Origin of the sequence: Agrobacterium sp. CMT1, assembly GCF_037203725.1 — a bacterium.
GTDB lineage: Bacteria > Pseudomonadota > Alphaproteobacteria > Rhizobiales > Rhizobiaceae > Agrobacterium > Agrobacterium pusense.
In genome coordinates this window covers 571,951-687,293 of record NZ_JBBCAR010000007.1, presented here as the reverse complement: position 1 = coordinate 687,293, position 115,343 = coordinate 571,951, and the positions used below count along the sequence as shown (strand labels likewise).

The 115,343-nt window shown below is 60.4% G+C and carries 91 protein-coding genes and 1 pseudogene (2 of these 92 only partly in view); 41 read left to right on the top strand and 51 right to left on the bottom strand.

Annotated features, from left to right (window positions below; genetic code table 11):
* A protein-coding gene (locus WA845_RS11725) for a methylated-DNA--[protein]-cysteine S-methyltransferase (RefSeq protein ID WP_034496818.1) crosses the window boundary here: on the bottom strand, window positions 1-444 show its 5' portion. It extends 429 nt beyond the left edge of the window; 444 of the gene's 873 nt are visible here — the first part of the coding sequence; the start codon lies at window positions 442-444; the stop codon falls past the left edge of the window.
* A 217-nt stretch (window positions 445-661) separates the two neighbouring features.
* The gene (locus WA845_RS11720; protein WP_167497231.1) at window positions 662-1,183 is read right to left on the bottom strand and encodes a DUF2244 domain-containing protein; all 522 of its coding nucleotides are present in this window, start codon (window positions 1,181-1,183) and stop codon (window positions 662-664) included.
* On the opposite strand from WA845_RS11720, the gene nth reads away from it, so the two are divergent.
* Window positions 1,182-1,964 (top strand): endonuclease III, encoded by a 783-nt coding sequence (gene nth / locus WA845_RS11715; RefSeq protein WP_006698327.1) that lies wholly within the window; start codon window positions 1,182-1,184, stop codon window positions 1,962-1,964. The genes WA845_RS11720 and nth overlap by 2 nt on opposite strands.
* Here the strand turns inward: nth and WA845_RS11710 are convergent.
* Window positions 1,926-2,663, bottom strand: a complete 738-nt coding sequence (locus tag WA845_RS11710) for a sulfate transporter family protein (protein ID WP_004445244.1) — start codon at window positions 2,661-2,663, stop codon at window positions 1,926-1,928. The two genes, nth and WA845_RS11710, sit on opposite strands and share 39 nt — an antisense overlap.
* A gap of 295 nt (window positions 2,664-2,958) precedes the next feature.
* On the opposite strand from WA845_RS11710, the gene WA845_RS11705 reads away from it, so the two are divergent.
* On the top strand, window positions 2,959-3,792 hold the full coding sequence (locus WA845_RS11705) for a MurR/RpiR family transcriptional regulator (RefSeq protein ID WP_045531793.1): 834 nt from the start codon (window positions 2,959-2,961) through the stop codon (window positions 3,790-3,792).
* A gap of 103 nt (window positions 3,793-3,895) precedes the next feature.
* Here the strand turns inward: WA845_RS11705 and WA845_RS11700 are convergent, their stop codons facing one another.
* The 10 genes from WA845_RS11700 to WA845_RS11655 all read right to left on the bottom strand — a co-directional run bounded on the left by WA845_RS11700 (window position 3,896) and on the right by WA845_RS11655 (window position 16,532).
* Complete coding sequence (locus WA845_RS11700) at window positions 3,896-5,473, bottom strand: FGGY-family carbohydrate kinase (RefSeq protein WP_112553822.1); 1,578 nt, start codon at window positions 5,471-5,473, stop codon at window positions 3,896-3,898.
* A gap of 60 nt (window positions 5,474-5,533) precedes the next feature.
* Complete coding sequence (locus WA845_RS11695) at window positions 5,534-6,253, bottom strand: HAD-IA family hydrolase (protein WP_112553820.1); 720 nt, start codon at window positions 6,251-6,253, stop codon at window positions 5,534-5,536.
* A 7-nt stretch (window positions 6,254-6,260) separates the two neighbouring features.
* Entirely contained in the window at window positions 6,261-7,745 is a 1,485-nt protein-coding gene (locus WA845_RS11690) for a mannitol dehydrogenase family protein (RefSeq protein ID WP_112553818.1), read from the bottom strand.
* A gap of 119 nt (window positions 7,746-7,864) precedes the next feature.
* Window positions 7,865-8,863: a sn-glycerol-3-phosphate ABC transporter ATP-binding protein UgpC gene (locus tag WA845_RS11685; RefSeq protein WP_112553816.1), complete on the bottom strand. Its 999-nt coding sequence runs from the start codon at window positions 8,861-8,863 to the stop codon at window positions 7,865-7,867.
* A gap of 12 nt (window positions 8,864-8,875) precedes the next feature.
* Window positions 8,876-9,700, bottom strand: coding sequence for a carbohydrate ABC transporter permease (locus WA845_RS11680; RefSeq protein ID WP_004445255.1), 825 nt, complete (start codon window positions 9,698-9,700; stop codon window positions 8,876-8,878).
* 12 nt (window positions 9,701-9,712) lie between these two features.
* Entirely contained in the window at window positions 9,713-10,585 is an 873-nt protein-coding gene (locus WA845_RS11675; RefSeq protein WP_004445256.1) for a carbohydrate ABC transporter permease, read from the bottom strand.
* A 166-nt stretch (window positions 10,586-10,751) separates the two neighbouring features.
* Complete coding sequence (locus tag WA845_RS11670; RefSeq protein WP_034496827.1) at window positions 10,752-12,065, bottom strand: ABC transporter substrate-binding protein; 1,314 nt, start codon at window positions 12,063-12,065, stop codon at window positions 10,752-10,754.
* A gap of 144 nt (window positions 12,066-12,209) precedes the next feature.
* Window positions 12,210-13,163 (bottom strand): sugar-binding transcriptional regulator, encoded by a 954-nt coding sequence (locus WA845_RS11665; RefSeq protein ID WP_037092320.1) that lies wholly within the window; start codon window positions 13,161-13,163, stop codon window positions 12,210-12,212.
* A 305-nt stretch (window positions 13,164-13,468) separates the two neighbouring features.
* Window positions 13,469-15,319, bottom strand: coding sequence for an ABC transporter ATP-binding protein (locus tag WA845_RS11660; protein ID WP_022562770.1), 1,851 nt, complete (start codon window positions 15,317-15,319; stop codon window positions 13,469-13,471).
* A 49-nt stretch (window positions 15,320-15,368) separates the two neighbouring features.
* Window positions 15,369-16,532 carry a M20 aminoacylase family protein gene (locus WA845_RS11655; RefSeq protein ID WP_004445263.1) on the bottom strand — a complete coding sequence of 388 codons (1,164 nt, stop codon included), beginning with the start codon at window positions 16,530-16,532 and terminating at the stop codon, window positions 15,369-15,371.
* A gap of 305 nt (window positions 16,533-16,837) precedes the next feature.
* On the opposite strand from WA845_RS11655, the gene WA845_RS11650 reads away from it, so the two are divergent.
* The 3 genes from WA845_RS11650 (at window position 16,838) to WA845_RS11640 (ending at window position 20,613) form a co-directional block, all read left to right on the top strand.
* Window positions 16,838-18,547, top strand: a complete 1,710-nt coding sequence (locus WA845_RS11650; RefSeq protein ID WP_004445265.1) for a peptide ABC transporter substrate-binding protein — start codon at window positions 16,838-16,840, stop codon at window positions 18,545-18,547.
* A gap of 142 nt (window positions 18,548-18,689) precedes the next feature.
* On the top strand, window positions 18,690-19,700 hold the full coding sequence (locus WA845_RS11645; protein WP_112553814.1) for an ABC transporter permease: 1,011 nt from the start codon (window positions 18,690-18,692) through the stop codon (window positions 19,698-19,700).
* Window positions 19,693-20,613 (top strand): ABC transporter permease, encoded by a 921-nt coding sequence (locus WA845_RS11640; protein ID WP_004445269.1) that lies wholly within the window; start codon window positions 19,693-19,695, stop codon window positions 20,611-20,613. Before WA845_RS11645 ends, WA845_RS11640 begins: the two co-directional genes overlap by 8 nt.
* A 163-nt stretch (window positions 20,614-20,776) precedes the next feature.
* On the opposite strand, the gene WA845_RS11635 is transcribed toward WA845_RS11640, so the two are convergent.
* The 14 genes from WA845_RS11635 to WA845_RS11570 form a co-directional block, all read right to left on the bottom strand.
* Window positions 20,777-21,127 (bottom strand): ribbon-helix-helix domain-containing protein, encoded by a 351-nt coding sequence (locus tag WA845_RS11635; protein ID WP_004445271.1) that lies wholly within the window; start codon window positions 21,125-21,127, stop codon window positions 20,777-20,779.
* 69 nt (window positions 21,128-21,196) lie between these two features.
* Window positions 21,197-21,745 (bottom strand): DJ-1/PfpI family protein, encoded by a 549-nt coding sequence (locus WA845_RS11630; RefSeq protein WP_081093377.1) that lies wholly within the window; start codon window positions 21,743-21,745, stop codon window positions 21,197-21,199.
* A 115-nt stretch (window positions 21,746-21,860) separates the two neighbouring features.
* On the bottom strand, window positions 21,861-23,255 hold the full coding sequence (locus tag WA845_RS11625) for an amidase (RefSeq protein ID WP_112553812.1): 1,395 nt from the start codon (window positions 23,253-23,255) through the stop codon (window positions 21,861-21,863).
* 53 nt (window positions 23,256-23,308) lie between these two features.
* Window positions 23,309-24,130 carry an ABC transporter permease subunit gene (locus WA845_RS11620; RefSeq protein WP_162719134.1) on the bottom strand — a complete coding sequence of 274 codons (822 nt, stop codon included), beginning with the start codon at window positions 24,128-24,130 and terminating at the stop codon, window positions 23,309-23,311.
* Window positions 24,127-25,077, bottom strand: coding sequence for an ABC transporter permease (locus tag WA845_RS11615; RefSeq protein WP_004445279.1), 951 nt, complete (start codon window positions 25,075-25,077; stop codon window positions 24,127-24,129). The genes WA845_RS11620 and WA845_RS11615 overlap by 4 nt, the downstream gene beginning before the upstream one ends.
* Before the next feature lie 194 nt (window positions 25,078-25,271).
* A complete protein-coding gene (locus WA845_RS11610) occupies window positions 25,272-26,807 on the bottom strand; it encodes an ABC transporter substrate-binding protein (protein WP_037091444.1) in 1,536 nt (511 codons plus the stop codon).
* Window positions 26,808-27,018: 211 nt separating this feature from the next.
* A complete protein-coding gene (locus WA845_RS11605) occupies window positions 27,019-27,921 on the bottom strand; it encodes a LysR substrate-binding domain-containing protein (RefSeq protein WP_112553810.1) in 903 nt (300 codons plus the stop codon).
* Between the two features lie 239 nt (window positions 27,922-28,160).
* The gene (locus WA845_RS11600; RefSeq protein ID WP_037091442.1) at window positions 28,161-28,910 is read right to left on the bottom strand and encodes an ABC transporter ATP-binding protein; all 750 of its coding nucleotides are present in this window, start codon (window positions 28,908-28,910) and stop codon (window positions 28,161-28,163) included.
* Window positions 28,907-29,743, bottom strand: a complete 837-nt coding sequence (locus WA845_RS11595) for an ABC transporter ATP-binding protein (RefSeq protein WP_034496847.1) — start codon at window positions 29,741-29,743, stop codon at window positions 28,907-28,909. Before WA845_RS11595 ends, WA845_RS11600 begins: the two co-directional genes overlap by 4 nt.
* Entirely contained in the window at window positions 29,740-30,672 is a 933-nt protein-coding gene (locus WA845_RS11590) for an ABC transporter permease (RefSeq protein ID WP_004445289.1), read from the bottom strand. Before WA845_RS11590 ends, WA845_RS11595 begins: the two co-directional genes overlap by 4 nt.
* Window positions 30,669-31,736 (bottom strand): ABC transporter permease, encoded by a 1,068-nt coding sequence (locus tag WA845_RS11585; RefSeq protein WP_004445291.1) that lies wholly within the window; start codon window positions 31,734-31,736, stop codon window positions 30,669-30,671. The genes WA845_RS11590 and WA845_RS11585 overlap by 4 nt, the downstream gene beginning before the upstream one ends.
* 18 nt (window positions 31,737-31,754) lie before the next feature.
* Window positions 31,755-33,395, bottom strand: a complete 1,641-nt coding sequence (locus WA845_RS11580) for an ABC transporter substrate-binding protein (protein ID WP_004445293.1) — start codon at window positions 33,393-33,395, stop codon at window positions 31,755-31,757.
* Between the two features lie 50 nt (window positions 33,396-33,445).
* Window positions 33,446-34,501 carry a dipeptidase gene (locus WA845_RS11575; protein ID WP_004445294.1) on the bottom strand — a complete coding sequence of 352 codons (1,056 nt, stop codon included), beginning with the start codon at window positions 34,499-34,501 and terminating at the stop codon, window positions 33,446-33,448.
* 204 nt (window positions 34,502-34,705) lie between these two features.
* A complete protein-coding gene (locus tag WA845_RS11570) occupies window positions 34,706-35,416 on the bottom strand; it encodes a phosphoribosyltransferase (protein WP_004445296.1) in 711 nt (236 codons plus the stop codon).
* Window positions 35,417-35,625: 209 nt separating this feature from the next.
* Here WA845_RS11570 and WA845_RS11565 point away from each other — a divergent pair, with 209 nt between their 5' ends.
* Both WA845_RS11565 and WA845_RS11560 read left to right on the top strand, forming a co-directional pair.
* Complete coding sequence (locus WA845_RS11565; RefSeq protein ID WP_162719133.1) at window positions 35,626-36,798, top strand: amidohydrolase; 1,173 nt, start codon at window positions 35,626-35,628, stop codon at window positions 36,796-36,798.
* A gap of 215 nt (window positions 36,799-37,013) precedes the next feature.
* Window positions 37,014-37,716, top strand: a pseudogene (locus WA845_RS11560) (DNA helicase).
* Between the two features lie 45 nt (window positions 37,717-37,761).
* Here WA845_RS11560 and WA845_RS11555 read toward each other — a convergent pair.
* From WA845_RS11555 to WA845_RS11520, 8 genes are all read right to left on the bottom strand, one after another.
* Entirely contained in the window at window positions 37,762-39,558 is a 1,797-nt protein-coding gene (locus WA845_RS11555) for an adenine deaminase C-terminal domain-containing protein (protein WP_112553808.1), read from the bottom strand.
* Window positions 39,555-40,487 carry a nucleoside hydrolase gene (locus WA845_RS11550; protein ID WP_112553807.1) on the bottom strand — a complete coding sequence of 311 codons (933 nt, stop codon included), beginning with the start codon at window positions 40,485-40,487 and terminating at the stop codon, window positions 39,555-39,557. Before WA845_RS11550 ends, WA845_RS11555 begins: the two co-directional genes overlap by 4 nt.
* Before the next feature lie 2 nt (window positions 40,488-40,489).
* A complete protein-coding gene (locus WA845_RS11545; RefSeq protein WP_004445301.1) occupies window positions 40,490-41,515 on the bottom strand; it encodes an ABC transporter ATP-binding protein in 1,026 nt (341 codons plus the stop codon).
* The gene (locus tag WA845_RS11540; protein WP_004445302.1) at window positions 41,508-42,287 is read right to left on the bottom strand and encodes an ABC transporter permease; all 780 of its coding nucleotides are present in this window, start codon (window positions 42,285-42,287) and stop codon (window positions 41,508-41,510) included. The genes WA845_RS11545 and WA845_RS11540 overlap by 8 nt, the downstream gene beginning before the upstream one ends.
* Window positions 42,284-43,111, bottom strand: coding sequence for an ABC transporter permease subunit (locus WA845_RS11535; protein ID WP_112553805.1), 828 nt, complete (start codon window positions 43,109-43,111; stop codon window positions 42,284-42,286). Before WA845_RS11535 ends, WA845_RS11540 begins: the two co-directional genes overlap by 4 nt.
* Before the next feature lie 171 nt (window positions 43,112-43,282).
* Window positions 43,283-44,305, bottom strand: a complete 1,023-nt coding sequence (locus tag WA845_RS11530; RefSeq protein ID WP_022562787.1) for an ABC transporter substrate-binding protein — start codon at window positions 44,303-44,305, stop codon at window positions 43,283-43,285.
* Complete coding sequence (locus WA845_RS11525; RefSeq protein ID WP_107339527.1) at window positions 44,302-45,363, bottom strand: LacI family DNA-binding transcriptional regulator; 1,062 nt, start codon at window positions 45,361-45,363, stop codon at window positions 44,302-44,304. Before WA845_RS11525 ends, WA845_RS11530 begins: the two co-directional genes overlap by 4 nt.
* A gap of 133 nt (window positions 45,364-45,496) precedes the next feature.
* Window positions 45,497-46,417, bottom strand: a complete 921-nt coding sequence (locus tag WA845_RS11520; protein WP_004445308.1) for a LysR family transcriptional regulator — start codon at window positions 46,415-46,417, stop codon at window positions 45,497-45,499.
* Between the two features lie 96 nt (window positions 46,418-46,513).
* Between WA845_RS11520 and WA845_RS11515 the strand changes: the two genes are divergently transcribed.
* Complete coding sequence (locus WA845_RS11515) at window positions 46,514-47,701, top strand: acyl-CoA dehydrogenase (RefSeq protein WP_072493071.1); 1,188 nt, start codon at window positions 46,514-46,516, stop codon at window positions 47,699-47,701.
* Between the two features lie 87 nt (window positions 47,702-47,788).
* Here WA845_RS11515 and WA845_RS11510 read toward each other — a convergent pair whose 3' ends face one another.
* On the bottom strand, window positions 47,789-49,855 hold the full coding sequence (locus tag WA845_RS11510; RefSeq protein ID WP_112553803.1) for a TonB-dependent receptor domain-containing protein: 2,067 nt from the start codon (window positions 49,853-49,855) through the stop codon (window positions 47,789-47,791).
* Between the two features lie 294 nt (window positions 49,856-50,149).
* On the opposite strand from WA845_RS11510, the gene WA845_RS11505 reads away from it, so the two are divergent.
* Window positions 50,150-50,926: an IclR family transcriptional regulator gene (locus WA845_RS11505; protein WP_048902883.1), complete on the top strand. Its 777-nt coding sequence runs from the start codon at window positions 50,150-50,152 to the stop codon at window positions 50,924-50,926.
* Here the strand turns inward: WA845_RS11505 and WA845_RS11500 are convergent.
* Complete coding sequence (locus WA845_RS11500) at window positions 50,923-52,230, bottom strand: NtaA/DmoA family FMN-dependent monooxygenase (protein WP_112553801.1); 1,308 nt, start codon at window positions 52,228-52,230, stop codon at window positions 50,923-50,925. The genes WA845_RS11505 and WA845_RS11500 overlap by 4 nt on opposite strands.
* Before the next feature lie 214 nt (window positions 52,231-52,444).
* Here WA845_RS11500 and WA845_RS11495 point away from each other — a divergent pair, with 214 nt between their 5' ends.
* The 7 genes from WA845_RS11495 (at window position 52,445) to WA845_RS11465 (ending at window position 60,531) form a co-directional block, all read left to right on the top strand.
* Entirely contained in the window at window positions 52,445-53,245 is an 801-nt protein-coding gene (locus WA845_RS11495; RefSeq protein ID WP_112553799.1) for an ABC transporter ATP-binding protein, read from the top strand.
* Entirely contained in the window at window positions 53,242-54,255 is a 1,014-nt protein-coding gene (locus WA845_RS11490) for an iron chelate uptake ABC transporter family permease subunit (protein WP_112553797.1), read from the top strand. The genes WA845_RS11495 and WA845_RS11490 overlap by 4 nt, the downstream gene beginning before the upstream one ends.
* A complete protein-coding gene (locus WA845_RS11485; protein ID WP_112553795.1) occupies window positions 54,252-55,316 on the top strand; it encodes an iron chelate uptake ABC transporter family permease subunit in 1,065 nt (354 codons plus the stop codon). Before WA845_RS11490 ends, WA845_RS11485 begins: the two co-directional genes overlap by 4 nt.
* A 22-nt stretch (window positions 55,317-55,338) precedes the next feature.
* Window positions 55,339-56,292 carry an ABC transporter substrate-binding protein gene (locus tag WA845_RS11480; protein ID WP_006698354.1) on the top strand — a complete coding sequence of 318 codons (954 nt, stop codon included), beginning with the start codon at window positions 55,339-55,341 and terminating at the stop codon, window positions 56,290-56,292.
* Window positions 56,293-56,524: 232 nt separating this feature from the next.
* A complete protein-coding gene (locus tag WA845_RS11475; RefSeq protein ID WP_006698355.1) occupies window positions 56,525-57,364 on the top strand; it encodes a siderophore-interacting protein in 840 nt (279 codons plus the stop codon).
* Complete coding sequence (locus WA845_RS11470; RefSeq protein WP_112553793.1) at window positions 57,357-57,635, top strand: phosphopantetheine-binding protein; 279 nt, start codon at window positions 57,357-57,359, stop codon at window positions 57,633-57,635. Before WA845_RS11475 ends, WA845_RS11470 begins: the two co-directional genes overlap by 8 nt.
* A 61-nt stretch (window positions 57,636-57,696) precedes the next feature.
* Entirely contained in the window at window positions 57,697-60,531 is a 2,835-nt protein-coding gene (locus WA845_RS11465) for a condensation domain-containing protein (RefSeq protein WP_337322334.1), read from the top strand.
* Between the two features lie 112 nt (window positions 60,532-60,643).
* Here WA845_RS11465 and WA845_RS11460 read toward each other — a convergent pair whose 3' ends face one another.
* Together WA845_RS11460 and WA845_RS11455 are read right to left on the bottom strand one after the other, a co-directional pair.
* Window positions 60,644-61,990, bottom strand: coding sequence for a condensation domain-containing protein (locus tag WA845_RS11460; RefSeq protein WP_337322333.1), 1,347 nt, complete (start codon window positions 61,988-61,990; stop codon window positions 60,644-60,646).
* A gap of 60 nt (window positions 61,991-62,050) precedes the next feature.
* On the bottom strand, window positions 62,051-66,505 hold the full coding sequence (locus WA845_RS11455) for an amino acid adenylation domain-containing protein (RefSeq protein ID WP_112553787.1): 4,455 nt from the start codon (window positions 66,503-66,505) through the stop codon (window positions 62,051-62,053).
* Between the two features lie 81 nt (window positions 66,506-66,586).
* Between WA845_RS11455 and WA845_RS11450 the strand changes: the two genes are divergently transcribed.
* From WA845_RS11450 to WA845_RS11415, 8 genes are all read left to right on the top strand, one after another.
* Window positions 66,587-67,762, top strand: a complete 1,176-nt coding sequence (locus tag WA845_RS11450; RefSeq protein WP_112553785.1) for an isochorismate synthase — start codon at window positions 66,587-66,589, stop codon at window positions 67,760-67,762.
* A gap of 17 nt (window positions 67,763-67,779) precedes the next feature.
* Window positions 67,780-69,405, top strand: coding sequence for a (2,3-dihydroxybenzoyl)adenylate synthase (locus tag WA845_RS11445; RefSeq protein WP_112553783.1), 1,626 nt, complete (start codon window positions 67,780-67,782; stop codon window positions 69,403-69,405).
* Between the two features lie 91 nt (window positions 69,406-69,496).
* Window positions 69,497-70,366 (top strand): isochorismatase family protein, encoded by an 870-nt coding sequence (locus WA845_RS11440; protein ID WP_112553780.1) that lies wholly within the window; start codon window positions 69,497-69,499, stop codon window positions 70,364-70,366.
* A gap of 13 nt (window positions 70,367-70,379) precedes the next feature.
* A complete protein-coding gene (gene dhbA, locus WA845_RS11435) occupies window positions 70,380-71,135 on the top strand; it encodes a 2,3-dihydro-2,3-dihydroxybenzoate dehydrogenase (protein WP_022562806.1) in 756 nt (251 codons plus the stop codon).
* Between the two features lie 30 nt (window positions 71,136-71,165).
* A complete protein-coding gene (locus WA845_RS11430) occupies window positions 71,166-71,879 on the top strand; it encodes a 4'-phosphopantetheinyl transferase superfamily protein (protein ID WP_112553778.1) in 714 nt (237 codons plus the stop codon).
* Window positions 71,880-72,007: 128 nt separating this feature from the next.
* A complete protein-coding gene (locus tag WA845_RS11425) occupies window positions 72,008-73,921 on the top strand; it encodes an alkaline phosphatase PhoX (RefSeq protein ID WP_112553776.1) in 1,914 nt (637 codons plus the stop codon).
* A 224-nt stretch (window positions 73,922-74,145) separates the two neighbouring features.
* A complete protein-coding gene (locus tag WA845_RS11420) occupies window positions 74,146-75,084 on the top strand; it encodes a LysR family transcriptional regulator (protein ID WP_112553858.1) in 939 nt (312 codons plus the stop codon).
* Window positions 75,085-75,253: 169 nt separating this feature from the next.
* Complete coding sequence (locus WA845_RS11415; RefSeq protein ID WP_022562810.1) at window positions 75,254-76,009, top strand: SDR family NAD(P)-dependent oxidoreductase; 756 nt, start codon at window positions 75,254-75,256, stop codon at window positions 76,007-76,009.
* A 158-nt stretch (window positions 76,010-76,167) separates the two neighbouring features.
* On the opposite strand, the gene WA845_RS11410 is transcribed toward WA845_RS11415, so the two are convergent.
* From WA845_RS11410 to WA845_RS11390, 5 genes are all read right to left on the bottom strand, one after another.
* A complete protein-coding gene (locus WA845_RS11410; RefSeq protein WP_112553775.1) occupies window positions 76,168-77,763 on the bottom strand; it encodes an ATP-binding cassette domain-containing protein in 1,596 nt (531 codons plus the stop codon).
* A 281-nt stretch (window positions 77,764-78,044) separates the two neighbouring features.
* Window positions 78,045-79,007 (bottom strand): PLP-dependent cysteine synthase family protein, encoded by a 963-nt coding sequence (locus WA845_RS11405; protein ID WP_337322332.1) that lies wholly within the window; start codon window positions 79,005-79,007, stop codon window positions 78,045-78,047.
* A 73-nt stretch (window positions 79,008-79,080) separates the two neighbouring features.
* Window positions 79,081-80,334, bottom strand: a complete 1,254-nt coding sequence (locus WA845_RS11400) for an acyl-CoA dehydrogenase family protein (protein WP_337322331.1) — start codon at window positions 80,332-80,334, stop codon at window positions 79,081-79,083.
* A gap of 46 nt (window positions 80,335-80,380) precedes the next feature.
* The gene (locus tag WA845_RS11395) at window positions 80,381-81,472 is read right to left on the bottom strand and encodes a rhodanese-like domain-containing protein (protein WP_112553769.1); all 1,092 of its coding nucleotides are present in this window, start codon (window positions 81,470-81,472) and stop codon (window positions 80,381-80,383) included.
* Window positions 81,473-81,513: 41 nt separating this feature from the next.
* Window positions 81,514-83,121, bottom strand: a complete 1,608-nt coding sequence (locus tag WA845_RS11390; RefSeq protein ID WP_112553856.1) for an ABC transporter substrate-binding protein — start codon at window positions 83,119-83,121, stop codon at window positions 81,514-81,516.
* 398 nt (window positions 83,122-83,519) lie between these two features.
* Here WA845_RS11390 and WA845_RS11385 point away from each other — a divergent pair, with 398 nt between their 5' ends.
* The 14 genes from WA845_RS11385 to WA845_RS11320 all read left to right on the top strand — a co-directional run bounded on the left by WA845_RS11385 (window position 83,520) and on the right by WA845_RS11320 (window position 100,672).
* Entirely contained in the window at window positions 83,520-84,362 is an 843-nt protein-coding gene (locus WA845_RS11385) for a nitroreductase family protein (protein WP_112553767.1), read from the top strand.
* Between the two features lie 299 nt (window positions 84,363-84,661).
* On the top strand, window positions 84,662-85,690 hold the full coding sequence (locus WA845_RS11380) for a 2-dehydropantoate 2-reductase N-terminal domain-containing protein (protein ID WP_112553765.1): 1,029 nt from the start codon (window positions 84,662-84,664) through the stop codon (window positions 85,688-85,690).
* A 51-nt stretch (window positions 85,691-85,741) separates the two neighbouring features.
* Window positions 85,742-86,314 carry a TetR/AcrR family transcriptional regulator gene (locus WA845_RS11375; protein ID WP_022562817.1) on the top strand — a complete coding sequence of 191 codons (573 nt, stop codon included), beginning with the start codon at window positions 85,742-85,744 and terminating at the stop codon, window positions 86,312-86,314.
* Window positions 86,315-86,326: 12 nt separating this feature from the next.
* Complete coding sequence (locus WA845_RS11370; RefSeq protein WP_112553763.1) at window positions 86,327-86,929, top strand: 2-hydroxychromene-2-carboxylate isomerase; 603 nt, start codon at window positions 86,327-86,329, stop codon at window positions 86,927-86,929.
* Window positions 86,930-87,025: 96 nt separating this feature from the next.
* The gene (locus WA845_RS11365) at window positions 87,026-88,402 is read left to right on the top strand and encodes an FAD-linked oxidase C-terminal domain-containing protein (protein ID WP_112553761.1); all 1,377 of its coding nucleotides are present in this window, start codon (window positions 87,026-87,028) and stop codon (window positions 88,400-88,402) included.
* A gap of 38 nt (window positions 88,403-88,440) precedes the next feature.
* Window positions 88,441-90,807, top strand: coding sequence for a molybdopterin guanine dinucleotide-containing S/N-oxide reductase (locus WA845_RS11360; protein ID WP_337322330.1), 2,367 nt, complete (start codon window positions 88,441-88,443; stop codon window positions 90,805-90,807).
* A 372-nt stretch (window positions 90,808-91,179) separates the two neighbouring features.
* On the top strand, window positions 91,180-92,835 hold the full coding sequence (locus WA845_RS11355; protein WP_004445356.1) for an ABC transporter substrate-binding protein: 1,656 nt from the start codon (window positions 91,180-91,182) through the stop codon (window positions 92,833-92,835).
* 38 nt (window positions 92,836-92,873) lie between these two features.
* Complete coding sequence (locus tag WA845_RS11350) at window positions 92,874-93,884, top strand: ABC transporter permease (protein WP_077985655.1); 1,011 nt, start codon at window positions 92,874-92,876, stop codon at window positions 93,882-93,884.
* On the top strand, window positions 93,881-94,726 hold the full coding sequence (locus WA845_RS11345; protein ID WP_309776237.1) for an ABC transporter permease: 846 nt from the start codon (window positions 93,881-93,883) through the stop codon (window positions 94,724-94,726). Before WA845_RS11350 ends, WA845_RS11345 begins: the two co-directional genes overlap by 4 nt.
* Entirely contained in the window at window positions 94,705-96,423 is a 1,719-nt protein-coding gene (locus WA845_RS11340; protein WP_112553757.1) for a dipeptide ABC transporter ATP-binding protein, read from the top strand. The genes WA845_RS11345 and WA845_RS11340 overlap by 22 nt, the downstream gene beginning before the upstream one ends.
* On the top strand, window positions 96,420-97,553 hold the full coding sequence (locus WA845_RS11335; protein WP_112553755.1) for an LLM class flavin-dependent oxidoreductase: 1,134 nt from the start codon (window positions 96,420-96,422) through the stop codon (window positions 97,551-97,553). The genes WA845_RS11340 and WA845_RS11335 overlap by 4 nt, the downstream gene beginning before the upstream one ends.
* A 108-nt stretch (window positions 97,554-97,661) precedes the next feature.
* Window positions 97,662-98,765, top strand: a complete 1,104-nt coding sequence (locus tag WA845_RS11330; RefSeq protein ID WP_004445361.1) for an LLM class flavin-dependent oxidoreductase — start codon at window positions 97,662-97,664, stop codon at window positions 98,763-98,765.
* Between the two features lie 113 nt (window positions 98,766-98,878).
* Window positions 98,879-100,060, top strand: a complete 1,182-nt coding sequence (locus WA845_RS11325; protein ID WP_048902886.1) for an acyl-CoA dehydrogenase family protein — start codon at window positions 98,879-98,881, stop codon at window positions 100,058-100,060.
* Window positions 100,061-100,111: 51 nt separating this feature from the next.
* Entirely contained in the window at window positions 100,112-100,672 is a 561-nt protein-coding gene (locus WA845_RS11320) for an NAD(P)H-dependent oxidoreductase (protein WP_112553854.1), read from the top strand.
* Window positions 100,673-101,032: 360 nt separating this feature from the next.
* On the opposite strand, the gene WA845_RS11315 is transcribed toward WA845_RS11320, so the two are convergent.
* Complete coding sequence (locus tag WA845_RS11315) at window positions 101,033-101,806, bottom strand: SDR family oxidoreductase (protein ID WP_112553753.1); 774 nt, start codon at window positions 101,804-101,806, stop codon at window positions 101,033-101,035.
* Between the two features lie 87 nt (window positions 101,807-101,893).
* Here WA845_RS11315 and WA845_RS11310 point away from each other — a divergent pair, with 87 nt between their 5' ends.
* The gene (locus WA845_RS11310) at window positions 101,894-102,511 is read left to right on the top strand and encodes a TetR family transcriptional regulator (protein ID WP_112553751.1); all 618 of its coding nucleotides are present in this window, start codon (window positions 101,894-101,896) and stop codon (window positions 102,509-102,511) included.
* Between the two features lie 115 nt (window positions 102,512-102,626).
* On the opposite strand, the gene WA845_RS11305 is transcribed toward WA845_RS11310, so the two are convergent.
* Window positions 102,627-103,079 carry a hypothetical protein gene (locus WA845_RS11305; protein WP_112553749.1) on the bottom strand — a complete coding sequence of 151 codons (453 nt, stop codon included), beginning with the start codon at window positions 103,077-103,079 and terminating at the stop codon, window positions 102,627-102,629.
* 425 nt (window positions 103,080-103,504) lie between these two features.
* Between WA845_RS11305 and WA845_RS11300 the strand changes: the two genes are divergently transcribed.
* The gene (locus tag WA845_RS11300) at window positions 103,505-104,227 is read left to right on the top strand and encodes a DUF72 domain-containing protein (RefSeq protein WP_112553747.1); all 723 of its coding nucleotides are present in this window, start codon (window positions 103,505-103,507) and stop codon (window positions 104,225-104,227) included.
* 104 nt (window positions 104,228-104,331) lie between these two features.
* Here the strand turns inward: WA845_RS11300 and WA845_RS11295 are convergent, their stop codons facing one another.
* From WA845_RS11295 to WA845_RS11280, 4 genes are all read right to left on the bottom strand, one after another.
* On the bottom strand, window positions 104,332-104,631 hold the full coding sequence (locus WA845_RS11295; protein ID WP_112553745.1) for a hypothetical protein: 300 nt from the start codon (window positions 104,629-104,631) through the stop codon (window positions 104,332-104,334).
* 465 nt (window positions 104,632-105,096) lie between these two features.
* Window positions 105,097-106,401, bottom strand: coding sequence for an HlyD family type I secretion periplasmic adaptor subunit (locus tag WA845_RS11290; protein WP_112553743.1), 1,305 nt, complete (start codon window positions 106,399-106,401; stop codon window positions 105,097-105,099).
* Between the two features lie 2 nt (window positions 106,402-106,403).
* Complete coding sequence (locus WA845_RS11285) at window positions 106,404-108,155, bottom strand: type I secretion system permease/ATPase (protein ID WP_337322329.1); 1,752 nt, start codon at window positions 108,153-108,155, stop codon at window positions 106,404-106,406.
* Between the two features lie 396 nt (window positions 108,156-108,551).
* A complete protein-coding gene (locus tag WA845_RS11280; protein ID WP_223215405.1) occupies window positions 108,552-109,982 on the bottom strand; it encodes an NAD-dependent succinate-semialdehyde dehydrogenase in 1,431 nt (476 codons plus the stop codon).
* Window positions 109,983-110,147: 165 nt separating this feature from the next.
* Here WA845_RS11280 and WA845_RS11275 point away from each other — a divergent pair, with 165 nt between their 5' ends.
* Window positions 110,148-110,495 (top strand): hypothetical protein, encoded by a 348-nt coding sequence (locus WA845_RS11275; protein WP_135855629.1) that lies wholly within the window; start codon window positions 110,148-110,150, stop codon window positions 110,493-110,495.
* Window positions 110,496-110,525: 30 nt separating this feature from the next.
* Here WA845_RS11275 and WA845_RS11270 read toward each other — a convergent pair whose 3' ends face one another.
* Window positions 110,526-115,343: the 3' portion of an Ig-like domain-containing protein gene (locus tag WA845_RS11270; protein WP_337322328.1), read on the bottom strand. 1,116 nt of this gene lie beyond the right edge of the window; the window shows 4,818 of its 5,934 coding nt (coding positions 1,117-5,934); the start codon falls outside the window, past its right edge; the stop codon is at window positions 110,526-110,528.

Genomic DNA, 115,343 nt, shown 5'->3' with positions numbered 1-115,343 from the left:
GGCAAGGCCACGATCGGTCACCATGACCAGCGCAAGACCGAAGGGCGAGGCGTGGAACCCGTAACGGATCGTCAGCCCGCCGCCCTTCGCCTTCCATTCGCCGGGCGACATGGCTTCATGCGTGACGAAGAGGTCGTGCAGTCGTCCCGGCCCCGACATGCCGACCTCGATCGAGGTTTCGAGCAGCGGCAGATCCTCCTCGCGCAAAAGCCGCTTGGCATGATCGAGCGTTACAGCCTGTAGGAATGCCTTGGGCGAAAGGCCGGCCCAGCGGGTGAAAGTCTTCTGCAATTGCGTCGGTGACTGGCCTAGCCTCGCGGCAATGGCTTCGAGGGAGGGCTGCTCGCGATAATCCAGCGTCAAAAGCTCGATGACCCCGCGCACCGTGTCGTAATCGGATCCGATGGGGGTGATGTCTTCGTTCAGCGCAATATTGGCGTTCATCGCATTTCTCCTAACAGTTAAGAGAAAACCACTAAAGCGCCCTCGTCTCCACCCGTTTCTTGCGCCCTGCTCCATTTCTACCGTCATACCGGCCTCGAGCCGGTATCCAGCCAGCCCAAGTCCTTGGGCTGAAAGGAGTCTTTTCCGCCGCGCCGACGCGCGTCGGCTGGATTCCGGCTCAGGGCCGGAATGACGGAGGGAGAGCTGGATTATCCTCTTACATCCGCCGCCGCACCGTCGCCAGCGCACCGCCAAACGCCTTGGCAAAGCTTTCCCGATCATCCGGATTGAGGAACGAGCCGATGTCGGTCGCCCGGCCCTCGCCCGTCACATGCATCGAGACGATGCCGATCTCGTCATGCCGCCTCACCCTGAAACGCGCCCAGAACGGATTGAAGCGATGCTCCACCATTCGTCCGGCAGGGGAGAATTTTCGGATCGACAGGCTGGTGCGCGAGACGCTGACCTCCTCCCGCGCCTTGGCCGCCCGGTAATTGACGCGGAAAGCGATATAAAGCAGCAGAAAATCCAATCCGAAAAACAGGCCGATCGGCCATGCTCCGGTGGCGAAGAAAAAGCCGCCATAGATCAGGCAGGCAAATCCCGACAGGATGAGAAGCAGCCGGAAACCGCGGCGGCCAAGCGAACGGTGCGGAACGAGTTCCGCCGCGAAAATCGGCTGGTCGTTGAGCGTATCCACGTTGCTTTCCTTTGGGCGGGCTGGGTATAGATAATCCATGACAATCGCCAAGAAACGATCCAGCACCCAAACCTTGAAAAAGTCAAATCCGGCAGCCGCGCGCAGGCCGGCGCGGGTGAAGACGGCCTATTCCAGGGAGGAGCTCAGCGAAATCTTCCGCCGCTTTTCCATCCAGCGGCCGGAACCGAAAGGCGAGCTGGAACATACCAATCCCTTTACCCTGCTGGTGGCTGTGGCGCTGTCCGCACAAGCGACCGATGTGGGCGTGAACCGGGCCACCCGCGCGTTGTTCAAGGTGGCCGATACGCCGGAAAAGATGCTGGCGCTCGGCGAGGAAGAACTGATCGGTTACATCAAGACCATCGGGCTTTACCGTAACAAGGCGAAGAACGTCATTGCCCTGTCGCAGATGCTGATCGACAATTTCGGCGGCGAGGTGCCGAAGACCCGCGACGAACTGGTGACGCTTCCCGGTGTGGGCCGCAAGACGGCCAATGTGGTGATGTCGATGGCCTTCGGCGTGCCCACGCTTGCGGTGGACACACATGTGTTCCGCATCGCCAACCGGCTCTGTCTTGCGCCGGGCAAGACCCCTGACGAGGTTGAAGACCGGCTGATCCGCATCATTCCCGAAGAATATCTGTTCCATGCCCATCACTGGCTGATCCTGCACGGGCGTTACTGCTGCAAGGCACGCAAGCCGGAATGCGAGCGCTGCGTGATTGCCGATATCTGCAAATCGCCGGAAAAAACCTTCGATATTCCGGCGCCGCTGGTGGAATTACCCGCGCAGCTGTTCGGTTCGGCTGGCGGCGAATGAAGGGTCGCGGCGGCTGACAGCCTTGTGCAGATGCACCATCATGGAGGCCGCAAAAAGCGGCGTCAGCAGGTTGAGGAATGGAACCGCCAGAAAGGCCGCAATGACCAGCCCGGCCATGAAGACGGTGGTGCGGTGTTTTACCCGGAACAGCCGGGCGTCAGCGGGCGAGCGGAAACGCATCGCCGCGAATTCGAAGAATTCCCGGCCGAGCAGGTAACCGTTCACCAGAAAAAACGCGATGAGGTTGATACCGGGAACAAGCAGCAGAAAAAGCGCAATGAGGTTGCCGGCAATGACAACGCCGAAAAACTTGATGGAGGAGAGCACGGCCTCGCCCATCGGCATCGCCTTGCCGGGCGGATCGTCCGGATAGCTCTTTTTTTCAACCACTTCGGCGACATCGTCGAGAAACAGGCCGGCGATGACGGCAGTGACCGGCGAGATGAGCAGCGCCAGTGCCAAAGCCAGCCCTATTCCGGCGAAAATGGCGAAAACGAAGCTCAGCCAGCCAGCCCAGTCCGGCACGCCGGGAATCAGCGCGTCTATCCATGGCAGGGCGAAATAGATGAAGATCGAGCGGATGGCGAACCAAAGGGCCGCGAGCACGAGAAGGGTGAGCCCCAGTACCTTCCAGAATACCGACCGGGTTTCGGCGGCAAAGAGATTTTGGAAGGCGAGCCGCGCCGCATCAAAAATCATTCGGAACTCCTTGAAGCTTCTCGGGTTGGGGCACTCTCTCAGGAGGAGATAGGCGATGACCCCATCCTGCGCAAGACGGGGACCCAAAAGGTAGATTAGCGCGATCTAAACCGGAGATGGAATTTCTCTTGAATAAAAGGTATCTCTAAAATATAATAATATACCTATCATAATTCGCATTCCGGTCCGGTGGAGGACAAGGCCGGAAAAGCTATCCCCCACCGTCAAATTGCGGTTCGCACGCTTGTCTGCGCGCGCGCATGCATCATCGTTCAATAAAGATAAGAATGAGGCGTTGGTGGAAAAGCTGCTGTTGAACCTTACGCGCGCCATGAAGGCGGGCACCCCTTCCGAGCGCAAGATCGCCAAATATCTGATCGAACATCTCGACGAATTACCGTTCGAGACGGCGCAGACGCTGGCCGCGAAGCTCGGCCTCAGCCCGATGACGGTCGGACGTTTCCTGCGCTCGCTGGGATACCGGCAGTTCAGCGATATCCGCGCCGATCTGCGCCATGCCGAAGAAACCGCCGGCGCGGACCAGCCCGAAACGGCGGAAGGCGGCGAACGCCAGTCCAACCCGTTTTCACAGCTTCTTTCGCAGCAGATCCAGGCCGTCCAGACCGCCTTCGACATGACGTCCCAGTCAATCTGGCGGCTTGCCATGAACGAGATCGCCACGGCGGGCGATGTCTTTCTGGCAACCTCACCGGAAGGTCTCGATGCCGGGCGGCATTTCTACGCGCGTCTTCTCGAAAGCCGGGGGCACATCCATTATCTCGGTAGCGACAGCGCCGCCTATGTTGCCCTGTGGGATTTCGACGCCGCGAAGACCCTGCTCGTCATCATGGATTGCGGCGGCAGCCTGTCACCGCTGCAGCGCTTGGCTGCAATGGCGCGCAAGAGCGGCTATCGCACATTGCTGATCACCACGCGCTTTTACGAATGGGGTCCGGAAAGTGCCGACCTCTGTCTCGCCATGCCGCAGGCGCAAAATGGCGGCCAAGGCTTGCTGCAACTGATTTCCCTGCTGGAATTCACCCTCTGCGCGCTAAGCGCCGGGGCCGATGACGCAACAAAAGCGCGGGCGAAAAACTTTGCCGCGCTGAAGCGCTCGCTACGCGGCTGATCTGCGCTTGGCAGGCGGCAGGATCGAGTGGCCACCACCTGTTTCTTCTCCCGCCGGAGAAGAATCGCGCGGCATCCGTCAGCAAAAATTCCACGCTGATAAGTCAAAGGCTTTCCAGCTCCTGACGATGCCGGTACATGGCGAGAAAACGGCGATAATCCCGCTCATAACGTGGTCCCCGCGCCGGATCGCCTGATATTTCCGCGTTGCCGGGATACATGGCGGCGCCAGCAGCCGCGAGGCTTGCATGCACCCCGCCGGCGGTTGCCGCTGTCATTGCCGTGCCCAGTAACACCGCATCGGCGGTGGCGGGAACCACGATGCGCTTGCCGGTCACATCGGCATAAAGCTCCATCAGCAGCGGGTTTTTCACATGTCCGCCAGTGACATGCAGGCTCTCCACGGCATAACCGAAACGCTCCATCGCATCGAGCACATGGCGCGCGCCGAGCGCAATCGCCACGGCGGTGCGCCAATAGAGACGGCAGAGGCTGTCGAAAGACGTATCCAATGTCAGCCCGCTGATGACGCCGACGGCGTGCGGATCGGCAAGCGGGGAGCGGTTGCCGTGAAAATCCGGCAGCACATGCAGCCGCTCGGCAAAGGCCTCGCCCTCAAGCGCCCGCAATTCCGTTACCCGCGCAACGATGCGGGCATGCAGCGCCGTATCCGGCTCCCCGCCCGCTGCATGCATGCGTACCATATGATCGAGCAGCGCGCCGGTGGCCGATTGCCCGCCCTCCACCAGCCAGTGCCCGGGCAGGATCGCCTGCCAATAGGGGCCCCAGAGGCTATGGCCGGGCATCTGCCGCTCCGACACAGCGACAAGGCAGCTCGAAGTCCCGGCGATCAGCGCAACATGGCGGCCAACATCGGCAGACAGGCATCCGCCCAGCGCCCCCAGCGCGCCGGCATAGGCGTCGATCATGCCCGCAGCGACCTGACAACCGGTATCCAGCCCAAGCTCGGCTGCAGCTTCGGGCGAAAGCGGGCCGATGCTTTCTCCCGGCATCACGGTGGTTTCGGGGAGCCCCGCCCGCTCTCTCAAGTCGGCAAGCCCCGCCAGTTCGAGATAATCCGCCTGCCAGCCGGGATTTTCCTGCGCAAGAAAATTCCACTTCGCCGTCTGCGTGCAATTAGAACGTTTTGCTGAACCGGTCGCTTTCCACGTCAGGAAATCCGCCAGATCGAAGGCTAAGGACATGCGCGACCAGCTCTCGGGCATATGCTGCTTCAGCCACATCAGCTTCGGCATCTGCATTTCCGGCGAGACGCTGTTGCCGGCGAAATCCAGCACCCGGTGTCCCGATGCCGTCAGCCGGTCGGCCTCCGATATCGCCCGGTGATCGAGCCAGACGATGGTGTCGAACCGGTCTTCCCCGGTCACGGATACCGAAACCGGCTCACCCCGCCCATCACGGATGACGAGCGAGCAGGTGGCGTCGAAACCGATTGCAGCAATGCTTTGCGGCGGAACACCCGCCTCGGCAAGCGCTGCCCTTACCACGATGCAGACTGCCTTCCATATGTCGGTGGAATCATGTTCGGCGTGGTTTTCCTGCGGCCTCTGCATCAGGATCGGATGGGTGGCGCGGGCAAGCAGCCGGCCGGCCGCATCGAAAATGCCGGCCCGGGCGCTGGCGGTGCCGACATCGACAGCGACGAGATTTTGACGCTTCAAGACTGCAATTCCATCCCTTGCGCAACGGCCCGGCGACAGCGGCGGCAGGCGAAATCCGTTTTAGCCTGCATCACGTTCCGCTTGGCCGCCCAAACTGCCCTTCCCCACATAGCTGCCGACAAGTTGGACCAAATCCGGCATCGCGTCAAACACGGCATCCGCGCCAAGCCCGGCGATCTTTTCACGGAATGCGGGAAAACGGGCATGCGAACCACCGGTAAAAGCAAAAACGCCCATGCCGGCGGCCTTTGCCGCGGCAATACCGGCCGGGCTGTCCTCGATCACGATGCAGTGACGCGGATCGACGCCCATCTGGCGCGCCGCGTGCAGGAAGAGATCAGGCGCCGGCTTGCCGTTCTTCACCATGGTGGCGCTGAAGACATGCGGTTCGAATTTGTCGATCAGGCCGGTCAGCCCCAGTGAATAACGGATACGTTCCGGCTGACTGGAGGAAGCAACACAGCGCCTGAATGGCATAAGCCTGTCGAGCGTTTGCCCAATGCCGTCGATCGGCTGCAACTCGCTTTTGAAGCGCTCGAACAGCGTCGCCCGCATATGATCGAGAAAATCGATATCCGTCTCGACACCGTAATCCTCGAACAACGTCCTTGTCATGCTGGCGACGCTTCGGCCGAGAAAGCGCTCATAGGCCTCCTCCTCCCCCATCGTCACACCCAGATGGGAGAGCATGTCGAGGAGGACGGAGATGGAAACCGGCTCGCTGTCGACGAGAACGCCGTCGCAGTCGAAAATCAAAAGGGGGCCGGTGTCGTCTTCCATCTCATCGTCACTTTTCGGTCAGCTTGTCATCCAGATAAAGCTGCAAGGTCTTCGCTGTACCCTCTTGCCACAGCGTCTTCAGCGCGTGGGCGAAGCGTTTACGGAAAAGTTCCGATTCGGCAACTGCTCCGAAAATATCGTTAAGCGCGAGGAAGGCCATGGGATCGTCCTTGGCCTTGATGGCCGCCGCCTGCAGGCGCTCGGCGCTGGCATCGTTGAAGACGATTTCCTTGCCGCTGTCCGAGGTGCCCTGAAAATAGCGGCACCACAAGGCCGAAACCAGCGAAAGACCGGTGATATCCTCTCCGCGCTCCAGCCGGTCGGCGGTGGAAGGCAGGATGAATTTCGGCTGGCGGTTGGAACCGTCCTGCGCCAGACGCGGAATGGTGTCGCCAATCTTCGGATTGAGGAAGCGCCGCTCGATCAGCGCGAAATACTCATTGAGGTCCGTATCCGGCACCGGCGGAATGACCGGTATGATCTCTTCCTTTTCGAGCTTTGCCAGAAACGCCCGGATCAGCGGATGCTCCATCGCCTCGTGGACAAAGTGGATGTCGAGCAGCGCCGCAGGATAGGCGATTGCCGCATGGCCGCCATTGAGGATGCGGATTTTCATATGCTCATAGGGCGCAACATCGGATACGAACTGCACGCCCGCTTTCTCGAGCGCCGGGCGGCCCGCCGGGAAATTATCCTCCATCACCCATTGCTTGAATTCTTCGCAGAACACCGGCCAGTTGTCGTCGATGTTGAAGTCATCCCGGGCGATGTTGCGTTCGCGCTCGCCGGTGGCTGGCGTGATGCGGTCGACCATCGAATTGGGGAAGGCAACGTTTTCGCCAATCCAGTTGGCAAAGGCAGGATCGGACAGGGCCGCCAGCCCGACCACGGCATTTTTCGTGACCTTGCCATTATGCGGAATGTTGTCGCAGGACATGACGGTGAAAGGCTGCACGCCCTTCTCGCGCCGCGCCTTCAGCCCGGCGACGATCAGCCCGAACACGGTTTTCGGCAAAGCCGGATTTTTGCCGTCTGCGGCAATCGCTGGATGCTGCGGATTGAAGGAGCCGGAGGCGTCAATGAAGTAACCGCCTTCCGTGATCGTCATGGAGACGATGCGAATCTTCGGATCGGCCAGTTTTTCGACGATCGCCTCGCTGTCTCCGACCGGCAGAATATCGATCATCGGCCCGGTGACACGCGCACCGGTGCGGTTATTGTCCTGCTCCACAACGGTCGTCAGGAAATCCTGTGCGGCGAGTTTTTCGCGCATCACCGTATCCGACGGCAGGACACCCGCGCCGATGATCGCGAAGTCATGGTCCGCTCCGGTGTTGAAGAGGTCGTCGAGATAAACCGCCTGATGGGCGCGGTGGAAATTGCCAACGCCGAAATGCACGATGCCGGCAGAAAGATCGTCCCGGCTGTAGGACGGAACGGCCGCGGTCTTTTTTGCTTCGTCAAGCGTTGCGAGGGAAAGTTTGCATGTCATGTCATGATCCTCGAAGGGAAAACGGTGGTCTTGCCAATCGCCCTGTCGCGGGCGTTCGGACTATCTGCAAACGGCCGCCACCGAATGGCGAGCCGCTGCGTCTTTAGGGCCAGCCCCGCCTAGATTGCTTTGCCCTTGTCATCGAACCTGTGGATTTTGGTATCGTCGGGCGTGATGAAGACAGTGTCGCCGTGCTTGCAGGCGAATTCGCCGTCCGCGCGGGCGGTAATCGGGCCGATGCCTGGGACATCGATATGCAGAAATGTGTCGGAGCCGAGATGTTCGGCGACGGTGACCTTGCCCTGCCAGAGACCGCTCTCCTTCGACAGCACCAGATGTTCCGGCCGAACCCCGGCTGTGGCGGCACCCTTTTGGCGGGCGAATTCACCGGTGATGAGGTTCATGCGCGGCGAGCCGATGAAGCCGGCGACGAAGAGGTTGGCGGGAGAGCGATAGAGCTCCATCGGCGAACCGACCTGCTCGATATTGCCACGGTTCAGCACCACGATCTTGTCGGCCATGGTCATGGCCTCCACCTGGTCGTGGGTAACGTAGATCATCGTCGTTTTCAGCGTGTTGTGCAGCTCGGAGATTTCCAGCCGCATGGTGCCGCGCAGCGCCGCATCGAGGTTGGAGAGCGGCTCATCAAACAGGAAGGCGGAAGGCTCGCGCACGATGGCGCGGCCAATGGCCACGCGCTGGCGCTGGCCGCCCGAGAGCTGTGAGGGCCGGCGTTCGAGATAATCGGTGAGGTTCAGCACCCGTGCCGCATCCTCCACCTTCTTGTCGATAACCGCCTTGTCGAGCTTGGCCATCTTCAGCGGGAAGGCGATGTTGTTTCTGACACTCATATGCGGATAAAGCGCATAGGACTGGAACACCATGGCAAGGCCACGCTCGGCCGGCGCACGCTCGGTCACATCCTTGCCGTCGATGACGATCTTGCCGCCGGAGACATCCTCCAGCCCGGCGATCAGGCGCAGAAGCGTGGATTTGCCGCAACCGGAGGGACCGACAAAGACGACGAATTCGCCATCGTTGATATCGAGATCGATCGACGGGATGACCTTTGCCTCACCGAAGACCTTGGACACGTTCTGAAGGGAAATGCTGCCCATGTTTGTCGTTCCTTATTTCACGGCGCCAAAGGTCAGGCCGCGCACGAGTTGCTTCTGCGAGAACCAGCCAATGACGAGAATGGGGGCGATCGCCATCATCGAGGCGGCCGAAAGTTTTGCCCAGAACAGCCCCTGCGGCGAGGAGAAGGAGGCAATGAAGGCCGTCAGTGGTGCCGCATTGGTGGTGGTCAGCCGGATGGTCCAGAAGGATTCATTCCAGGCGAGGATGACGTTCAAGAGCAGCGTCGAGGCAATGCCAGGCACCGCCATCGGCGTCAGCACATGCACGATCTCGTTCCACAGCGATGCGCCATCCATGCGGGCCGCTTCCAGGATCTCGCCGGGAATCTCCCGGAAATAGGTGTAGAGCATCCAGATGACGATCGGCAGGTTGATGAAAGTCAGCATGATGGTGAGGCCAATGCGGGTATCGAGCAGACCGGCATTGCGGAATATCAGATAGATCGGCACCAGCACGGCCACCGCCGGCATCATCTTGGTGGAAAGCATCCACATCAAAATGTCCTTGGTGCGCTTGGTCGGCGAGAACGCCATGGCCCAGGCGGCAGGAATGGCGATGATCAGCGCGATGATTGTCGAGCCGAGCGACAGCACGACCGAGTTCATGAAGGGCTTGAAGTAATCGCGCTGGGTCTGGACCGTCACGTAATTCTCAAGCGTGCCCGAGGGAATGAGGCTGAAGCCGGCGATCGCCTCCGGCTCGGTCTTGATGGAAGTGAGGAAGGCGTAAAGGATCGGGAAGAACAGCAGGAGCGCGACGATCCATGCAGCGATGGAGAAGCCGATCTTTGCGCGAGTGGTTGTCTTGCGGGCCATGATGTTTCCCCTTTACCGGTCGAGGTTCTTGCCGACCGCGCGCATCAGGAAGATGGCGACGATATTGGCGAGAATAACGGCGATGATACCGCCGGCCGAAGCGCCACCGACGTCGTAACCCAGAAGTGCGGTGCGATAGATCAGGAAGGCAAGGTTGGTGGAAGCGTAGCCTGGGCCACCATTTGTGGTGACGAGGATTTCCGCGTAGACGCCGAGCAGGAAGATTGTCTGGATCAGAATAACGACCGTGATGGCGCGGGAAAGATGCGGCAGCGTCAGATAGATGAAGCGGTTGACGAAGTTTGCGCCATCCATCTCGGCCGCCTCCTTTTGCTCACCATCGAGCGATTGCAGCGCGGTGAGCAGGATCAGCGTCGCAAAGGGCAACCATTGCCAGGCGACGATGATGATGATGGACAGCAGCGGAAACTGTGCAAACCAGTCCACCGGCTGGAAACCGAAAAAGCGCGAGAGATCGGCAAGCACGCCGTAGCCGGGATGCATGATCATGTTCTTCCAGACCAGCGCGGCAACCGGCGGCATGACGAAGAAGGGCGAGATGATCATGATGCGCACGATGCCCTGGCCGAAAATGTCGTTGTCAAGCAACAGCGCAATGGCAATGCCGCCGATGACGGTGATCAAAAGCACCCCGCCGACGATCAGAAGCGTGTTCCAGATCGACTGGAAGAAGGCCGGATCGGTGTAGAAATACTGATAATTAAAGAGACCCGCAAAGCTGACATTTGCCGGGTTCAGGAGGTTGTAGTTCTGGAACGAGAACCACAGGGTCATTGCCAGAGGCACGATCATCCAGACCAGAAGCAGCAGAACCGAAGGCGCAAGCATCACCCGCGCAAGACCGCTTGTGTTTCGTGTTGCCATTTGCACTCACCTCCCCTTGGGCTCGGGCATCAAGAGATGCGCCCGGCATATCCGGAAGAACCGGCTCATTCTTGTTTTGATTTGAAAGCTATCGAAGCCGCATGGCGGTCTTCAGCCCGCAGTCTCGCTGCCCGGCATTGGCGCCGGACAGCGATCTTCGGGAGGATTACTTGATGTAACCGGCGCGGGTCATTTCACGCGTCGCCGTCGACTGGGCGCTGGCAAGCGCATCATCGACGCTGGACTGGCCGGCAACGACCGCCGAGAACAGCTGACCAACCGTGGTGCCGAGCGCCTGGAATTCAGGGATCGCCACGAACTGGCCACCGGTGTAAGGCACGGGCTTTACAGTCGGCTTGGTGATGTCGGCGGCATCCATGGCGGCAAGCGTCGGCTTGGCGAAGGCGGCAGCCTTTTCATAGTCGGCGTTCTTGTAAAGCGAGGTGCGGGTGCCCGGAGGCACGTTTGCCCAGCCTTCCTTGGAAGCGACGAGTGCGGTGTAGTCCTTGCTGGTTGCCCAGGAGATGAACTTCTCAGCGGCTTCGGCCTTCTGCGAGCTCTTCGGGATAGCAAGGTTCCAGGACCACAGCCAGTTGCCGTGGTTCTTCAGCTCGCCATGGGTCGGGAAGAGCGCGTAACCCACCTTGTCGGCAACGGTGGAATCCTTCGGATTGGAAACGAAGGAGGCAGCCACAGTGGCGTCAATCCACATGCCGCATTTGCCCTGCTGGAACAGCGTCAGGTTTTCATTAAAACCGTTGGAGGAGGCACCGGACGGGCCGGCATCCTTCATCAGATCAACGTAGAACTGCAGCGAGCTCTTCCATTCCGGCTGATCGAACTGCGGCTTCCAGTTTTCATCGAACCAGCGGCCACCGAAGGAGTTGGTGAGCGCGCTGATGAAGGCCATGTTCTCGCCCCAGCCGGCCTTGCCGCGCAGGCAGATGCCGTTGATATCGGCCTTGCGGTCGGTGATCTTGCGGGCCGCATCGCCGATGAATTCCCATGTGGGGTTATCAGGCATCTTCAGGCCGGCTTTTTCAAACAGGTCCTTGCGATACATGATCATGGCGGATTCGCCGTAGAAGGGGGCTGCGTAAAGCTTGCCGTCGGCGGAAAGGCCGCCACGGATCGCCGGCAGAATGTCGTCGACGTCATATTTGTCGCCGAGCTTTTCGAGCGGCAGCAACCAGCCCTGCTTGGCCCAGATCGGCACTTCGTAGTTGCCGATGGTCATGATGTCATATTGACCGCCATTGGTGGCGATATCGGTCGTCACGCGCTCGCGCAGGACGTTTTCTTCAAGCGTGACCCATTCGACCTTGATATCCGGGTTCTTGGCGGTGAAGTCCGAGGTGAGACCCTGCATGCGGATCATGTCGCCGTTGTTCACGGTGGCAATGGTCAGCGTCTCGGCGGAAGCAAGGGTCGAAAAGGCGAGTGCCGAGCATGCGCCCAGCAAAATGGTCTTCAATGTCATATCTTCCTCCCAGAAGAAAAATGATGAGCATTCGCTTTGCTCTGGGGCATTTACTCACCCGGAGACCAAAAATGTCAAGCGACATCCTGTGCTGCGACGCACATGAAAGAATTAATTAATTGATTTTATTGGAATAATTTTTGCTCAGTGTCTGAGCAAATATTCGCCTGTCGCTTCGTCCGTAATCAGCCCATTCAAAAGCCCGCCTCTCAAGGCAGCCAGAATCGAGGCGTTCTTGCGAATGCCCTGCGCCATACCGATGACCCGGCAGGTTTCTCGCGAAGGAATGGGAACGGAGGCGACGCGCTCGTTGACAGCGTGATCGAGGATGTGGCCGTTGGCATCATAAATCCACCCACAAATCTCTCCCACCGCCCCGCTCGCCATCAGTGCCTTCATCTCGTCGACATCAAGAAACCCATCGACGCAGAGCGGTGCATTTTCGCCGAGCTCACCGATACCGACGAAGGTAACATTGGCAGCGGCCCCCAGCGCCAGCGTGGAGCGCACCATGGATTGATCGTGCAGCAATTCGCGTTCTTCCGCCGATGAGCAGAGCACCGGCAGCGGCATCGGGAAATGCCTGGCCTTGATGGCATCGGCCATGCTGAAGATGACGTTGTAATAGGCGGCCGATCCGTCTGGGCCGATATTGCCCGTCAGCGAGACGATGCGGTGCTGCGGGCATTCCATCGGCGGCAGCTGGTCCACGGCCGCCTTCAATGTACGGCCGGTGCCGATGGCGAGGACGATGGGATCGACATTTCTCAGCCAGCGCTCGATTTCCGCCGCTCCGGCCTCGGCGATCCCCACCGTGGAAGAAATCCCGGCAGGATCGCTCGGCACGACTTCGATATATCCAAGGCCGAATTTTTCCTTGAGACGTTCCGCTTTTTCGAGACAGGCGGCGATGGGGTGGTCGAGCCGAACCTTGATCAGCCGCTCGGCAACGGCCAGCGACACAAGCCGCTGCGCCGACTGCCGGGAAATGCCCATGGCGGCGGCGATCTCGTCCTGCGTGCGACCGGCGACATAATAAAGCCAGCCAGCACGGGCCGCATCATCGAGCCGTCCATGTGCGTCGTTTCGTCTGGCCATGCCGCTGCCCTCTGAGAATTACGTCTGCGCATTTGCTGGCATTTTTTTGCAGCGGCTGTCAAACGGGGGGATGCGCAGGGGAGCGTGCGACGGGCGTAAAATCATCTGTCGTGGCGGTGCGGCAGGTTTCTTCTCCCCGAGGGGGAGAAGGTGGCCCGAAGGGTCGGATGAGAGGGCAAGCTCTCGGTTTCTCTACCCTTGCCCCCTCATCCCGCTGCCGCGGACTTCTCCCCGGCGGGGAGAAGAAATATGCGGGAACCACCCGGTCCCTTTACCTGCGTCAGCCCGAAGCCAGCACTGCTCAATCAAGCCGCTTCCTGCACCAGGTGCCCCGCCGAAACCTCACGATAAAGCCGCTGCGGCGGCACATAGTCCACCGGCCGGATCGGGCTTCTGATCTCGTCGGTCGCCATGTTGCGCTTGATCTGCCGTCGCGCGGGATCAGGCACCGGAACGGCGGACATCAGCTTCTTCGTATAGGGGTGCTGGGGATTATCGAAAACGGCCGCGCGCGGGCCGATCTCGACGATCTCGCCAAGATACATCACCGCCACCCGGTGACTGACGCGTTCCACCACCGCCATGTCATGGCTGATGAACAGGAAGGCGAGGTTGAGGTTCTGCTGCAGGTCGAGCAGCAGGTTGCAGACCTGCGCCTTGATCGAGACATCGAGCGCCGATACCGCCTCATCGGCGACGATGACCTTGGGATCGAGCATCAGCGAGCGGGCAATGGCGATGCGCTGGCGCTGGCCGCCGGAAAATTCATGCGGGAAGCGCCGCATCATATCCGGGCTCAGGCCCACTTTTTCCAGAAGATCGGCAGCCTTTTCCCGGGCCTGCTGTTTGGTTCCGAGGCGATGTTCGATAAAGGGCTCCATGATCGCCGTGCCGACGCTCATGCGCGGGTCGAGCGAGGCGAAGGGGTCCTGGAAGATCATCTGCACGCTGCGGCGCATGGTTCGCAGCGTCGTCTTGTCGAGCTTCAGCACCTCGTAGCCATCGAGCATGACATCGCCTGACGTCGGCTCGATCAGCCGGGTGATGGAGCGGCCCGTGGTGGACTTGCCGCAGCCCGATTCACCCACCAGCGAGAGGGTTTCGCCCTCGGCGAGATCGAAGGAAACCTTTTCCACTGCATGCACGGCGCCGGATTTGCGGCCGAATAGGCCGGAGCGGATGTCGAAACGGGTGGTCAGATCCTTGACCGAAAGGATGGGCGTGCGGCCGCCGGAGACAGTATCCTTCACGTCCGCCACAGGCTGACTTTCGCCGGTCTTGATATCGATGATCGGGAAACGGGCCGGCAGCAGCCTTTCCTTCATCGAACCCAGCTTCGGCACCGCGGAAAGCAGGGCTCGCGTATATGGGTGGCGGCCACGATGGAAGATGTCGTCGGTGGTGCCGGTTTCCACCACATCGCCACGGAACATGACGATGGTGCGGTCAGAGACTTCCGCCACCACGCCCATATCGTGGGTGATGAAGAGAACCGACATGCCCTCCTCTTCCTGCAATGTCTTGATGAGGTCGAGAATCTGGCCCTGGATGGTCACGTCGAGCGCCGTCGTCGGCTCGTCGGCGATCAGCAGCTTCGGTTTGGAGGCAAGCGCCATGGCGATCATCACGCGCTGGCGCATGCCGCCGGAAAACTGGTGTGGATAATCGTCGAAACGGTTCTTCGCATTGGGAATGCGGACTTTTTCCAGAAGCCGGATGACCTCGGCCTTTGCGGCAGAGGAGGAAATATCCTGATGCACGGTCAGCGCTTCGGCGATCTGCTTGCCGATCGGAAAGATCGGGTTGAGGCTGGTCATCGGCTCCTGGAAGATCATCGAAATGTCCTTGCCGCGGACCTTGCGCATCTCTTCTTCCGGCAGTGCCAGCAGATCGCGCCCGCCGAGCATGACCTTGCCTTCGATGCGGCTCGTCTTTTTATCAAGCAGCCGCATGATGGAGAGCGAGGTGACGCTCTTGCCCGAGCCGCTCTCGCCGACGATCGCCACCGTCTCACGCGGCGCGATCTCGAAACTCATATTGCGCACCACGGATTTCCAGCCGCCATCGACGCGGAAGGAGGTGGTGAGATTTTGAACCGATAAAACCGGGCTGACCGAACCGCCGGTCTGTTCCATTGATGTCGCTGCCAAAAGCATGCCGATCTCCTGAAAAGCAGAAGGCGGCCACGAGGGGCCGCCGGATGTCTCATGCAGCAAGTGCAGTTTCGGCCATCGAAACCCAGTAGCTGATGCCGTAAGGCAGCGCGTCGTCGTTGAAATCATAGGCGGCATTGTGCAGTCCGGCGGTATCGCCATTGCCGATGAAGATGAAGGCGCCGGGGCGCGCTTCCAGCATGTAGGAGAAATCCTCGGCGCCCATATGCGGATTGGGATTGGTGTTGACGGCGTTGGCGCCGGCCACACCCATCGCCACGCCGGTCGCGAATTCTGTCTCGTCACTGTGGTTGAACGTGACGGGATAACCGCGATCGTATTTCACCTCCACCGTCGCGCCATGAGCCATGGCGGTGGCGGCGGCCACTTCCTTGAGGCGCTTTTCGGCGAAATCGCGGGTCTCCGGCAGCAGCGTGCGCACGGTGCCGGTCAGCGTCACTGCACCGGGAATGACGTTGGACGCCGTGCCGCCATGGGTGGTGGCCACGGTGACGACGAGTGATTTCAACGGATCCGTCTCGCGCGAGACAATGGATTGCAGGGCGATGATGATATGCGCCGAAGTCAGCACCGGATCGATGGAAAGATGCGGTGCCGCCGCATGGCTGCCCTTGCCGGTGATGGTGATTTCGAAACTGTCCGCAGCCGCCATGGTGGAACCCTTGCGGATGGCGAACTGCCCGACGGGGATGCCCGGCTCGTTATGCATGCCATAGACCTGCGAGATGCCGAATTTCTCCATCATGCCATCATTCAACATGGCAAGCGCTCCCGCGCCACCTTCTTCCGCCGGCTGGAAGATCACGGCCACCGACCCCTTGAAATTGCGCGTCTCGGCCAGATATTGCGCCGCACCCAAAAGCATGGCGGTATGCCCGTCATGACCGCAGGAATGGGCCTTGCCCGGCGTCTTCGAGGCCCATGGCTTGCCGCTCGTCTCAAGGATCGGCAGCGCATCCATGTCGGATCGGAAACCGATGGTCGGACCATCCCCGTGCCGGCCCTTGATGATGCCGACCACGCCTGTTTTGCCAATGCCCGTTTCGACCACGTCGCAGCCGAAGGATTTCAGTTTTTCGGCAACGAATTTCGATGTTTCGTAGACATCGTAGAGCAGTTCCGGGTGTTCATGCAGATGGCGCCTCCAGCCGGCAACTTCTTCCTGCATTTCAGCCACACGGTTCAATATCGGCATTCTCTCTTTCCCTTTTTTTGTTCCCCGCCGGGTTGTCGGACGCCATATTGAGTTTGGAATTTCCTCTTTTGCAAGCATGAAATTTGCTGCATGAGCGAAAAATAGGCCCAAAACTAAATGGCTCAAAATTTGTTCATCAATGAAACATTGGGACTTGCTTTTCAAAAAAACTGACAATAGCATCATCTGGAATGGAGGAATATTCCTTAGCAAAGTCAAATAGTTAGAATAACAGACCTTGCACATGACGACGGGAAAAGCGTCAAACATTCAAACAGATAAAATCCAAAAAGGGGAAAACCACAATGAAGAAGCGCAGCGTTCTCTTTGCCGGCACGGTGGCGGCCATGGCTCTCGCGGGCTCTGCCGCCCACGCCGAGCGCGGCAGTGACGGCGAACTGAAAATCCTGTTCTGGCAGGCCGTATCGACGCTTAATCCCTATCTTTCGGGTGGCACGAAGGAAGTCTACAGCTCGTCCATGGTTATCGAGCCGCTGGCGCGGTATGACGAAAAGGGCGAGCTGGTGCCGATGCTGGTGACCGAGATTCCGACGATCGACAATGGCGGCGTCGCGAAGGATCTGCTCAGCATGACGTGGAAGCTGAAGACCGACGTGAAGTGGTCTGACGGCACGCCCTTCACCGCAGAGGATGTGATCTTCACCTGGAAATATTGCACCGCACCCGATGGCGGCTGCGCGCAGGCGGCACAATATGAGGGCGTGAAGAACGTCGAGGCCATCGACGCACACACCGTCAAGGTCAGCTTCACGGAGCCGAAACCCTACCCCTATTCGGCATTCGTGGGCGCACAGTCGCCGGTCATCCAGAAGAAGCAGTTTGAAAAATGCGTCGGCGCGGCAGCTCCCGGCTGCACCTCCGCCAATTTCGGCCCCATCGGCACCGGCCCCTTCGTCGTCAAGGATTTCAAGCCGAACGACGTCATCAGCTTCGTTGCCAACCCCAATTACCGTGACCCCGCGAAGCCCGCCTTCGCCACGGCGACCCTGAAGGGCGGCGGCGATGCCGCTTCCGCCGCGCGCGCCGTGCTGGAAACCGGGGAATTCGACTATGCCTGGAACATGCAGGTCGAGCCGGAAATCCTCGCCACCATGGTGGCGGCCGGCAAGGGCAAGCTGGAAACCGCCTTCGGCACGCAGGTCGAGCGTATCAATCTCAACTGGTACAATGCCGATCCTTCGCTGGGCGACAAGCGCTCCACCAAACAGGCCGGTCCCCATCCGGCCATTTCCGATCCCGCGGTACGCCGCGCGCTTTCACTCGCCATCGACCGTGAGGTCATCGATGAAGCAGGTTACGGAGAAGCGGGCAAGCCGACCTGCAACATCGTACCGGCTCCGGAAGCCGTAGCTTCCACCAAGAATGACAGCTGGTGCCTGAAGCAGGATGTGGAAGGCGCAAACAAGCTATTGGACGATGCCGGCTGGGTGAAGGGTGCCGATGGCATTCGCGCCAAGAATGGCGTGAAACTTTCCTTCCTTTACCAGACGTCCACAAACTCGGTTCGCCAGGCCACGCAGGAACTGGTGAAGGACATGTGGTCGCAGATCGGCGTCGCTTCCGAACTGCGCAATGTCAGCGCCTCGGTCTTCTTCGGCGGTGACCCGGCGAGCCCGGATACCTTCCAGAAATTTTATGCCGACGTCGAAATGTACACCAACAATTTCGACGGTACGGACCCGGAAAAATATCTGGCGGAATGGCTGTGCGACAAGATTCCGGCCCCTGAAAACGGCTGGCAGGGGCAGAATATTCCGCGTTACTGCAACCCGGAATTCGACAAGCTTGTGGGTGAACTCTCCAAGACCGCCGACCTTGCCAAGCGTGCGGAGATTTCCAAGCAGCTCAACGACATGCTGACGGAGGAAGGCGCGCATATTCCGCTCATCCACCGCGGCAGCGTTTCCTCGCATTCGCTGACGCTGGAAGGCGTGCGCATGAATGCCTGGGACTCGGAACTCTGGAACGTCGCGGACTGGTCCCGCAAGAAGTAACACGCAGATGCGCCGGCTTCTCCCCCGGAGAGGCCGGCCTTCTGCATGCCCCTGGACCATGTTCTGAAGACACATTTGCCGCGTTAAGGCGAAATAGCTCCCAATTTTCGCTCTGCCGCGCTCTGGGTCTGGAGAGTTTCAGATGTTTACCTTTACGCTCCGGCGGCTAGCCTTTGCCGTTCCGACGTTGCTCGTCATCAGCTTCGTCATCTTCGCGCTGCTTGATCTCGCGCCCAACGATCCGACCGGCGACCTTCCCCTCACCATCCCGCCTGAAGTGCGTGAGCAAATCCGTGCCTCGCTTGGCCTCGACCAGCCCTTCTTCATCCGTTACCTGATGTGGCTGCAGCAATTCTTCATCAACGAGCCGCTGAACCTCTTCGAAAAGCTGACCGGCTGGCAGATCGGCGATGGCAGCCGTATGCGGGTGCTTTCCTGGGCGACACGCAGCCCGGTGGTCGATCTCGTCATCCAGCGCATGCCGCAGACACTGTGGGTGGTGGGCCTTGCCTATCTCTTCGGTGCGCTGCTGGCGATCCCGATCGGGGTGATCTCCGCCTACAAGCAATATTCGATCTTCGACCAGATCGGCACTTTCGTCTCCATGGTCGGTTATTCGGTGCCGACCTTCTTCACCGGCGTGCTGCTGGTCGTCATCTTCAGCTCTTACCTGCAATGGTTCCCTTCAGTCTACGACACCAATCTGAGGGTCACGGACTGGGTGAGCTTCGTGGCGCAGGTGAAGCAGATGTTCCTGCCGGTGCTGGTCCTGACGCTCTATAACGTCTCGCAGATCAGCCGCTTCGTGCGCGCCTCCATGCTCGACAATCTGCATCAGGATTACGTGCGCACCGCACGCGCCAAGGGCGTGAAGGAAAAATCCGTGCTGCTCATCCACGTGCTGCGCAACAGCCTCATCCCGGTCGTAACGGTTATTGCGCTTGGGGTGCCGACCATCTTCTCCGGCGCCATCATCACCGAGCAGATTTTCCGCGTGAACGGGCTTGGCCAATTGCTGATAACAGCCGTTCAGGGGGCGGATATTCCGCTGGTTCAGACGCTGACCTTCATCTTTGCGGTGCTGATCGTGCTCTTCAACCTGATTGCCGACGTGCTTTACGGCATTCTCGACCCGAGGATCCGCTATGACTGACGCCACCATTACAGCACCGACGGTTGCGGCCACCCCCACGCAATCCGCCCTTGCCGATATCTGGAAACAGTTTCGCGTTCACAAGGGCGGCGTGGCGGGGCTCTTCGTCTTTATCTTCATCCTGCTCGCGGTCTATGTCGGGCCTTATATTCACACCGTTGCTCCGAACGCCATCAATGTGAAGGCGCGCAACCAGTGGCCGTCGCTGGCGCATCCCTTCGGCACCGATAATCTTGGCAAGGACATGCTGGCGCAGGTCCTGGCCGGCGGGCGCATTTCGCTTGCCGTCGGCATCACCGCCATGCTGCTGGCTCTGTTCCTCGGCACGCTGGTGGGTGTTCTGTCAGGTTATTTCCGCAGGCTGGACGGACCCTTGATGCGCCTCACCGACCTGTTCCTGGCCCTACCGCTTCTGCCGCTGCTGCTCGTCATCCTGATGCTGTTTCGCGACACGCTGCGTGCGGCCTTTGGGCCGGAGACTGGCATCTTCATCCTGATCGTCTTCGTGATCGGGATAACCAGCTGGATGCATACAGCCCGCATCGTGCGCGGTGATGTGCTGACGATCAAAAGCCAGGAATTCATCATGGCTGCGAAATCGAGCGGCATGCGCGAATACCGCATCATCCTCAGGCATATTCTGCCGAATGTGCTGAGCTCGATCATGGTCTCCGCCACGCTCGGCATCGCTGCCGCCATCATCACGGAATCCGCCCTCTCCTTCCTCGGTCTCGGCTTCCCCTCCGACTTTCCGACCTGGGGACGGCTGCTGTTCGACGGCGCGAACTTCCTGCAACTGACGCCCTCGCGCGTGTTGTGGCCGGGGCTGGCGATTTCGCTGACGGTTCTGAGCGTGAATTACATCGGCGATGCCGTGCGCGATGCGCTTGATCCGCGGGCGCTGAAGAGCTGAACGCTTCCCTTCCCTTATCCCTGTGCTTGTCACAGGGATTCAGCCAGCCCAAGTGCTTGGGCTGAAAGGATTCTACCCGTCGCGCAGGCGCGCGTCGGCTGGATTCCTGTGACAAGCACAGGAACGAGGTTGAGGGTATCGCGGCACAGAAGCGGGACGCGTCCTAGTGATAATTCACCTTTTCTGCATCCAGAATGCTGTCCGCATCCAGCGCGGCAATCGGGATATCGTTCCGCGCCGGAATATCGCCAGAAAGCTGAAGCGCGAGATAACGCCCGCAGCAGACCCGCAGGAACGAGGTGAAATTGCCGAGATCGTGCCCGGCATCGATCGATTCATTATAAAGCTTGGCGATGAGCTGCACGCTGTTCATGCCGTCGCGCCGCGCGATCTCGTCCAGCGTCGTCCAGAAAAAGTTCTCAAGCCGGACACTGGTGACCATGCCATCGATGCGGAGCGACCGCGTATGGCTTTCCCAGAGCGCCGGGTCTGCCTTGATGAAGAGCTTGCACATGGTTTCCTCCCTCACCACGCCTGAGATATAGGCGGAAAACGGGGCGGGAAAAAGCCCCGTTCGCCGGTCTTATTTACCAAGCACCGCCATGAACTGCGAAAGCCAGGCGGGATGGGCGGGCCATGCGGGCGCCGTCACCAGCTTGCCGTCGGTCACCGCCGCATCGATGGCGATATCGGCATAGGTGCCACCTGCCAGCTCCACCTCCGGGCGGCAGGCGGGATAGGCCGAGCAGGTGCGGCCCTTGAGCACACCCGCAGCCGCCAGCAATTGCGCGCCATGGCAGACGGCCGCGACAGGCTTGTCTGCCTCGAAGAAATGTTTCACCGCCGCCAGCACGTCCGCATTGAGCCGCAGATATTCCGGCGCACGGCCACCAGGAATGACCAGCGCATCGTAATCCGCCGGTTTGATATCGGCGAAGGTGGCATTGAGCGCGAAATTATGGCCGCGTTTTTCCGAGTAGGTCTGGTCGCCCTCAAAATCGTGGATGGCCGTGGCGATGGTCTGGCCCGCCTTCTTGCCGGGGCAGACGGCGTGCACCGTGTGGCCGACAGCGAGCAGCGTCTGGAACGGCACCATGGTCTCGTAATCCTCGGCGAAATCACCGGTGATCATCAAAATCTTCTTCGGCACGTCTGCTCCTCCCGTTTTAGAATGCCTTTGGGCACCCTAACAGGAGGGATCGAGATGCGGGTATTATGGCAATACTACATGCCCGATAAAGGAGATATCAGCCGGCCGGCGGCTCCGGCCAGCGCCGGACGCCACCACCCCAATCCTCGAACGCTTTCGAAAGCCTGAGCACGAACAGGTCCTCATAACGCGGGCCGACGATCTGCAATCCGATGGGCATGCCGGATGCCGAGAAACCGCAATTGATCGAGGATGCCGGCTGTTCCGACATGTTCCACGGCACGGTAAAGGCGATATGTTCGAAGGGCCGTGCAGGATCGTTGGTGGGAGAAGCCCAGTCGGCAGGATAGGAGACGATGGGGTTAACGGGTGAAATCACCACATCAACGGACTGCATCAACCTCCCGCAAACTTTACGCATTTCCATGGTCTGGTTGAAACCGAAAACAGCACGCGCGCCGGAAACATCTGCGCCCTTTTCCGCCCATTCGTGAATATAGGGAAGGATCGCGGCACGACGATCCGCGCTCAACGCCACCATGTCGCCCCAGAACTTCGCTCGCCAGAAATCATCCAGCCCGTCGAGCATCTCACGCGTCAGCACCGGCTCGACCGGGATGACAATAGCGCCGGCCGCCTCGAACAGTTTTGCAGCCGCGACAACGGCGTCGCGCACCTCTTCGTCCAGCGGCAGGCCGCAGCCCGCATCCAGCATCAGTCCGATTTTCAGGCCTTTCACATCAATATCGAGGTCCATCCAGTCGATGCTGTTCGGCGGCAGCGATGTGCCGTCGCGCCAGTCCGGCCGCGAAAGCGTTGCCATGGCATAAGCCGCATCAACGACCGTGCGCGTCATCGGCCCGGCACAGCGGCCGGTGTAATAGGGATCAACCGGGATACGACCCTGGCTCGGCTTGAAGCCGAAGAGGCCCGTCCACCCCGCCGGCAATCTTACCGAGCCGCCAATATCCGTGCCGATATGCAAGGTGCCGTAACCCGCAGCACCGGCCGAAGCAGCACCGGCGCTGGAGCCGCCGGGATTCTGGGTGGGGTCCCACGGGTTGCGGCTGAGCTTATGGAAGCTGGAAAGGCCGGAAGAGAGCATGCCGTAATCCGGGCACGTCGTCTTGGCATAGATAATCGCGCCATCCTCACGGCAACGGGCGGCCACCGGCGCGTCTTCAACCGCGGGCAAAAGCTCCACCGCCCTGGTGCCGAGCGGCACAGGATGGCCTTTCGTGGCGATGAGTTCCTTCAGCGAGACCGGAATTCCATCGAGGGCTCCCAGCGTTTCACGCTTTTGCCAGCGCTCCGTCGAGGCCAGCGCCTGCCTGCGCGCATCCTCCGGATCATAAGCGTAAAGGGCGTTCACAACCGGCTCGAATGCCTCGATACGCGCCTCCACCGCCTGCCAATATTCCGATGGCGAGAGTTTCTTTTCCAGGTAAAGCGCCAGAATTTCGAGCGTGTTGAGGTGTATGAGATCGGTCATGGCATCGTCTCGTCAGAAAAACAGGAAATAGCGGCGATATCGGCTTGAAGCGGTCAGCTTGTATCGCGCGGGTCCAGCAGGTCGCGCAGGCCATCGCCGAGAAGATTGAGGCCGAAGACGGCGAGCGCAATGGCAAGGCCGGGCATGATGGCAAGCCAGGGCGCCGCGCCGAGATAGGTCTGGGCGTCCGCCAGCATCCGCCCCCAGGTGGGGGCCGGCGGCGGCATGCCGAGACCGAGGAAGGAAAGGCCTGCCTCCGTCAGTATCGCAAGACCCAGCTGGATCGTCACCTGCACGATGATCTGGTTGGAAATATTCGGCACGATATGAAACAGCGTGATCTTGGCGCGGTTCTGGCCGATGCTGGTGGCGGCGGTGATGTATTCCCGCGCCCATATCTGCAGCGCAGCGCCAAGCGTCAGCCGCGCAAAGACCGGCACCATGAATGTGGCGATGGCGATGATGGCGGTAAAGCGTCCCGTGCCGATGAAAGCACCGAGCATCATGGCCGACAGGATGGGCGGCACGGCGAAGATGATATCGCAGATGCGCATGACGACGGTTTCGGTAAAGCCGCGCAGCGCCGCGACCGTGACGCCGATCGCCGTGCCGATAAAGGCGCCAATGGCGACGGCGGCAATGGCGGTGGAAAGTGAGTTCCACGCACCGGCCATCAGCATGGAGAGCACATCGCGGCCAAAATGGTCGGTACCGAGACCACCGTAGACGAAGGGCGATTTCAGCTTTTGGACGATCTGCATCTTGGTGGGCGAAACCGGCGTCCAGACTAGCGACAAAAGGGCGACGGCGACGAGAAAGGCCGTGACGACAATGCCGATAACGAAGGCCGGGCGGCGGCGGATAAATCGCATCATCGCGCACCTGCCCGCAGTCTCGGGTCGATGAAGAGATAGGCTATATCGACCACGAAATTCATGATGATGACCAGCGCCGAGAAGAACAGCACGACGGACTGCATGACGACGATATCCCGCTGGGTCAGCGCCTGATAGGCAAGCCGGCCAAGGCCCGGCAGGTTGAAAACGTTTTCCACCAGCACCGCACCCGCAATGAGGAAGGTGAATTGCAGGCCGATCATGGTGACGACGGGTATCATCGCGTTCGGCACCGCATGCCGCCACAGCGCCACTCGCTCGCTCAGGCCCTTGGCCCGGGCGGTGCGCACGAAATCCTCGTTCATCACTTCAAGCACGGCGGAACGGCAGACGCGGGTAAGAACGCCGGCCTGTGACAGCGCAAGAGCGACCGCCGGCAGGATAAGCGCCGTGAGACCCGCTGCAAAGCTTGGCGACCAGCCGGGAAAACCGCCAGCCGGCATCCAGCCGAGCGTGGTGGAAAAGACGATGATGAGCAGCAACCCGACCCAGAAGCCCGGCACGGCAATACCCACATGGGAAAACAGCCCGGCCGCGAAATCCAGCGCCCCGTTGCGGTTCCTCGCCGCCGCTACGCCGAGCGGAATGGCGATAGTGACGGACAGGCAAACGGCCAGCAGCGCAAGCGGCAGCGTCACGGCCAACCGCTCGACGATCAGGCCCGCCACCGGCACGCCATAGGTATAGGATTGTCCGAGATCACCGCGGAACACCCCGGCCAGCCAGTGAATGTAGCGCAGCAGCAGCGGCTGATCGAGACCCATCTGCTTTTGCAGTGCGGCCAGCGTATCCGGACTGGCCGAGGTTCCCAGCATGATGGCGGCCGGATCACCCGGCAACAGGCCCATGACAAGATAGATGATGAGCGAGACGGCAAACAGCGTGATGACGAGGCTTACGAGACGCCGGATGAGGACGGCTAACATCTGGCATCTGCTCCTTGCGATACTTTACGCGCGACGGCTGGAAAGCTCCACACTCTCCCGTCATGCCGGACTTGATCCGGCATCCAGCCGACGCGCGTCTGCGCGGCGGAGGGAGCCTTTTCAGCCCAAGGACTTGGGCTGGCTGGATGCCGGATCAAGTCAGGCATGACGGAAGACATGAGTATCGTCAAACGTCACTCTTCCCAATGCACATCCGTCAGCACATTCGAGGGAATGGGCTCGTTTTCCCACAGCCCTTTCACCTTCTTGTCCCAGACCCCGAGCTTCGGCATCACGAACAGGAACAGCGCCGGCACATCTTCGGCGAGGATTTTCTGGGCGTCGCCATAAAGCTTTTCCTGCTCAACCGCATCCGCCGTCTTTTCGACGCTGGCGATGACCTCGTTGAAGGCCGGGTTCTTGTAGTTGAAATAATAGGGATCACGGGAGTAGATATCGATATCCATCGGCTCGGCATGGGCGACAATGGTCATGTCGTAATCCGCACCCTTCAGGACGTCCGCCACCCATTTGGCCGGAAATTCCGTGGTCTCGATGGTCATGGTCACGCCGATTTCAGCCAGCATCGCCTGCAGGATTTGCGAGGTGCGCTGGGCATAGGCCATCTGCGGGGCCTTGATGGTGAAGCTGAAACCGTCCGCATACCCCGCTTCGGCAAGCAGCGCCTTGGCCTTATCGATATCATAGGGATGAACGCCCGTTGTATCGATGTATCCGCGATCATTCGGCGTATAGTGACTGCCGATGGCCGTTCCGAAACCGGACCATGCACCCTCGATGACGGTGCCACGATCCACCGCCATCATCAGCGCCTGGCGCACGCGCTTGTCGCTGAAGGGCTTGCGGGCACTGTTCATGCCCGCCACGACCTTCAACTCGGTATTGCCGACGAAGGTGCCGAGGCGGGCATCGCCGTCAAACGAGCTCATCAACTCCGGCGCACCGAATTCCGGGAAGGCGTCGATATCGCCGGATTTCAGCGCCGCCGCCTGCGCCTGCGGATCGGAGACGAAACGGAACGTCGCCTTTTCCAGCTTTACCGACACGGCCTTGTCCCAATAGGCGGCGTTCTTCTGCAACTCCACCTTGTCGCCCTTGGCCCAGTTCACAAATTTGAACGGGCCGGTGCCGACGGGCGTGGTGCGGTTGGTCTCTGCGCTCTTGGGCGCGACCATGACGGAGGCCGGCCAGCCGAGCCAGTAGATGAGGCTGCCGGCGGGCTGCTTCAGCTTCAGCACCAGCGTGTCGGCATCCGGGGTCTCGATACTGTCGATCGCCGCAAAGAAGCGTTTCTGCGGATTGACGGAAGCTTCACCACGCGCCCGGTCCAGCGAGAACTTCGCGACGGAGGAATCGAACGCCTCGCCGTCATGGAAGGTGACACCCTTGCGCAGCTTGAAGGTGTAGGTCTTGCCATCAGGGGAAATTTCCCAGCTTTCGGCGAGCTGCGGCTTCACCTTGCCCTTGCTGTCGATGGTGACGAGACCTTCGAAAATATTCTGCCAGGTGACCTGACCGATGGCGACGGGAGCGGCAATGGTCGGATCGAGACCGGTCGGCTCTACCGTCATGCCGAGCGTCAAAGCGGTTTTCGCCGCAGCTTCGGCCTCAGCAATCGAGAGCGGCAGAAAGAGCGCCGTGCCGAGAGCAAGCGCCAGCGCGGTACGGCGCGAGAGCTTCGCCGCCTGCGAAAGATAGGTACGTGGCATCCTTTAGTCCCCTGTCTGGCGGCCGGGGCATTTTTGCCCTTCCAAAGACCACCCGTTGCAAAAAGAGTGTCATGTTGCAGGCGCACACACAATCATGATTTTTGTGTGCTCCGTGTAGCTGAAATGGCTACACGGGAATGCGGGTGAAAATCAACCTTGGTGGGCAATTCCGGGAACGTCTCCGGTTCCTCGCCCCGCCGAGGAGAAGAAACTACCCTGCCGTCGCCTCACGCATGAAACGCTCGATGAAATCGGCAAGCTTGGAAGCTGCGAAGGACAATTGCCTGTCGGGCGCCACACAGAGGTCGATCTGGGTGTGGATACCCTTCTTGCCCGAGAGCGGAACGGCGACCATCTGGCCGCTACGGATTTCGCGCGCCACCGAAAGCGCCGGCAGCAGCGTGGCCGCGGCGTGGCCCAGCACCAGCTCTTTCAGCATTTCCAGCGAACTGGTGATGAAAACGGGGTCAAGTTCGATATCCGCCTCGGCAAAAAGCATATCGAAGGCCTGCCGCGCGGCAAAACTCTTGTCCGGCAAGGCAAGTGGCAACCCGGCCAGTTCCTTCAGCGACACCTCCGGCTGACCGGCAAGGGCATGACCGGCGGGAAAGATCGCGTCGTAATTGATGCGCGTGCGCGAGCGCACCTTGACCCCGGAAACCTTTGGCGCAAACAGGCTGACAACGAGGTCTGCTTCCGCAGCCCCCAGCGCTTCCATGGCTAGGCGCGCACTTGTGATATGGACCTCGAAACGCAGCTTCGGATATTTGAGGCTGAACTGCGCCAGCACCGGCGCCAGAAGGTTGGCCACTGTAGCGCCATTGGCGTAAATGGTCACCCGGCCGCGCTGCAGACCTTTGAGATCGTCGATCAACTGGTGCACATGGTCGAGTTCGCGCAGCGTCTTGCCGGCGCGGGCGGCCAGCAGCTCGCCCGCCGCCGTTAGCTTCACGCCACGGCTGGAACGCTCTACCAGGGGCGAGCCGAAATAATATTCGAGATTTTCGATCTGCCGGCTCACCGCCGTCGGCGCCACATTCAGGTTTTCCGCCGCGGCGCGCATGGAATTGGTGCGGACGAGTTCATCGAAATACATCAAGGCGCGCAATTGCATGGGTGGTACCTTATTCGGGTGGGCTGGTGTGCGGCTCACCATATCATCGCAGCGTCGCGAGAGAATACTTCACCCGGAAAGATCGCCGCTTGTTTCTTCCCCCGCCGGGGAGAAGGTGGTGCGCAGCGTCGGATGAGGGGGCGACGGTGGAGAAATGCGGAGAGCTTGCCCCCTCATCTGCCCCGCTCGGGGGCATCTTCTCCCCCTCGGGGAGAAGAAAAGGAGGCACCCCTACCCCATTACGTCCGCTTGAAACCCTCGCTCGCCACCAGCAGCTGCCTCGTGTAATCCGCGCTGAACTCGCGGCTTTCCAGCGCCTCGGCCTCCAGCATTTCCACCACCTTGCCGCTTTTCATCACCGCCAGACGGTCGCACATGTGGCTGATGACGCCGAGATCGTGGCTGACCATGACGAAGGTGAGGTTACGGTCCTTGCGGGCCTGTTCCAGGAGGTTCAGGATTTCAGCTTGAATAGACGCATCAAGCGCCGAGGTCGGCTCATCGAGCAGCAGGATTTTCGGCTCGACGATCAGTGCGCGGGCAATGGCGATGCGCTGGCGCTGGCCGCCGGACAGCTGGTGTGAATAACGGAAGCGGAAACCGGAGCCGAGACCCACCTCGTCCAAAGCGCGGGCAATGCGCTGTTCGCGATTGTCGAGACCGTGGATGACCAGCGGCTCGAGCAGCAGCGCATCCACCGTCTGGCGCGGGTGCAGTGAACCGTACGGGTCCTGAAACACCATCTGCACATCGCGATAAAAGCTCTTGTCGCGGTGCTTGCCCGAATAGGAGCGCCCGGCCACCATCAACGAACCTTCATCGAAATGGTTGAGGCCGGCGATGGCGCGCAGCAGGGTCGATTTACCGGAACCGGATTCACCGACGATACCGAAGGATTCACCCTCGGCCACATCCACGCTGACGCTGTCGAGCGCGATGTAACCGTCGAAATCCACCACCATGTCTCTGATGGAAAGAACTGTGCTCATGCGCGCCACTCCGGCTTGCGTTCCAGAACGGGCAGCGGATGCCGATGGCCGCCAATTTGCGGCAGACAGTTCAACAGGCCCTGCGTATAGGGATGTTTCGCTTCCTTGAGGTTAGCGGAAGCAAGCTCTTCCACCACCTTGCCGGCATACATGACGAGAACCCGGTCGCAGAAGGAGGAGACGAGCCTGAGATCGTGGCTGACGAAGATCAGCCCCATGCCGCGATCGCGCACCAGCTTGTCGAGAATGTCGAGCACTTCCAGCTGCACCGTCACATCGAGCGCCGAGGTCGGCTCGTCGGCGATCAGCAATTCCGGACCGCAGACGAGCATCATGGCGATCATGACGCGCTGGCCCATGCCGCCGGAAACTTCGTGTGGAAAGAGATCGAAGACGCGCTCGGGATCACGGATCTGTACTGCCTCCAGCATGGCAAGCGTGCGCTGGCGCGCTTCGCTGGAGCCAATCTTTTCGTGGGTACGCAGCGTTTCCATGATCTGGCGGCCAATGGTCATGACCGGGTTCAGCGAATATTTCGGATCCTGCAGGATCATGGCCATACGCTTGCCGCGCATGAGCCGCCGCTCTTTTGCCGATGCCTTGAGCAGGTCGATATCGCCGAAACGCAGCGTATCGGCCTCGATCCGGGCATTTTTCGGCGTCAGACCCATGATGGCGCGGCCAGTCTGCGACTTTCCGGAGCCGGATTCGCCGACAATGCCGAGGCGCTCGCGCCCCAGCGTGAAGGACACGCCGCGCACCGCCTCCACCAGCCCGGTGCGGGTGGGGAAGGAAACGCGCAGGTTCTCAACCGTCAGAAGAGACGCACTCATTGGCCCGCCTCCTTGGGATCAAGCGCATCGCGCAGACCGTCACCCAAAAGGTTGAAACCGAGGCTGACGATCAGGATCGCAATACCCGGCATGGCGGCGACCCACCATTGATCGAGAATGAAACGGCGGCCCGAGGCGATCATGGCACCCCACTCCGGCAGCGGCGGCTGTGCGCCAAGGCCGAGGAAACCGAGGCCCGCAGCAGTGAGGATGATGCCCGCCATATCGAGCGTGACACGCACGATCAGCGACGACATGCAAAGCGGCATGACGTGTTTCAAGACGATGCGGAAGGGCGACGCGCCCATGAGCTTCACTGCGGCGATAAAATCGGAATTGCGGAAGGTCATGGTTTCAGCGCGCGCGATGCGCGCATAGGGCGGCCACGAGGTGACCGCGATGGCGAGCACCGCATTTTCAATGCCAGGCCCCAGGGCCGCTACCAGCGCCAGCGCCAGAACGAGCTTCGGAAAAGCGAGGAAAATATCGGTGATGCGCATCAGAACCGCATCCACCCAGCCGCCGGCATAACCCGAGACCGTGCCGACGATGAGCCCGATGGGTGCGGCGATGATGGCCACCAAAAGCACGACGAACAGGGTCAGGCGCGAACCGTGGATGAGACGCGAGAGAATATCACGGCCCTGATCGTCGGTGCCGAGCAGATAACCGGCAGTGCCGGGCGGCAGAAGCCGGGCATTGCGCAGATCGCCCTGCACCGGATTATGTGGCGCCAGCACATTGGCAAAAATCGCCACGAACAGCAGCGCGATGATGATGCCAAGGCCAAGCAGCGCCAGCCGGTTTTCCGAAAAGCGCCGCCAGATCACATAGGCGCGGCCAAGCCGCGCCTGCCTGCGCGAGGCCGGCCGGTCGGAGAGCAGCCATTCGCGGCTATAGGGTTTGAGTGTATCGGTCGAAATCGTCATCGGCTGCGCGTCCTTGGATCGAGCGTCCGGTAAAGCAGATCGGAGAAGAGATTAATGCCGACGAAGATGGCGCCGATCACGATCGTGCCGCCGAGAACGGCGTTCATATCCGCATTCTGCAGGGAATTGGTGATGTAGAGGCCAAGCCCCGGCCAGGCGAAGATGGTTTCGGTCAGCACCGAACCTTCCAGCAGACCGGCATAGGAGAGCGCAATCACGGTCACCAGCGGCACGGCGGCGTTGCGCAGCGCGTGGAACCAGATGATACGCGTTTCCGAAAGCCCCTTGGCGCGGGCCGCAACGACATATTCCTGGGCGAGCTCGTTCAGCATGAAGGAGCGCGTCATGCGACTGATATAGGCCAGCGAGAAATAACCGAGCAGCGAGGCCGGCAGGATGATGTGGCGGAAAAGATCCCACAACACGTCCCATTGCCGCTGCCAGATGGCGTCGATCAGGAAGAAGCCAGTGACTGGCGTGAAGGTGAATTCATAGACGATGTCCATGCGTCCAGGATAGGCCACCCATTGCAGCCGGGCGTAAAACACCAGCAGCGCCAGCAGGCCGAGCCAGAAGATCGGCACGGAATAACCGATGAGGCCGATGACACGCACCACCTGATCGGCAAAGCTGCCGCGCTTGACGGCGGCCAGAACGCCGAGCGGAATGCCGAAGACGGCTCCGATGATCGTGCCGATCGTGGCAAGTTCGATCGTCGCCGGGAACACCCGCTTGATGTCCTCCATCACAGGATTGGTGGTGAGGACGGAGGTGCCGAAATCGCCCGAAAGCGCCTGCTTCAGATAGATAAAGAACTGCTGCCAGAGCGGCAGGTTGAGGCCGAGCTGCTCACGGACGCGCTCGACCACATGCGCAGGCGCGCGGTCGCCGACGATCGCCAGTGCGGGATCGATCGGCACCACGCGGCCAATGAAAAATGTGACCGCCATCAGCCCCAGAAAGGTGGTGATGACGGTGACGGCGAAGCCGAGAATGGCCTTCGCGCGGGCGTTGGCACGGCGTTTGCCCTGCCTCGCCCGGCTGTTTGCTTCAACGATGCTCAAGAGACCGATCCTTCCGGATCATTCCTTGGAGATCGGATAGACATAGTTGGTGTCGAAGCTCGGTCCGAGCTTCAGGCCCTTGAGCTTGGCGGAATAACCGGCCACTTCCGTCTGCTGGAAGATGATGACGAAGGGACCCTTCGCCAGAACTTCCTTCTGCAGGTTTTCATAGATGGCGGCGCGCTTGGCGCTGTCCTTTTCCAAGAGAGCAGACTGGGTTTCCTTGGTCAGATCAGGAACATCCCAGGCGTTACGCCAGGCCAGCGTCTTGTTCTTGCCTTCATCCGAATTGTCGTAGTTGATGGTGAAGGTTTCCGCATTCGAGTTCGGGTCGAAATAGTCCGAACCCCACTGGCCGATGTAGATGTCATGCGTGCGGGCGCGATATTTGGTCAGCGTCTGCTTACCGTCGCCGGGGATGATTTCGAGCTTGATGCCGGCCTGTGCCAGCGTCTGCTGCACGCTTTCGGCAATGCCCGTCACCGGCTGGGTGTTGCGCACATCCATGGTGACGGTGAAGCCGTCCTTCAGACCGGCCTTGGCGAGAAGTTCCTTGGCCTTGGCGACGTCAAGCTTGTAGGGGTTCTCATCAAGCGCGCCAAGCTGGCCCTTCGGCAGGAAGGTCTGATGGACTTCGCCAATGCCCTTGATGATCGTCGCGCCGATCGCGTCATAATCGACGAGATATTTGAACGCTTCGATGACCTCAGGCTTCTTCAGGTTCTCGTTCTTCTGGTTGAGGCTGAAATAATAAACGGTACCCTTGGGCGCGGAGGTAACGGCAAGGCCTTCCTTCTTGGAAACGGCTTCCATATCGCCGGGCTCAAGGTTACGGGCAACATCGATATCGCCGTTTTCAAGCGCCAGACGCTGGCCGGAGCTTTCCTTCATGTGACGATAGACGACCCGCTTCAGCTTCGGCTTCTCACCGTAATAGTTCGGGTTGGCCTCCAGAATCACGGCTTCGTTGGCCTTCCAGCCAAGGATCTTGTAAGGGCCGGAACCGGCATAACCGGTCTTCAGGAACTCGTTGCCGAAATCCGTGTCGTATTTGTAATCGGCGCTCGGCGTGACCGACTTCGCCTTTTCGGTGATGAGCTTCTTGTCCACCACCGAAGCGACGGTTGCGGTGAGCACGTTCAGCACGAAGCTCGGCGCATAGGGCTTGTCGACGGTCAGAACGAAGGTGTTCGCGTCCGTTGCCTTCGCCTTTTCGGTAACGTTGTCGCCCTTCAGGCCGAACTGCGTCAACAGGAATGCCGGCGACTTGTCGAGCTTGACGGCGCGTTCGAAGGAGAAGGCAACGTCATCAGCGGTGACCGGATTGCCGGAGGCGAATTTCAGGCCGGATTTCAGCTTGAACGTATAGGTCAGGCCATCCTCGGAGGTCGTCCAGCTTTCGGCGAGATCACCGACAACCTTGGACGTGTCGTTGAGATCGATGGAAACGAGCTTGCTATAGGTGTTGCCGGTGACTTCGGCGGCAGACAGTTCGAAAGCCTCACCCGGATCGAGCGTGATGATGTCGTCTATGGCGAAACCTTCCACCAGCGTATCGGCCGGCGTGGCAGCAAAAGCATGCGGGGCAGACAGCATCATCAGCGACAGGGCAGCGCTGGTGCTGAGGATACGCATGGATTTGTTGAGCGATTTGATCATAGGATCTCCCCTTTTGTTATGAGATTGATTTGGTTCGCTTAAACTGTTTATCAGGCCGCTTCGTGCCAAGCCTGGGACAAGACGCGCAGCCAGTTTTCCCGGCATATTTTAGCAAGTTCTCCATCACCGTAGCCCGCCGATTTCAGCGCCGCAACCAGATTGTGGTTGCCGCTGGCATCAGCAATTCCGACAGGTACCGTCGCACCGTCGAAATCCGATCCGAGCGCCACACAGTCGATGCCCATACGCTCGACCATGTAGTCGATATGGCGCACCATATCGGAGAGCGGCGTATCCGCGATGTCACGCGCATCGGCACGCAGCATGGTCACGGCGTAGTTGAGGCCAACCAGCCCGCCGCTTTCCTTGATGGCATCCATCTGTCTGTCAGTGAGATTGCGGGCGACCGGAGTGAGCGCATGCGCATTGGAATGGCTGGCGATCAGCGGCTGGTTGGTGGTCTTCGCCACATCCCAGAAGCCTTTTTCGGTGATATGCGCGAGATCGATGAGAATGCCGAGGCGGTTGCATTCCTTCACCAGCGCAAAACCGGCATCGGTAAGACCGGGCGCGGTATCGGGCGACATGGGATAGGAGAAAGGAACGCCATGGCCGAAAATATTGTGCCGGCTCCACACCGGGCCGAGCGAACGCAGACCGGCGGCGTAAAACACCTCCAGCGCATCGAGATCGGCGCCGATCGCCTCGCAGCCTTCCATATGCAGCACGGCGGCGAAGATATCCTCAGCAAAGGCCTTGCGGATATCCGCCGTGGAGCGGCAGAGCCGCCACGCTCCAGCGCGATCGAGCCTCAGCGCAATCGCCGCCTTTTCCATCGCGATGTCAAGCGAAGGCAGTCGCTCGAGCGGCGTGGCGAGCGGCGTATCGTAATGGCCGTTCTCGTCCGGTTCCTGCAGAATCAGATCGCCGGACGGGATATAGATGGCGCAGATACCGCCGCCGAGCCCGCCTGCCCGTGCGCGCGGACCATCGATATGACCTTCCCTAGTGCCGTTCTTGAATTCGGCCACGGGATCGGCACCGGCCTTGCTGTTGCGCCACAACCGAAGCAGCACATCATTATGACCGTCAAACACTGCATGCATGGGAAGAAATTCCAGTCATCGAAACAATAAACGGGGCAGGCAGACGCCGGGATGACACCGCGCGAAAGCAAGCCGGCGCGTTATCAGCCGACCGCTATTGTCTGTCAGCCGCGATCTTAGGACGATCTATTCGAGCTTCGCAAGATACAAATTAGGCAGCGGTGAATTTATCACCACTTGCCTTTTGACGGAATTTGCGTTTCGTCAGGCGCGCCAGCCATCTTCCGCTTTGGTCAGCAGCGGCGTCGCGAAAACACCCCTCACCCGCTCCGGCCATTCCGGCCCGAAAGCGGCGATTTTTTCCCGCCAGCGATCCGATTGCAGCATGGCTGCGCCGATGACGGCGGGGTTGATGCCGGAGGCGGTGAGTAGCGCAAGGCCCGACAGGATGGAACTGCCGCTGGAGATCACGTCATCCACCAGCGCCACCCGTCTACCCTCGATGAGCGGCAGCATGCGCGGATCGACATAAAGCCTTTTTTCCTGCTTCGTGGTGATGGAGGACATCGGCACCGACAGCTCCTCCAGATACCAGAATTTGCGCGAGGTGCCGAGCGGCACGTAACGGGAATGGCCCAGATGGCGGGCAACGGCGGCCGCAAGCGTCAGGCCGAGCGTCGGCAGGCCGATAACGACATCCGGCTTGAAGGGAAGAAGCTTTGCGGCAAGATCGGCGGCCAGCGCCTCCAGAACCTCAAAGGAAGCCTGGTTGACGATGAGCGATGCGAGTGCGTGCTCTCCGTCCGCAAGCGGCCGTATGGGCAGACAGATCTGCCTTCCATCATCCAGTTCCGCCGGAAAGAATGTGGAATATGCGCCTGCTGTTTCGAAGCTCCGGGGCGGATGGATCTGCTGCCAGAACTCATGCGGCGCGGCGGGAGACGGGGCGATGGCGGGCGATGCTGGTGACGGCATCTGTTTTCCTTTCAGAACAGGGATGGCGCATGGCGGAGACGGTTTTCGGCCACGCCAATCCCGTTCGGCAGATTTATCATTTTAGCAACCACAGAGACGCTGCGGGTTCATTTCATTGGCTTTTTCCGTTAGAAGAGAAAAAAGCAACAGGCATTTGGACAAACCCACCTATGACGCGGGTTTTTCCCACATTCAAGGACAAGCTTCCCATGAGACTGCTGGACCGGATCGGCGAGGACCTGCCATTCCTGACGGAACTCCGTCATGATCTGCACGCGCATCCGGAACTGGGTTTCGAAGAGGAAAGAACGAGCGCCATCGTCGCCGATCTGCTTGAGCGCGCCGGGCTGAAGGTGCACCGCGGTCTCGGCGGCACCGGCGTCGTCGGCACGCTGCAGGTGGGCAACGGCACGCGCAGCATTGGTCTTCGCGCGGACATGGATGCCCTTGCCATGCCTGAGGTTCCAGACCGCCCCTACAAATCGAAATTCCCCGGCAAGATGCATGCCTGCGGCCATGACGGCCACACTGCCATGCTGCTGGGTGCGGCGCGTTACCTCGCAAAGACCCGCGATTTTTCCGGCACCGTGCATTTCATCTTCCAGCCGGCCGAAGAAGGCCGTGGCGGCGCAAAAAAAATGGTCGAGGACGGGCTTTTCGAGCTGTTTCCCTGCGATGCGGTCTATGGCCTGCACAATATGCCGGGGCTGGGCATCGACGAAATGGCGGTGGTGGAAGGACCGCAGCTTGCCTCGTCGGACAGCTGGCGCGTCACCTTCAAGGGCGTCGGCACCCACGGCGCGAAGCCGCATCTTGGTCGCGATCCGGTAACGGCGGCCGGCACCTTCCTCGCCTCGCTGCAAACTATCGTCGGCCGCGTGGTCGACCCATTGCAGCCGGCCGTGGTCAGTGCCTGTTCGGTGCAGGCAGGCGACCCCAAGGCACTCAATGTGATCCCAGATCTCGTCGAAATCGGCGGTACCGCGCGCGCCTATGCGCCTCAAGTGCGAGACCAGCTGGAGGCGGAAATCGGCAGGCTGGCCAAGGGCACGGCGGCAATGTTCGGCATCGAGGCAAATTACGAATTCATCCGCCGCATTCCACCCGTCATCAACGACTCGGACGCGACGAAACGGGCGCTCCGGGCAGCCAAAACCGTCTTCGGCAACAAGGCGCGCACCGCCTTTCCGCCCTCGACCGCCGGCGACGATTTCGCCTTTTTCGCGGGCGAAGCCCCAGGCTGCTATGTCTGGCTCGGCAACGGCCCGGCGGTGGACGGCGCACTGCACCACAACACCTCTTACGACTTCAACGATGCGGCCATCGTGCCGGGCGTAGCTTTCTGGGCGACGCTGGTGGAGCAGGAACTGGCGGCGGAGTAAATCCATCTTGTTCCCTGCTGTTTTTCGACCGGCAACATCTCAGACACTTGTGGCGAATCATCGGGCGCGGTAGCTTTCAGACATAGGCTGGACCCACGCCTCCCCCCTCCTTTCGGGGAAGCATTCGACATGCTGGGTAATCTCATCATCGAACCATCTGTTCGGGCATTCGCATAAGGAGGGATTGCGTTTTGAACCCGCAATAGAGGTTTGTGATGAAGCTTTCCACTCCGATTTTCCAATTGAAGCGACGGGCCAAACTTATGGTCCGGAATAATGCCATCCCCCTTCACGAAGCGCTGGACCAGATCGCGTGCGAGGAAAGGATTTGCAGCCTGGAGCCTGCTTTCCGCTCACGTTGCGGCTGGCTCTTTGTCCAAAGACCTGTTCTCGCGCATCGTGAATGGCGACATGCTCCTGCTCGCCGGCCGCCCGGGCCAGGGCAAGACAGCGCTTGCTTTTGAGCTTCTGCGGGCGGCAGCCGAAGCCGGACGGCAGTCCATTTTATTCACGCTCGAAATGACCGAGCAACAGGTACGAAAACGCACCGGGCAACACGCAGGCGCTCAGAGAGAAATCGAGATCGTGACATCGGACGAGATATGCGCGGACTACATGATCCGTTACCTCTCGCCAGCCAAATCCGGCACCTTCGCCGTAATCGATTATCTGCAGTTACTCGACCAGCAGCGCCATAAGCCGGACCTGTCGCAACAAGTCACCGTTCTTGCAGAATTCGCAAAAAAGACTGGCGTTATTTTCGCTTTCATCTCGCAGATTGACCGCTCATTTGATCCGCAAATCAAACGATTTCCCGATATGCGCGATATCCGCCTTCCCAACCTGCTTGATCTGGGCCTCTTCACCAAAGCCTGCTTTCTGCATAACGGCGAAGCGCAACTTCACAATGTGAACTGAGACGCACGGGCTGCTGCGACGTTGCCGTCGCGGCAGCCCGTGGCGTTAGTACTTTAAAACCGCCACCACCGGGCTCTCCATCACCTGTCCCGTCAGCACGTCGGCAATGCCCATATCCGTCTGGTGCGGGCCGATATTGCAGGCGAGCGTGGCCCCGAAGCAGGCCTTGAAGACGAGATAGGGCGGCTGCCATTCCACCACCCTGCCAACGGCTTCGCGCAGTTCCTCGAAAGCCTTTGCAACATCTTCAAGTGCCGCATCGGAAACGAGGCCGGAGAGCGGCAGCGGCAGAAGTGCAGTTACCTTACCTTCGGAGGCGACGGCCATACCACCGCCTGCCGCTATCACCGCATTGGCGGCGAGCGCCATGTCTTCTTCATTGCCGCCGAAAACGGTGAGGTTATGGCTGTCATGCGAGACCGTTGTGGCGAAGGCGCCGTTCCAGTCTCCCCAGCCGGTGAGGAAGCCAGTGCGGGTGACCGGTTCGGACTTGCCGTGGCGGTGGGTGACGGAGATCATCGTCGCACCTTCGGGCGGAACGACGAAACCATCTCTCACCTCGGCCTCCACCTCGCCCCATTGCGTGAAGCGCGGGCGGTCGATGGTGGCGAGGCGCACCCTCGCGCCTTCGGCAGCAACCCGAAAATCTTCGGTCACGCGCAGCGGCAGCTTCATCGAGCCTTCGAGCGCCGTCGTATCACAGGCGGGCACGTCCACGAGCATATGTCCGCCTTCCGCAACCGTCCTGCCCCCGGCAAGGACGTAACGGGCGGCGAAACCGCTCAGGTCCTCGAAGATAACGATATCGGCGCGACGGCCGGCGGCGATGAGCCCGAGGTCAGGACGCCCAAGCCTTTGGGCGGCATTGAGCGTTGCGGCGCGCAGTGCCCATTCGGCTTTCAGGCCATAACGGACAAGGCGGCGCACCACATCATCCAGCCCGCCGCCATTTAACAGGTCGTCCGGGAAGACATCGTCCGTGCACAGCGTCACGGTCTGCGGCAGGTGGCCCAGCGCGTTGAGCGCTTCCACGAATTCCGGCAGCAGGTGGTCATGCGAGCCGCGCAGCTCGATGGTCATGCCGGCCCGCAGTTTCGCCATGAGGTCTTCGCCCGAGACCAGCTCGTGATCGGACGAGACGCCCGCCGCCATGAAGGCATTGAGATCGGCGTCCTTGAGGCCGCGCGCATGGCCGCAGACCAGTTTCTCCGAGGCAAGCCCGGCCTGTACGATGCCGCTCATGCGCGGATCGCGCTCGATGACGCCGCGCATGTTCATGATTTCCGCGACACCGCCGACCTGGTGCCATGACAGGATATCGGCGAGAATGGCGGCGTCGAAATCAGCTCCGCCGCGTTCCAGCCCAGGCGCGGAAGGCACGCATGAGGGCGCCAGGAGAACGGCACGCAGCGGCAGGTTTTCGATGGCCTTCGCCGCCCAGCGCACCCCTTCGACGCCATGCACATTGCCGAACTCATGCGGATCCCAGACGATGGTGGTAACGCCGCGGGCGACAACCGCTGCCGCATAGGCGGCCGGTGTGACCATCGAGCTCTCGATATGCATATGTGTGTCGATCAGACCCGGCGAGACATACCCGCCGGCCGCATCGATGACCTGCGCGGCGTCGCTCCGGCTCGCCCGTTCGTGCACGCTGGCGATCAGCGCACCGACAATTCCGATATCGGCAGGGCGCAGCTCACCGGTTACCACATCCACCAATGTTGCACCGGTGATGAGGATGTCGAAAGGCGCATCGCCGCGCGCGGCGGCGACGGCGCGGGCGCGGAGCGCATCATCGCCGAGATCGGCAGGTTCGCGTGTGGTGAGGTTCGCGTTCATCGGGCGGCCTCCCGGCGCAGCGCCTCAAGAATAACCGTCCTCGCACCGTCGGCATCCAGCGTCTCAGCAAAATGCGCGTTGAATGTTTGCGCTTTCTCCGCACGCGGCTCGACCACCGTTCTGCCCCGCGTCAGCGTCGCATGAAGCTCGACATCTATCCGTGCGTGACGCCAGCCGATTAGGCCAGAGGCGGAGCCCGAGGCGAAGGCAACGGCAGCGACGGGATCGTAAAGTGCCATGCCTGGTCTGCCGCGACGGGTGGCGATGCCGATGAAACCATCAAGCAGATCGGCGATCAGCCCGGCATTCCTGCCGCCCGCATTGCGGATCGGCAGCACGTCGGCGGGCGAAGCGGTAACCTTGCGGCAGGCGTCCAGATCGACCATACGCAACGGCAGGCCATGGGAGAGCACGATGGCCAGCGCTTCCGGATCGGCAAAGGCGTTGAATTCGGCCGAGGCCGTGTGATTGCCGCTCGTCACGCCGCCACCCATCCAGGTGAGGTCGGAAATTCTCGTGGCAAGATCAGGCCGGGCGAGGCACAGGGCGGCAATATTGGTGAGCGGACCAAGCGCGAGAATGCGCCTCTCGCCCTCCCCCTCCAGCCAGGCGCAGAGAGCGGCGAAGGCATCGCTTTTCGGCAAGGCCGCGGCATCCGGCAGGCTTTGGCCGACGGTCGGGATGCCGTTTTCGCCCAGAATGCACTGCGCCGTTTCAAGTGCACCCAACACCGGCATGGCGCGGCCCTGATGGATCGGCATCGACCAGCCAAAAGCGGCAACCGCACCCGCGGCATTGTCGCAGACGGCCTGAAGCGTCGCATTGCCGAAGACCAGCGAGATGCCGTCTATGGCGAGACCCGACGATTGCACCACCAAGATGGCGGCGATATCGTCAAAGCCCATATCGGTATCGATCCAAACACCCATGATCAGTTGAATACCTTGAGGCTCGCCGCCTTTTCGACCGGCAGGTCGAAGGCAAGCGTATCGCCGATTGCGTGGGAGGTCAGGGCCGCGTCGGTTTCAGCCTTGATGGGCCCGAGCGGTGTGTCGAGCAGATATTCGCGGCTGTTGCCGGCGAAGGATGTGCCGCGCACGGTTCCCTGGAAAGGACCTGAACCGAGGGTGACCATGCGCGGCCGCCAGGCCAGTCCGGATGCTGAAAGGACTGGTCCGGGAAGCGGTGTTGTGCCGTTGGCGGTTTTCAAAGCCCCGCCTTGAAGGGCGAAGATGTTTTCGAAGCCGACGAAGTCGGCCACGAAGGCGGAAACCGGCGCGTTGTAAATCTCTTCCGGCGTGCCGATCTGCTCAATCTTGCCGCCCTTCATGACGACAATGCGGTCGGCAAGCGCGAGCGCCTCGATCTGGTCATGGGTGACGAAGATCATCGTGACACCCGTCTCCTTCTGCACGCGCTGCAGTTCGGTCCGCATTTCAAGACGCAGGCGGGCGTCGAGATTGGAGAGCGGCTCGTCGAGAAGCAGCACTTTCGGCTCCATGACCATGGAGCGTGCCAATGCCACGCGTTGCTGCTGGCCGCCCGATAGTTCCGCCGGCTTGCGTGAAGCGAAATTGGACAGGCCGACCGACTTTAGGCCGGAGGCGACCTTGTCCTCCAGCGCCTTGCCGCTCATTCCCTTGAGTTTCAGGCCGAAAGCGACGTTTTCATAGACCGTCAGATGCGGGAAGAGCGCGTAGGACTGGAACACCAGCCCGACGGCGCGTTTGTTGGCCGCGACACGGGTAATATCGGCGCCATCGAGATTGATCCGCCCGGCAGCCACCGGCATCAGCCCGGCAATGGCGCGCATCGTCGTGGTCTTGCCGCAGCCGGAGGGCCCGAGAAGCGCGAGCAATTCGCCCTTGCGGATATCGAGATCGAGATCCTTGACGGCGACGTTGCCACCATAGGCGAGCGAGATTTTTTGGAGCGAAAGATAATTTGCGTCAGACATAACGGGAGAACCCCAGGAAACGTTCGGCCATAAAGACGATGCCGATGGAAAGGAAGGCGAGCAGCGAGGAAAGGGCGGCCACGGAAGGATCAAAGACGATTTCCATGTAGCCCAGCATGTCGATGGGTAGCGTGCGCACGCCGGGACCGGACAGGAACAGCGACACAGGCACCTGGTTGAAACTCGTCACGAAACCGAGAATGAAGGCCGACAGGATGCCGCCGCGGATATTCGGCAGCACAACGCGGAAAAATGCGCCAAGCCGCGACGAGCCGAGCAGCACCGCCGCCTCCTCAATATCGGAGCGCAGATTGTTGAGGCTGGCCGAAACCACGCGCACCGCATAGGGCAGGATGAGCGCGGTGTGGGCGAGAAACAAGGCAAGCGTGATGCCGATGCCGAAGGGCACGACGAAGTAACGCAGCAGCGCAAGACCCACGATGATGCCCGGCACGATGATCGGCGCGGACACGATGGTGCGCACCGTCTCGCTAAAGGGCAGCTTGTAGCGCGACATGGCGTAGGAAGCGGGAATGCCGAGGATCAGCGCTGTGAACGTGCCGCCGATGGCAAGGAACATCGACATCGCAAAGCTCTCGCGGAAGCTTTCGACCGTGAAGACCTTCGCGATCCACTTCAGCGAAAAGCCCTGCGGCGGAAAGGCGAGCGTATCGCCGGCCGAAAACGAGGCCGCAACGATGATGAGGAACGGCCCGATGAGGAAGCCGACGACAAGCAGAAGCGTGAGCGGAATGAAGAGCTGCCGGGTCATTTCTTGTTCCTCGCAGTGGCGATGCGCTTCAAGAGGATATTGGCGGCAAAGCTCATGACAATCAGGATGAAGGCGATGACGCTGGCGGCGACGAAATTATTGGAAACCGTGACCTGCTGGTAAAGCAGGGTTTCCAGCATCAGCACCTTGGACCCGCCGAGAATGGCGGGCGTGATATAGGCGGTCAGCGAACCGGTGAAGACCAGCGTGCCGCCGACGACGAGCCCTTCCCGGGTGAGCGGCAGTATGACCTTCCAGAACACCTGATACCAGTTGGCGCCGAGAACGCGGGCAGCAGCGATCGTATCCTTCGGCATGTTCTCCAGCGCGCTGATGAGCGAGATGATCATCAATGGCAGGAACAGTTGCAGAAGGCCGATGAAGACGGCCGTTTCGGAAAACAGGATGCGGATTGGCCCGTCGCTGAGGCCCACCGCCTGCAGCGCCTGGTTGACGATGCCGGTTCTGCCGAGAATGACGATCCAGGCATAGGTGCGGGCGACCGGCGAAATCATCAGCGGCAGCACGACGAGGTTGACCACATGGCCCTTCCTGGCTGGCGACAGGTTGACGATGGCGAAAGCCGCCGCGTAGCCCACCACCGCCGAAACGACGGTGACGAGCGCGCCGAGCTTCAGCGTGCGCAGGAAAACCGTCTGGTTCAGCGGATCGGAAAAGAAAGCGCCATAGGCCGACAATGTCCAGCCGTCAGCGGTGCGAAAGCCTTCCGACAAAAGCATGAAGACCGGCACGAGAAAGACCGCCGCCGCGAAAATTGCGGCGGGCAAGGCAAGCGCCAGCGCTTCGGCCCGGTTCTGAAACATATGGCATTCTCCGGTCTTGAAATTCCGCCGGCTACGTTTGGCGGAGGACTTGTTCATTTGGCGTCAGTGGGTGCCGGCATATCGATCTCCCCCCTTGTGGGGGAGATGTCCGGCAGGACAGAGGGGGTGACGTGCGCCAGCAAGTAACCCATTCCCGCCCCTTCGAGCTTGTTACTGCCCCACTTTGGCGTTCCACTCCGACAGCCACTTGTCGCGGTTATCGAGCGTTACGTCGGAAGGAATGAGCTGCAGGCTGCGGGCGGTTTCATCGCCATAGGTGATGTTGTTCGCCACCTCGTCGGAAACCTTGACTTCCCTGTTGGTCGGGCTGTCCACCAGCTTTTCCGCCAGCGCCTTCTGGACGTCGGTCGAGAGCCAGAAATCCATGAATTGCAGCGCAAGGTCCTCGTTCTTCGTCCCCTTCGGTACGACGAGCACGTTCATGCCGCCGGTCTGGCCTTCCTTGGGCGTTGCCCAGGCGAGCGGCAGGTCGAGCTTGGTGAAAGGCGCCCAGGAGAAGCGGCCGATCGGCGCTGCCCAGATTTCCTCCTGCTGCATGAGCTGCACCAGCTGCGAGGACTTGACGTAGAAGGTGACGATATCGTCCTTCTTTTCGCCCACGGCCTCGATGGCGCCGGCAAGATCGGGCGTGTCCTTGCCGATGGCCTTGCCCAGCATGTAAAGCGCCGGCGGGCCCTGGTTGGTGGTGACATTCGGGAAGGCGACGTGGTCGACGATACCGTCCTTCAAAAGATCGGCCCAGCTGTCGATCTTCATCTTGTCGGTGCGGTAGACAATCGACGTGGCGTAGAAATTGACGCCGACGCTCATGCCATCGCCATTCGGGTCCTTGGCGATGTCATAGAGCTTTTCAATATTTGGAACCCTGGAAGCATCGATCTTCTGGATCAGGTCCTTGCGGGTGGCCGACAGCGCATCGGCCATGGAGACGATGGCGAGATCGACGACCGGGCTGGCCTTGTTGGCCTCCATCTTGGCCAGACGCTCGACGCTGTTGCCGGTCTCGACGACGAGCTTGCAGCCGCATTTCTGCTCGAAAGGCGTATAGACCAGTTCCTTGAATTCATCCTGCGCGAAGGCGTAGACCGAGATCGTCAACGTCTTGTCCTGGGCCTCAGCGGCTCCCATCGTCAGCATCAGGGCGGCGCCCGATGCGAGAATGATCTTTTTCATGGTGTGAGTTCTCCTGCTGTCGTGTTCTTGGCTTCAATCGCATCATGCTTTGTCTTGCCGGTGGAGCCGCGCATGATCAGCGCCATCGGTACTTTCGAAACATCCGCCGTGACGTCGACGGCGGCCCCGTTTTCTCCGGCGCCATCGATCGCGCGCAAAAGCGCGCCAACGGCGAGATCGGCGATGCGGCCCATATCCATGCGCATGGTCGTCAAGGGCGGGGTGACCACGGCAGAAAAGATAAGATCGTCGAAGCCGGTGACACTCGCCTCTTCCGGCACCTCGATTCCCGCGCGCTGCAATTCGGTAAGCACGCGCAGCGCGTGCAGATCGGATACGGCGGCAAAGGCCGTGAAACCTTCGGCAACTTTCTCCGCAAGGCCTAGCCGGCAGCCCGCGCCACCGGCCTTTTCAATGCCATCGATCCAGAGCGTCTGGGCCAGGCATGTTTTGCCGAGACCATCGCGAATGCCGCCGAGACGGTCGTTCTGAACATTGGAATCCCTGTTCTTGCCGACCAGCACCACCTTGCGATGGCCGAGGCTCGCAAGATATTCACCCACCTGCCGGCCGCCATCCCAATGGTCGGCAGCAACGGTATTTCCCGGTGTCGACGGGCTGTCGATGACGGCCACCGGGCAATCAACGCCGGAAATGCGTGTGCCACGTCGGGGAACGACCACCATGCCGTCCACCCCGCGCTCGATCAGCCGGTCGATCGCATCCGTCTGCATGGCGATCTCACCGCGCGCATCGGCGATCAGCACGCCATAACCCGCGTTGACAGCCGCCTTCTCGATGGCCTGCGCAATCTGTGGAAAGAGAGGATTGGCAATATCGGGCAGGACGAGCCCGAGAACGCCCGATCTGCCGGTGCGAAGCGCCCTGCCTGCCGAACTCGGCACATAGCCCAGCTCGCTCGCCGTCTTGCGGATACGTTCCACCAGTTCGGGCGAAACGCGGCCCTTGCCGGACAGCGCATTGGACACGGTTGCCACCGACACGCCGAGTGCCGCTGCTATCGCGCTCAGATTGGTGGCAGGCCGTGACGACGCCATAATGGTCCGGAAGGGCTGATTAAACGTTTAATCACGATAATCGAGGCGCGAACCGCTGTCGAGTCCTGCGCTGGCAAAATAGGGCGAAAAGCTGGGCACAAAGGTTAAATGCCCGAAAAAAGAGCGATTATTTTTACGCGCTCTGGGTACTGGCTGCGCGATAAGCCTCCACCTGACGCACCAGCCAATCCCGAAACAGGACGACCGGGACGTGGTTGGCGCGTGAAAGCGGGGCCACCGCGTAATACGAGCTCGGGCTTCTGGCCTGATGATCGAAGGCTTTGACCAGCTGCTTCGATTTCAACTCGTTATCGATGAGAAAGAGCGGCATCAGCGCGACGCCGAGGCCGGCGATGCAGGCCTGCGCAACGCTGGAAAACTGTTCGAAGCGCATGCCCTGCGGCAAGACGAGTGACAGGCCGAGGCTTTCGAACCAGTGGCCCCATGCGCCCGGCCGCGAGGCCATGTGCAGCAATGGCAGGGCAGCGATGTCTTCTCCCTTTTCCACCGGATGGGCGCTGAGGAACTGCGGGCTGCACACCGGCGCCACCATTTCATGCATCAGAAAGGTACTTTCCGCGCCCGGCCAATCGGCCTGGCCGATATGGATTGCCATATCCAGCTGCTCACGCTCGAAATCGAACTGGCCGATGCGGGTCGCAAAATTGATGGTGATCTCCGGGTGGTTCGCCACGAAATCGGGTATACGCGGCAGAAGCCAGCGGGTGCCGAAGGTGGGCAGCATGGCGAGGTTCAGCGTATTGCCATGCGTTTTGGTCATGATCTGCAGCGAGGCTGAGCGTATCTCGCCGAGCGCTGCCGCAATCGATTTTGCGTAGATCTGCCCCTCCGCCGTCAGCGCCACGCCGCGTGCGCCGCGGTCGAAGAGCCGCACGCCAAGCTGTTCTTCCAGTGACATAACCTGCCGGCTGATTGCCCCCTGCGTCAGCGCCAGCTCATCTGCGGCGGCGGAAAAGCTGCCGAGCCGGGCAACGGAATCGAAAGCGGCAAGCGCACTTGTGGATGGCAGGAGTTTGCGGCTGAGAGATGTCATGAGCCATTACTATATGTAATGCAAAAATGAGTAAACATGGCTTGTGCCATCCGGGCTGAATACGAATAATCCTGCCAGCAAATCCGGAGGCATAAAGTGAGCGAACGCGTAGCATTCAATTGGCAGGATCCTTTCCTGCTCGAAGACCAACTGACTGACGACGAGCGGATGATACGCGACGCCGCGGCCGCCTTCGGCAAATCGGAGCTTTTGCCGCGTGTCTCCGAAGCCTATCTTTCTGAAACCACCGAGCCGGAACTGTTCCGCCTGATGGGCCGGCAAGGCCTTCTCGGCGTTACCCTGCCGGAAGAATATGGCGCGGCGAATGCGAGCTATGTGGCCTATGGTCTCGTGGCCCGCGAGGTGGAACGGATCGACAGCGGTTACCGCTCGATGATGAGTGTGCAGTCCTCGCTCGTCATTCACCCGATCTTCGCTTACGGTTCGGATGAGCAGAAGAAGAAATACCTGCCCGGCCTCGTCTCGGGCGAACTGATCGGCTGTTTCGGCCTCACCGAGCCGGATGCCGGCTCCGATCCGGGCGGCATGAAGACCCGTGCTGAAAAGATCGAGGGCGGTTATCGTCTGCGCGGTTCGAAAATGTGGATTTCCAACGCACCGATCGCCGATGTCTTCGTGGTCTGGGCCAAATCCGAAGCCCACGACAACCAGATCCGCGGTTTCGTGCTCGAAAAGGGCATGAAAGGCCTCTCAGCACCGAAAATCGGCGGCAAGCTTTCGCTGCGCGCCTCCATAACAGGCGAAATCGTCATGGATGGCGTCGAAGTCGGCGAAAACGCACTGCTGCCCAACGTGTCCGGCCTGAAGGGCCCCTTCGGCTGCCTCAACCGCGCCCGCTACGGCATTTCCTGGGGCGTCATGGGCGCTGCCGAAGATTGCTGGTTCCGTGCCCTGCAATATGGTCTCGACCGCAAGCAGTTCGGCAAGCCGCTTGCCGGCATGCAGCTTTACCAGAAGAAGCTCGCCGACATGCAGACCGAGATCGCGCTCGGCCTTCAGGCATCGCTACGCGTCGGCCAGCTGATGGACGAGCACAGGATGGCGCCGGAAATGATTTCCATCGTCAAGCGCAACAATTGCGGCAAGGCGCTGGATATCGCCCGCCAGGCCCGCGACATGCATGGCGGCAACGGCATCCAGATCGAATATCACGTCATGCGCCACGCGCAGAACCTCGAAACGGTCAACACGTATGAAGGTACGCATGACGTGCACGCGCTGATCCTCGGCCGTGCCCAGACGGGCATTCAGGCGTTTTTCTGAGGGTTATGGACCGTAGCGGTTGCGTCAAGAAAGAGGCCTCCGAAGATCGCTTCGAAGGCCTCTTTGTTTGTCGGGTTCGCTTTTGGCTCAGAATGTGCCGCGCACCCCGATGCCGAACATGCGCGGTTCGGTCATGCTCGCCTCGATGCCGCCAATGCCGCGGTTTTCCTTCATAAGGGTCGGCGCGCGCTCGTCGAAGACGTTCTTGACGTAAGCGTAGAACTCGAGTTCATCCTGGAACTTGTAGCTCGCCCGCACATCCGCGATCGTGTAAGGATCGATCGCATAGACGGCCTTGTTGTCCGTATCGGAATAATAGCCGTCGAGATGGCGGACCTGCCCGGACACGGTGAACTTATCCGTCACGTCCCAGCTTGCGCCGACGGTGAAGCTGTATCCCGGCGACTTGGCGAATTCCTTGCCGACATAGGCGGCATTGCTGGAAATCTCGTCGATCTTCGTCTTCAGCAGACCGGCGCTGGCTTTCAGCGTGAGATTGTCGAGCACCCGATAATCCGCGCCAATTTCCAGACCATAGGCATGGGCTTCTTCGGCGTTAACGGTGTAGGATTCGCTGATGCCGGTGGAGACGACGACGGGTACGTTAAACTGGGCGTTCTTCATGTCCATGTAGAACAGATTGCCGTTTACCGTCAGCGTGTCATCGAGCAGGCTGGCGCGGGTGAACACTTCGTAGTTCCAGATGGTTTCCTTGTCGAAGCTCCGCCATTTGCTGGTGGTCAGGTCGAATGCGACGCCGCCGGGATTGTACCCGCGGCTGACAAGACCGCCGACAGTCCAATCATCATTGATGGCATAGGCAAGAGACGCCTTGGGCAGGATTTCAGAGAAGGTTTCGTCATAAGTGACCGAACTTCTGCTGGTGGCGCTGAGCGTCCGGTAACCGGCGCGCTGAATCTGGTCCTGCTGGTAGCGCAGGCCACCCGTCAGGGTCCACTGGTCGGTCAGCCGATAGCTCAGCTCGCTGAAGAGGCCGAGATTGTCCTTGGTGTCGCTGAAGCGAGAGGTGCCGCGCAGATAAAGCACCTCGTCGGCTTTCGTGTGCGCATAAAAAATGCCGGCGACACCGCTCAGAACATCCTCCTGATCGCCGAAGGTGACCCGCGTTTCATGCGACGTGTTCCTGAGATCGACATCGGCGTCGCCGTTGTTGGCGATGCCGACCCGGCGTTTGGCGGTGGAGTCGGAAAACTGGGTCTGGTTGAACAGTTTCACGCCGTTCTCGAAATCGTAATTGATGTCGAGAATGCCCGTATTGGTATACTGGCTGAAATTCGGCATCGTCGTGGTGATGTGGTTGAGATCTTCGAAGGGACGCGACGCCGCTTCCTGGCTTGGCCGGTTGGAGGCGTTGTAGGAATAGGTCAGCTTTGTGGAAAGACCGGGAATTTCAGACGGTTCCCAAAGAAGCTTGAAGCGACCGTTGAATTCCTTGAAGTTTTGGTCCGTTCCCTCATGCGCAAAGGCGGAATTGATGTAATCGATGAAGGTATCGCGGCCGGAATAATCGATCGCCATGCGCGCCGCCAGCTCGTCTTCGATCAGCGGGCCGGAAAAGGCGAAGGAACCACGCTTCTGGTGATAGTTGCCGATTTCCGCCTGATAGCTGGCTTCCGGCGTAAAGGTCGGGTCCTTGGTGTTGACAAGGATGGCGCCGGCAATGGCGTTGGCCCCCTGCGAGGTCGTCTGGGGCCCGCGGAACACCTCGATGGTGTCGACATCCCATATGGACGTCGCCCCGTAGATGAACTCGTTATACCCGAGATAGTGACCGTCCACATTGATCGTCGCGCGCGGCACCGTACCGGTGAAGAAGGCGATGGAGCCGGTATTCGGGCCCTGCGTGTCCTGTCCGCGAATGATGGGGGCACTGACATTGTCGGTGTAGACGACGTTCGGAATATCCTTGATCGCTTCGGATACGGTCGGATCGCCGGTCTTTTCCTTTTTGATCTCCTCGGCGGTTTTGACTGACACCGACGAGGCCGTGTTCTTCATGTCGCGCGCCACTTTTTCACCGGTCACGACAATCGGCTTCAACACGGTCGTCCCTGCTGTATCAGCCTGCTGATCCTGACCGACAACCGGCGTCACGAACAATGTCGCCAACGTCAGAACACTGACCCCGCTCATCAAACGGCCGTTAGAGCTAAACCCCATCATACACCCCAAATAAACATGAGTATTAAAGTCATATTCAAGTAACGGAAGCGTTATCCGTTTCGCAATAGAGAATGCGTTCCGTATTGCGGACAAGCAGGCTTCCGTAACGGGATGTGCCATATTTACAACAAAGTTTAAGGGACCGCCTTTTCCGCCATGGCAGCCCGGCCAGAGAAGCCATTGAAAAGGCTGAAGACAGCCATTCCGATTTTCGTCGCAATGCGTTAGGCATTCTCGAAAGAGTGGGGCACGACCTTGAACGCCATGGATGACGAAACCGAAGAACGGCCGGAAAACGAAGGTGAAAAGCGCTCGGCGCTTATTCAATCCGTATCGATTGCTGCGCGGTTTCTTAATCTTCTCTCCAGATCCGATACGGGGCTGGCGCTTGGCGAACTTGCTAAACGCGCCGGCACCGGTCGCTCCACCGCGCATCGTTACATGCAAAGCCTCGTGCGGGAGGGACTGGTGATACAGGACCCCGCAAGCGGCAGTTACGATCTCGGCCCCGCAGCGCTGGGCATCGGCATCAGCGCCCTCCGACGAATCAACCCGGTCGAAACCGCCGGACGTGAGATGAAGGCGCTTGCCGCGCAAATCGGCGCCAGCTGCGGCGTGGCGATCTGGACCGAGCGCGGCCCGACCGTGGTGCGGTGGGCGCGAAGCGCCAGCTTTTCCATCAGCACCGTCGCTCTTGGCGATGTTCTGCCGCTGGACAACAGCGCCTGCGGTCTGGTTTTTCAGGCTTATCTGCCACCGGACAGGGTGGCTGCCGTGCGCAGGCTGCAACCACCCGCCTTTCGCGGCTCTCCTCCTGCTGCCGGCATTTTCGAAACCATCCGCGAGACGGGCGGCGCCGAACTCAATGAACATCTGTTCTCCGCCCTGACGGGCAAGGCGGCGCCGGTTTTCGATGCCCAGGGCGAACTCTGCTGTGTCGTCACCACCGTCTCTTTCGTAGCTACCGCCGAAGCGGAACGGCATTTTTCGCGACTGATCGAGGCCGCCCAGCAGGCAACCGCCGAATCCGGCGGCGGCTAGACACCTTCGGCCAGATGCTCCGCAAAGGTGCGGCCGGAATAGGCGGTGCGGAAAAGCCCGGCATCGGCAAGTTTCGGCAACAGCCGCTCCAGCACCAGCCGCATGGATGCCACCGAGCCGCCGGGCACCGCGACAAAACCGTCGATTGCCCCTGCGGCCACCCATTCACGGATGCCCTTAAAGGCATCTTCAACGGTGCCGACGATCTGCCAATGGCCGGATCCCATTACCTCCGGCCGCCGCAGTAATTCCGCAACACTTAGCGTCTCCCGCTCAATCAGCCTGCGCAGCAGTCCGGCATGGGTGCGGCTTCGCGGTCTTTCGGGCGGCGGCGGCAGGTCGGAAGCGGTGACCACCCGCGTGAGCGGCCAGTCGGTGAGGTCGAGGCCCGTCATGTCGAGAACCGACGCCAGGGTGCGGGCGCGGTTGGCGCGGGCATGGGTCTCAGAAAAGAGTTCAAGCGCCTCCTTGCCGCTATCCGCCAGATATAGGCTGAGGCCCGGCATCAGCTTCACCCCGTCAGGCTCACGGCCATGTCCTTCGGCGCGCCGCCGTAAGTCCGCCCTCAGTTCGATGGCTGCCCGCATGTCCGGCGTGGAAGCAAAGACTGCGTCCGCCACCGAAGAGGCGAAATCCCGCCCCTCGGGAGACGCACCGGCCTGCACCAGCGGAATGCGGCTGGCGTGGGCTGGCAGGTTGAGCGGCCCTTTCACACTGAAATGCCTGCCCTCATGCGCTACCGGGCGCACCAGCGAGGAATCGGCAAACCGCCCGCTTTCCCTGTCGAGTTTAAGGGCTTCATTTGGAAAACTCGCCCAGAGCTGCTGCACGACCTGCGTGAATTCGGCGGCGCGTCCATAACGCTCCTGCGGTGACGGCATTTCTCTCAGGCCGAAATTTTCGTGCCCCTCCAGTGCCGTGACGATGTTCCACCCGGCCCTGCCATTGCTGAGCCAGTTCAACGACTGAAGCTGGCGGGCCACCATATAGGGCGGCAGAAATGTGGTCGATACGGTGGACAACAGGCCGACATGGCTCGTTTCCCGCGCAATGGCCGAAAGAAGCATGGTAGGGTCCATGCTGGCAAATCCGCCGCCGGTTTCCAGCCCCTCGGTGCGGAGGAAAAGCGTATCCGGCCGGAACACGAAATCCACATGCGCAGCTTCCGCGCGCTGTGCCAGATCGACGAAATAATCGCTGGAAAATACCCGATTTATATCGCTGTCGGCTCGACGCCATGCTTCGCCGCTGAGCCAGGTTGGGGCCAGCGACATGCCCACATGAAGTTTGGCTGCGACTGACATGATGCACCTCGACTGAAATATCCGGCAAGAAAACCGCGCGTTGAATCGGCAAATTTCGATTTGTGGAGAGTTTTACTATAGTTTAGTGTCGCTTCAAGACCAGAGTGTCGCGCCCGTCGGGGAGGAGCCCGTCTCCCGCAGGTTCGATGTTAAGATTCAAAGACTTATAATCCTCATGTGGCGTCTCGACGCATGAGCGCATGACTAACAGGAGTTGTATCCGGTGCTTGACGCCACGGACCTTCACGCCAGCTATGGCCACGTTCCCGTCCTGCGAGGGCTTTCTTGCCGCTTTCACAGCGGTCGCGTCACGGCGCTGGTCGGCCCCAATGGCTGTGGCAAGTCGACGCTGTTGAAAACCATCATGGGTTTCGTGCCTTTGACATCGGGCGCGATAAGGCTTGGCGAGCGTTCGCTGGGCGACATCGGACGCAGGGATCTCGCGCGCCGCATCGCCTATCTGCCGCAGGAATGCCATTGCCCCGACTATATGACGCTCGGCGAGTTGATCGAGCTTGCCGGTTATGCACGCTACGGCCTTGTCGGCGGCCCGAGCGAGCGTGACCGGGCGCTTTTCGCCGGGGCGCTGAAGACAGTCGGGCTGGAGGACAAGGCGAGAGCGCAGGTCAACACGCTTTCCGGCGGGCAGCGCCAGCGCGCCTTCATCGCCATGGTGCTGGCGCAGGATACGGACGTGATCCTGATGGACGAGCCGGTCAACCATCTCGACATGAAATATCAATATGCCGTTCTTGGCCTTGTGCGCGAGCTGACCGACAGGCACGGCAAGACCGTTATCGTCGTGCTGCACGATCTCAACCTCGCCGCCACTTTCGCCGACGACGTCATCATGCTGAAGGCCGGGCAGGTTCTGGCATCAGGGCCGGTAGCAGACACGGTCACACCCGAAAATGTCGCCGAAATCTTCGACCTCGAAGCCGATATATTTTCCAGACAGGGGCGTCTCATCTGCGTGCCCCGGCTGGAACGACAGGAACAGGCCATTCCGGCATGATCGCGAAAATAACGCTGATCCTTGCCGCGGCGCTGTTGCTGGCCGCCATCCTCGCCGTCAATCTGTTCGTCATGTCCGGCGACATGCCGCCCGCCGAAGTCATGACGACGCTCTGGCGCGGGGAGGCCGACAGCTATGAACAATCGGTGCTCCTCTATCAGCAAATTCCACGGTCGCTGATTGCCATCTATGTAGGCGCCACAACCGCCGTCAGCGGCTGCGTGCTGCAGGGGCTTGCCCGCAATCCCCTCGCCTCGCCCTCGACCCTTGGGCTGAATGCCGGAGCTACGCTTTTCGTAATCGCCGGCGCGCTGCTGTTCGATCTCTCTGCTGAGGCCCAGGGCCTTGCCGCGCTTGCGGGCGCCGGCTTCGGTTTTGCCGCCTGCTTCGTTGTCGCGCGTCTTGCCGGGCGGGCGAACGATCCGCGCGGTCTGTCGCTCATCCTTTCCGGAGCGCTGGTTTCCATGCTGCTGATCGGCGTGACAAACGCCCTGCTTCTTTCCAACCCCACGCGTCGGGCCGAATTCCTGAGCTGGGTTGGCGGCAATATCAACCATGTCTATATCGAACGGCTCACCGATTTCTGGTGGATCGGCGCCATTGCAATGGTGATTTTGCTATCGGTCGCGCGGCCGCTGACGCTCGTTCTGCTGGGCGCGGAAAAAGCCGCTTCCGCCGGCGTGAATGTCACGCGTATTTCCCGGCTCGCACTGTTTGCCACCATGCTGGCGTCAGGCTCGGCGGTAGCGATCTGCGGCCCGATCGGGTTCGTCGGCCTTATCGTGCCACATATGATCCGGCCGCTGGTCGGCGTGAATTTCACGCTTGCTTTGCCGGCCTCCGCGCTTGTCGGCGCGAGCATCTGTGTGCTCGCCGATCTTGGCGCGCAAACCCTGTTTGCGCCCTACGTGGTCAATACCGGGCTGTTCATGGACCTGCTTGGCGGCCTCGTTTTCATAGTCATCGTCAAGCGCTTCTATCTGTCGCCTTCGGCAAGGGAGCTATCGTGAAACGGGATTTCGCCACGGACGGGAAAGCCGTTCTCAGGTTGCCCGGCGGGCTGCAGATCGGCATTGGCAATCTGACGGCCGGCCTGACGCTGATTGCGCTGGCGTTGACGATCGCCGCCGTGTCCGTCAGCCTCGGCAATACCGAAACGGGCCTTATTGATCTCCTGCACGGGTTTGCCGGCGGGCATCTCGGCGATGATCAGGCCTATGCGCTGTGGACGGTACGGCTGCCGCGCATCCTGCTCGGCTTCATGGCTGGCTGGAGTGTGGCGCTGGCAGGCGCGATGCTGCAATCCGTCGCGCGCAATCCGCTCGCCGATCCCGGCCTGTTCGGGCTGAGCCAGGGGTCGATGACCACTATCATGCTGCTTCTGGTGCTGGTGCCGACGGCCCCCAAGACGCTGGTGGCTCTTGCGGCTGTCGGCGGAGGCCTGGCCGTGGCCTTCCTTTTAATCGCACTTGTCGGGCGCGAACGCTCGAGCGGCCTTGCCATATTGCTGATGGGCATCGCAATTGAGTCGGCGCTTTCCTCTGTCTCATCGGTGCTTCTGCTCTATACGCCAGCCGAAACCTCGCTTTCGCTGGCGGACTGGATGGCCGGTTCGCTGTTTCAGGCAAGCTGGCCGACCATCATCGTTTTTGCTCCCCTCTTTGCAGCAAGCCTTGCCGGCATTTTCCTCATTGGCCGGGCGCTTGCCGTCTTCGATCTTGGCAGCGAGATGGCCATGGCACTCGGAGAAACCCTCAGGCATTCGCGACCGCTCGTCATTGTGTTTGCGGTAATTCTAAGCGCCTCCTCCGTTACCGCCGTCGGCCCGCTGACATTTCTCGGCGTCATCGCCCCGCATCTCGCCACCTTCGTTTCGCCCGCCGTCGGCCGCGCCAGGCTTTTCCTGTCGGGGCTTACCGGCGGCATTCTGGTGGTCGCCGCCGATACGCTCTCGCGCGGGCTGGTGGCGGATGTGCCGATGCCGATTGGCCTTGCTCTGACGCTGATCGGCGTGCCGCTCTTCATCCTCACGCTGCGCCTGCAGGCGTTGCGCAGAACCACCGCTCACTGATATATCGAATAAAGGGAATGCCATGCGAATTGCCATCCTCGTCGCCGCACTTCTGGCCGCCGGAACGAGTCTCGCCGCCGAGCGCAGCGTGACCGATGCCGCCGGCCGCACCGTCTCCGTTCCGGAAAAGCCGCAGCGCATTGTCGTCATGCACGAGCCGCTTCTGGGCGTGCCGCTGATGGATCTTGGCGCTGATGTGGTCGGCGCCTATGGCCGCAACAGCGACGGCAAATTCGCAACCGCCGTCGATTTCGTTGATACCGTTCTTGGCGAAGGCCACGCGAAACCGAAGGGTTTCGGCGCTGTCGGCCAAATCGACCTCGAAAAGCTGCGGGCGCTGCGACCGGACCTCATCGTCGCCACGGAAATGGACAGCGGCAAGGCCGAACAGCTCTCCACAGTCGCACCGGTCTATCTGCAAAAGGCAAGCGCCGGCAAAGCCTATGGCTTCAGCGTGGAGGAAGACCTTGCAGGTCTGGTCGGGCGAAGCGATGTCTTCGCTGAGCGTCGGAAGATTTATGACACCAAGCTCGCCGCCGTCAAAAAGACGCTGGGTGAAGATATCAACGGCAAGACTTATCTCGCGATCCTGCTGACGGACCAGATCAACGCCGTGGGGAACATGTCCGGCGCGGTGCAGGCAATAGAGGATCTCGGTTATGTCAGGTTGAAGATCGACAGTACCGCCTCTTCGGGCGGAATGGGCTCGACCCTGATGATGCCGCTGAGCGCCGAAGCATTCGGCAAGCTCAATCCCGATCTGCTTGTGGTGATGAACAGCTATACCAGCCCAGCCCGCGGCGAGGCGGGAACCCGCGCCGCGCTTGAAAAGATCATTCCCGGCTGGGAGCGTTTCGTAAAATCGGCACGCGAGAAAAGGATTGTTTTCCTCGATTCCACCAGGGTGACGACGCCTTCCATTCCGAGCGCGCTCCATACATTGGATGAAGTGGAAAGCTGGGCAGGCCGCCGCTGACCACCTTTCTGCCCGACAAATCCCGGCACGATCACGTGCCGGCATAAACTTGAGTTTTCGAAGAAACTTATATTGCCGGGGCGGAAACCGCCTGTTATGGTCCGCGCATCTTGACGCAACGACGCCGGAATATCGCGCCGGATGAGAACCCCAACGCGCGATCATCCGGCACGCCGACCCGGGACAGCGAGACCGCCGAACCCGTCGGCGTCATCCCAGGAAAGACAGCAGCATGAGCATGCCAGAAACCATGGATTCCGCCCTTCCGGACCGCACTCCCAAACGCCACCGCCACGCCGTGAAGCTGCGCGCGCTGGACGTGGCGCGGACCGAAAAACTCAGCCGGTCCATGGTACGCATCGTGCTGACCGGGCCGGAACTGGAGGGCTTTACGAGCCTCGGTTTTGACGACCACGTCAAAATGTTCTTCCCCCAGCCCGGCCAAACCGAACCGACCCTGCCGGTGATCGGCCCGAACGGCATTGAATTCCCGGAAGGCGCGCCGCGGCCGCTGGCGCGTGACTACACGCCGCGCAGCTTCGATGCCGAAAAAGGCGAACTCGCCATCGATTTCGCCACCCATCACGATGGCCCGGCCAGCAACTGGGCGAAGAGCGCGAAAGTTGGTGACAAGGCGTGGATCGCCGGCCCACGCGGTTCCTTCACCGTTCCCTTCACCTATGACTGGCACCTGCTGATCGCCGACGATACCGGCATTCCCGCGCTGGCACGGCGACTGGAGGAGATGCCTGCGGGCACACCCGTCGTGGCGCTGATCGAAGTCGAGACGGAGGCGGACCGGCTGGAGCTCGTAACCAGTGCGGACGCATCGATCGTCTGGATAACGCAGAGGCCGGACAACGGAACCGACCAGGACGCATTAACGAGCGCCCTGCGCCAGCTCGAACTGCCAAAGGGCGATTTCTTCAGCTGGGTCGCCTGCGAATCGAAGACCGCAAAGGCGGTTCGCGCCCTTCTGGTCGAGGAATTTGGCGCCAACCCCAAATGGACCCGTGCTTCCGGCTACTGGCGGCGCGGCGCGAGCGGCGTTCACGATCATTTCGATGAGTAACCCGGCAATATCGACGGCTGCCATGCGGGATGCGGAAGCGATTATGACGCAACTCAGAGCCCTTCTCGCAAGGGTTCTGGAAGATGAAGTGCGCGATATCGAACCGGGGGACAACCTGTTCGGCTATGGGCTTCATTCGCTTGCCCTCATGCGCCTGATGCAGCCGCTTTCACAGCTTGCGGGAGCGCGGCTCGCTTATGACGATCTGGCCCGGCGGCCAACGCTTGCCGCGTGGCAGGCACTCCTCGAACGGTCACGCGCGGGACATTGATCCCGCGAACCAGCACGTTTCGCGCCGGAGCGCGATTTCCGACTATAGCAAGGAGAGGACCATGGCAGCAGACAACACACGTATGCTCGCACGTCGCATCGAAGAAGGCTTCGACAACGAAGGGGAGGCCCCGCCGAGCCAATATGAGGAACGGGTCTGGTTCGAACAGTTTCAGGATCCCGATCAGGTTTTTCGGCAGCTTCTCGCCTATCGGATCGGTGAAGAATGCGATCTGCTGCGTCTAACCTCGGCACTGAAGACGGTTTGTGAGGTCTGGCCCGAGCTTCGTGCGCGCTTTGCCTTTGGCGAGGACGGTACGCTCGCCAAGAGTATTGAGGCTCCATCCGCATCCATCGTGCAGCTGCTGCATGTCCCCTCGGCAGAGGAGGCACTGACTTTGCTGCACGACCTTCAGGGGAGGCCCTTTGATGCCGAGACCGACCCGCCTTTCCAGGCCGTCGTGCTTTTGAGCGAAGGTGAAATCCTGCTGGCATTTCTGGTCCATGCCCTGCTGGGCGAGGTCCTCTCGCCGCAGATGCTGCTGGACGGTATTACGGCGGCCTATGCCGGTGGAACGCCGAAACCGCTTTCGCCGCGTGCGGCCGAAAGTGACAGCGTCGACCCGCTTCCGCTTGGCTGGCTGCAACGTCCGGCCACCGGCTCGACCGTCGTGGCGCTGCGGCAGAACACAATTGACAGGCCTGCGAGCCATAGCCATGGCGTCGACCTTACGGCTTCCCTGCTCGGCCTCCACAGCTCCACGGCTGCAAACGCGATCCTCGCGCGTGCCGGATCGCGTTTTGCGCTTTTCCTGGCAAGAAGCGGCGGCCCCGAAACAGTAACCCTTCGCCTGCGGCCCGGCCTCGGCGCAGCCACACCGATTTCAGCCGAGTCCGTGGCGCGGATAGCGATCACCCGCGACCAATCGCCCGAACAGGCTGAAAATGCCGTGCTGTCGGGGCTGGAGCAAGGAACCGACAATGGAGGCGCAAAGGTCACCTTAACGCTGCAGGCGCTTGCAACACCTGTTCAGGCCATATCGGAACATGGTCTTCACTTCGAGCACCTGCCCCTGCCCTCCCTGCAATCCGGCCTCGGCCTGACACTTGCCGTCGGGCCGACGGCCGCGGGCGAGATCCGCCTTGAATTGACGGGCGGCAGGGAAACATCGCCGCATGCGACGGCCTTCCTCCTGGAGCGCTTCGTCAGCCATCTTGAAGGCGGCACGGGTTTTTCCGAGGTCGTCCCTCAAGACGCCGCGGCAGCACCGCAGCAGGAAGCCCTTTCGCCCAGTGCGTCCGCTCAGAAGGACGACACCGTCGAAACGATCCTCGCCGAGTTCCGTGAAGCGCTCGTCTCACCCGACATGGGGCCGGATGACGATTTCTTCGATTTCGGTGGCCATTCGCTGATCGCGACCCGCATCATCGGCCGCCTTCTCGCCAATCACGGCATCGAGCTGCGTTTCAACGATCTGTTCAGCTACCCGACCGCCGCCACGCTCGCAAAACAGGCGACGCGGCTCGCAACCGCTGCGCCTGCGCAGGCGGACGCGACGGCGAGCGGCTCGCTGACCGCGCCGCTTTCGCTGGCGCAGATGTCGCTCTGGAAAGCCTATGCCGCTTTCGGTTTCGGCGAAATCTTCAACATTCCCTTCGCGCTCGATTTCCTCGATCCGGTCGATGAGAACGCCTTTGAATGCGCCTTCCTCGATATAATCGAGCGCCATCCTGGCCTGCGGACCCATTTCTACGTCGAAAACGATATGGTTCTGCAGAGGATCGTGCCAATGCATGATCTGCCCGGTTACAAATGGTTCTGGACCAGCGAAGAAAGCGAAGGGGTGGACCGCCACGCCGAGGCTGGCTGGCGCTTCGATCTGGCGCGCGAACTGCCGATGCGGCTGCGCTTCCTGCGCGACCCCCACACCGGCCGTCAGGTGCTTTCCTTCCTCTTCCATCACATCGTGCTGGACGAATGGTCGGTGAACCTGATGATGGACGAGCTGACCGAGGCTTACCGGGCAAGGGCGACGGGCATGGCCCCGGTCTTCGCGACCAGACCAGCCCCGTTCCACGAATTTGCAAGACAACAGGTCGCGTCAGGCGTCAATTCCAGCCACCTTGCCTACTGGACCGATATGTTGCGGGATGCGCCGAGAGGCCTTACTCTCAACGGACAGGAAAGCACACCGCACGAGGCATCGCAGGACGAAGCACCGGCAGGCGGCTGGATCGAGTTCAAGCTGGAAAAACATGTCAGCGACGGGCTTTACGCCATTGCCAGGCAGAACAGCGCCTCGCTGTTCAACGTGGTCTATGCCGCGATTGCCGCATCGCTGCGCCATCTCGGCGGGCTGAGCGATCTCGTGGTCGGCACCTCGGCTTCGGGCCGCACCGACAGCAACTATTTCGATACGATCGGTTATTTCACCACGGTCGTCGCCCATCGCGTTCGTTTCACGGAAACGATGACCGTCGGCGAACTGATTTCCTCGGTGAAGAACACCATCAATGGCTCGCTGAAACACAGCGAAATCCCGATCGATCTCGTGGAGGAAGCACTGGGCATGACGCCGGGTCGCGACCATTTGTTCGAGGTCTTCATCCAGATCCACGCCAAGAACAAGCTGAACGGCGCCCTTGCGGGGCCGGATGGCAGGGCGGTGGAATTCCGCCAGATCGATCCGGACAAACACGAATCCATGCTGGGGCTGCAGTTCGAGGTAATGGAAGAGACGATCGGCGGCGATCGCTCCATTCGCGTGCTGATGAGCTACCGCTCGGACCGTTACGGACCTGAGGATGTCGAGCGGCTGCGCAGCACCACCAGCGGCATCTTCAGCCGTTTTGCGGAAACCGGCGCTTCGGACCGCGTGCTGACGACGCTCGCCTGAGCCGGACCTGCCAAGGAAAACCCGGCTTCGCCTGACGGAGCCGGGTTATTTTGTCTTTGAACGCTGATGAGAATGTCCTGGCGCGGCCCCTGCATCCGCACGCCGTCACACCTCAGACCGCCAGGCGGAACGCCGTGGACGCCTCCACCGCCCCAAGCGCCAAGGCCTCCTCGCGCAGCATGGCATCGAGGAACAATGGCAGCTCTTTACGGTAGCGGGCGAAGTCTTCAGCTTGTGTCAGCGCCGAGTCCGCATCGATGTGCAGGTTCAGTTCGCTGCCGTCATCTTCACCGCGAAAGGTAAGGTTGAACCCGTCGCCGGGACCATTCGCCAGAATGTGCCTGGCAACGGTGAGCCCGGCAAACACCGGCGCGCTGAATGGCAGGACATTGATGAGCGGCGAGAAGAAGAAGCGCCGGCCTTTCGGTATTTCCCGGTCGGAGGCGATCTGTTCAATACGGTAGCGGCCGTGCAGGCGCTGCTTCCGCAGATTGGCGGCGTTGCGCGTCAGAAATGCGCCGACGTCCTCTCCAGGCTCGATGGTGAGGTGGAACGGCAGGATGTTGACGAGCATGGCCGGCATATGCGCGCCGACACTGCCCCAGCGGCTCATGAAAGGCAGCCACAGTGTCAGGACATCACGATCCGGACGGGGCAGCACCCGGTGGAGATAAAGACCGGAAAGCAGCACCAGAAGATCGGGCCAGCCAATCTCCAGTGCGCCGGCCAGTCGTTGCAACCGCTTGCTGAAACCGGGCGGCAAGGCCGCATCCGCATGCAGGCCGCCGCCGCCATAATCCTCGCAATCCTTGTCCAGCACCGGCAGATCGGCGGGTGCGGCGAGATAGGCTGTCCAGAAATCGCGATCCTTTTCGAAACGCCGGCTCCGCTTGTAGGCTTCCTCTTCCGCCAGGAAATCACCGAAGGGGTGAAAATCCGGACCCGCTTCACCCTTGCCGCAATAGTGCCCGTAAAGCTGGCCGCAGCGCTGCTCCACCAGCGTCAGCCCATAACCATCAACGACGATATGATGAGCGCGGATATACCAAAGGTAACGATCATCGGCGATACGGTAGAGGAGCTGCGCCGAGAGCCTGTCGGCCGTGAGATCGAGCCGCGCTTCCACATCCGCATTCATGCGCCGCAAAGCCTCCTCCAGCGGAGCGGGGTTGCCGCGGAGATCAACAAGTTCCACAACCGGGGCATGGTTTGGGTCGCAGCATTGCTGCGGCGTCTCGCCATCATCGCCGACGCGGAAACGGATAGACAGGACTTCGGATTCGCGCACGGTGCGTGTGATCGCATGAAGGAGCGCGCTCTCATTCACCGCACCGGAAAGATCGATGTAATGGGCGACGGTTGAAACCGGTTCGTCGGGATGGAAGGAAAACTCCTCCCAGAAATCGAGCTGCGGCTGCGTCAGTGGAAACCAGCCGCCGGCGGGATCGATATGTGCCATCTGTTTTTCCTTGCACTATTTTCGTTACCGGGCGCGAAAGGCCACCCGAAATGACGGGGTTCACGCCGCCCGTACGGCCATGAGCGACGTCACCTGCTTGGCGTTGCGGCACCGCAAAAGCTGCTGCGGTGTCAGGTCAACACCGAAGACGGCGCGAATTTCGGCCGAGACGGTTTTCAGGTGCGATGGCAAAAGTCCGAGTGCCAGCAGGTCGCTGTCTGCATCCACATTTGCCGGCTTTTTACCCAATACGCTGAGATAGATATCCAGCACCCGGCGGTCGCCGTGATCGACGTCTGGAACCGCAGCGGCGGAGAATTTTGCCGGTTCCGCGTCAGCCGTTCCACCGGTCAAGAGTTCACGGGCGCGACGGCGATCGGGCTTTCCGTTGGTCGAAAGCGGCAGATCGTCAACCTTGAGAAACCGGCCGGGCACATGCGATTCCGGCAGATGCCGGCGGGCAAAGTCGCGCAGTTCGGCAGTGGTGAGTTCGAGGCCGGGTGCCGTGACATAAAGCACGCCGATGGCCGCCTCGCCCTTTTGCTCGACACCGTAATCCACAACCAGAACCCTCTGGAGAGAAGGGTGGCGGATCAGCTCGTTTTCCACATCCGGCAGCGAGACGCGCACGCCCCGCACCTTGACGTAACCGTTGACACGGCTCGCGAACATGATCTTGCCATCCGGCCGGTAGCGGCCACGGTCCCCGGTTCGGAAAGCGCGCACGGTGTTTCCATGCGGATCGGTAATCGTCACGAAATCCGTCTGGGTAATCGCGCCGTCCTCGAGATAGCCGATCGCGACATTCACGCCGGCGGTATGGATGCGGCCAACGACGCCCGCCGGGCAATGGCCGCCGTGATCGTTGAGGACGAAATAACGATTGGCGGGCAGCGGGTGGCCATAGGGCACGGCCGCCACATCTTCCGCAACAATCTCGTGCCAGATGCTCCAGATCGTCGTTTCCGTTGGCCCGCCGAGCGATATCAGCCGCAGGTCAGGCTTCAGCCGGCGAAGCTCTTCTATGATAACAGGCTTGATATAGTCCCCGCCCTGCGCGACAAGCCGGAGCGACGATAGCTGGTTACCGCGGCGGCAGGCGAGAAGCATTTCGAGGATGGCAGGCACGGAGCACCACAGCGTGACACCATGTTCTGCGACCAGCTCGTTCCAGCGCACCGCATCCTTTTCCTCTCCGGGTTCCGGCAGCACCAGCGTCGCCCCTGCAACGAGCGCGCCGAAAACATCAAAGACCGACATGTCGTGATGCAGCGGGGTGACCGAGATGAATACGTCGCGTTCCGTCACCGCCCATTCCGCCAGCGTGCCGCCAATGACATTGGCCGTGGCGCGGTTGGAAAGCACGACGCATTTCGGTTTGCCTGTCGTGCCAGACGTGTAAAGAAAGTAGGCAGGCTCCTCGCTTCGGGAAAGCGCCGCTAACTCCGCCATGGAGACCGGTGCGCCAGCCGGAGCGGGTGTGGACAGAAGCACCGCCGGATCGACAGCTTGGAAACCCTGCGGAACGCGGCGGGCGACGATGAGCGCCGGGCGGCAATTGGTCAGCAGATACTGCAGGCGATCGTCGGGTGAACCGGCGTCGACCGGCACCCAGACCGCCCCCATCAGGGCCGCGGCAAGCGTGATCGCCGTGTGTTCGGGGCTACGCTGCAGGCAGATGGCCACGACATCGCCCCGACCGATGCCGCGCGCCCTTAGGCTCGTGATCACGCGCGCCACCATCTCGCCAAGCTCGCTATAGGCGATGCGCCGCTTGCCGCTGACAAGCGCGGTGCGTGACGGCTCTCCTTCGAAAAGACGGCCGGCGATCCGTTCCAGAAATGGCGGGCAGACGAAGTTTCCTTCATCGCCATTCAGCCGGTAATGGGACAGGTCGACAATATCGCGTCCGTTGAGGACGAAAGCGCCGCTATCCGCGATCCCCGCAATCGCGCGCTCGACGGCTGCGAGAATATCCGCCACCATCGCCGCATCGATCGCCTGCTCCGCATAGTCGATATCGAGGACGAGATCGCCCTTCGGATTCTGCGAAAAGCGAAAATCCAGAGCGACCTGCGGCGTCTGCGTCAAACCGTCCGTCCAGCGCATGGCCGAATCCGGCGACAGCGTCGGCCACGTCAGACCATTGGTAATCACCACAGGCAGGGCGAGCCCGCCCGCATTCGCATTGAGAAGCACGCGATTGAGATCGATGCCGGAAAAAGCCAGATGGTTCAGCCCTTCCAGCACATCCCTCTGCAGGCCTGCCGCCCGCACGGCAAAATCGTCTTTTGCCGCATTCCACTGGACGGCGATGAAGCTGGAGCGGTTGGCGAAGGCCCCATCCACCTGCGGCGCAACGGGAATGCCGACCACCAGCGCACCCTCGTTCAGCCAGAGCGACAGCACCTCGAGAATGACCGCCGTAAGCGCCGAATTCTTGAACAGGCGCTCTTTCGCACCGGCCCGCGCAAAGGCGGAGAAGCGCTGCTTTTCGACAATCAGACTCCGGCGGCTATATCGCGACGTCGGAATGGTTTCGAGCGGTGCTTTCCAGGGCAACTGCGAGGGCACTTCAGCTTCTTTCAGCTTCTCGGTCCAATAGGCCGCGTCCCCGGCACGGGCTGCTGCGATATCCTCTCCTGGCGTTTCAGCCGCAGCGGTGATTGCGACCGGCAGGACACCGTCAAAAAGTTCCGTTGCGAGGCTGGCTATCGCCCGCCCGTCAAGGATGAGAGCGTCAAAACGCAGGAACACCACGACATGATCAGCCTTTGCCTCGGACGCCGGCAGGCGGAAGACCGTGACCCGCCAGGGAGAGGCGGCGAGATCAAAATGGGCGTGGGAAAAATCCCGTCTGACGGCATCGATCCTCGCTTCCGCTGCCGCCGGGGAAATATCCGAGAGATCGATCATATCAAGATTGATCTCCGCTTCCCCGGACACGATCTGCACGAGGCGCCGCTCGTCGATGCGGGTGCGCAGGCTTTCATGTCTCTCGACCATGGCAGAAAGGCGGGTCCGCAGCAGGGCGGGGTCGATGCTGCCGCGATATTCGCGAAACTCCTGCATCGCCACGCCGCTGAGCGGCAGATGTGCACCGCGACCGAGAAGATATGCCTTCTGCAGCGGCGAGAGCGGACGTTCCATGGCGTTTCCTTTTTTCTCGGCCAGCTGTTCGGACATCGCAGCACCAAATCGTTCCACGCATTCCTCAACGAGGTCCGGGTGATCAGCGAGCCGGCGAAGGAGACCCACGTAGGTTTTAAACAGGGCGCGAAGCCATGGTTCAGGCAGCGCATCGAGCCGCACATCCCAGTTTATCAGCAGGCCGCCATCAAGCCTCGCGACCTGCGCGTCCAGCGCAACCCCCGGCCCTTGCGATACCGTGTGGACCAGGGAGCCGAACAGCTGCCCAACCCTTTGTGAAAACAGATCGCCGCCCGGCAGGTCGACACCGGCGGTAAAAACCACGGGCGAGGTCTGCAAACCGCCGCGCAGGCGAGAGAGGTCGCGCATGATGCTGACGCCCGGATAGGCCTGATGGGCAAGCAGGCCGTTCATGTCATCGAAAACCCGCCCGAGAAGGGCTTCGACGCTTTCAGCGGGTCTGATATCGACGCCGAGCACCAGCACGTTGGAAAACTCACCGACGATGGAATCAACCCCTTCAACCAGGGGTGCACGCCAGAAAGCCGGGACGGAGAGCCGGAACTTTTCGGAATCGAGCGCCCGCGACAGCGCCACGGCAAAAACACCGAGCAACAGGGTCGACATCGTTACCGAGCAACGCCGCGCAGCCCGTTCAAGACCGTCACGTTCAACGCCTGTGAGCATCGTGGCAAAACGGTCCGTATGAACGGCGCGTGACGCATCCTCCGGTAAAAATGGAAGCGGCGGCGCGTCCGGAATATCCGCAATATGCTGCCGCCACCACGACCGGTCGTATTCCCGCACGCTCTTGAGGTCAGGATCGGCCGCAAGGCGTTTCGTCCAGTCGAAGAAGGATGGCTGCGCCGCCGGGGGACGCGCGGTTTCATCCTTGTCCGCCTCGTCGTAAAGGCCGGCGAGGTCCTCCATCAATATCCGCACGCTGGCCGGATCGATGGCCAGCATGTCCGTGTCCACATGCAGCCGGCTCCGGCCATGCGGCAACAGGCTGAGCGCAATCGCCGCGGGCGGCGCGGTGCGAAGATCCGTCGCGCGATGGCTCCACGCGTGGCGCTTGATCTCGAGCCGGCGCGCAAGCGTCTCCGCATCAAGCGCCGTCATGTCCTCCACATCGAGATGCAGCGGGCGACCATCAGGATCGACGGATTGACGCCCTTCCGCATCGATCCTGAGGCTCAGCATCGGGTGGCGCCGGCAAAGCCCGCCGACTGCAACGGCCAGTTTTTCCAGCTCCAGAGCTCGCCCCTCGAACTCGAGATAAAGATGGGGCGTAACTTTTCCGAGCATCCCATCCGTCTCCCGACCGACCCAGTAGGCCACCTGCATCGGAGTTAAATTTAGCATGTGAATTTGCACCGATTGACAAAACATGATTATCATAATCAAGTATAAGCCATCGTCAACCACTCGAACAGGAGGCATCCCATGAAAACGGGAGCACTCAGGACGAATGACGTCGAATCCGACGAAATTGCTGATTTTAATAGAGATTTTCTTTTCACTTCCGGTACCGGGCAGTTGCGGGCCAAAGGAATCCGCGAAAGGATAACGCTTCCGGCCCGCGGCGGAGAAGATATGGGCAGCCCATTGCAGCAAGCGATTAAAGCCGCTTTCGAACGGGCCCGCCGGGCTGGTCAGGACAATCCGATCGCCATTGGGGCAATCCCCTTCGATGTCAGCGAACCCTCATGCCTTTATATACCGAACAACCATGAGTGGAGCCCACGAGAAACCGCGCCGGTCGTCGCCGATTCGGCCATGCCCGCGCTTGTCGGCCAGAACAGCCTGCCGGACGAGACCGGCTTTAAACGCGCCGTAGAGCACGCCATCGTCAATTTCCGCCATTCCGATGTCCGTAAGGCGGTACTTTCCGTCATGCGCGAACTCACCTTCGCTTCCGAGGTCAATGTCGAGAGATTGCTGGCGAGTCTCGCCAAACAGAATCGCGAAGGTTACCAGTTCCGTATTCCGCTGCCCGATGGCGGCGACCTCATCGGCGTCAGCCCGGAACTCCTGATTCGCAAGCAGGGTGAGAACATCATCTCGAACCCGCTGGCGGGATCGGCAAAGCGGATGGTCGACCCCGCCGCGGACAAGGCCAACGCCGAGCGGCTATCGGCTTCGGAAAAGGACCACTACGAGCATAGCCTCGTTATCGAGGACATCCGCTCCCTGCTTTCGCCGGTCTGCGCGGAACTCGATGTCCCTGAAAAACCCTCCCTCATCAACACGGCGGCCCTCTGGCATCTTTCGACCCGCATCGAAGGCCGCCTCGCCGACCCCGAAACCAATGCCCTGCAGCTTGCGTGCCTGTTGCACCCGACGCCGGCCGTCTGCGGTTTCCCCACCGAGCGCGCCCATCGCCTTATCCGCTTCGTCGAGCCTTTCGAGCGCGGCCTCTTCACCGGCATGGTCGGCTGGACGGATTCTGAGGGCAATGGCGAGTGGGTGGTGACGATCCGGTGCGGCACCGTGCAGCGAAAAACGGTGCGGCTCTTTGCCGGCGCCGGCATCGTTGAGGCATCGGAGCCCGAATCCGAATGGGCCGAGGTGCAGACCAAACTCAAGACCATGCTGAACGCCTGCGGTCTTTCTGCCTGATTTCCCGGGGACAAACCATGACAATCGAATTTCAACGCTGGCCCGACGATCTGACGCGCCGGTACCGCGAGCGCGGTTACTGGATCGACAGGCCGCTGAGCGGCATCCTCATCGAACAGATCGAGCGCCGGCCGGACGCGACGGCGCTGATCTGCGGCCACCGCCGCTTCACCTACGCGGATATCGACCGGCAATCCTCCAATCTGGCCGGACATCTCTCCGCCGCTGGCATCGCCAAGGGCGACACCGCGCTGGTACAGTTGCCGAACATTGCCGAGTTCTATCTCGTCTTTTTCGCGCTGATGAAGATCGGCGCTTCCCCCGTCAACGCACTTTTCAGCCATCGCCGGCTGGAAATGACCTCCTATGCGGAGCAGATCGCGCCGAAGCTGGTGATCGGCTCGCGCAGCCACGAGCTTTTCGCCAATGACACATTTTTGGAGGCGCTGAAGGCGGCTTCTCCCGGACTTACCCTGACCCTTCTGCTTGGCGAAACAGATCCGCGGTTGAGCCTAGAAGGGCTGCTGGCGGCCCCTGCCGAAAACCCACCCGCTTACGCCCCTTCCGCCGCCGATGAAGTGGCGCTGTTCCAGCTTTCCGGTGGCAGCACCGGTACGCCAAAACTGATCCCCCGGACGCATAACGACTATGATTACAGCGTTCGGGCCAGTGCGGAAATCTGCGGCCTTTCGCCTGAGACCCGCTTCCTCTGCGCCATTCCGGTGGCGCATAATTACCCGATGAGTTCGCCCGGCGCGCTCGGTGTGTTCCACGCCGGCGGTGCGGTGGTCATGGCTGCCAATCCGGAACCACTTGCCTGCTTCGATCTCATCGAAAAACACGGCGTTAACATTGTGCCGCTGGTGCCGCCGGCCGTCGCGCTGTGGCTGCAGGCGGCTCCCGCCCATCGCGAAAGGCTGAAGTCGCTCAAGCTCCTGCAGGTCGGCGGTGCAAGCTTCGCCGAGGCTTTGGCCCGCCAAGTGCCGGAAGTGCTGGGCTGCGATCTGCAACAGGTCTTCGGCATGGCGGAAGGTCTGGTGAACTACACCCGCTTCGGTGACCCCGACCATATCGTCTTTACCACGCAAGGACGACCGATCAGCCCGGATGACGAAATCCGCATCGTTGACGAGGACGGCAACGACGTGCCCGAGGGCGAAGCCGGCATGCTGGCAACGCGTGGCCCCTATACGTTCCGGGGCTATTACCGCGCGCCGGAACACAGCGCCCGGGTCTTCGACAAGGATGGCTTCTATTACTCGGGCGACGTCGTGCAGCGCACGCCCGAAGGTTATCTGCGGGTCGTTGGCCGGGTGAAGGACCAGATCAATCGCGGCGGCGAAAAGGTCGCTTCGGAAGAGGTGGAAAACCTGATCCTGCGGCATCCGGATGTCACCCATGCGGCGCTGGTGGCCATGCAGGACGAACTTTTGGGCGAAAAGAGCTGCGTCTTCGTCGTGTCCCGCAATCCCGCTCTCAAGGCGCCGGCTATTCGCCAGCACCTCGCCGGCCTCGGCGTCGCGGATTACAAGCTGCCGGATCGTGTGCGCTTCATCGACGCCATGCCCCTCACCGCCGTCGGAAAAATCGACAAAAAACGCCTGCGCGATCTGCTGACGACCCCCGTCGCCGTCAGCGCCTGACATTCCGCACCCATCGAAAGGGACGCCAAAATGGCGTCCCCATGTTCCTAAATGCGCCAGCCCAGCCGGTGCCGTACAAACCGAGGTCATCATGACGATCCCCACCATTTCCGACTATCCCATGCCGGTCGCCGCGAGTTTTCCGGCCAACAAGACAAAATGGCAGCCCGATGCGAAACGCGCCGTCCTCCTCATCCACGACATGCAGCGTTACTTCCTGCGGTTTTACGAGGCCGACGGCAAGCTGATGACGACCCTCATCGACAATCTCGCCAAGGTGAAGACATGGGCCGTCCAGAACGGTGTCCCTGTCATTTACACCGCCCAGCCGCATAATCAGCCGCCCGGCGACCGCGCTCTTCTGAACGACATGTGGGGACCGGGTCTGACCGTCGTTGATCCCGAACTGCAGAAGGTGGTGGACAAGCTCGCCCCCACGCCTGACGACGTGGTGCTGACCAAATGGCGCTACAGCGCCTTCCAGCGCTCCGACCTTGCCGAACGTATGAAGAGCTGGAACCGTGATCAGATCATCGTCGGCGGCGTTTATGCCCATATAGGGTGTATGATGACGGCAGTGGAAGCCTTTATGAAGGACATCCAGCCGTTCATGATCGGTGATGGCGTTGCCGATTTTTCCGAGGCGGAGCATCGCATGGCGCTGCAATATGTGGCCACACGCTGCGGCGTGGTGATCGATGCCGCAAGCCTTGTCGGCGCGGGAAAGGGCGACGATATCAGCGAATGGCTGAAAGCCCGCGTCGCGCAGATGGTGGAGGATGAGAGCGATATCGACCCCGACGAAAACCTGATCTTCTACGGGCTGGATTCCCTGCAGGTGATGAAGCTTGCCGGAGAGTTGAAGGAACGCGGCGTCACCGTCGGCTTCGATGAGCTTGCGCGTGTGCCCACGCTCTCCGCCTGGTGGACGCTGATCGACCAAAAGCGGCTCGCGGCCTGAGCGGACAAAAAAGATGACGCAACAGAGATTTACCGGGCGGCGCGTGCTGGTGACGGGTACGGCTCAGGGCATCGGCCGCCGCATCGCCGAACGTTTCATCGAGGAAGGGGCCGATCTCATCGGCCTCGACCTCCAGGCCAGAACGGCGGAAGCGCCCTTCCGCCAGATCGCACTCGACATCACCGATGCGGCGGCAGTGGAGACGGCCTGCAAGGCGATCGAGACCGAATGGGGCGGGCTCGACATTCTCGTCAATGCCGCCGGCATATTGCGGCTCGGCGACAGTGAAAGCCTGACGCCCGCAGACTGGAAGGCGTGCATGGATGTCAACGCTGCCGGGCCGTTCCATATGCTGAGACAGTGGAGCGCCACCTTCAAACGGCAGCGGCGCGGCGCAATCGTCAATATCGGCTCCAATGCCGCCGTCGTGCCGCGCATCGGCATGATGGCCTATTGCGCCTCCAAGGCGGCGCTGGTCAGCCTCAGCCATTGCGCCGCCCTCGAGCTTGCGCCCTATGGCGTGCGCTGCAACGTCGTTTCACCCGGGTCCACCGATACGCCGATGCTTGCCGGCATGTTGAGCGATCCTGCCGGCAAGGACCGGCTGGTCGCCGGCCTGCCCGAGCAGTTCAAGCTCGGCATTCCGCTCGGCAAGATCGCAAGGCCGGACGATATTGCCGATACCGTGCTGTTCCTCGCCTCCGATCAGGCCGGGCACGTGACGATGCAGCAGATCGTGGTTGATGGCGGTGCCACGCTTGCGGCTTGAATTCGAGCCGTTGGATTGAGAGTAAGGGACATGGACGTTGTAACGGCGTTTGATCACGACGCCATCTCCGGCGATCCACCCGAGGCCATCTGGCCTTGGCCGGACGACATATGCGGCTGCCATTGCCTTACCCTTCGTTTCAGCGCCGATGAGGGCTGCGGCGGCGAGGTCCCTCCCTTGCCGCCGCAGCTTTCAAGCGCCACGCAAAGACGCAAGGCGGAATTCATCGCGGGGCGCAGATGCGCTGCGGAAGCCATCCGCCGCCTGACCGGCCGTTCCATCTTTCCCGGTATGGGCGAGGACCGTGCGCCTCTCTGGCCTGAAGGGGTGATTGGCGCAATTTCCCACAGCCAGGGCACGGCGATTGCGCTTGTAGGCTGCTGTCGACAGTTTCGCGCTATCGGCGTCGATATCGAAAAACTGCTGACAGAGGAGGAGGCCCGCGATATCGCCCCACAACTCCTGACCGCAAATGAGCGCTACAACCTCGGCAACATTATCGATCCCGTCATCACCGGCTTGATTTTCTCAGCCAAGGAAAGCCTGTTCAAGGCGCTGTATCCCATGGTGGAAAAGCTGTTCTTTTTCGAGGCGGCCGAATTATCCCGCCTGGACGCAAATGGCTCGGGATCCTTGTGCCTGACGGCTGAACTCAGCGAGGAATGGCGGTGCGGAACGGAGGTTCCTTTCCGTTTCTGCCGCTTCGAGGGCCAGCTCCTCACCCGCGTGCTTATCCCGCATTGAGGGAAAAACAGCAGATTCATAACCGCGACAATCATATTTTAAACCTGTCTTCCCGTCATCCGAGTGAAACACTCGGAAGGTACGCAGCCTGTGGAATGATTCCAAACATTGAACGGTGGAGACACGATATGACCGACATCGATACGAGCAAATTGTCCTGGGACGAGTGGGACGAACTGCAGAACCCGCCGCCGGCCGAAACCGATTTCGACCGCGTGGTCGAAACCGCGATTTCCCGCCGCGGCTTTCTGGGCGGCGTGCTCGCCTTCGGTTCGGCCGCAGCCGCCATGGGCACGCTCGGCAACCTGATGAGCAGCACCTCGGCCGAAGCGCAGGAAGCCGCCGTCGGCCGTTTCCCCTTCAAGCCGGTTGCCGCCGCCACAGACCACACCATCCATGTGCCGGAAGGCTATAACTGGAAGCCGCTGGCGAAATGGGGCCAGCCGCTGTTCTCCAACGTTCCTGATCTCGACCCCGCAAAGGGCGCCAGCGTTGAAAATTCCGACAAGGTCTTCGGCGAAAATACCGACGGCATGGAACTCTTCGTGGTGGGCAACCACCAGCTGATCGCCGTCAATCATGAATATGTGAACCCGGAAACCAACCTGCCGCACGCCGAAAAAGGCAACCCGAAGACGGCCGACGACGTGAAGATCCTGCAGAACATGCAGGGCGTCACCGTCATGGAAGTCGCGGAAGACAAGGACGGCTGGAAAATCGTTCTCGACAGCCCTTTCAACCGCCGTATCCACCACAACACGCCGATGAAGCTTTCCGGCCCGGCCGCAGGCTCCGATCTCGTCAAGACCGCCGCCGACCCCAAGGGTGTCGACTGTCTCGGCACCTTCAACAATTGCGGCGCAGGCCGCACGCCCTGGGGCACCTACCTCACCTGCGAAGAGAACTTCAACGGCTATTTCGGCACCACCGACGCCGCCTTCAAGCTGCCTGACGATTACAAGCGTTACGGCATCGTCGCCGAGACCCGCTACGCCTATGAGAAGTTCGACGCCCGTTTCGACGTTGCCAAGAACCCCAATGAACCACGCCGCGCCGGTTACGTGGTCGAGATCGATCCCTCGGACGCCAAGTCCACGCCGATCAAGCGCACCGCGCTTGGCCGCATCAAGCATGAAAACGCCGCCGTGGTGATCGCCCGTGACGGCCGTGTCGTCGTTTACATGGGTGACGACGAGCGCGGCGAGTTCCTCTACAAATTCGTCTCCAGCGGCATCTACGTGCCGGGCGGCGACACCTCCAAGCTGCTGGACGAAGGCACGCTTTACGTCGCGAAGTTCTCCGATGACGGTGCCGGCGAGTGGCTTGCCCTGACGCCGGAAACCACGGGCATGAAGATCGACGAAATCTGCGTCTTCACCCGCCAGGCCGCTTCCAAGGTGGGCGCGACGACCATGGACCGCCCGGAATGGGTCGCCATCAACCCCGTCGCCATCGAAGCCTATTGCGCGCTGACCAACAACAGCCGCCGCGGCGAAATGAAGGACGGCAAGCTGCGCGCCAATGCCGGCGGCGACGCCATGGCGATCAATGCCGCCAACCCGCGCGAGAAGAACGAATACGGCCAGATCGTGCGCTGGTATCCGGAAAATGATGACCATGCGGACGGCAAGTTCAAGTGGGACCTGTTCTGCATGGCCGGTAACCCCGCCGTCCACAAGGACGCCTATGCCGGCTCCCCGAACATCAACGAAGGCAACATGTTCAATTCGCCTGACGGCATGATGTTCGACTCGACCGGCCTGCTCTGGATCCAGACCGATGGCGAGGACACCAATGAAGGCAACTTCGCCGGCCAGGGCAACAACCAGATGCTGGCGGGCGACCCGGCCACTGGCCGCATTGAGCGCTTCCTGACTGCGCCGAAGGGTTCCGAAGTCACCGGCCAGACCTGGTCCGCCGACAAGCGCACCCACTTCGTCGGCATCCAGCACCCCGACGCCCCCTTCCCGGACGGTGAAGGCAAGCTGCCCCGCTCGACCGTCATCGCCATCAAGCGCGACGACAATGTGAAGATCGGCTGACGCACAGGCATGAACGGAACCGGATCGCGAGGGAATTGCCATCCGGTTTCACGATAAATCGCCGCGTGCCCGAAAGGACACGCGGCGTTTTGCCTGTGTTCGTGATGGACGTTCGGATATCGTCGTATGGCGCAGATTTATCCACCTTTCGCAAGAACCTGCATGGCAGGGCTCGCCGGCCAGGTGTAGATGTAGATTATCTCCACCTGCTTGTTGGGCCTCTCTTGGATCAGATACTCGCCATTCGAACATTTGTCCGCGTCGCCGAAGCCGGGTCCTTCGCCAAGGCGGCGGATATGCTGAACCTTCCTCGGTCCTCAGTCAGCAAGCTGGTGCAGGATCTCGAGGCACATCTCAAAACAAAGCTCGTGGAGCGCACCACGCGGTCGGTCACGATGACCACGGAGGGCGTCGCCTATCACGAACGCGCGCTGAAGCTCCTCGCCGATCTCGATGACATGGACGGCACTGTTGCCGGCTCCCGCAGCACACCCAAAGGAAAGCTGCGCGTCGACATCGGATCTGTGCTGGCAAACCGGATCCTCATCCCGGCACTTTCGGATTTTCAGCGCCATTATCCGGAAATCGATCTCATGCTCGGTGTCAGCGATCGCCCCGCCGATCTCGTCAGTGAGGGTATCGACTGCGTCATTCGCGGCGGGGCGCTGGGTGACTCATCGATGAAGGCGCGGAAGCTGTGCGAGCTGGACTACGTCATTTGCGCATCGCCCACCTATCTGGCTGGTCTGCAGTTGCCGGAGCGACCTGACGATATCGAGAAGCATCGGATCGTCTCCTACTTCTCCGCGTCATCTGGAAAGAGATTTCCATTGCGTTTTCAGCGCGGCGAAGAGCGAAGCGAGTATCTCCCGGCCTCTGGCGGCGTTTCCGTCAACGAGAGTACCGCGCATCTGAACGCGCTGCTGTCGGGACTGGGAATTGGCCAAAGCTTCGGATTTCTCGCGCGGCCCCATTTCAAGAGCGGGGCGCTGGTTGAACTTCTGCCCGACTGGAAGCCGGACAATCATCCCCTTCATCTCGTCTATCCCGCTGATCGTTTCCCAAATCCGCGGCTACGCGCCTTCACGGAATGGGCAGCGAAGGTGTTCGAAGCGGTCGACGCACGGCGCGATGTGACGGCGACTATCCATCCAGATGGATAATGTCTCCATCCTGAGCGGCTTCTCTCCACCGGGCTGACGAACTAACTTCTCCTCATCGGACGGTGACGAGGCCAATGGCCAGCGCCACATCCCGAGCAAATTCAGAACTTCAACAGGCCGTGCATTCGGGCTGAACCATTTCGCGCGCCCAAGCATCAGGAGAGTTAACATGGCCAACAGGCTTCAAAACAAGATCGCCGTCATCACCGGAGCAACCAGCGGCATCGGTCTTTCGACGGCCAAGTTGTTCGCTGCCGAAGGCGCACGCGTCTATATCACAGGCCGCCGCAAGGCCGCTCTGGACGAGGCGGTGGCAGAAATAGGACAGGGCGCGGTCGGCGTACAGGCGGACTCCTCAAGCAACGCTGACCTCGACAAGCTGTTCGCCCAGGTGAAGGCGGAACAGGGCCGCCTTGACGCCCTCATCGTCAATGCAGGTGGCGGCACCATGCTGCCGCTCGGCCAGATCACCGAGGAGCAGATTGACGACACCTTTGGCCGCAACGTGAAAGCTGTGATCCTGACCGTGCAGGCGGCACTTCCGCTGATGGGCAAGGGCTCGTCCATCGTGCTGACGGGTTCGACTGCCGGCACCGAAGGCACGGCTGCCTTTTCCGTCTATTCCGCTTCCAAGGCCGCGGTGCGCAACCTGGCTCGTTCCTGGGCTCTCGACCTCAAGGGCACGGGCATCCGCGTCAACGTCATCTCGCCCGGCGCCACGCGCACACCAGGCCTCGTCGAACTTGCAGGCGACGACAAGGAACAGCAGCAGGGCCTGCTCGACTATCTCGCCTCTCGCATCCCTCTCGGTCGCGTCGGCGAAGCCGAGGAAATCGCCAAGGCGACGCTGTTCCTCGCCTCCGATGATGCGAGCTTCGTCAACGGCGCCGAGCTCTTCGCGGACGGCGGCCAGGCACAGGTTTAACGCTGAACCGCAGTGGCGGGTAGCCGCTCCGTTTCGAAACAAGAAATCAAGATGCGTGCTGCCGTCAATCGTCTGCACAGAGAGCCTCAGGACGTTCTTCAGACCGTCGAGCTGGCTTCTGGAATGACCAAATGCCGCGCTAAAATGCGCGGCGTTGCTCATGTTTGACGGCGTCCATGAAGCTCAAACCGTCGGGACACGCCGATCCCCTCCAGAAACGCCTCGTCGTGGCTGACGACCAGAATTGCGCCGTCATACGCTTTCAGGCCGGCCTCCACGATCGCGACGGAATCAAGATCGAGGTGATTGGTGGGTTCATCGAGTATGAGAAGCTGCGGCGGCTTCTGGTTGCCAAGGACGCAGGCAAGGCCGGCGCGCAGCATCTGGCCGCCAGACAAATGCCGCACATCCTGCAAACCGGCGTCGCCGCGAAACAGGAAGCGGGCAAGAGCGGCCCTGCAGGCGTTATCACTGGACCGCGGGTTGAGACGCATGAAATTGTCCCGGATGGATAGCCCGGGTCGCAGCAAGCTGACCTTCTGGTCCAGCAACGCGCAAGCAACCTCAACTCGGACCGAACCAGAAAATGGCGCGAGAGACCCGGTGATGACGGAAAGCAGCGTCGTCTTTCCCGAACCGTTCGGCCCCGCCACCGCAATCCGTTCCGGACCTGCAATCGCAAGCGACAGATCGGACAGGACAGGCGCATTGCGTTCGTAACCCGCAGTTACGTCTTCCAGCCGCAGAACCGTCTTTGACGCCACCAGTCCGGTGGACGGTATGGACAGCATGAATGGTTCAAGCACCTCAATGCGACCTCGCGCCTCTGCGACGTCTGCCTTGGCCTCCCCCGTCATTCGGCGCGCCGTGGCGGCGTTGTCACCGCTTGTCTGCTCCGCCCGCATGGCGCGCCCTCCGGCCGAAATTCTCGGTATTCCTCCTTCCGCCGCCTTCCTTTTGCCTGCACCATCGCGACGAGCCTGCCGCTCGGCCGTCTCCTGCGCCTTGCGCTCGACGGCGCTGAGCCGCTTCTCGGCCTCGGCCAGTTCATGCCTGGCATTGTCAAGCTCCAGTGCCTTGCGATCGCTGTAGTGGTTCCAGTTTCCGCCATAACGGCTGATACCGAGCGATGTCAGTTCAGCAATGCTGTCGACCGTTTCGAGCAATTCACGATCATGGCTGACAATGATTGCGCCGTGACGCCAGCCGCTCACAAGTTCGATCACTGCAGTCCGACCGTCACGATCGAGGTTGTTCGTGGGTTCGTCGAGGATCAGGAACTCCGGTGCATGATAGATTTGAGCGGCAAGCGCTGCACGGGTGCGCTGCCCGCCGGAGAGTCGGGCGAGCAGTGTCGTCGCGGGCATGGACAGGCCGAAGCGCGCGAGTGCCGCCTCGATATTCGTCTCAAGCATCCAATCAATATCGGCCAGTTCCTCCAACGTCGCGCCACCCGCCTGCGCCCGTTCAAGTACAGCGAGCGCATCACGCGCGCCAAAGAGATCGGCAATCGTCTCATCTTCGGCCACCTGGACGCTTTGACGCAGGATGTGGATACCCGATGGGGCAGAGACAGAACCCGAAGATGGTGTCAATTCGCCGGCGATCAGCTTCAAGAGCGTCGTCTTGCCGACGCCGTTACGACCGACCAGCCCGACACGCTCCGGGCCGAATACAATATTCAGATTGGTGAAAAGCGAACGACCGTCAGGCGTGAACCAGGACAGATTGGAGAGTGTGATAAAGTGGGTCATGGACAAGGTTTTCCCGCATGGCAAGGCAAAGTGGCGTTGCTATCGGGTTGAAATCCATTGTCGACCATCCTGTTGTTGCTGCGGACCGATGGAATGTAGCGTTTGAAAATGGGACATTCAAGGCCGCTTCAATAACGGCCTGCGCTCTTTTCAAGCATCGGCGGCTGACGGTCTTGTGTTCGCTCCACATCCGGCGTCAGAGGGCAATGATTTCGCCGACATGGTCATTCACGGGCACAGTTCAAACTTCTCCGGGGCCGCGAACCATGCGAGCAGACTTTTCAGTCAGGGGCATCAAAAAGCGAAAGATAGCGCTCGCCACTATCCGGAAACACGACCGCAATCGTCTTGCCGTTGTTTTCCGCGCGGCGGGAAAGCTCGATCGCGGCAAAGATGGCTGCACCGGATGAGGTTCCCACAAGGAAGCCCTCTTCTCTGGCCACCGCAAGCGCTGCCCGCCGCGCCTCTTCGGTGGTAACGGCAATGACTTCATCCACGACGCTCTTGTCGTAGGTCTCCGGCAAGGTCCCTTCCTCCACCTCGGTCACCTTGTGGACGCCTTCGATCGTGGAAGCGCCGGGGTTTTCGGGGGATGGAACGGACTGCGGTGTCGGCTCGGCAACAACGATCCTTATCTCCGGTTTTTGCGCCTTCAGGAAACGTCCGGCACCGGACACTGTGCCGCCCGTACCAACGGTGGCGACCAGGATATCGATGTCACCGTCGGTATCGCGCCAGATTTCCGGCCCGGTCGTCTCGAAATGAACCTGCGGGTTGGCATCATTGGAACGCTGGCCGGTATAAAATGCATCCGGATTTTCAGCTTTGATCCTGTCGATGATGCGATGGATGGCATCCGGCTGGAAGAGCTCCTCATTTTCGATCAGTTCGATCTCGGAGCCGAATTGCCTGAGGATGTTGATCTTGTCTTCGCTGATGGTATTGCGAAGATAAAATTTCGTGCGATAGCCGCGTGCGGAGGCAACCGCCGCAATTCCGATGCCTGTATTACCACTGGTCAAATCAAAAAGAAGATCGCCCGGCTTCAATCGGCCGCTCTTCTCAGCCTCACGTATGATGCACCAGGCGGTGCGGTCTTTGACACTGCCTGCGGGATTGAGGTACTCGATCTTGGCGAGAATGCGCGATTGGAGATTGTATTTCGTCCGAATTCTGGCGAGTTCCACCAGCGGCGTATTGCCGACGAGTTCTGTAAAATCCCGATAAATCCTGCCCAATTTCACTATCCTGTTTGCGCTGCGTGGATACCGAACAACAGGCTCTAATGCGTATCGCCCGTCGGACCGCATCTTTTGATCATGCTTCGGATTTTTCCTTCTGCGTTTGCGGTGCTATCCCCACGCCTCCATTTGGCGCTGGTGAGGCGCCGTTCACGGCGAAATCTCCAACGATACGGTCGTGATAGATACGGGGATTGTGTGAGGTTATCGTGCGGGCGTTTCGCCAGTGACGATCAAGACCATGGCTGCGTTTTGCGGCTGAGGCGCCAAGCGCATCGAAGAGGACAGTGGACGCATCCAGGATAAGGTTGCTGACGACAGTAACCGACTGGCTGACTTCCAGCTCCGCGTCACGGTTCGCAGATGCAATATGCTCCTCGTCTCCAGAGAGATTGGCATCATAGGCAGCCTGCAGGGCTTCTGCGGCCTTTAACACGATGGCGCCGGCGCTATAAGCCGCACCCCTGATCCGCCCCACGACCTGAAGCACCTGTGGGTCTTCAGAAAAACGCGCGGCGTTACTGCGTTGATAGACGCGTTTGCGCTCCGCAACATGGCGGGCGATCTCCAATGCGGCCGAGCGGCCGATCCCGGCAAGCGAGGCGAGATGGACGAGCTGGAAAAAGCCGCCAGAATAGCTGAAACGAAGTGCGCTTGGCTTGATGAGGTCCTCGGAAATCGCCACGTCGGTAAAACGCGCCGTGCCGCTTGCCGTCAGCGCCTGTCCGAAACCATCCCAGTCGTTGACGATCTCGACGCCTTCAGCCTTTGTGGGAACAAGCGCACCGACCGGTACACCATCACCATCAACGGCTCCAAGCGTGATCCAGTCGGCATAGAGCGAGCCGGTCGTATAATATTTCTCGCCATTCAGCCGCCAGCCGCCGCCATCCCGGGTGAGCTGGGTGGAATAGGTTCCAAGTTTGGCATCCCCGATTTCCGAAAAGCCGCTGCCAATGGTTTCGCCACGTCCGATCCGCTCCAGCCACGCATCCCGCCATGGCGAAGGTGGTGCATTCAGCAGATCCTCCGTAAAGCCGAGATGGCTGCGGTAAGCATTGGTGAGGTTGGGATCCGCCTGCGCGAGTTCAATGATCAAGCCAAAAAGCTCGGGAAGCGTCAGCCCCAGGCCGCCAAATTTCTCCGGCAGGCGCAATCTGGAAAAGCCGGCCTTTTTCAAAGCTTCATAGTCATCGAAACGAAGCTCGCGTTCCAGATCGTGTCGTATCGAATCTTCGCCAATTTCGGCAAAAATTCCCCGAAACCCCTCGGCGATCGCGTCAAAACGTTTGCTGGGCGCAGAACCCCAGGCATGGCTGGCATTGGTCATTGCAAATTCCTGTCTGTGGAGCAGTCTGGCGAACACCCGGCCGGGTCTAGGCGGCTGCCGCTTCGGCACCCTGTTCGAAGTCGTGTAAATGGAGCGCGATTTCGAACCCTCTGCGTTTCAGCCAGTGGGCCACGACCCTGGCGCGGGCGCCGAGCAGGTCATCCACCAGAATGACCCGGGCACCGCGCACCGCGATCGTTCGATAGGCGACACCGAGAAGCTGCCCGCCTTCCGACGAAATTGAGCCCTGCAGATGGGAAGTCTCGAACTCTTCCGGTGTGCGCACGTCCAGGAAATAGGTCGTTCGTGATGGGTCCTTCAACCATGTCTCGGCAGTCGGACGGTCGATGAAGAGCAGATCGTCATCCCTGGAAAAGGCCTTCAATCGCGCCTCTGCGATCTCTTTCGCGTCGGCGCTCACATGCGAATATGTTCGGGAGCGGCCTGTTTCCAGCTCAAATCCATCATCCGTCCAGCCGCGCGTCCCATCATGCAGGTAACTGACATCGTTTTCGACACCGGCGTCGATCAATGTCTGCGCGCCGAGAATTGCGCGGGGCAGGCCCGCGCAGGAGACGACGACCCTAGTTTTTGGCGAGGGAACGAGATCGGAAAAGCGCAGCAGGAGTTCCGCACCCGGCACACCGATCGCACCGGGCACATGTGCCTTTTCATATTCCGGCAATGTGCGCGTATCGAGGATGACAACATCCTCTCCGGCGTCCCGCCACGCCTTGAGCTCACGCGCAAAAACCACAGGCGTGTTTTTCTCGCTTCTCACCTTCTGAACGAAAGGAACGCCAGGAATATCGAATGTCGGCAACGCCTCAACGCCACCTTCGATCCATGCCGGGATTCCGCCACGCAGAAAATGAATGTTGGTCCAACCCTTGGCGGCAAGCCGTTCGGCTGCCTGCTCCGCGCTGCCTTTTCCATCATCCACCAGCACGGTGCGCACGACGGGGCGAGGAATGAAGCGATCGATTTCCGCCTCCAGCCTGTCAACCGGAAGGTTGGCGACAAATAGCGGTGAAGCATACCCCACGTCCTCGGCGGCACGGATATCCAGAACCGCAAGTTCCCTGCCATCCCGCAGCCATTCGATGAGACGATCTTTTGTTACAGCAAATACGGACATTGGGTTTTCTCCTGACAAATCCGGAATTTTCATGCGGGGTTTCAAGCGGTCGGATCGAGCCACAGATCGCCGAAACTCCAGTTCAGCCCCTGCCCGCCGGTGACATAGTTCCTGACCCGCTTGTGCGCCACGATCTGGCTTCCCGCCGCCACGAGATCGACGGAGGCGACGTCGTCATGGATGAGATGCTGGAACTTGCTCCAGGTTACCCAGCGTTTCTTCGGATCCGGTTCGATGGCGGCCGCTTCAAGAAGCGCATCCGCCTCTGGATTGGCGTAGTTTGCCGCATTGGAAAAGGGCAGCCCTATCTTGAAATTCTTGCTCCAGTAGGCGCGCTGGATGCCGAGCGACGGGTCGAAGGTATTGGAGAGGGATTCCACCACAAGATCAAAGGCGCGGTCGGTGTAGACAGTTTTCAGATAGGTTGGCAGGTCGTATTTGCGGATTTCAACGGCAATGCCGATCTTTTCAAGCTGGCTGCGAAGAACATCGGCATAGCCAGGTGTCAGATAGGAATTATACGTCAATCGTACTGGAAAACGCTTGCCGTCCTCCTTGCGCGGATATCCCGCCGCATCGAGTAACTTTTCCGCCTCTTTCGGGTCGTAGGCATATGGCTTGACCGAAGCATCATACCAGTTGGGAAGGGCCGTGCTGACGGGGCTGGGTGATATCTGCGCATAACCGAAGAGCGCCACATTGACGATCTCGTCGAGGTTGATTGCCTTCGCAATGGCCAGGCGAACATCTTTCTTGCGGAAGATTTCGTTATCATAATTGAAGAACAACTGCTGCTGCGGACCCGCATAGGCATAGGTGTTCGTATCCAGAACGAGATCGGGGTTCTGCTTCAGCCGTTCGAGATCCGCCAGCGGCACGGGGTTGTCGCCAAGATCGACTTCCCCCGTCTCCAGCGCCACTGCCCGCGCAGCCGGGTCGGTGATGATGCGCAGGATGATGCGATCAAGATAGGGTTTGCCGGCATCCCAATAATCGGGATTTCGATCGAAGATCAGATGGCTCCCCGGCGTCCATTCGGTCAGTTTGAAGGGGCCGGTGCCAATAGCAGTCTGCAGCGTCTGGCCATCGGCGGGCTTCAGCTTTTCGAAAATATGCTTCGGCACGATCGGCGATTCCGAACTCGATTGCGCAGCAATCAGGAACGGTGCGGGTTTGGACAGAACGATAATGGCAGTGAGGGGATCCGGCGTCTCCACCGCCTGAACGTTCTGGTAGGTTATGCGGCCGCGTGGATGCGCTTCTTTCAGGCGGAAGATCGAAAAGGCAACGTCTTCCGATGTAAAATCTTTGCCGTCATGCCATTTCACATTTGGCCTGAGTTTGAACGTATAACGCAGATGGTCATCGGAAACGGACCATTCCGTTGCCAGCAAGGGCCGCGGCTTGAGGTCGAAATCGAATGTGAGGAGGCCTTCAACAATCTTTGGGCCGATCGCCTGCCCCGTGCCTGACGATGTGTTGATGGCGAAAAGCGCGTTGCCGGGATCGACACGATAAAGCAGCCTGAGCGTGCCGCCGGAGACGGGCCGGCTCGCATCGCCACCCGCTGCGAAGACCGAACCAGGCAGGGCCGTTCCTGCCGTTGCCAAAAGAAGCATTTTATTGAACTGCCGGCGTCCGATCGTCATGAAAATCCCCGTTGGAAAACGTCGTTTCGATGACGAAAGCATCGGGGCAATGCAGCGCATTCCTAAGGATAAAATTCTTCCTCCTTGCCGAAGAAATCATTCCTTGCGGAATTATATTTCAATACTTACGCAAGCAGGCACCAAAACTCGCGCTGAATTGCCCCATCCATCGGGATCTTCGTTGCGCATCCGGAGCAGATGGTGGAATGCGAAGAAATCTCGCCGGCGTTTGTTTCAGCATTCCCGTGGAAATGTTGTTTCATCTCAAAATCGCGATTGAGAAGGACATTGCTCGGCAGATGCCTCGGCCGGCCATATCAAATCACAGGAATTTGCCACCTTTCTGATCCGCACATTCGAGCCCGACCCTTCCACCCCCAATTATGGAGTTTCATCCTATGACCCCGCCCAGTCCGATTACCAAACTGGAAATCCCACAGCAGCGCGTCGAGGCCCGTTATGGAACGCAGGCCGATTTTTCTCCGCCTTTCTGGAATGACACCATCGACGCCTTGCTGAACCATCGCACCGCCCGCGCCTATCTGCCCAAAGCTCTGCCGGAGGGCAGCCTGGAGCTTCTGGTCGCCGCCGCGCAATCAGCGCCCACATCATCCAATCTTCAGGCGTGGAGTGTGGTTGCGGTGCAGGACAAGGAGCGCAAGGCACGACTGGCGGGTTTCACCGGCGGCAACGCCCATATAAAGGATGCCCCCCTTTTCCTCATCTGGCTTATCGACCTGAAGCGGCTGCGCACGGTCGCTTCACGCCAGGGGAATGAGGGCGAAGGACTGGATTACCTGGAAAGCTTCCTGATCGGCGCCATCGACGCTGCATTGGCAGCGCAGAACGCTGTAGCCGCAATTGATTCAGTCGGCCTGGGCTCCTGCTACGTCGGCGGCATCCGCAACAGGCCGGAGGACGTGGCCCGCGAACTCAACCTACCTGCCGAGACGGTTGCCGTCTTCGGCCTGACGGTCGGCTATCCTGACCCGGCGGTAAAAACAGATGTCAAACCGCGCTTGTCACAATCATCCATTCTGTTTCATGAAACCTATTCGGAACCCGCCCACGATGACCTCAATTCTTATGATGAGGTATTAAAGGTGTTTCAGGAAAAACAGGGCCTGCCCCAAAATGGCTGGACAGGGCCCATTGCCCAGCGTGTGGAGAACGCCGCCGCGCTGAAGGGCCGTGCGGAACTGAGCCGGACGCTGCGTCGCCTCGGTTTCGCTATCAAATAAATTCAATTGCGGCTGACGGTATAACGAAGGCGCGCCCTTGCCCCGGCAATACGAGGCGCGGGCCCGGGCGGCGCAATCTCTCCCGAAATCACCGGTTTCGGGAACTTATTTTCTATAAAATTAGTAGATATAGAATGACCGGTCTTCCTTTGCCCCGCTCGAAGGCCTTACGATCCGTTCAGAATGCTCCTGAACGCATCCTGCCACCGTCCTCAACCGCCGCCGAAACCGCCGAACCAATCACCACACCAATATCTCCGTAAATCCGGAGCGTAAAAAGACAGGACGAGAAACGACAGATGCCACGTTATGTTATCATTGGCGCCGGCGCGGTGGGCGCGAGCCTTGCAGCACAGTTTGCACTTTCCGGCATTGATTATGCACTTTTCGGGCGGGGAGCCCAGATAAGCCATATCAGGCAGCATGGCCTCACCTTTCAACGACCCGCACAGACGCGGCAGATCGATCTGAAGGTCTTCGACCTGACGGATCTTCCGGAATTGAGACGGGATGACATCCTCCTGCTCACCGTGAAGGCTCAGGATGCCATAAGCGCACTCGCCTTCTGGTCCTGGCAGAACGTCTCCAACACGCCGGCACCGGCGGCTGCACAGCTGCCTATAGTGACTTTTCAAAATGGACTGGCGACTGAAGCCAATGCCCTGAGAACATTCTCCAGGGTGTATGGCGCAAGCATTCTGACACCGGCGCGGTTCACAGAAACCGGAAAGGTGGTGGTTGGCGGCGAGCCGCAACTGGGCATCGTGACGGTCGGGCGTTTTCCGCTCGGACAGGATGACGTGACGACGCAGTTCACGGCAGACCTCAACAGGGCGGGATATCTTGCCGAGGCAAGCGACGATATCCGCCGCTGGAAAGCAGCAAAGCTCCTTCACAACGTTCGCAACGTCCTCGAACTGTTCGACGGCCCGGCCGATCTGAACGACAAGATCAGCGCGGCGCTGGTGGATGAAGCCCGCCATGTGCTCGACGCGGCAGGTTACACCCTCGCCTCGCCCTCCGAGCGAACCGTAGACATCTCGAACTGGCGAGTAGCGCCGAACAGCGGCATTCACCCGGGCCAGCAATCGACGTGGCAGAGTTTCAGGCGCGGAGCCTCAAGTGAGGTGGATTTCCTCAACGGAGAGATCGTGTTGCTCGGCCGGCTTCACAATGTGCCAACGCCGTATAACGACGCTGTTCAGACGCTGGCCGGCAAACTGGCGCAACAGGGCGGGTTTTTAAAGCCGCTGCCGCTCGATGCAATCACGTCGCTCATCGCCGGCCCGGACCGGCCGGCGCAGCCCAATCCCGCCAGCCCTTCGTGACCGGCGGCCTCAAGCAGTGCGATTTATCAAACGACAGTGTGAAACGATATAATGAGAGAAGCCATATCAGACCATATACTCACCGCCGCCGGCACGCTCTTCTATCGCGAAGGCATCCGGGCTGTCGGCATCGATCGGATCATCGAGGAAGCGAATGTCGCGAAGGCGACGCTCTACCGGCATTTCCCTTCGAAGGATCATCTTGTTGCAGCCTATCTGGAAGCGCGTCATGAGCGGGTGATCCACGCGCTTCAGAACGTCGTGGATGCGGACATGGCTCCGAAGGAGCAGATCCGGCTGATTTTCGAGCAACTCCACGAAAAGGCCGACAGCCCGGATTTTCGCGGCTGCGCCTTCGCTCTTGCGGTTGCCGAACATGGCGAATCCGAGCGGGTCGTGTTCGTTGCGCGTACCCATAAGGCGAAGGTCAGGGACCTGTTCGCCGCTATCCTGGCGAGGGCCGGCAGCACAGTGGAGATCGCCGCCGCCCATCTCTCACTTCTCTACGAAGGGGCGCTGGCGACCGTCGCGGTTGGACGCGACCCCAAGGCGGTGCTGATCGCGCGTGACTGCGCTCTCTCCGTTTTCGCCACGGCCGCCGCCTCCACCGATCAACCGAACTGAAAGCAGCAGACAATGACAAAGACGATCGATTATTTCTTCAGCATCGGCTCACCCTGGGCCTTCATTGGTGTTGAACCCTTTGCCGCCCTGGCGAAACAGCAGGGCGCCACTATCCGCCCTCACCTTATTCCGCTGATCGAGGAAAACGGTGGCATTTACTCGAAAAATCGCCCGGAGGCCAGACGCGCCTACTGGATCACGGATCTGAAGCGGTGGGCGGCATTGCGCGGAAAAGTGCTCAATTTCGACAATCGCGCTGCGCTCTCGGATCCGTCCCCGGCAGGCCTGATGGTTGCGGCGGCAATCGAAACCGGTGAAGACTGGCTGAAGCTTGCAGTTGCACTGCAGGAGGCTTTCTGGGTCCGCCGTGAAGACATCGGCAATGCTGACATCCGCCAGGCCATCGCGACGGCTGCAGGCTTCGATGCTGTAGCCCTCGATGAACATGGCAAAAGCGACGCGGTTGCTGTCTTACAGAAGGCGAGCTTCGAAGCTGCCAGGGCCGCCGGTGTGTTCGGGGTTCCGACCTATCGCTATCAGGATGAACTCTACTGGGGGCAGGACAGCCTTCCGTTCCTCGAGCGTCATCTCAGGGGCGAAAAACTGGCCGCCTGATGTTCACTGCCAGATGGCGTCGCCGGCCGCGCGCCTCGCCCTCAAGGTTTGTAAGTCTGTCGCAGCGTTTTGCGACCCGCCTACACGGAATGTTTTATGCCTGACCTGTCTCCTTCTCTCATCCGATCCCTGCGAGACCTCCTCGGGGAGCGTCTTTCAACGTCGCCGACACTGCGCGAGCAGCACGGGCGCGGCGAGGCGCATCACGCAGCCGCCTTTCCCGATGCGGTCGCTTTCGCGGAAACCACCTCCGAAGTGTCCGAGATCGTGCGGCTATGTGCGGCGGAAAGCGTGCCCGTCATCGCTTTTGGCGCCGGCACTTCGCTGGAAGGGCATCTGACAGCCGTCAATGGCGGGGTCTCGATCGACCTTTCACGCATGTCGAAAATCACCCGTATCGGCAGTGAAGATCTGGATTGTACGGTCGAGGCCGGGGTAACGCGGGAGCAGTTGAACACATATCTGCGAGACATGGGACTGTTCTTTCCCATCGATCCCGGCGCAAACGCTTCGATTGGCGGCATGGCTGCAACCCGCGCTTCCGGCACCAACGCCGTCCGCTACGGAACAATGCGTGAAAACGTACTGGGCCTGACCGTGGTGCTGCCGACCGGCCAGGTTATCAAAACCGGCGGTCGCGCCAGAAAGTCTTCTGCCGGATACGACCTGACGCGGCTTTTCGTGGGTTCGGAAGGAACGCTGGGGATCATCACCGAAATAACCCTTCGCCTCTATGGAATACCCGAAACCATCTCGGCGGCGCTCTGCTCTTTCGAGAACGTCGAACAGGCAGTCGCGGCGGCCATTCAGGTCGTGCAACTCGGCATTCCCGTCGCCCGCATGGAGCTCATGGACCGTGGCCTGATCACGGCCGTCAATGCCTATTCCGGGCTGGAGCTGAAGATCGAGGACACATTGGCTTTCGAGTTTCACGGCTCGCCCGCCGGCGTTCAGGAGCAGGTCGATATGGTGTCCGCCATTGTGGAAGACCATGGCGGCAAGGATTTCGAGTGGGCCAACGCCCCCGAAGAACGCAATCGCCTCTGGAAAGCGCGCCACAACGCGTTTTATGCTGTCGTATCGCAAAGGCCAAACGCCAAAGGCTGGTCTTCGGATGTCTGTGTTCCGGTCTCGCAGCTCAGCAACTGCATATTGAAGACCCGCGAGCTCCTGCAGGATTGCAGCGTACCGGCTGCCATTCTCGGCCATGTCGGCGATGGCAATTATCATGTCGTCTTCGCGGTCGATCCCGGCAATGCGGAAGAGCTAGGCGAGGTGGCGGCCATCAACAAGAAGATGGTGCAATACGCCCTCTCGGTCGGCGGCACCTCGACCGGCGAACATGGCGTGGGCACCGGCAAGATCGCCTACCTGCGTGAAGAACATGGTGACGCGGTCGATCTTATGGCGCTCATCAAACATGCAGTCGATCCAGCCGGCATCATGAATCCCGGCAAAATCCTGCCGAGATAGAATGTTACTTTGCGATCCGCGACCGCTGGGGCGACACGATGAATTCCTTCAAGACTCACAGTTCTCACTGGGGGGCCTTCTCCGGGCGGCTCACAAATGGGCGACTGGAGATAAAGCCTCACTCCGGCGACCCCCATCCATCTCCGCTACTGGGTAATCTTCCGGCGATCGCCGACAGCCCCGTCCGCATCCGACGGCCCGCTGTCCGGCGGGGGTGGCTTGAGCGCGAAACCGACCATGCACAGCGGCGGGGCGCTGACGACTATGTCGAGGTCAGCTGGGCCGAAGCGACGACACTGGTCGCCGACGAACTGAGGCGGGTCTACGACAGTCACGGTCCAAGCGCCGTGTTCGGCGGCTCCTATGGCTGGTCCAGCGCCGGTCGCTTTCATCACGCGCAAAGCCAGATCCACCGCTTCTTGAATGTCCTCGGCGGATATGTCCGGTCGGTCAACACCTATAGTTCCGGTGCGGCCATGGTCATAATCCCCCATGTCCTGGGCCCTTATGACAGCTTCGACCGAAAGAGCGTGACCTGGGATGCCATCGAACGCAGCAGCGAGTTGGTGCTCGCCTTTGGCGGGATGGCGATCAAGAATGCCGATGTCCACGGCGGAGGGATCAGTACGCACACGGTCCGGCAAAAACTTGCCGGCGCGAAGGCTCGCGGTGCGCATTTCACATTCATCAGCCCTCTGGCAGACGATTTCCTCGCTGAGGCGGATGCCGAGTGGCTTCCCATCATCCCGGGTACCGACGTGGCGATGATGCTCGGGCTGGCGCACGTCCTCGTTACGGAAGGGCTGCACGACCGGACGTTTCTGGAGCGTTATACGGTCGGATATGACCGGTTCGAAAACTATCTTCTCGGCAGGGAGGACGGCCAGCACAAGAGCCCGGAATGGGCGGCCGAAATCTGCAACATCGCGCCGGACACGATACGCAAGCTGGCGCGCAGGATGGCCGGTTCGAGAACCCTGATCACCGTCAGTCATTCGCTGCAGCGGGCCGATTACGGAGAGCAGCCGGTGTGGATGGGCATTGTGCTTGCCGCCATGCTCGGCCAGATCGGATCGGACGGCGGCGGATTTTCTTATTCCCTTGGCGCGCTGGGCAATATCGGCAAGAACCTGCTCGCCGTTCCCCTGCCAACGCTGCAGCAATTCAAAAACCCTGTGCCGGACTACATTCCCTGCGCACGCATCTCCGATATGCTGCTCAATCCCGGCGCCGAGTTCCATTACAACGGGCGCACGCTTCTTTATCCTGACATCCGGCTTGTCTATTGGGCGGGCGGCAATCCATTTCACCATCATCAGGATATCAACCGGTTGCGAGCCGCTTTCAGGCGGCCGGAAACGATCATCGTCCACGAGTCCGCCTGGACCTCCACCGCCAGACACGCCGATATCGTGCTGCCCGCCACGACCACGCTTGAGCGTGACGACATCGGCGCCGCCGATCGCGATCCGCTGATGATCGCCATGAAGCGCCTGATCGCCCCCGTCGCCGAAGCACGCGACGATTACGAAATATTCGCCGGCATTGCCCGCGAACTCGGCAGGTTCGAGGCCTTCACCGAAAACCGCAGCAGCGGAGAATGGCTTGCCTTTCTATACGAAACGACCCGTCAGGCACTTGCCGCGTCGGGCCATGAGGCGCCGGACTTTGAAACCTTCTGGGAACGCGGAGAACTGTCCCTTCCAGTCAAGCCGGACGACGGTGGACCGGCGCGCGCTTTCCTTGAGAATCCCGCCACGAAACCGCTGGCGACCCCCTCAGGAAAGATCGAGATTTTTTCCGGGACCGTCGAGGGTTTCGGTTATGATGACTGCAAGGGTCATCCGCGCTGGTATCCACCCAGAATGGAAACTCCAGACGATGCGCAACTCTATCCGCTGCATCTCGTCTGCAATCAACCATATCAACGCCTGCACAGTCAGCTGGATTATGGCGATTTCAGCCGTTCCACCAAGATCATGGACAGGGAGCCCGTCCGTATCCATCCAGCCGACGCCTCGGCCCGTGGAATATCTGACGGCGATGTCGTGAGGCTTTTTAATCAGCGCGGCAGCTGCCTGGCGGGCGCCCTTCTCAGTGAAGACGTCATGCCGGGGGTAATGCAGCTCGCTACCGGCGCCTGGTTCGAACCAGAGGATCCAACTGCCGAAAACTCGATATGCATCCACGGAAATCCAAATATTCTGACCCGCGATATCGGCACATCGAAACTGTCGCAGGCATCGACCGGCCAGATCGCGAAGGTGGAGATCGAGCGCTTCACCGGGGCTCTGCCGCCCGTGACAATTTTCCAGGCCATGCGATTTGTATCGCCAGACCAGGTCGGCCCAGACGCCGAGCCGTCGTCACTCCACGCCGGAACCCCGCATTCCAAGGGGCCCTGAAACACCAATCCAAACAGCCGCCGAAATGACGATAAAATAATTCACTAAATCCATAGAAAAAGAATAACCAGTCTTTCTCCCCCACGCCTGACTGCTAGGTTAAGGGCAAGACGGACAGCGCAGAAGGGGATCGCGCCATGACTGGAATATGTAGAAGCGGGCGCGCTCCTCTGCCACGCAGGTTCTCGGGAACCGCTCGCTAGCGTCGCGTCGCCCAATCAGGCCACCAATGAATTTAAACATCTCCTGCTCGGCCGAGAGGCCGGCGCGGCAACGGTTTGACATGCGTTTGAGCAGCCACCGCAGAAGCACGCGCATCCCAGGAGATGCCGAAATTGCAACGAAAAACTTTGGAATTTTCAGGATCATACAATGACAAAGCGTCCTTTCTCATCGTCTCTTTCGCGTCGTCGGCTGCTTCTTACGGCTTCGCTCGCTGTTTCCGCCTCGTTGTTTTTATCGACGGCTGCACCTTTGAGTGCTGTGGCCGCAGACACGCCACATGATGGCGGTGACATCACGTTTCTGATCGATTCCCTGGGCGACACGTGGATCCCCAACAACAGCGCGATCTCCAGTTTCCAGGGCCACATATGGGGTCATGTCACGGATAAGCTGCTGTACGTCGATGCCGAAGGCAAGGTCAGCCCGTGGATTGCCGAGCGCTGGGAGCAGAACGACACCGCGACGGAGTTCACCCTCCACCTCAAAAGCGGCGTGACTTTCTCCGATGGCGAACCGCTGGATGCCAAGGCCGTAGTTGCCAATCTCGACATCTGGTATGCCGGCCGCAAGAACGAGGGCATCAACCCGATCGGCCTCTTCCCCAAGACCTATGATCACGCCGAAGCGGTTGATGCGACGACGGTCAAGGTTTTCTTCAAGAAGCCCACGCTCGGATTCATTCCGACGCTTGGCTACCACGGCTCCATCCTGATCTCTCCCAAGACCATTGCCCAGCCTGCCGGCCAGCAGGCGGACCTCAGCAAGACCGCCGGCAGCGGACCCTATGTGGTGGAGTCCTGGAAAGAGGGCGACCACGTCACCCTGGTCAAGCGCAAGGACTATAATTGGGGTCCCGCCGCAGTCGGCCACACCGGCCCCGCCTATCTCGATACCATCACCTACAAGCTGGTCTCTGAGCCATCCCTTCGCGTCGCCTCCGTTCAGTCCGGTCAGGCGGATGTCGCGTACAACGCCTCGCCCCAGGAACTGAAATCGCTCAAAGAGGAAGGCTTCACCATCGCGACCCCGCGTTATCTCGGCTTCGTCAACGGCTGGGCCGTCAACACCAAGCTTCAGCCCTATGATGATGTGAAGGTGCGTCAGGCACTTCAGGCAGGCATCAACCGTCAGGAAATCATCGACACAGTCTATACGCAGGACTGGAAGCTCGCGATGTCCTTCATCCAGAGCAACGTCCCGGGAGCCACGGATCACAGCGATCTCCTCGCCTACAACCCGGACAAGTCGGAAAAGCTTCTGGACGAAGCCGGATGGGTCAAGGGTGCGGACGGCGTTCGCGTGAAGGACGGCAAGCCGCTGGAATTGACGATCCATTCCAATCCTTATCTGGCAACCTCGAAATCAGTCGATGAGCTGATTGCCCAGCAGCTCGGCAGGCTTGGATGGAAGGTCAATATCAGGGCTTATGATGTCGTGACCTTTGGCGAGAAGGTCAAATTCGGTGGAGCCGCCGTTCCGACATATGAAGTCACCCGCAGCTTCATCGACGCCGGTACGGTCGCAAGCATCCTGACCAACGCCAATAATGGCGAGAACTGGTTTGCGCTGGACGAGCGTGATGCGACGCTCAACGACCTGCGCGACAAGATCGCTGGTGCAGGTTCCGTCGAGGATCGGAAGCCTCTGCTCGATGGCCTGCAAAAATACGTGCTGGAACAGGGCTACTTCATCCCGCGCACGCAAATCGTTCAGCGCATTTACGTGCAATCGCCGAAGCTGAAGGGCGAAGTCTATAACGGCGTCGCTTATGCCAGCTATTACACAGCGTTCATTGCCGAATGACGCCAGCACCCACCGAGTAACGTCAAGGAGGTGACGGCATGAGCAATGCCTACCTAACCTACGCCGCAAAGCGGCTCGGCCAGGCGATCGTCGTCATCCTTCTGGCCTATGTCTTCACCTTCGTGGTCGTCAGCGTCCTGCCTGGCGACCCGATCACCAGCGTTCTGCGCAACCCGCAGAACGGCTTTACCGAGCAGGAGATCGCCGAAATCATTGCGGCACAGGGGCTGGACCAGCCGATCATCGTGCAGCTCTGGCATTCCCTGTCGGCCTTCCTGACAGGCGATCTGGGCATCTCGATGCGCTCCAACCGACCGGTCTCGACGCTCATCGCCGAGGTGCTGCCATCGACGCTGGTCTTGGCCACCGCCGGGCTGACTGTGGCGCTGATCCTCGCCTTTGCGGTCGCCTACGGCACGCAGGTCGTGCCGAAGCGTTACGGACAGGGATTGCTGCGCGCCTTCCCTTCCCTGTTCCTGTCGACACCCAATTTCGTCATCGGCCTGTTTCTGATCCACCTTTTCGGTTTTCAGCTCAGGCTGTTCCGGGTCATCGAACCCGACAGTTTCTGGGCCACGCTGTTTGCGGCGATCACCATCGGCATACCGTTTTCCGCACAGATTGCGGAGGTCCTGATCGCCAATCTCGATCATGAGGCAGAGCAGGATTACGCAGCGGTTGCCCGCAGTCGCGGCATCGGGCCAAGACGGCTTTTCACAACACATCTCCTCAAGCCTGCTTCCTTGCCCGTGGTGACGGTTATCGCCCTCACCGTCGGCGAACTTCTGGGCAACTCGCTGATTACGGAGACGGTATTCGGCCGCACCGGTATCGGCAGTCTCGTCCAGCGTTCCGTCAGCACTCAGGATCTGCCGGTCCTGCAGGCGATCGTCTCGCTGGGGGCCGTGGTGTTCGTCGTCGTCAACCTCATCGCCGATCTCCTCTATCCGCTGCTCGATCCAAGGGTGAAAATTATCGTTGGCCGAAAACGCCGCCTGTCGACGATCGACGACACGTCGCTTGGCCTTGAAACGGGGGCCAAACCATGAGCCTTATTTCCAGCCCGGCTTCCATCAGCAATCCGTTGGAGAGACTCAAAACTCTCAACATAACTGCAACGGTCGCCCTCTCCCTGCTTGTCATCGCAATCGTCGTCGCCTGGTCGATCGCACCGCAGTTTTTCACCACCCAAAGCCCGATCAACGGCGTCCCGGCTGACAAGCTTCTTGCGCCAAGTTTTGCCCATTGGTTCGGCACGGATCATCTCGGGCGCGATCTCTATACAAGGGTCGTTTATGGCACCGCTTCATCTGTATCGAGCGCTTTGGTCGCTGTCGTCATCGGCGTCGTCATCGGCGGTGTGATCGGTCTGCTTGCCGGATTTTTCGGCGGCTGGGTGGATATCGTCTTTGCACGTTTTGTCGACGTGCTGTTATCCATCCCGAAGTTCCTGCTGGCGGTCATCATCGTCACCGCAATCGGCTTCGAGACAATCAACGCCGCCATTGCGACAGGCATATCGGCGATCGCCTTCTTCGCCCGTGTGGCGCGCTCAGAGGTCATCAAGACGCGTCAGGCGACCTTCGTGGAGGCGTCGTTTCTCTCGGGTGGCTCACGCGGCTACATCGTTCTGAGACATGTGCTGCCAAACGCATCCCGCTCGATGTTGCCGCTGGCCGTCCTGCAATTCGGCGAGTCCATTCTCGTCATCGCCAGCCTCGCCTTCCTCGGCTACGGCGATCCGCCGCCCTCTTCCGACTGGGGCCTGCTGATCTCGATCGGCAAGGACTACCTCAAATGGCCCTGGCTCGTTTATGCGCCCGCGTTCGTTACGATCGTGACCGTCCTCTCTGTCAACAGGATCAGCCGATGGCTTCGCAAATCGCATTGAAAACAGCGCCGACCCCTCCCCGGATAGTGGCAGAGGCTCCGCAGCCCGCCATACCCCTGCTCGGCGTTGAAAATCTTGCCGTGTCCTACGGGCGGCAGGAGGTCGTGCACGGTGTCAGCTTCGAGCTTGGGCGTGGCGAAAGCCTTGCGCTGATCGGAGAATCCGGTTCGGGAAAGTCGACCATCGCAAAGGCTGTACTAAGACTGCTTCCCAACGGCGCAAACGCCACGGGCCGGGTCGTTTTCGACAGGCAGGACATTCTGGCATTGCCGGAACGGCGCTTCAGGCCTTTTCGTGGCCGCGAAATCGGCTTCGTGCCGCAGGATCCGGGCAACTCTCTCAATCCTGTGAGAACAATCGGCGCGCAGGCGCTGGAGGCGGCAGCGCTGACGGAAGAGGCCAACCCCGCAATCCGCAAGCTCCTCATTCTGGAAACATTCGCGAAGGTGGGTCTCGACAATCCGCAACGGGTTTACGATTCCTATCCGCATCAACTGTCGGGCGGAATGCTGCAGCGCGTGCTGATCGCGCTCGCAATATTACCGCGCCCCGCGCTGCTGGTGGCGGATGAGCCGACTTCGGCGCTCGACGTCACAATCCAGAAACGCATTCTCGATCTCCTCTCCCGTCTTCGCGATGAGCTGAACATCAGCCTGCTTCTCATCACCCATGATCTCGCAATAGCGGCGGAGAGGGCGGACAATCTCGTCGTGCTGAAGAACGGCGTCGTGCAGGAAGCGGGCAGGACATCGGCTGTTTTTTCCTCCCCCTCCTCTCCCTATGCCAAAAAACTCCATGGCGACGTGCCCGCGCTCAACCCGGAGCGTTATGCCAAATTTCGCGATCCGGGGTTCAGCCTTCTCGATAGTGACAAATCGCCAAAGATCGCTGTCAGCGGCGTCACCAAGCGCTTCACCGTCGATGGCAAAACCCTGACCGCTGTGGATGATATTTCGTTTACGGTTCCGGCAGGCACGACACACGCGCTTGTCGGCGAATCCGGCTCCGGGAAAACCACGACCATCCGCCTGCTGCTGGGGCTCGAGCAGCCGGAAAGCGGCACCATCATGGTTGCCGACGAGAGCGTTACAAGCAAGAGCCGCGCTTCCCTGCGGCCGGTATGGCGGCATCTGCAACTGGTTTACCAGAACCCGTTCACGTCACTCGACCCGACATGGAAGGTGGGCCAGCTTGTTCGTGAGCCGCTCGACAGATTCGAGATCGGTACTCCGAAGGAGCGATCCGAGCAGGCGCGGGAAGCTCTCGCAAATGTCGGCTTGAGCGAGCACCTCATGGAACGCAAGCCATCAGCCCTGTCAGGCGGGCAGCGTCAGCGTGTGGCAATTGCCCGTTCGCTGGTCCTCAAGCCTGATGTGATCGTATTGGACGAACCCACATCCGCTCTCGATGTCAGCGTTCAGGCGGATATCGTCGAAGTTCTGCTGTCGCTGCAGGCGAAGCTCGGACTGACCTATGTCTTTGTTTCGCATGACCTCGCCCTCGTCAGGCAACTTGCGCACAGCGTTTCCGTGATGCAGCGAGGCCGCATTGTCGAACATGGGACCGTCACCGAGATTTTCGGCAATCCGCGACACGAATACACCGCGTCGCTGCTGAACTCCATCCCATCGGGCATCGCCGGAACGGCCCGCACCCATGCAGCCCCGCACGCGCTGCGGAAGGAACAACTCGCATGAATATTGCAGCAGCGTCGCGCGACCTTCCCGCATTGTTCCGGCCGAAAAGCCGGCTGGGTTTCAATACGCGGGTATCATTCAACGACGATGACGGTCCGGCAAAGGGGCTCCGACAGGGCATAGAATTGTTCAGACAGGCGGAAAGGCTTGGGTATCAGTCCGGCTGGGCCTATCAGCGCCATTTCGACCACTATCTTTCTTCGCCGTTGCCCTTCTTTGCGGCGGTCGGCCAGCATACACGGCACATTACGCTTGGCTCCGCCGTCATCCCGATGCGTTATCAGGACCCCATTCTGCTGGCCGAAGCGGCGGGCACGACCGACCTGCTGATCGACGGCCGGCTTGAACTTGCGATTTCAACCGGGGCAAATGGGGCGTTCGATGCCGTATTCGGATCCGTGGATACCGATGCCCGGACAGAGGCAAAGCGGCGACAGTCGCGTTTTCTTGCCGCCATTGCCGGTGATGTTCTGCACGTTGTTACGCCGAACGACGTTGGTGCGCCTCCGGGAGCCGAGTTGCGGGTGACCCCACACAGCCCTACCTTGCGCAGCCGTATCCGACAGGGCTCCGCCAGTATCGATTCAGCGATTCAGGCCGCCGAACTCGGTATCGGCTTGATTTCCGGTACCGTCCTTCACGATCAGGACGAAGGCGAGACGTTTGGCCAATATCAGGCGCGTATCATCGATGCCTATCGCACCCACTGGCTGCGAATCTGGAAGACAACGCCGCCTCCGGTCGCCGTTGCAGCGTCGATCCTGGTCGGCACCACTCCGGAACTGCGGGAAAAATATGCCGCCTATGACCTTGAACGTCGCACAGTCGGCATTGCGGCCTCACGCCCGAAGGGTGCGCTGGCTCCTGCCGGCCAACCGGCTGGTGCCATGATTTCCCCCGTTTTTCAGGGCGCACCGGATACGGTCATTGAGGCGGTACTGAGCGACCCCGGGCTGGCGGCCGCAGATGAGCTCGTCCTCTTTTTGCCTCCGGCTTTCGGATTGACCGAAAACGTAAGATTGCTCACCGATCTTGCGACGACGGTTGCTCCCTCCCTTGGGTGGAAACCCGGCCCTTACGACGCAGATGCGGACCCGGCGGCAATGGCCGGTTCTAGGGCATCAGAATAGTCAGGCAATATTTTCTACATTTTCCATAGAAATAGAAAGACCTGTCTTCCTCATATGCCACGTCGGCTTTAGCTTTCACTCGACATTTAGAAACAGCAAGGAGCTCCCATGGCTGCGGAATTCATCAGCGTCAGCTTTCCCAACGCATCCAATGATCTGAACCCCATCCCTGATGCTCCGGTCGATCCGCTGTTTCTGGAACGTTACGCGCGGGCACTGGATGACTACGGGTTCAACTACACGCTCATTCCCTATTCCTCCTCTTCGTTCGATCCCTTCACGCTGGGTGCGACGGTGCTTGCGCACACGAAGAACATCAAGATCATTGTCGCGCTCCGCCCCAACACGGTTTATCCAACGGTTGCGGCCAAGTCCCTCGCCACTCTCGACCAGTTGAGCGGCGGGCGCGTTGTCGTCCACTTCATCGCGGGCGGGAGCGACGAGGAGCAGGCACGCGAAGGCGATTTCCTCAACAAGGAAGAGCGTTACGAGCGTCAGGAAGAATATATCCGCATTCTTCGCCTTGCATGGGCTTCGACGGAGCCGTTCGATTTCGAAGGCAAATATTACCAGTTCAAGCAGTTCCGCAGCGCCGTGCGTCCGACCAATGGCCTTATCCCGATTTCGCTCGGCGGCTCTTCGGATGCTGCTTATCGTATCGGCGGCTCCCTTTGCGACATTTTCGGCCTATGGGGCGAACCGCTGGCTGAAACAAAACAGCAGATTGACCGTATCTACGCCGAAGCCGCAAAAGCCGGGCGCACCGACCGCCCCCGGATCTGGGTTACATTCCGGCCGATCGTCGCCGAAACGGATGAACTGGCCTGGGAAAAGGCGCACAGGGTTCTCGACCGTCTGAACGAGAACCGCCAGAAGGGCCTGTCTCGTGCCCCGGTCAATGCAGCGCCTCCTGCCAATATCGGGTCCCAGCGTCTGCTGGATATCGCCAAGCGCGGCGACGTCCATGACCGCGCGCTCTGGTATCCGACCGTTACCGCCACCAATGCCAGCGGCGCGACGACCGCCCTGGTCGGGTCGCCACGCACGATCGCCGACTCCATTCTCGACTATATCGACCTTGGCGCCGATCTGATTTCGATCCGTGGATACGACAACTATAATGATGCCGTAGACTACGGACGATACATCCTGCCCCTCGTCCGCGAGGGTATTCGCGAACGCGAAGAGGCGAAGAAGAAGGCAGCCGCCTGATGACGGCAGTCCGACCACGCCGTCGGACCGATCCACCTCTCTTCCAAGACCGGGATCATCCACCCCTGTGACGGATGATCCCGCCTGCCGACCATGAGAAAGCCGCTATCCGCATGTCCTATGACCCCACCGCACTCGACGCAGCCGCGCGCGTCCTTTCCGAAGCCGCACCGGATGCGGATCAGACCGGTCAGTTTCCCTGGACCGGTATTCGCGCCGTTCATAAGGCTGGACTTCTCGAAAGCACGGTGGCCACGCGTTATGGCGGACCGGGAGGAACCTTGAGCACCGCAGCCCATATTCTGGCGGCGCTCGGGCGAGGCGATCCTTCTGTAGCGCTTATCAGCGCAATGACGATTTTTACACATCTCGGGCAGGCCACGAAGGGCCATTGGCCGGACGGTCTCTACAGGGAACTTCTTTCACAGGCAAAGCAGCAGCCGCTTCTTCTGAACGCCGCGCGTGTGGAACCAGAGCTGGGGTCGCCGGCCCGCGGCGGATTGCCGTCCACGCGTGCGCACCGGACGGCAAATGGCTGGTCGATCACGGGCCGCAAGCGCTTCGTAACGGGTGCCTATGGCCTCACCCATTTTCTCGTCTGGGCGCATACCGATGAGGTTCAGCCACGAGTCGGCACCTTCGTTGTCCCCAACGGTCTGCCCGGCATCAAGATTATCGAGAACTGGAAAAGCCTCGGCATGCGGGCGACCGGTTCGCACGATGTCGAGTACACCGAAGTTGAAATCCCGGCAGAAAATGTGCTGGAGCTCGTTGATCCCTCGGTCGCCCAGCAGGATAATCGCGGCCACGCGGCAATGACGCTTGCACTCACTGCCATCTATCTGGGCGCGGCCGAAGCCGCCCAAGAAGCGTTCATCCGCTTCGCGCATGAGCGCGTGCCGGCTAATCTTGGCCGCCCGATTGCGCAAACGGAACGTTTCGTTGAACTCTCGGGTGAAATCGACCTTCTGGTTGCCGGCGCCCGCCAGATCATCTTTGGCGCGCTCGCAAACCATATTGGCGATGCCGAACACCTGATAAGGGCCCGCCTTCTCGCCGGGAGGCAAATCCGCGACGCTGTCCAGCTGGCGGTCCGCGGCATCGGCAACCCCGGTCTCAATGCCGATCTCGGGCTCGAGCGTCATTTCCGGGATATCCAGTCAGTCCTCGTCCATGCACCTCAGGAAGACACGTCCGTCGCCATTCTCGGACGCGCCGCCTTTGAGAAGTGGAAGACCGGCGAGAATGATCGATCGGCACATCCGGCCGGGCTGTCGATTCTCAAGACGGCCTAGGGCGCGCAGACACAAACCGCATTTATGCAGGATCACCCGAAAGAAAGTTCAATGAGCAACAATCTGATCGTCGGTTTCTCCGGCAACACATCGCGGCCATCAAGCACAAAGCGCTTCGTCGAAAGCGTCAGCGAGGCGCTGGCCGGCCAACTGGGCCTGCAACATCAGGTTTTCGACGTTGAGGATCTCGGCCCCTCCCTAAGCTCGGCACGATCCGTAGCGGACCTGGAAGGCAGCGCGCGGCAGGTCATTCAGACTATCATCGACGCTGAAGCTCTGGTGATCGGTTCACCGACTTACAAGGGGAGCTATACCGGCCTATTCAAACACGTCATAGATCTTCTCGATCCCGCCGACCTCAGGGGCAAACCTGTCATCTTGACGGCGACAGGCGGCGGAGACCGGCACTCGCTTGTGGTGGAACACCAACTCAGGCCGCTATTTGCCTTTTTCGAAGCCTTCGTGACGCCGACCGCAATCTACACCTCCGGCCGGGATTACGTGGAAGGGCAGGTTTCTCCCGTGGTGAACGCCCGGGTAAATCAGGCAATCGCAGAAGCCGCGCTTCTCGTCAAAGCTCGTTTCGGAAACGTAACAATCGCGGCAGAATAATTTAGAAATGGACGGCTTTTGCCAAGGCAGTCTGCAGGCGCGACAGAACACTATCGGAATTTGGCTGAACCCGCCGCGACAGCGCCGGTGGCTTTGCCTTGGGCTGCATCCCGCTCGATGGTCGTGCAAAGCGTCTAGACGGCGTGCCGGCAGGATCAATCTGCAGGGATCGGCGCGTCACATGTCCGCGACCACGTTTGCGCGTAGCTCGGCGGCACCGCACAAGGGGATAACGACGCCACGGACACGCGTAGCGCCCGTGGATGTGATGATAAACGACAAGCAAGCTGAACTTAATCAGACTCTCCTCGTGGGCTGCTTTTGCTTGAACAGCTTTAGCTAAAGCAAGAGCAACGTACCCTAGATGCGGGCGCCGCCCGTTGCATCGATCATCTGCCCCGTCGTCCAGCGGGCATCGCTGGATGCGAGGAAGGTAATCACGTCGGCGATATCCTCCGCCTTTCCGACGCGCGAGAATACAGAGAGGGCTTCGGCGCCAGCGCGCGCTTCCGGAGACGACAGCCACTCTGCATTCATGTCGGTTTCCGTGACACCCGGCAGCACGGCATTGACTGTGATACCGCGCGTGGCAAACTCCGGTGCCAGCGCCAATGTCAACGTTTCCAGCGCGCCCTTGGACGCGGCGTAAGCGGGATGAGTCGGCGCTGCGATGCGCGTAAACCCGGTCGACACGTTGATAATACGGCCGTTTTCACGGATGTGGTCGGCCACGGCCTGGATCAGGAAAAACGGCGCCTTGTAGTTGATCGTCATCACCTCATCGAACGCGGCTTCGCTCGTCTGCTTCAATGGCAGTGCGGGCGCGATACCGGCATTGTTCACGAGAATGTCGAGAGCGGTCGAGCCCGTCTCGATCTGCGCTGCTTCGCTGAACTGCGCCCACAGGCTGTCGGCCGCGTCCTTGCCCTGTCTGAGATCGGCCTTCACGGCGACGGCCTTGACGCCGAGCCCTTCGATCTCGCGCACCGTGGCATTAGCCGCATCCGCGTTGGCGGCATAATGCACGCCAATCAGCGCGGCACCCTCCCTGGCAAAGGCAAGGGAGACCGCCCGGCCGATCCCGCGTGAACCTCCAGTGATAAGGGCTGTCTTGTCTGCAAGTCGTCTGGACATTGATCACTCCGTTGCCAAAATAAATAGTGACCCCTACAATAAGGAGCGAAACGCATCTGTCAACAATATAATAGGGATCACTATTTTATGGAGACACCAGTCCGCAGACGAGGCAGACCCCGCCTGCTCGATCGCGACGTTGGGCTCGACATCGCGGCGCGGCTGTTTTGGGAGCGCGGCTACGAAGGAACCTCGACCGCCGATCTGACGAAAGCGATGGGCATCAATCCACCGACGCTCTATTCGATGTTTGGATCGAAGGAGGAGTTGTACCGCCAGGCGCTGGATTTCAGCATTGCTCGTGAAAACACCCGTCGATCCGACATATTTCAGTCCGATCTGCCGCTTTACGAAGCTCTGAGGCTTTACCTCTACGATATTGCCGATGGAGACACCCAGCCGGACAAGCCGCGCGGATGCATGGTCTCCACGGCCGTCCTGCAGCATGCGGAAGAAAATGCGTCCGTAGCGCGTCTGACGGCAAGATTGCGCGAGGCATCAATGCAGGCCCTCAAGACCCGCTTCGACCGTGCAGTCGACGAAGGGGAACTGCCGGCGCGAACCGATACCGACACGCTTGCCCGCTTTTATGGTGCAATCATCCAGGGCATGTCCGCCCAAGCCTGCGACGGCGCCTGCAACGCCTTGCTGAAGCGGCTGATCGACCTTGCTCTCGCAGCTTGGCCCGGAACGCGTATCCCCTGACGGGGAGCAGGCCCGCCGGGTGAGCTGACGATCATATCGTTACCCAGATCGGAACTGATAACTAAAAGCCTGCGGCAGAACGGAGAATTCCGCAGCCCTTCGGGTCGGCACGTTCTCAGATCTGCACTGGCTTGATGGTGTCTATACGGACATCGCCGTCCATCACCCCTCGCGTCAGACCCTGTCGACCGTGTTCCACTTCGATCACCGTATAGAGTTTTTCATCTCTAAAGGCGCTTGCATTCAACGTCGACACGTCTTCAGCGGGAAGGGCGTCGATCTCCATGAAATCGAGTTCCGCACCTGCAGCGACAACCCGTGCATCACCCGCCGTCCGCGCTGCGACGACCACGGTTCCGTGGGCAGGCGCATTCTGCCAGCGTGGGTCGTCCGGCGCCGCAACAGGTTCAAGGCGATAAACATTGAGGGTTTCGCCGGCGGCCGTTCCGCGCGCTATCTCGGTGGCATCGTCAAACTGAGCCTGGCTTTCAAGCGAGTAGCCGAACCGATTGTCGGTCGTACCCGTGTTTTCGGCGTAACCGCCACCCGTGGATTTTGAGTTGGACATGATATCTCCTCTCTTTTCCGCCTTGACCCTTGGTACAAACCGCGGACCTTGTCGAAGTGTTCCAAGCCCGGTCGGAACTCAGCCATTAGCCAACTGGCAGCAGCGGAAATTTCAATCATCGGTCAGTCCCGGCTCCGGGTCATTGTCCGGTTTCATCGCTACTCTCACGGGAAGACGCAGACGCCAACACCCAACACTGTGTAACCGGAATACTATTCGAGCACCCGGATCCGTCTCGATGCTGCAACCGGCTATTTACCAGCGAGCGACACTGAAAAGAGCCGGCTGGACCCCCGACCGGATCACCGTCGCGGAACCTTGTCAGCCGACGAGGTTTTAAGACGAACTTGGCTGGAGCAAATTCTTGAGCTGAAGTCGAGCTTTAAAGAGTTGAACTGGATCCGGTGAGGTGAAGGAGACACGATTTGCCAATCATTGCCACTGCGGCCTGGTCCATCCCGAGAAAGGTGGCCGACCGGTTCCCGGCCGAGGGGAGCGGCCTTCAACGTTACGCCTCGGTCTTTGATGGAGTCGAAATCAACTCCACATTCTACCGTCGGCACAAGGCGTCCACCTTCGCGCGGTGGGCTGAATCAGTGCCCGACACCTTCCGTTTCTCTGCAAAGATGCCCAAAGAGATTTCGCATACGCGCAGAATGAACGATATAGCCGAGCCGTTTGAAACTTTCATAGAAGACCTTGCGCCACTGGGTCGAAAGCGTGGACCGCTTCTGTGTCAGCTTCCGCCATCGCTTGCCTTTGATATCCGGACGTCAGACAGAGCGTTCGAGGCGATGCGTGGGTCTGATAAAGGGCAGATTGTCATTGAAGCCCGGCACGAGAGCTGGGCGTCGCAGGACGCGATTGATTTGCTGAAAACATACAAGATTGACCGCGTTTTCGCCGATCCGGCGCTCGTGTGGCCTGCGGAAACCTTCAACGAACCCCCGCGATATGTTCGCCTGCACGGAAAACCAAAGATCTATTATTCCACTTATAGCGACGATGAGATCAGGCACTTTTGCAAACTCGTTGCGCCTGACGGTTGGTGCGTCTTCGACAACACCGCCTCAGGCGCTGCAATCGAGAATGCTCTGAGCATGACATCCATACCCGCACGCGATCCTGCGCGCAGGGCATCAGGATGATGCAGGTGCACTTGCGATATCAGTTCCGCGGACGAGGCAGGGGGCGGCCTTGATACTTGATCATACCCCGCGGCGTTCCCGCAAATTCACTGCAATTCCTCCCGTCATATTCCGGATCCGAAAAGCTCGCGGTCATCATCCCCTTCCCAGGGAGATGGCGCCGAGAGCCCACCAGTATTCGCCGCCGGAACCGGCATCCAGCACTTCAGCTCCGGTTCCGCATATTCAATTATCCGACCCGGTGAGGAATCCGAAGCTCGCCAGCCTTCTGCTCCAATTCTGTCGCCATTGGACCAATAAACAAGATCCACCTGTGCCGGGCCTTGCTCCGACGAGCGGATCGTCACGAGAATCCGGGTACCGTCTTTCGGTGCGCTTGTCATGTGACGCCACGGCTGGTCCATTTTTGCTCTCCCTTGCCAATGCCCCAAGTTTTGCCTCGCCGTGAGAGGCGGTCAATTCAAACTTTTTGAAACTCACACAATGCAAACGCTTCGCTTCCAGTCCCGGCTTCAACACGGCCGTTCAATTTCTCCGGAAAGCAAAAACACGGCACAGCATGAACTGCCTGTCCCAGGTTGGACCTGCCTCGACAAACGCGATGCAGTTGCAAAGGGAAGCTACCCCCTGGAAGGGTTTGTCGCCCAACGATTAGCGGAAGGGGGCGTTACGGACATACAATCCGCATCATGGAACGACACCGGGCCACATCACACGGAATAGTTACGCCCAAATCACGCCGCTTGGCGGCCCAACCGCTCAGAATTCCGAGCGCCCCATGAAAACTGCAACGCACGCGCCAATTAAAGCGCATGACATCGCAGAATTGAGCAAACCATTTCGCTAGCTACGCCCCTCGCCCATTGCCTTCAGGCCTCTCTGAATGTGCGGTTCGCCTGATCAATCAAAGGCTTGAGGAAATAGGACAGGACGCTTCGCTCACCTGTCGTGATGAAAGCTTCCACCGGCATGCCGGGCATGAGGCTGAATTCGCCAAGACGCTTTATCTGCTCTTGCGACGTGGCAACACGTACCAGATAAAAGCTGGTGCCCGTTCGCTGATCCACCGTCACATCAGCGGAGATGCGCTCCACCGTTCCGGTTATTTCCGGCGTCGTTTTCTGGTTGAAGGCGGAGAAGCGCAGGTTGGTCAGCTGTCCGTAATAGATCTGGTCGATATCCTGCGGCGCGACCTTGACCTCGACCACCAGTTTGTCGACTTCCGGCACGATCATCATGATCTGCTCGCCGGGCGCCACAACACCGCCGATGGTGTGCACTGAAAGCTGGTGCACCACCCCATCCTGCGGCGCCAGGATATCGACGCGTTTCAGCTGGTCTTCGGCCGCCACCCGGCGCTCGACATATTCACCGATGCGCGCATCCATTTCGCGCAGATCGGAACCCACCTCTTCCGACCATTGTTCGTCGATTTGCAGGATTTGCAGCGAGGTTTCGCTAATCTTCGCTTCGACCCCGGCAATGCCGGCCATCAGCCGGCCAATATCACCGTCAATATCCGTGGCCTGACGCTCCAGTGTGCTGAGGCGGCTTTTTTCCATCAGCCCCCTTTCATGCAGGGAGCGAAAGCGTATGAGCTCTTCATCGACCATGCCCTGCTCGCGCAAATTCGCCGCGCGCTCGGCTTCCATGCCGCTTATCTCATCGCGAAGCTGTCGCACGCGTTGTTCGAGCTGGCGTTTTTTACTTTCGCGAACCGCCTTGCGGTTTTCATACAGGCGCTGTTCGGCATTCATCATGGCCAGAACCTCGCCATCGCCGGCGCGATCGAGCAGCGTTTGCGGAAAAATCACCCGGCCGGCCCGATCACGCTCGCTCTCCAGCCGCGCCTTGCGGGCGGTGAATTGATCGAGGCTCTTGACGATGATGGCGAGATTGGCCTTGGTCATCGTCGCATCAATACGCATGACGACATCGCCTGCCTTGACCCGGTCTCCGTCCCGCACGGCCAGTTCGCTGACAACGCCGCCCACGGGATGCTGGACTTTCTTCAGGCTGGTTTCCACCACCAGAGAACCCTGCGCGATGACCGCACCCACAATCTCGGTACCGACAGCCCAGCCGCCGAAGACGCCGACGAGGGTTAGAAAACCCAGTCCACCAACGAAAATATGGTTGCGGATTGAGCGTCTGAGTGTCTGCCATTCATCCATATTCAGATCTTTCCTGCTTCCGTGGCCTGCACGACCTTGAGGGCGCCTGCCGCACCACCGACCGGACGCAGCACCTTGGCGAGTACTTCCTCCTTGGCGCCGAAGGCCTGCTGCCGTCCGTCAGCGAGCATGAGCACCTTGTCCACGGCCAGAAGCGCGCTTGGACGATGGGCGATGATGACGGCCACGCCGCCACGCTCGCGAATGCCGAGAATGGCAGCCGTCAGCGCCTCTTCGCCTTCGGAATCGAGGTTGGAATTGGGTTCGTCGAGCACAACGAAAAACGGCTCGCCATAAAGGGCACGCGCCAGCGCTATCCTCTGTTTTTGCCCCGCCGACAATTGCCGGCCGGTTTCGCCTACCAGAGTGGAATAGCCATCGGGCAGGCTCACAACGAGGTCGTGGATGCGCGCAGCACGGGCGGCCGCGATGATTTTTTCCGGACTCGCCTGCCGGTCGAAGGAGGCGATGTTTTCCGCAATGGTGCCGTCCAGCAAGTCGATTGCCTGCGGCATGTAGCCGATGTGGCGCGCCAGCGCCTCTGCCGGCCATTGGTCCAGCGTTGCGCCATCCAGACGGATCGAGCCTTTGAGCGGGCGCCAGAGGCCGACCAGCAACCGTGCGAGCGAACTTTTCCCCGAACCGCTCGCCCCGATCACGCCAAGGGCGCTGCCGGCCGCCAGCGTGAAGGCGACATCCTGCAGAACAGGCTCGGTCGCTTCCGGTGGAATGGCGCCGACACGTTCGACGGAGAGAAGGGAGCGGGGCGCCGGAAGGTCCATGCGCATGGCGGCATCCGGCAACAGCACAAGCGTCTTTTCGAGACGGCGGCGGCTCTGCCGGGCAGCGATGAAGCCCTTCCAGTTGGCGATGGCGAGATCCACCGGCGCGAGCGCCCGCGCCGACAGGATGGAGCCGGCGATGATGATGCCGGGTGTCGCCTGCTCATTGATGACCAGCCACGCCCCAACCGCCAGAATGCCGGATTGCAGCAGCATGCGCAGCACCTTGCTCGCCACGCCGAAACCGGAGGCTATATCGCTTGCAGCGCGCTGTTCGCGCACATAAGCGCGGTTGCCCGTCTGCCAGCGATCGCGCAGGGGCGGCACCATACCCATGACGGCGACGATGTCGGCGTTCCGGCGCACGCTTTCAATCAACCGATTGCGCTGGGAGGCGTGTCGTGCGGCCTCCTCGACGGGGCGTCTGGAGACAAGCTCGGTCATCAGCGTGAACGCGGTGAGAATTGCGGCGCCGGCAAGCGCGGTGGCGCCAAGCCAGAAATGAAAGGCAAAACAGATGGCAATATAAAAAGGCAGCCAGGGCAGGTCGAACAAGGCCGTCGGCCCGCTTCCTGACAGGAAAGAGCGGATTGTATCGAGATCACGAAGCGGCTGTGCCTGGGCGCCGCTGACCGGCAGGCGCAATTGCAATCCGATCACCGCCTCGTAGACCCTCGAGGAGAGGACCTGATCGAGACGATCGGAGATGCGCACCAGAAGGCGCCCGCGCAGGGCATCGAACAGGCCCTGAAATACGTAAAGCGCCACCACGATGGCGACCAGCGCCACCAGCGTCGGCAGGCTGCGGCTGGGCAGGACGCGGTCATAGACCTCCATCATGAACAGCGAGCCGGTGAGATAAAGAATATTGACCAGGGCGCTCATGAGACCGACGCCGATGAAAGCGACGGCGCAGCCCGCAAATACACCCTTGATCTGACGAACATTACTATTGGCGGATTGGAAACGCATTTTACTGTCCATTGAAATCGCGGCGGCGGGATCAGCCGGCGGCAATACGCCTGTGACAATCTTCCGCGAACGGGAAAAAGCGCATCGCGAGCGGGCCGGCGATCATGTTTGAAGAGGTCGTCATCTCCTGCCCTTCCTTCGCGACACGGGAGTGGCCCGAGAGCCATGTCGGCACGCCTAGCGGCAAAGGCTAACGTGCGGATGACGGAGACCTGAAAAATCGTAAACGCGCCATAGGGATTTCCCATGGCGGCCATCGGTTTCGTAAAGGGCTGCTGCTTCACCAGCCCACCCTGCGTTTCTCGTTGATGAACGACAGGCTGATCGCAGCCAGCGTCGCTGGCGCACAAATGTTACTGAGGGCGATGATCCACGGGAACCCGTGACGGCCGGCCGCTATATGCCGCCCATGCAGAGATATTTCATTTCAAGATAATCCTCCATGCCGTGGCGCGAGCCTTCGCGGCCGATGCCGGATTGTTTGACACCACCGAAAGGAGCTGCTTCCGACGACATGCGGCCGGTATTGATACCGACCATGCCATATTCCAGGGCTTCGGCAACACGCCACACGCGCTTGAGATTGGAGGCGTAGAAATAGGCAGCCAGACCGTAGATCGTGTCATTGGCCTCACGCACAACCTGCTCCGCATCGTTGAAACGGATGATCGGCGCTAAAGGTCCGAAAGTCTCTTCCTGCGCCACCCGCATCGCGCTGGTGACGCCGGTGAGGACCGTTGGTTCGAAAAAGGTTCCGCCATTGCCGACACGCTTGCCGCCGCACCTTATTGTGCCGCCTCTTGCGCTGGCGTCGGCCAGATGTGCCTCGATCTTGTCGATGGCGTGGCTGTCGATCATCGGACCGATGGTCACCTCGGGATCGAAGCCGTCGCCAACCTTCAATTCTGCCACGCGCGCAACGAATTTTTCCGAAAACTCATCGTGAACCGCCGACTGGACATAGATGCGGTTGGCCGAGACACAGGTTTGGCCGCCATTACGGAATTTCGCCTGAATGGCGCCTTCCACGGCTTCATCAATATCGGCATCGTCAAAAACGATGAAGGGTGCATTGCCGCCTAATTCGAGGTTGAGCTTCTTTATCTGCGGCGCGCATTGGCTCATCAGCAGCCGCCCGACTTCGGTTGAGCCGGTGAAGCTGATCTTGCGTATCCTGGCATTGGTGCACAATTCCGCACCGACATCGGCACCGTGACTGGCATAGATAAGGTTGAGCGCCCCCTCCGGAAAACCGGCAAGCCGCGCGAGCACGAACATTGCCCCTGCCACCAGCGGCGTCTGTTCCGCTGGTTTCAATACGATGGCACAGCCGGCGGCAAGTGCGGGCGAAATCTTCCGGGCGACCATGGATGCAGGGAAATTCCACGGCGTGATGGTGCCGACCACGCCCACCGGCTGCTTGATAACCAGCATCCGCCGATCGTTGGAAGGGGCGGAAATCGTTTCGCCATAGATGCGGTTCGCCTCCTCGGCATACCATTGCACGTAAGCAGCGGCATGGGCGACTTCGGATTTTGCCTCCGTCAGCGGTTTACCCATTTCTGCCGTCAGGATCGTTGCGAGGTCGTCCGAATGGAGAACAATCAGTTGGTGCCAGCGGCGCATCACCGCGCTCTTATCCTTGGCCGGCAGGCTCTGCCACACGCCCTGCGCTTCGGCCGCGCGGTCGATCGCGCCCCGGGTTTCCAAGGGCCCCATATCCGGCAACCGCGCAAGCAGCGCACCGGTCGAAGGATTTAAAACATCGAATTCCGCGCCCGACCAAGCCTTGCCGCCGAGAGCGATGCCTGCAAGATCGGAAAACAGATCCGGCCGGGCAAGCCTGCCGAGGAGAACAGGATAAAGCGACAAGGACGGTTCCCCCTTTGACACGACAACCCGAGCACGCCGACCAGCCGCTATTTCAGCGAATGACCGTCGGCTGACGGGCACCGGCACAGGTGGTAGCGCCGCACCGGAAAAACGTCAATCTTGCGCGTGCATTTGCGACAATCGATCAAGAAAATTCATGAGTCATCACACGCATCGGCGATGAAAACCGCCCTCCCCTACATCGATTATGATTTGAGATATTCCCCGGCAGCTGGTTCGACGCTGGCCATCCAACAGGTCGCCGTACGAATATGGGCGATCGCGTCCAGCGCCAGCGCCAGTCAGCACGTCCGCTGCAGCAATATTGGCGACAGCGTGCTCTCCGGCCCCCGGGGGGCCAATGACGAAGACGTTTTCTTACTTCGTCTTTGCCGACAGGGTGCGCCACTCATGCCAGGCTCCCTCAAGCACAAACCCGCCGAAATCGGCGGGTTTGGCGCGATTTGAAGGGCACCCGGATGGATGCGCCCCTGTGGTTTACGCGAAGCGGAAGTCGTCGATGACGAATTGCTCGGTCTTCACACCATCGAAGGTAATCGTCGACCCGTCCTTGAAGGCGATCTCGGCACCGTGGTCGCCATCCGTGAAGACCCCGGAGGCGATAAACGCCTGGTAATCCGCAAAGACGTCCTTCGAGAGTTCGACGACATCCTTGCCGTCGGCCCCGGCCTGGAAGTCCGTCACCACATCCCGGCCGCTGCCGGCCGCGAAAACGAAGGTATCCGCACCACTGCCACCGGTCAGCACATCGTTGCCCGCCCCGCCGATCAGCGTGTCATCGCCCGATCCGCCGTTCAGATGGTCGTTGCCAGCACCGCCGTGAAGAACATCATTGCCGGCGCCGCCCATCAGCACGTCGTTACCGGCGCCGCCCTCGACAATATCGTTGCCGTCACCAGCAACCACACGGTCGTTGCCGGCGCCCGCATCCACCACGTCGTTGCCGGCACCGGCCAGCAGCGTGTCGTTGCCGTCACCACCTTCCAGCATGTCCTTGCCATCGCCAGCCACCAGGACGTCGTTACCGTCAGTACCGCTGACGATGGTGTATTCGGTGTAGCCGTCCACAGTCACGGTTGTCGTGCCGTGCGCTTCGCCGCCATTGGCGTCGCGGACCGAATAAGTGAGCGTCACGACCGCCTGCTGGTCATCTTCCAGGGCCGCAAAAGCCGAGGAAGGATCGACAACCAGCTTGCCATCGACCACGGAGAAGGCAGCAGCTGCCTGTTCGCTGGTCAGGGCAAGGCCCGCGACGCCTGCAACTGCGACGCTGATGAGCGTCAGGCGATCGCCTTCCACATCCGTGTCGTTGGCGACCAGATCGAAGCTGGCGTTATCCTTTTCCGATACGGTGATCCTGTCGTCTACGGCCACGGGCGCATCGTTGACGGGATTGATCGTCACGGAGACGACGCTCTCGGCACTGCCGCCCCTGCCATCGGAAACGACGACCGTGAAGCTGTCGGTTCCATTCACATTGGCGTTCGGCGTATAGACCCACTCACCGGTCGCCGCGTCGATCTTGACTTCGCCCTTCGCCGCGCCGGCATCAGCCTTGATGGCGAAGGTCAGCGTATCGCCATCGATATCGGATGCAACGACCTTGCCCTTCAGGACAACATCCTCTTCCGTTTTGACGGCGATGGAGGCGGCAACAGGTGCGTCATTGACAGGCTTGACGGTGAAGCTTGCCGTCGCCTCGCTCGAACCGCCGCGACCGTCAGTGATCCTGTAGCTGAAGGACGCCGTGCCGTTGAAATCGGCAGCCGTGGTGAAGCGGATGCCGTTTTCCTCCAGAACCGCTGTTCCACCCGCGACAAGGGAGACACCCGTCACCGCCAGCTGGTCGAGATCGGCGTCCTTGTCATTCGCCAGCAATGTGGCGAAGGAAATAAGGAAGGATGCCGCATCTTCATCGACTGCAGCCAGCGTATCGGCAGCAGCAACCGGGCCACGGTTGACAAGACCCTTGACGATCGCATCGCGGTTGAGAAGCGTTCCGTCGGCGAAGGTCACCAGTTCTAGACCGCCGCCAGCGAGCTGGCTGCGCAGCGAGATTTTTTCACCGTTGCCGAATTCGATTTCGACGTTGTCGCCGAACTTGTGCAGGACGGCTTCGTTTCTGGCAATATCGTGCAGAACGAGAACGTCCTTGTCGCCCGTTGCGCCAGCGGTCTCGACGATGTCGTCGGAGCCGTCACCGCGGCCATAGACATAGGTGTCGGAGCCATCACCGCCCAGCAGCAGATCGTTGCCGGTACCGCCTTCGATGACGTCGTCACCCAGACCGCCGGAGACGATATCGTTGCCCTCATTGCCAAACAGCACGTCGTCACCGTTGCCGCCGGACAGCGCGTCACGCCCTGCCCCGCCCATCAGCACGTCGTTGCCATCGCCGCCGGCTAGGCGGTCGTTGCCGGCGTTGCCGATCAACCGGTCATCGCCCCCGTGGCCGAAGATCGTTTCATCGGCATCTGTACCCACGAGGGTGTCGCGCGCTTCCGTGCCGTTGATGGTTGTGCCCGCCTCGAGGCCGGATTTCAGATTGACCACCGTCAGATTGTCGAAGGCCAGACCCTTATTACCCCAGGAATAGAGGCCGAAAGTACCCGCGTCGAGTTCGCGATCGCCGATCGGATAGGCAAACAGCGCCTCTTCGTTGAGGAAAGCGGTGATCTTGTCGCCGATGACCTCGACGCGCAGCTTCGTATCCTGGCCAGGCTCATATTTGCCCGGCACCTGAGCGAGGATTTCCTCGATGCCGTTTCGCATCCGGACGAGATTGAAGATGCTGCCGGCGCCATTGCTCGGGGTACGATCAAGAATGCCGTCGGCATCCAGTTCGAGCTTGTAATAGTTTTTGCTGTCCTTGTAGCGGAACAGGAAGCCGAGGCCGTCCTTGTAAGGTGTCTGGAAAGTCGTTTCGATGGCGTAGTCGGTCCATGCCAGCGCTGCCGGGTCGTTGAAGAGCGCATAAGTGCCAAGGCGCAGCACGTTGACGCCGTCCCCCATCGGGCTCCAGCCACGCTTCCAGTAGTCGGAGTTGGTTGCGCCGCTCCAGGTCAGCTCACGGCTTGCAAGCTCGGTTGTCTGAACCAGCCTGCCGTTGGAAATCAACCACTCAGAGGACTTTCCATCCGATCCGATACCGCCGAACTCACCCTCGTCAACAATCTTGAAGCGCGCCATGGCTTCTGCGGAGGAGAAATCCTCGGCAACGAGAATTTTCGCCTTCTCCACGACCGTAACATCAACGCGATCGGTCGAAACGGCACCGTTGGCGGAGGTGACCTTCAGGATCAGCCTGTTGATGCCGGTATCGAGCGCGACGTCGACCTTTTTGCCTGTGGCGACGACATTGCCGTCGAGGTCCGTCCAGACGAAGCCAGTCAGATGCTCAGGGCCAAAGGAGCCGGATGCATCGAGCGTGACGGAAGCCTTGCCATCGCCATCCAGGTCGTAGACCCGCTGGTCGATCCCGGCCTTGGCGGTCGTGACCGCGCGCGTGACGACGATGTCATCGAAAACCGAGGCGCGCTGACCGCTGGAATAGACGCCAACCGTGCCGCCGGAGAGCGGCGACGTCGCATCCACGACGGGGCCGCCAAAGACGTTCTTGTCACCCAGGAAGACGTTGATGACGCCGCCGACGACCGAGACGGTCAGCGGAAGCTCCATATTATACTGGACGCCCTCATTGACCGAGGCGAGCAGAACTTCATTGCCGCCCGAAACCTTGATCAGCTGGCGGCGGTTCGTTTCTCCGTCCATCGAGAAGCGGTAGTAGTTGTTCGCGTCCTTGTAATAGAAGTAGACGCCGATTGCGTCATTATCGAGCTGGATGAGCGTCGCTTCCAGGACGTAGTCGCTCCAGCCGGCCGATTGTCCGCCAATATAAACAAGCTTGTTGCCGGTCGCATCGCTCTGGTCGAAGAGCGCTGCCTCCGGAGCGGCAAGGCCGTCCGTTGTGCTCGAGCGCGAAAATACCGTGCCCTTGAGCAGGAAGTTGCCGGTGTTGCCATCGGTCGCGCCGAAATTGGTGCCCCAGCCGTCCGCCTTGCCGTCATTGAAGTTTTCAACCAGCAGGGTGCGGTCGCCGCGAACGAGAACATCAATCTTATCGGTGGTCTTGACGCCGTTGGCGTCGGTTGCAGTCAGCGTCAGCTTGTGCTTGCCGAGCGAAAGATCGGCAACCGCTTCCTTGCCTTCGGCAACCACATCGCCGTTCTTGTCCGTCCAGACGAATTTCTTGATGTCTGCCGAGAGCAGTGATTTGGCCGCTGAGAGGTTAACGCTTGCCTTCGATGCACCGGTTGCCGCATTGGCGACGATGTCGTCACCGGCATCGGCCATGGCGCGCGCCTTGCCTGCACCGACATAGACGTTTTCGAACACTTCCTGATGACCGCGATAATAACCGGTCAGGCCGTTGCGATCGATTTCCGGCTTGCTGCGGTAACCGTCGAGGTAATCGTCGAAGGCGGTGAAGTAGGTTTCGGTGGAGATGCGGTTATTGTCCGGATCGATGGTGATCAGGCGTATCGCGCCGTTGCCGCCGTTATTGCCGCGCGACTCGATGCCATTACCGGTGATTTCGCGGGATACGCCGTTCTGGTAGTTGACCAGGAACTGGAAGACCGGCTCGCCATACTGGTTGTAGGTGATGTCGGTTTCTGCGCCATCGCCGAAGATGTGACCGGAGAAGGTCATGACGATGTTCGGATAACGGGACAACAAGACGCGGGCGACATATTCGCCGTCGTTTGCGCCGCGCTGGTCGGTGCGCATACCGTAATCGTAGCCGGCGCCTTCGTCATAGAGCGGCAAGGCCAGATTGTCCTGACGGCCGGCATAGCTCGTCAGCGAATGCGTTGCGAGCATCACGCGATGGTCGGGAAACTTCTCGATCACATCGCCCGCCCAGCGGATCACGTCGTCGCGCGGGCCGAATTCGAGCGAAATGGACAACCACTTGGTCCCATCAGGCGCGGTGAAGGTGCTGTAGGTGTTGCGGGCGGCGGCCTGTTCCTGATCGTAAGCGCCCCCGAAGGTGCCGGCATTGGTCGCCGCCTGCTTTGCAGCCGAGAAACGGCTGTCCAGCTGGTCGGAAGAATGGTTTGCGGCGTTGCCGGACGAGCCCTGATCGTGATTGCCGGGAAGCAGCGCATAGGGCAGCTTGCCATCGAGCTTGCGCAGCGCAGCTTCGGCAATATCCCATTCGGACGACTGGTTGTTCTGGGTGATATCGCCCACATGGCTCATGAAGACGATGTTGTGGCTCTGGCGGTTATCGAC

Coding starts and splice junctions, on each gene's coding strand:
- nth (WP_006698327.1), top strand. CDS start 1,182: ATGACAATCGCCAAGAAACGATCCAGCACCCAAACCTTGAAAAAGTCA.
- WA845_RS11720 (WP_167497231.1), bottom strand. CDS start 1,183: ATGGATTATCTATACCCAGCCCGCCCAAAGGAAAGCAACGTGGATACG.
- WA845_RS11710 (WP_004445244.1), bottom strand. CDS start 2,663: ATGATTTTTGATGCGGCGCGGCTCGCCTTCCAAAATCTCTTTGCCGCC.
- WA845_RS11695 (WP_112553820.1), bottom strand. CDS start 6,253: ATGGAAGACGACACCGGCCCCCTTTTGATTTTCGACTGCGACGGCGTT.
- WA845_RS11690 (WP_112553818.1), bottom strand. CDS start 7,745: ATGACATGCAAACTTTCCCTCGCAACGCTTGACGAAGCAAAAAAGACC.
- WA845_RS11685 (WP_112553816.1), bottom strand. CDS start 8,863: ATGGGCAGCATTTCCCTTCAGAACGTGTCCAAGGTCTTCGGTGAGGCA.
- WA845_RS11680 (WP_004445255.1), bottom strand. CDS start 9,700: ATGGCCCGCAAGACAACCACTCGCGCAAAGATCGGCTTCTCCATCGCT.
- WA845_RS11675 (WP_004445256.1), bottom strand. CDS start 10,585: ATGGCAACACGAAACACAAGCGGTCTTGCGCGGGTGATGCTTGCGCCT.
- WA845_RS11670 (WP_034496827.1), bottom strand. CDS start 12,065: ATGACATTGAAGACCATTTTGCTGGGCGCATGCTCGGCACTCGCCTTT.
- WA845_RS11665 (WP_037092320.1), bottom strand. CDS start 13,163: ATGGCCAGACGAAACGACGCACATGGACGGCTCGATGATGCGGCCCGT.
- WA845_RS11660 (WP_022562770.1), bottom strand. CDS start 15,319: ATGCTTTTGGCAGCGACATCAATGGAACAGACCGGCGGTTCGGTCAGC.
- WA845_RS11655 (WP_004445263.1), bottom strand. CDS start 16,532: ATGCCGATATTGAACCGTGTGGCTGAAATGCAGGAAGAAGTTGCCGGC.
- WA845_RS11650 (WP_004445265.1), top strand. CDS start 16,838: ATGAAGAAGCGCAGCGTTCTCTTTGCCGGCACGGTGGCGGCCATGGCT.
- WA845_RS11645 (WP_112553814.1), top strand. CDS start 18,690: ATGTTTACCTTTACGCTCCGGCGGCTAGCCTTTGCCGTTCCGACGTTG.
- WA845_RS11640 (WP_004445269.1), top strand. CDS start 19,693: ATGACTGACGCCACCATTACAGCACCGACGGTTGCGGCCACCCCCACG.
- WA845_RS11635 (WP_004445271.1), bottom strand. CDS start 21,127: ATGTGCAAGCTCTTCATCAAGGCAGACCCGGCGCTCTGGGAAAGCCAT.
- WA845_RS11630 (WP_081093377.1), bottom strand. CDS start 21,745: ATGATCACCGGTGATTTCGCCGAGGATTACGAGACCATGGTGCCGTTC.
- WA845_RS11625 (WP_112553812.1), bottom strand. CDS start 23,255: ATGACCGATCTCATACACCTCAACACGCTCGAAATTCTGGCGCTTTAC.
- WA845_RS11620 (WP_162719134.1), bottom strand. CDS start 24,130: ATGATGCGATTTATCCGCCGCCGCCCGGCCTTCGTTATCGGCATTGTC.
- WA845_RS11615 (WP_004445279.1), bottom strand. CDS start 25,077: ATGTTAGCCGTCCTCATCCGGCGTCTCGTAAGCCTCGTCATCACGCTG.
- WA845_RS11610 (WP_037091444.1), bottom strand. CDS start 26,807: ATGCCACGTACCTATCTTTCGCAGGCGGCGAAGCTCTCGCGCCGTACC.
- WA845_RS11605 (WP_112553810.1), bottom strand. CDS start 27,921: ATGCAATTGCGCGCCTTGATGTATTTCGATGAACTCGTCCGCACCAAT.
- WA845_RS11600 (WP_037091442.1), bottom strand. CDS start 28,910: ATGAGCACAGTTCTTTCCATCAGAGACATGGTGGTGGATTTCGACGGT.
- WA845_RS11595 (WP_034496847.1), bottom strand. CDS start 29,743: ATGAGTGCGTCTCTTCTGACGGTTGAGAACCTGCGCGTTTCCTTCCCC.
- WA845_RS11590 (WP_004445289.1), bottom strand. CDS start 30,672: ATGACGATTTCGACCGATACACTCAAACCCTATAGCCGCGAATGGCTG.
- WA845_RS11580 (WP_004445293.1), bottom strand. CDS start 33,395: ATGATCAAATCGCTCAACAAATCCATGCGTATCCTCAGCACCAGCGCT.
- WA845_RS11575 (WP_004445294.1), bottom strand. CDS start 34,501: ATGCATGCAGTGTTTGACGGTCATAATGATGTGCTGCTTCGGTTGTGG.
- WA845_RS11570 (WP_004445296.1), bottom strand. CDS start 35,416: ATGCCGTCACCAGCATCGCCCGCCATCGCCCCGTCTCCCGCCGCGCCG.
- WA845_RS11565 (WP_162719133.1), top strand. CDS start 35,626: ATGAGACTGCTGGACCGGATCGGCGAGGACCTGCCATTCCTGACGGAA.
- WA845_RS11555 (WP_112553808.1), bottom strand. CDS start 39,558: ATGAACGCGAACCTCACCACACGCGAACCTGCCGATCTCGGCGATGAT.
- WA845_RS11550 (WP_112553807.1), bottom strand. CDS start 40,487: ATGGGTGTTTGGATCGATACCGATATGGGCTTTGACGATATCGCCGCC.
- WA845_RS11545 (WP_004445301.1), bottom strand. CDS start 41,515: ATGTCTGACGCAAATTATCTTTCGCTCCAAAAAATCTCGCTCGCCTAT.
- WA845_RS11540 (WP_004445302.1), bottom strand. CDS start 42,287: ATGACCCGGCAGCTCTTCATTCCGCTCACGCTTCTGCTTGTCGTCGGC.
- WA845_RS11535 (WP_112553805.1), bottom strand. CDS start 43,111: ATGTTTCAGAACCGGGCCGAAGCGCTGGCGCTTGCCTTGCCCGCCGCA.
- WA845_RS11530 (WP_022562787.1), bottom strand. CDS start 44,305: ATGAAAAAGATCATTCTCGCATCGGGCGCCGCCCTGATGCTGACGATG.
- WA845_RS11525 (WP_107339527.1), bottom strand. CDS start 45,363: ATGGCGTCGTCACGGCCTGCCACCAATCTGAGCGCGATAGCAGCGGCA.
- WA845_RS11520 (WP_004445308.1), bottom strand. CDS start 46,417: ATGACATCTCTCAGCCGCAAACTCCTGCCATCCACAAGTGCGCTTGCC.
- WA845_RS11510 (WP_112553803.1), bottom strand. CDS start 49,855: ATGAGCGGGGTCAGTGTTCTGACGTTGGCGACATTGTTCGTGACGCCG.
- WA845_RS11505 (WP_048902883.1), top strand. CDS start 50,150: ATGGATGACGAAACCGAAGAACGGCCGGAAAACGAAGGTGAAAAGCGC.
- WA845_RS11500 (WP_112553801.1), bottom strand. CDS start 52,230: ATGTCAGTCGCAGCCAAACTTCATGTGGGCATGTCGCTGGCCCCAACC.
- WA845_RS11490 (WP_112553797.1), top strand. CDS start 53,242: ATGATCGCGAAAATAACGCTGATCCTTGCCGCGGCGCTGTTGCTGGCC.
- WA845_RS11480 (WP_006698354.1), top strand. CDS start 55,339: ATGCGAATTGCCATCCTCGTCGCCGCACTTCTGGCCGCCGGAACGAGT.
- WA845_RS11475 (WP_006698355.1), top strand. CDS start 56,525: ATGAGCATGCCAGAAACCATGGATTCCGCCCTTCCGGACCGCACTCCC.
- WA845_RS11470 (WP_112553793.1), top strand. CDS start 57,357: ATGAGTAACCCGGCAATATCGACGGCTGCCATGCGGGATGCGGAAGCG.
- WA845_RS11465 (WP_337322334.1), top strand. CDS start 57,697: ATGGCAGCAGACAACACACGTATGCTCGCACGTCGCATCGAAGAAGGC.
- WA845_RS11460 (WP_337322333.1), bottom strand. CDS start 61,990: ATGGCACATATCGATCCCGCCGGCGGCTGGTTTCCACTGACGCAGCCG.
- WA845_RS11455 (WP_112553787.1), bottom strand. CDS start 66,505: ATGCTAAATTTAACTCCGATGCAGGTGGCCTACTGGGTCGGTCGGGAG.
- WA845_RS11450 (WP_112553785.1), top strand. CDS start 66,587: ATGAAAACGGGAGCACTCAGGACGAATGACGTCGAATCCGACGAAATT.
- WA845_RS11445 (WP_112553783.1), top strand. CDS start 67,780: ATGACAATCGAATTTCAACGCTGGCCCGACGATCTGACGCGCCGGTAC.
- WA845_RS11440 (WP_112553780.1), top strand. CDS start 69,497: ATGACGATCCCCACCATTTCCGACTATCCCATGCCGGTCGCCGCGAGT.
- dhbA (WP_022562806.1), top strand. CDS start 70,380: ATGACGCAACAGAGATTTACCGGGCGGCGCGTGCTGGTGACGGGTACG.
- WA845_RS11430 (WP_112553778.1), top strand. CDS start 71,166: ATGGACGTTGTAACGGCGTTTGATCACGACGCCATCTCCGGCGATCCA.
- WA845_RS11425 (WP_112553776.1), top strand. CDS start 72,008: ATGACCGACATCGATACGAGCAAATTGTCCTGGGACGAGTGGGACGAA.
- WA845_RS11415 (WP_022562810.1), top strand. CDS start 75,254: ATGGCCAACAGGCTTCAAAACAAGATCGCCGTCATCACCGGAGCAACC.
- WA845_RS11410 (WP_112553775.1), bottom strand. CDS start 77,763: ATGACCCACTTTATCACACTCTCCAATCTGTCCTGGTTCACGCCTGAC.
- WA845_RS11400 (WP_337322331.1), bottom strand. CDS start 80,334: ATGACCAATGCCAGCCATGCCTGGGGTTCTGCGCCCAGCAAACGTTTT.
- WA845_RS11395 (WP_112553769.1), bottom strand. CDS start 81,472: ATGTCCGTATTTGCTGTAACAAAAGATCGTCTCATCGAATGGCTGCGG.
- WA845_RS11390 (WP_112553856.1), bottom strand. CDS start 83,121: ATGACGATCGGACGCCGGCAGTTCAATAAAATGCTTCTTTTGGCAACG.
- WA845_RS11385 (WP_112553767.1), top strand. CDS start 83,520: ATGACCCCGCCCAGTCCGATTACCAAACTGGAAATCCCACAGCAGCGC.
- WA845_RS11380 (WP_112553765.1), top strand. CDS start 84,662: ATGCCACGTTATGTTATCATTGGCGCCGGCGCGGTGGGCGCGAGCCTT.
- WA845_RS11375 (WP_022562817.1), top strand. CDS start 85,742: ATGAGAGAAGCCATATCAGACCATATACTCACCGCCGCCGGCACGCTC.
- WA845_RS11370 (WP_112553763.1), top strand. CDS start 86,327: ATGACAAAGACGATCGATTATTTCTTCAGCATCGGCTCACCCTGGGCC.
- WA845_RS11365 (WP_112553761.1), top strand. CDS start 87,026: ATGCCTGACCTGTCTCCTTCTCTCATCCGATCCCTGCGAGACCTCCTC.
- WA845_RS11360 (WP_337322330.1), top strand. CDS start 88,441: ATGAATTCCTTCAAGACTCACAGTTCTCACTGGGGGGCCTTCTCCGGG.
- WA845_RS11355 (WP_004445356.1), top strand. CDS start 91,180: ATGACAAAGCGTCCTTTCTCATCGTCTCTTTCGCGTCGTCGGCTGCTT.
- WA845_RS11350 (WP_077985655.1), top strand. CDS start 92,874: ATGAGCAATGCCTACCTAACCTACGCCGCAAAGCGGCTCGGCCAGGCG.
- WA845_RS11345 (WP_309776237.1), top strand. CDS start 93,881: ATGAGCCTTATTTCCAGCCCGGCTTCCATCAGCAATCCGTTGGAGAGA.
- WA845_RS11340 (WP_112553757.1), top strand. CDS start 94,705: ATGGCTTCGCAAATCGCATTGAAAACAGCGCCGACCCCTCCCCGGATA.
- WA845_RS11335 (WP_112553755.1), top strand. CDS start 96,420: ATGAATATTGCAGCAGCGTCGCGCGACCTTCCCGCATTGTTCCGGCCG.
- WA845_RS11330 (WP_004445361.1), top strand. CDS start 97,662: ATGGCTGCGGAATTCATCAGCGTCAGCTTTCCCAACGCATCCAATGAT.
- WA845_RS11325 (WP_048902886.1), top strand. CDS start 98,879: ATGTCCTATGACCCCACCGCACTCGACGCAGCCGCGCGCGTCCTTTCC.
- WA845_RS11320 (WP_112553854.1), top strand. CDS start 100,112: ATGAGCAACAATCTGATCGTCGGTTTCTCCGGCAACACATCGCGGCCA.
- WA845_RS11315 (WP_112553753.1), bottom strand. CDS start 101,806: ATGTCCAGACGACTTGCAGACAAGACAGCCCTTATCACTGGAGGTTCA.
- WA845_RS11310 (WP_112553751.1), top strand. CDS start 101,894: ATGGAGACACCAGTCCGCAGACGAGGCAGACCCCGCCTGCTCGATCGC.
- WA845_RS11305 (WP_112553749.1), bottom strand. CDS start 103,079: ATGTCCAACTCAAAATCCACGGGTGGCGGTTACGCCGAAAACACGGGT.
- WA845_RS11295 (WP_112553745.1), bottom strand. CDS start 104,631: ATGGACCAGCCGTGGCGTCACATGACAAGCGCACCGAAAGACGGTACC.
- WA845_RS11290 (WP_112553743.1), bottom strand. CDS start 106,401: ATGGATGAATGGCAGACACTCAGACGCTCAATCCGCAACCATATTTTC.
- WA845_RS11285 (WP_337322329.1), bottom strand. CDS start 108,155: ATGCGTTTCCAATCCGCCAATAGTAATGTTCGTCAGATCAAGGGTGTA.